Genomic DNA, 86606 nt, shown 5'->3' on the forward strand with positions numbered 1-86606 from the left:
GAAGCCGAAGAAGCCGAAGAAGAAGCCGGTCGTGCCAACCGACGAGATGGAGGCGGCCGTCGCCGGCGTCGGCCTCGCGATGGAACGCGAGGGCTGGAACCGCCGGCCGCTGCTCGTCTGGTCGCCGTCGATCGACGAGGAAAGCCGCGCCGACGACGTCGACCGGCTCGACGCGCCGGTGCCGGGCCTCGACGAGGCGCGCGTCGTCATGACCAGCCCGATGCACTGGTACCTGCGCGCCGTCGAATCGTGCGCGCCGTCCGCCCGCCGCGACGGCGACTACGTCGAGATGTCCCGCAACGACATGCCCGACTTCGTCCTCGACAGCGGCGCGATGTGCGGCGTGGACGCCGTCGTCGGCGCCGTCGTCGCCAGCTCGCGCTGGAACGACGGCGTGCCGGTACTGCTCGCCGCCGTCGCCGAAAGCGCGAAGTTCCTCAGCACCGTCGCCGACCGCGACGGCGAGGGCTACGGCCACTTCATGCAGCTGCTGCACCGCGTGCGCACCTACCTCGACGCCGTCGCCCGCGAGGCCGACCCGGCGACGGCGATGGAGACCGCCCGCCAGCTCGGCGACCTCGCCGAGCTGCCCGACCTGCTCGCCAACCCGTTCGCGCTCGTCGACCTGATGTCGGCGTCGCTCGCGTTCGCGCTCTACGACGACACCCGCATGCTCTGCTACGACATCCTCGACCGCATGAACGCGGCGATGGAACGCTACGCCCGCGACGCCGGCGTCTTCGACGGGAACGATTCGCCCGTCAACCTGTTGCCCGACGACCTGTGGGCCGGACCGACCGCCGAGACGACGGCCGCGATCGACGCGATGATGGCCGGCCTCGACGCCGCCATCGCGGCTGACGAGCGCGACCGGCGACGCCGCCGCATGATTGCGTCGATTGCGTGGAAGCAGTACCAGTCGCACGTGCAGTTCTTCCGCTACGACCTGCTCGTCCTGAGCGGCGAGAACGACGCCGCCGACCGGATGGTCGCCGGCCAGCCGTACTTCCCGCCGTTCGCCGACGCGGCCGCGATGACGCTCGTCGACCGCGGCGACTGGGAACAGCTGCTCGCGCTCGCCGACGACGTCCTTGCGCACGATCCGCGGCAGCCGTTCGCGTTCCTGTCGACCGATACGCTGCCGTACGGCTGGGGCTCGCTGCGCGAGATCGCGCTGCAGGGACTGGGAGAGCGGCGCGAGCTGCTCAAGCTGTACCGCCAGCGCGTCCTCGAGGCGCGCGAGCTGAGCACGGCCGGCCTCGACGCGCTGCGCAACCTGTACGCGATGTGCTCGTCGAACTGGTCGCAGCAGGTCCAGACGCTGATCCGCGGCTGGCAGCGCGACGGCGACCGCAAGGTGCGCAACCGCGTCTACGAATACTTCCTGCTCACCGAGAGCGATTTCGGCGTCTCGGCACGCTACATCGGCGAGCTGGCCGGCGGCGGCGCCGTCACGAACCTCGACGACATCACCCACGAACTGCTGCTCGAGCCGGAAGAATACCTCGACGAGTTCTACTTCTCCCTCGGCTCCCCGATCCGCGACCTCGGCTGGAAGGACATCGCCCACGCCGGCCAGCCGGAGTAGGGCGGCCCGCGATGTCGCACAATGCCACAAACCCGGGCTGCAAGCCCGGGTTTGTGGCATCAGAAAGGCGCTGACTAGAATAAGACACGTTGTGGCGACGGGAGAACAGATGACCTGGAAACCGAAGGGTGGCACGTTCGGGGGCTCCACCGGGGATTTCGACGAGTTCGGCGACGATCCGGGCGACGATTTCGGCGGACATGCCTTCGGCGGCGACGACTTCGACGAGTGGGACCAGACGCGGCCGGCGAGAAGTTCGCTGCGGCGGCCGGCTCCCGCGGACGGCCTCGCCGACGCCCGCGAGGAATACCCGCGTCGGCAGGATCTCGTCGGGAGGGACGTGCCGGAAGGGTTGCCGCCCGCGGGCGGCGCCGGTCGCCGTTCCTCCGGCTCGTCCGGCGTCGTGCAGCGGTCGAGCCGTCGGCTGCTGGGATTCATGGCCAAGCGGGATCTCGACAACACCGACGACGTCGCCGATCGGCGCAACGACTTCCTGCAGGCAATCGATCCGCGCAACGGGGCCACCGCGGCCGAATCGTTCAATGCCGCCGCCGGCAAGCCGGCTGCCCGCGGCCGCCGCAAGAAGGCCGATGCGCCGGTGACGCCCGGCTCCATCCACCTGACCGCCGAGCTGACGTGGCAGCGCTACCGGCAGCCGGCCTGGTCGGTCAGTTTCCGGCTCAACTCGCCGCGGCACCACCGCTACGTCAACGACCTGACGAAATTCGCCGACGGCGTGCGCCGCGGCGGCGTCGTCAGCCTCGCGAAGGGCTTCGAGTTCGACCACAGCCGCCGCATGTTCGACGACGAGTCGCTCGGGCTGCTCGATTTCATCGTCGATCTCGAGGCCGACCAGTTCGCCGCGAACGGCGGCTACTCGTACAACAGCTACGGCTACCGCAACGCGAGCCGCACCGTCGACCTGTCCGACCGGCAGTTGCTGCAGCTGCTGCGCGTCGCGCCGGGCGGCCGCGTGACGCTGTCGACGTCGGCGTTCGACATGCTGTCGGCGCCGGTCGTCGACGGCAACCCCGACTTCGGGTTCGAGTTCGCGCGCGTCGACGACGACGGCTGGCCGGCGGCGATCGGCGGTGACGATTCGCGCGGGCCGGCCGGTGTCCCGTCGAATTTCCACGGCTACAGGCTGACGACCGGGCTGCGTCCCGAGGCGCTGATCCGCTCGACGCACGACGCCGCCGTGCTCGTCCGCGACGGACGCCACGGCGACGACTACCGCTTCCATTTCGTCACGCCCGACGTCGCCGACGCGATGCCGACGCTCGTCTCGCTGTTCGGCGACGCCGACTTCGACGACCACTACTACGGCTCGGCGTACGCTTCGCCGTCCTACGGCTCGTCGGCATACGGTTCGCCGGCGTACGGCTCGCCGGTTCGCGGGAAGCCGGCGGCCGGCTCCGCGGACCGCGGACGCCCGTCCGTCGACCACAGCCCGACCGTGCAGTTCGTCGCCGACGTCGACCTGCCGATGTTCTCCCGCACCGTGCTGCCACAGCTGGCCGCGCCGGGCCTGCACGCCGACATCCCCGCCGGCATGACGGGCCTGACGCCGGACCGCTGCGAAGCCGAGTTCTACCTCGACGTCGACGGCGACCGCAACCTCGTCTGCCGCGGCGTCGCCAACTACTCGGGCCGCCGCTTCGACGTCTTCGCGCAGGCGATCGGCCTCGACGGCGTGGACGATTCGTCCGCCGAACCGCTGCCCGACGACGAGTTCGACCGGTTCTCCGGACACGGCAACCGCGACCGCCATGGCCTCCATGGCCGCGGGCGCAGCGGTGCCGGTGCCGCCGCGGGAATCGTCGATGCCGAAACCACTGGCGAAACCATTGCCGAAACCGTCGCCGCCCCGCGACGGCCGGCCGTCCGCGACGCCCGCGCCGAGGAGCTCGTGCGCGAGGCCGTCGCCCACTACTTCGACGTGCCGTTCCCGGTCGCCAGGCCGGGGGAGCGGGCGCTTGACGTGCCGGCGCACGTGCCCGGCGGCGCGTGGACGCCGTCGGTCGCCGGCTCCGACGACGTGCGCGCGCTCGACATCGTCGTCGGCGGCGTCAAGGCGCTCGGATCGGTCGGCTCGGTGTACATGTCGGCGAAGTTCCGCCGGCTGACCGGCGTCGCGCACGTCTCCGTCCACCCGACCGCGTCGATCAACCACGGCCTGCTGACGTTCTCGGCGATCAGCGACGAGATCCCGGCCTCGCAGATCGCCGACGTCCTCGACAGCTACCGCCGCCGCAAGCGCTTCCACCGGCTCAACGACGGATCGTTCGTCGACCTCGCGAACAGCAACCTCGACGAATTCAACGAGATCGCCGCCCGCTACCAGGTGGCGCTGTCCGACCTCGCGAACGGCGGCGCGACGATGCCGGCGTTCCGCGCATTGCAACTCGAAGAGGAGGACGGCCTCGTCGCCGACCGGTCGTTCACCGACTACCTCGGCGAACTGCGCGTCGTCGACCCGACGACGTTCGCCGTGCCCGACGGCCTCGACGCCGGGCTGCGCCCGTACCAGCTCACCGGCTACCGCTGGCTGCGCACGTTGCTCGAGAAGGACTTCGGCGGCATCCTCGCCGACGAGATGGGCCTGGGCAAGACCGTCCAGACGATCGCGCTGCTCGCCTCGCAGTACGAGTCGGCGGGAGCGGCCAGCCGCCTGCCGTCGCTCATCGTCTGTCCGGCGTCGCTCGTCTACAACTGGCAGCGCGAGATCCGCAGGTTCGCGCCGGAGCTGGCCGTCGACGTCTGCGTCGGCTCGAAGCAGCAACGGCGCGCCGTCTGGCAGCGGCTCGGCAACGGCACGGTGGCCGGCGACGGTCACGAGGAGGGCTCCGGTGCCGTCTCGCCGGCCGCCGCGGCCGATCCGGACCGTCCGCTCGTCGTCGTCACGTCGTACGACATGCTGCGCCGCGACATCGACGACTACCGCGCCGGCGACTGGAACGTCATGGTCCTCGACGAGGCGCAGGCCATCAAGAACGCGCGCACGCAGGTCGCGAAGGCCGTCAAGTCGGTCCGCGCGCGGCACCGCTTCGCGCTGACCGGCACGCCGATCGAGAACCGGCCGGACGAGCTGTGGAGCATCTTCGACTTCCTGATGCCCGGCTTCCTGTTCTCGCAGAAGGACTTCCACGCCGACTACGAACTGCCGATCCTCAACGGCGACGGCGATGCCTCGGCGAAGCTGCAGCGCATCATTGCGCCGTTCGTGCTGCGCCGCGTCAAGAAGGACGTGCTCACCGACCTGCCGGACAAGATCGAGGACGTCATCGCCGTGCCGCTCGCCGGCGAGCAGCGCAAGCTATACGCGGCGAGGGAGAAGGCGCTCAAGCTCGAGCTGATGAAGGACCAGGACGTGAGCCGGCACCGCATCGAGATCCTCGCGGAGCTCACGGAGCTGCGCGAGCTGTGCTGCGACCCGCGCCTCGTCTACTCGAACGCCAAGGATGCGTCCGCCAAGCTCGACGCGATCGTCGAGACGGTCGAATCGTGCATGGAAAGCGGACAGAAAGTGCTGATTTTCAGCCAGTTTGTCCGGTTCCTGTCGCTGATCGGCGAGCGGCTGGCGGCCAGGGACGTCGAGTATCTCGAGATCACCGGCGCGACCGACTCGCGGCGGCGGCTCGAGCTCGTCGACCAGTTCAACGGCGACGGCACCCCTGTCTTCCTGATCTCGCTGAAGGCCGGCGGCACCGGCCTCAACCTGACCGGCGCGAGCGTTGTCATCCACGCCGACCCGTGGTGGAACGAGGCCGCGCAGGACCAGGCGACCGACCGCGCGCACCGCATCGGCCAGACGAACACCGTCACCGTCTACAAGATCGTCGCGCAGGACACGATCGAGGAACGCATCCTCGCGATGCAGCAGCAGAAGAGCGCCGTCGCCAACGCCATCCTCGGCGCCGCCGACAGCGAGGAGACAGGGAACGATTCGTCCGCCGGCACCGCGGCCCCCGGCTCCGGCGCCTCGAAGCTGGCCTCGCTCGGCACGCTGACGAAGGACGACCTGCTCGACCTGCTGGGGTAGCGACACTCGAGCGGTGTGCGACGGGGGTATTGGCCGTAAACTGGAAGTGCCTGTCAACCCTCCGGAAACGTGGAGCCGGCTTCGGCCGACCCCGCTGATACTGGGGGATTGCCGAAACAGCGGGGCGGCCGCCGGAAGCAATTCCGACGGCCGCCCTGCCTATGTGGCCCTGCCCACTCCCTCTTTAGAGGGAGTCGAAAATCCGGAGGATTTTCGGTGGGAGTCACTGCTCGAACGGATACTTCAGGCCCCACTCCTTGCGCAGCGAATCCATCAGCGCCATCATGCGCAGCGTGTCCGCGTGCGTCATCTCGGGGCATTCGTGGCGCCCCTCGAGCACGGCGTTGGCCGCCGCGGCGACTTCGTATTCGTAGCCGGTCAGCTGCGCCGGCACGTCGACGTGGCGGATGAAATCGTGGTCGTTGCCGTAGATGTCGAGTCCCCCGGGGTTGTTGATGTTCTCGACCTCGACGTAGCCCTTCGTGCCGAAGATGCGGCCGGTGCGGTCCGACTGCGACATCATCGAGCTCGTCGCGACGACCATCGTGTCGTCATCGTAGATCAGCGTCGACGAGTTCGACGCGTCGACGCCGGTCGAATACGGCACCATGCACGTCGAGATGCGGCTGATCTCGCGGGCTCCCATGATCATGTCGGCGAAGTTCAGGCAGTAGACACCGACGTCGAGCAGGGCGCCGCCGGCGAGGCTCGGGTCGGTCAGGCGCTCCTTGTAGTTCGTCACGTAGCTCAGGTCGCTCGAGATTGAGACAAGGTCGCCGATCTCGCCGGAGCTGACGACCTGGTCGATGAGCAGGCGCGACGGCATGTAGCGCGTCCAGATCGCCTCGGTGCACAGCATGCCGGTGTTGTCGGCGGCGTCGAGCAGCCGTTCGGCCTGCTCGAGGTTCGCCGTGAACGCCTTCTCGACGAGGATGTTCTTGCCGGCCTCCATGCACTGGATGCCCTGCTCGGCGTGCAGGGAATGCGGCGTCGCGATGTAGACGAGATCGACGGACGGATCGTCCAGCATCGCTTCGTACGATCCGTACGCCTTCTCGAATCCGTACTTCTTCGCGAACTCGTCGGCTCGCTGCTGGCTGCGCGACGCGACGGCGTACGGCTTCACGAGTCCGGCGTACTGGCCGAACTGCGGGTCGTCGGCCGCGACGCCCGCCATCTTCACGAGCGTCTGCGCCATCGAGACGGCAATCCTTCCCGGTCCGAGGATCGCGACGTTGATCGGCTTGGTTGGCTTCGTCATTCCTACTCCTTTGTTCATGACGGGACACGGTGCTTCCTTCATGATAGGCGCGCGGCGGCCGCGCGGCGAGGGCGGAAATTGTGCTGCCGGCGGCGTGTTGCCGCGGCACTGCACCGCGGTGTTGTCCATTGCGGCGCATCGGGCCGTGGCGTATCTTGAAATTACCGAAAGATAAAACGTTTTATCCGGGTAGCTGGCCAGTATCCGGATCGTCGAGACATCAACACGGGGTAGTCCGGCAGGCTGCGCAGCGAGGCGCGGAACCGCGGATGCCACCGCAACCCTTCCATGTCCGGACATCGGCGTCCGGGCATGCCGGCTGGCCGGTGCTCCATCCGCGAACGATTCCCGCCCCGTGGCGCGGCCGCCGTTCGCGGAAGAAGGAGAAGGCAGCGATGACCCACCTGTCACTTGTGGGAGTGTCGAAGATATTCGGCAACTCCAAGGTCGTCGACAACGTGTCGGTGACCGTGGAACCGGGCAAGGTGCATGTCCTGCTCGGGGAAAACGGCGCCGGCAAGTCCACCGTCATCAAGATGATGAGCGGCATCTACCAGCCCGACGGCGGGCATATCGAGATCGACGGCGAAACCGTCACGATCCCGAACGTCGACGCCGCGCGCAAGTACGGCATCGCCGTCATCCACCAGGAGCTCGCCATGGTCCCCGAGCTATCGATCATGGAGAACCTGTTCCTCGGCGACTTGCCCCGCCGGGCCGGCTTCGTCGACCGCCGGGCGATGCGCCGCAAGGCCGAGGACGCATTGAAGATAATCGGCCTCGACGAGGACGTCACCCGCCCGATGGGCGAGCTCGGCGTCGCCCGCCAGCAGATGGTCGAGATCGCCAAGGCGCTGATGCAGGACGCTTCCATCCTCATCCTCGACGAGCCGACGGCCGCGCTGACGCGTCGCGAATGCGAGCAGCTCTTCCGGATCATCGATGATCTCAGGGCGAAGAACGTCGGCATGGTCTACATCTCGCATCACCTCGACGAGATCGCCCGTGTCGGCGACATCGTCACGGTCCTGCGCGACGGCAAGTACGTCGACACCGTGCCGGCCACGGCGCCCGAGGACCAGCTCGTGCGGCTCATGGTCGGCCGCAACATCGAGAACCAGTATCCGCGCGAGGCCCAGAAGCCGGGCAGGACGCTGCTCGGCGTCGCCCACCTCACGCGCGCCGGCGTCATCGACGACGTCTCGTTCGAGGTGCATGCCGGCGAGGTCGTCGGCCTGGCCGGCCTCGTCGGCGCCGGCCGCACCGAGACATTGCGCGCGATCTTCGGCGTCGACCCGTACGACTCGGGCACCGTCGAGGTCGACGGCCACCGGCTGCCGCGGCACGCGATCGCGAGGACGATCGCCGCCGGCGTCGGCCTCGTGCCGGAAGACCGGCGCACGCAGGGCCTCATCCTCGGCGCCTCGATCGCCGACAATCTCGGCCTGGCGACGATGCTGCCGACGTCGCGCGCCGGCTTCGTTGACCGCGCGGGCCAGCGGCGCGCCGAGAAGGCGACGGCCGACCAGCTGCACATCCGCATGACCGGCATTGACCAGGAAACCGGCTCGCTGTCCGGCGGCAACCAGCAGAAGGTCGTCTTCGGCAAGTGGTCGATGTCGAAGGTCAAGGTGCTGTTGCTCGACGAGCCGACCCGCGGCGTCGACGTCGGCGCCCGCGTCGAGATCTACGAACTCATCAACGCCATCACGGCCAATGGCGGCGCCGTGCTCATGGCCTCGTCCGATTTGCCCGAGGTGCTCGGCATGTCCGACCGCGTGCTCGTCATGAGCAACGGCCGCATCTCCGGCGAGATGCCGGCGGCCGAGGCCACGCAGGAGAAGGTCATGGCACTCGCCGTCTCGCACATGGACGAGGAGGTCGACGGCTGATGCGCGGCATCGCAATCGCCGCGCCGGACAAGGCGAACAGGCCGGACAAGCTGGACAGGCCGGACAGCCCGGCCGCGCGGAACGGTTCCGGGACCGGTTCCGCAACACGGGGACAACGAGAAGGAGAACCACGATGAGCATCGCAACGGAGCACAAGGCGCGAGTCGCCACCGCCGGAAACGGAGGGAACGGCGGCTCGCACGGCAACGGCATCGGCACCGGCGGCGGCCGCCACGGCGGCGCCGGCGGCAGCGGAGGCGCCGCCGGCAACCACCGCTTCCTCGCCGCCGTCGCGAGGTTCGTCTCGCGCAACGGCGCGCTCGTCGGCCTCGTCATCCTGTGCATCGTGCTGGCGTTCGCCACGCCGGCGTTCCTCACGGCCAACAACATCCTCAACGTCGGCATCCAGTGCGCCACCGTCGCCATCCTGGCGTTCGGCCAGACGTTCGTCATCGTCGCGGCCGGCATCGACCTGTCGGTCGGTGCGGTGGCCGCGTTCTCGAGCATGATCATGGCGATCACCGGCGCCTCGATGGGCTGGAATCCGTGGCTGACCATCCTCGCCGGCCTGCTGACGGGCGCTGCGATGGGTACGCTGTCCGGCATCGCCAACGCGTTCCTCAGGCTGCCGAGCTTCATCGCCACGCTGGCGATGATGTCGGTCGCCCGCGGCCTGACGCTTGTCGTGTCCAACGGCCGACCGGTCTCGACGTCGAGCCTCGTCAATTTCTTCGGTAGCACCGTCGGCCATATCCCGATGCCGATCGTCACGATGGTCGTCATGGGCGTTGTCGCCTCGATCATCCTCAACCTGACCAGCATTGGCCGCTCGATGTATGCCGTCGGCGGCAACATGGAGGCCGCCCGGCTCTCGGGCATCTCGGTGCACAAGACGCAGATCGTCGTGTTCATGCTCTCGGGTCTCTTTGCCGCCGTCGCCGGCCTCGTCATCGCGGGGCGCCTGCATTCGGCCCAGCCGCAGGCCGCGGACGGCTACGAGATGGACGCTATCGCGTCGGTCGTCATCGGCGGCGCGTCGCTTGCCGGCGGCAAGGGCAAGATTTCGGGCACGTTCGTCGGCGCCATCCTGCTCGCCGTCATTCGCAACGGCCTGAACATCCTCAACGTTTCGTCGTTCTGGCAGGAAGTCGTCATCGGTCTCGTCATCGCGTTCGCCGTCTCGGTGGACACCGTCCGCCGCAAGGTCGACGCCCACTGATTCCGGAGGTGACAGCAGGCACGAATCGTTCATTGTTCACAGGTTGCACGATCCATCCACCAATTCATCCAACTTCTCAACGACGAGAGGAAGAATCAACATGAACACCACAAGAATGAAGAAAATCGCGGCGACGCTGCTCGCCGCCGCGTGCGCGACCGGGCTGGTCGTCGGCGTCGGCGCCTGCGGGACGTCGAACAGCTCGAGTAGCCAGTACAAGGTCTCGCTGCTCGTCTCGACGATGAACAACCCGTTCTTCGTCGACCTGCGCGACGGCGCCCAGGCCGAGGCCGACAAGGTCGGCGTCGACTTGCTCGTCTCCGACGCGCAGAACGATTCGGCGACCCAGCAGAACCAGGCGCAGAACGCCGTCTCGCAGGGCGCGCAGGCCGTCATCATCAATCCGGTCGACTCCGACGCGGCCACGGCCGCCGTCGCGCCGCTGATTTCCTCCAACATCCCGGTCATCGCCGTCGACCGTGCCGTCACCGACACGACGGTGACGTCGTACATCGCGTCCGACAATGTGCAGGGTGGCCAGCTCGACGCCGACGCGCTCGCCAAGGCCATCGGCGAGAGCGGCAAGATCGTCATCCTCGAGGGCACGCCGGGCGCCGCGTCCACGCGCGACCGCGGCCAGGGATTCAAGGACGAGATCGCCAAGTATCCGAACATCCAGATCGCGGCCGAGCAGACCGCGAACTTCGACCGTTCCGAGGCGCTTGACGTCACGACGAACATGATGCAGTCGAACTCCGATATCAAGGCGATCTACGCCGAGAACGACGAGATGGCGCTCGGCGCCATCCAGGCGCTCGGGTCGAAGGCCGGCACCGACGTCCTGATCTTCGGATTCGACGGCACCGACGACGGCCTCAAGGCTGTCCAGGCCGGCACGATCTACGCGACCGTCGCGCAGCAGCCGAAGGTCCTCGGCCAGAAGGCCGTCGACGCGGCGCTTGCCGCGATCAAGGGCGAGTCGGTCGAGGCCGACCAGTCGATCGACGTGAAACTCGTCACGAAGGACAACGTCGCGCAGTACCTGTCGTCGGATTCGAGCACGTCGTCGGATTCGAGCTCGTCGAGCACGTCCACCTCGACCGAGTGACAGCCGGGCCGGTCCTCCTCCACTTCCCTTCGCTTTCTTTCCCGCGGAGAGGGAGGGCCGGCCCCCTCCGATCCCTTTCCGGTCCCTTGCCGATTCCTTTCCAATCCCCGATATCCCTTGCATTTCATCGCATCAAGGAGGTTCCCATGCTGACCCATGGCATTCTCAACGCGCAACTGGCCGCGGCCGTGGCGCGACTCAGGCACACCGACCGCTTCGTCGTGTCCGACGCCGGCCTGCCGGTGCCCGACGGCGTCGAGGTCATCGACCTCGCGCTGATGTTCGGCATCCCGCGATTCGCCGAAGTCCTGACCGCCCTGCAGCCCGTCGTCATCATCGAGGATGCGATGATGGCCACCGAAGCCCGCGGTCACGACCCGGAGGCGTGGGTGCGCAACCACTTCGACTGCCCGGTGACATTCGTTCCGCACGACGGCCGCAACGGCTTCAAGGCGCACGAACAGGGCGTCAAGTTCGTCATCCGCACCGGCGAGCCGACGAGCTACAGCAACGTCATCTTCCGCTGCGGCGTCCCGTTCTGATTCGACTACGGCGTCCCGGTCCGATTCCGCTGCGGCGTCCCGGTCCGATTCTGCCGCGGCGTCCCGGTCCGACGTCGCCGCGGCATTCCGTTCCGGCGTCGTGGCCCGGGGGCGCCCGTCTTCCATTTCCCGCCCGCATTTTCCATCCATTTTTCATCCATGCCCCGGGCCTGTTTACACCTTTCTCCTTCGCAGGTTCCGGGGCCCTTTTGTGTCTGGCGTTCCAGTTCATGGCCGCAACTGGAAGAAAGGTGCGGTCCGGGGAGCTGGTGAGAATACCTTTCTTCCAGCAAGGGATTGGACTGGAAGAAAGGTGCCGTTCGGGCAGCCTGCGGGGATACCTTTCTTCCAGCCGGGGGATTGAACTGGAAGAAAGGTGCGGTCCGGAAGGTCAGTGGGGATACTTTTCTTCCAGCCGGGGGATTGAACTGGAAGAAAGGTGCCGTTCGGAAGGTCAATGGGGATACTTTTCTTCCAGCAGGGGGATTGGACTGGAAGAAAGGTGCGGTCCGGAAGGTCAGTGGGGATACCTTTCTTCCAGTAGGGGACTTGCGGTGGAAGAAAGGTGCCGGCCCCGCGGCCTACTGCAGGGCGGCCAGTTCCTTCTTCGCTTTCTGCAGCTTGGCGAACAGTTCGTTGCGCTTGTCCTGGGACTTCGCGCGGCGGTGGTCGGCGGCGAGCTTCTCGACGGTCGCCTCGAGGGCGGTGCGCTGGCGAGCCGCCACGATTCGCTTGTCGACGTCGGCGTAGTGGTTGTCGACGAGGTCGTCGTCGAGGACGGCATCGTCGCCGAGCGCGACCTGCGCGCAGATGGCGTTCCACAGCTCGTCGATCGTCGGCGCGTCGTCGTGCAGGTAGAGCGCGACGTTGCCGACCGGCCTGAACGGCGTCGCGAAGATCTCGAAGACCGGCGGATGGCCCGGCCTCGACGGCATCGCGCGGCGCACGACGAGGGCGGCTTCCTCGGCGACATTGTCGGCGCCGGCTCCCGATTTCGCGGCGGGTGCGTCGGGGGAATCGTCCTCGATGGCGTCGCGGACGACGGCGAAGACGATGCCGGACTTGCGCTGGCCGGCGATGAGCTCGACGACCGACGCCGGGACGTCGGCGACGCCGGCGGCCAGGCGCAGGCCGAGCACCATGATTTCCGGAACCCGCGGGCCGGCGGCGACCGGCGCGGCGACAGCACCGACGAGCGATTTCTGCGTGAGCAGCCCGAGGAAGACGATATCGGTGACGTCGTTGGCGAGCGACTTGCGGACGTTGACGCCGGCAGCCGCGCCGGCCTGTGCGGCACTCTTGCCGACGAACATCGCCTTCGGCAGTCTCGACTTCGCCTCCGGCACGATCGCCGCCGCCGGCAACCCGAGCCCCGCCGCCGTCAGCGTTCCGCAGTGTCCACCAGTTGTCATCGCAGCCTCCTTGCCCGTCGATTACTGCGCCCACTGTACCGGGCGCGCGCCGCCCGCGGCAACCGATGTCCACGGCGGACGAAAACGCAAGTGCCGCCGTTCGCCCGGGTTGACGGGCGGACGGCGGCACTTGGACGATTCGTGCCCCGGATCGGATTCGAACCGACGACACCCGCTTTAGGAGAGCGGTGCTCTATCCACTGAGCTACCAGGGCAACAATGCGCCATTATACACGGCATGCGACGGATGACATGCGGGGGAGAACTTCCTCCCGGGAGACCGGATGCCGGCGAGAAAGCGATCGCGGCGAGAATCATTCGGGAGGCTGATCGACTGGCGAAGACGTTGCGCTATTCTTATGCGTCGAGCAGAAGAGAGACGGGAGAGGACGGCGATGGCGAAGAGAGGCGGCGAGACTGCGAGAACGGCGAGGGTGACAGGAACGCCGAGGATGACGGGAACGGCGGCCGGCGCGAAGGGCGCGGCCGGGGCGACCGGCGCGAACTCCGCGAGCAACGCCGCGAAGAAGCCGGCGAAAAACTCGGAAAACTCGAAGACCTCGAAGCCCGCGAAGAAGTCGCCGCGCAACGGCGGCAAGCGTCGCAAGGGCAGGCTGCGCACCGTCTGCACCGTCATCGCGCGCATCCTCGTCGCGATCGCCGTCGTCGGCTGCCTGTGCCGCATGCTGCCGGCGAGCTTCCAGGCGCTGCCGATGGTGCCGGTCATCGTCGCGTTCTCGCCGTGGTTCCTTGTCGTCGCCGGGATCGCGCTCGTGCTGGCGCTCGCGAGCCGCCGCTGGATGACGGTGTTCCTCGCCGTGCTGTGCATCTGCGCGCAGGTCTACTGGCAGTCGCCGTACTACCGCTGGTCGGACAGCCTGTCGAACGCCGCACGCACGGCCGTCTCGCAGGTCAAGCACGACACCGACGACGCCTACGCCCGCGTGATGACGGCGAACGTCTTCAAGGGCAACGCCGACGCCGACGACATCGTCGAGCTCGTCAGGGACAACCATGTCGAGGTGCTCGCCTTGCAGGAAATCACGCAGTCGTTCGTCGACCGGCTCGACGAGGCGGGCATCGAGTCGTACCTGCCGTACGCCATCACCGCCTCGATCGGCGACGGCGGCATCGGCAACGGCCTGTGGTCGGCGACGCCGATGAGTCACATGGCCGACGCCGAGATCAGCTCGGTCGCCTCGCGCATGCCGGCGGCGACGCTGACGTTCGCCGCCGACGCCGACGGCGACCTCTCGCTCGGTGACGGCGAACGGGAGATCCGATTCGTCTGCGTGCACACGACGTCGCCGAAGGCCGGCCAGTGGAGTCGCTGGAAGACGTCGATCGAGCAGCTGCGCCAGCTCACCGAGCGCACCGGCATCGACTACGTGCTGATGGGCGACTTCAACTCGACGACCGACCACGCGCCGTTCCGCGAGGTGCTCGGCGACCGCTACAAGGACGCGGCCGAGTCGTCCGGCAGCGGCCTCGAGTTCACGTGGCCGAACGACTGGGGCATCGTGCCGCCGTTCGCCGGCATCGACCACATCGTCGTCGAGGACGGCGTCGCGGTCGGCCAGGTCGAGGCGAAGTCGATCGGCGGCAGCGATCACAAGGCCCTGCTCGCCACGCTCGACTTCTCGACGATGGGGGAGTAAAGGTAGAGGCTCCCTTCCAGGGTGCTGACAGTGTTCAGGCCAGGTTCTGCTGGGTGCCGGCGGTGGCGGAGGTGGCGGCCTGGGCCTGCTGGGCGGCGTCGAGCTTCGCGCGGACTTCGCCCAGCAGGGACTGCGCGCGGGTGGCGAGCGCCTCGCCGAGCTCCCACTGTTTCATCGACTGGTCGAGGCTGAGTCCTCCGGTCTCGAGCGTGCGGACGGCCTGGATCAGCTCGTCGCGCGCCTGTTCGTACGTCAGGTTCGCGATCCGCTCGCGCTCCTCGGCGCTCAGGCTGCTCGCCGGCGCCGCCTGCTCGGTCGTCGTCTCTTCGCTTGTCTTCTTCGTTGCCATGGTGTTCCTTACGCTTGGTTTTTCAATACTCTGAACGATTCATCCGATGATTCGCCCGTCCCGATGACGGACGAATCGTGCCAATTGCCGCCGCGAACCCGCCGCTAGCCGAGCACGTCCTGTGCCGTCGCGACGACGCGGCCGCGGCGCAGCGTGACGGTGAGCTCGTCACCGGGCCGGACGGCGGCGGCACTGTCGACGACGTGGCCGTCGGCGGCCTGCACGACGGCGTAGCCGCGGTCGAGCGTCGACTGCGGGCTCAGCGCCGTCAGCGTCGCCTGCAGCTTCTCGACGGTGTTCTGCGCGTCGTCGACGATCCGCGTCAGCGCGATCGACATCCTGCGCGTCAGGTCGTCGAGCTGGCGCTGCGGGACCTCGAGGATCGTCTGCGGATGCGTCAGCGACGGACGGTTGACGTACCCCTCGACGAGCCGTTCCTCGCCGGCGACGCGGCTTTCCAGCCGCATTCTCATCGTGGCGATCGCGTTGGCGACGAGCTGCGACTGCTCACGCACGTCGGGCACCACGCGCTTGGCGGCGTCGGTCGGCGTCGAGGCGCGCACGTCGGCGGCGAGGTCGATCAGCGTCCAGTCGTCCTCGTGGCCGATCGCCGAGACGATCGGCGTCACGCAGGCGGCCGTCGCCCGGACGACGCGCTCGTCGGAGAAGCCGATGAGGTCCTCGAAGCTGCCGCCGCCGCGCGCGACGATGATGACGTCGACGTCCGGGTCGGCGTCGAGCCGCTCGATCGCCTCGACGACTTCCGGCGGGCACTGCGGACCCTGGACGTGCGTGTGGACGATCTTGAACGTCACGGTCGGCCAGCGCAGGTTGACGTTCATGATCACGTCGCCCTCGGCGCGCGCCTGCGGGGCGCAGACCAGGCCGATCGTCTTCGGGAACTCCGGCAGCGGCACCTTGTTCTCGCTGTCGAACAGTCCCTCGCCCTTGAGCCGCATCCGCAGCTCGTCGATCTGGGCCTTCAGGTCGCCGGCGCCGACCTTGAGGATCTTGTCGCCGCGGAAGCTCAGCCTCGTCTGCTTCACCCACAGATCGGCCCGGCCGCGCACGACGACGCGGTCGCCCTGCTGGAAGCCGCGGCACATCTGCGCGAATGGCCCGAACCCGTTGACCGAGATCGAGACGTCCTGGAAGCTGTCGCGCAGCGTGATGTAGACGGAGTTCGAGCGGCGGTTGTTGATCTCGACGATCTGTCCCTCGATCCATCCCGACGGCCAGCGCTCGACGGCGTCGTGGTAGTGCTGGCTCAGCAGCGCGACCGGCCACGGGTTCAGCGCCGTCGTCTCCCGCGCCAGCCGCGGGAGTTCGGACAGCGGCCGCGGGGTGTCCGGCAGCGCGATCTTCGTGCCGACCGGCGGGTCCGCGGGATTGAACGGAGGCTGCGAATCGTTCATCGCGGCGAACTGTCCGGCGACGGGACCGCCGGCCGCCGGCGTCCCCGTCGCCGCTGACCGGTGCGCCCGGTCGTCGTCTATCCAACTCATACCTGCCAGCTTCGTCGCCGGCTCGACTTTCGTCAAACGCGCCGGTCAGGAGTGTCGGCCGGAACGTCGCCGACCGGCACGATTCGCGCGCCGGATCGACCCCGAAACCGGCCCGCTCCCGTCGGCGCCTGCGAGTTGGATATTGCAGGTTGCCCGCTTGCCCCGACCCTGTTGGCGGGGGTGCGTTGTGGGCTGAATCACAGTGGGAATTACGTCCGTGTATTTTGTTGGAAAATAGCCAAAAATCACCATATTTAGTCAGCCGCCGGCGTGCCGCGACTAGATATGGGGTTGGGTTAGGCGTACAGTCAGTATCTGCCGCCGGAAATGACAGGCACGTCATTTGGCGGGATTGTGCATTATCGGAAAGGACAGGAAATGGACATTGAAGCCATGGTGGAGACCAAGCCGACGCAAGCCGCGCCGAACTCGACGAAGGTGCTCGTCGAGAAGCGAGACGGCCGCATCGTCGACTTCGATCCCATCAACATCATCATCGCCGTCAAGTCCGCCTTTGCCGATCTCGAGAAGAAAGTCGGTCCGCAGGAAGAGCAGATGATCCGCGACATCGCCAACCAGGTGCAGGGCGAGATCAAGGAACGCTACAACGGCCCGGCCAAGATCGAGGACATCCAGAACCTCGTCGAGCACGCGCTGATCGAGGACCACCTGTACGAGGTGGCGCGCACGTACACGAACTACCGCCTGAACAAGGACATCGAGCGCGCGAAGGCCACCGACATCAACGAGGCCGTGTCCCGCCTCGTCAACAAGGACGAGTCGCTGGTGCGCGAGAACGCCAACAAGGACTCGAACGTCTACGCCACGCAGCGCGACCTGCTCGCCGGCGCCGTCTCGAAGGCCTCCGCGTTCTCGATGCTGCCCGACGCCGTCGCCAACGCCCACATGAAGGGCGACATCCACTTCCACGACGCCGATTATTCGCCGTTCACGTCGATGAACAACTGCTCGCTGCCGGACTTCGGCGACATGCTGCGCCACGGCTTCGCGCTCGGCAACGCGATGATGGACTCGCCGAAGTCGATCGGCACGGCCGCCACGCAGATCACGCAGATCATCAAGGACATCGCTGGCGCCCAGTACGGCGGTCAGACCGTCAACCGCGCCGACGAGATGCTCGAGGAGTACGCGAAGCGTGACTACGAGAAGAACATGGACATGGCGCACGCCGTCATTCCGGACTCCACGCCGATCGCCGTCGCCGAGGACATGGTGCGCGGCCTCAAGGCCCAGGAGCCGAAGTGGCTGCACTTCGAGAACCGCGAGCCGCTGCCCGACGACGTCCCGTTCGACGAGAACCTTCCCGAGCTCGAGCAGCTGCGCGAAATTTACGCGAAGATCATGACGCGCAAGGCGATCTACGACGCGATGCAGACGATGGAATACCAGATCAACTCGAACCGCGTCTCGAACGGCCAGACCCCGTTCGTCACCGTCGGCTTCGGCCTGGGCACCTCGTGGTTCGCCCGCGAGATCCAGCGCGCGATTCTCCTGAACCGCATCCGCGGCCTGGGCAAGGACCGCCACACGGCGATCTTCCCGAAGCTCGTCTTCACGATCAAGCACGGCGTCAACGCCGATCCGGCGGACCCGAACTACGACATGAAGGAACTCGCGCTCGAGTGCTCGACCAAGCGCATGTACCCAGATGTCGTGTTCTACGAGAACATCGTCAAGATCACCGGCTCCTTCAAGGCGCCGATGGGCTGCCGTTCGTTCCTGCAGGGCTGGATCGACCCGGCGACCGGCGAGGACGTCGAGGACGGCCGCATGAACCTCGGTGTCGTCACCGTCAACATCCCGCGCATCGCGCTGGAATCGCACGGCGACGTCGACCGCTTCTGGAAGATCTTCGACGAGCGCATGGAGATTGCCCACCAGGCGCTGCAGTTCCGCATCATGCGCTGCAAGCAGGCGACGCCGGTCAACGCCCCGACGCTGTTCCGCTACGGCGCGTTCGGCCGCCTCGGTGCCAACGACAACGTCGACCAGCTGTTCCGCAACGAGCGCGCGACGATCTCGCTGGGCTACATCGGCCTGTACGAGGCGACGTCGGTGTTCTTCGGCAAGAACTGGATGCGCGACCACGGCTGGGATCCGCAGGGCAAGGAATTCGCGCTGTCGATCGTCCGGAAGATGAACCAGCTGTGCAAGGACTGGAGCAAGGCCGAGGGCTACCACTACTCGGTGTACTCCACGCCGGCCGAATCGCTGACCGACCGCTTCAACCGCATGGACCGCGAGAAGTTCGGCGAGGTCGAGGGCGTCACCGACCACGACTTCTACACCAACTCGTTCCACTACCCGGTGTGGCTGCAGCCGACGCCGATGGAGAAGCTCAACTACGAGAAGGACTTCCCGTACTTCGCGTCCGGCGGCTTCATCAACTACTGCGAGTTCCCGTGCCTGCAGGCCAACCCGAAGGCGCTCGAGGCCGTCTGGGACTACGCCTACAACATCGGCATCGGCTACCTCGGCACGAACACGCCGATCGACCACTGCTTCGAGTGTGGCTTCGAGGGCGACTTCGAGCCGACCGAGGAAGGCTTCAAGTGCCCGGAGTGCGGCAACTCCGATCCGGACAAGTGCAACGTGACCAAGCGCACCTGCGGCTACCTGGGCAACCCGGTCCAGCGCCCGATGGTCCATGGCCGCCACGAGGAGATCGCCCACCGCGTCAAGCACATGAGCGGCGAGACCGGTCACGTGACGCTGTCCGACGGCACGAACCGCGAGTGGTTCGAGGAGACCAAGTAGGCAATCCCCTGACACCCTGAAACGGCCGGCCACGAGCCGGCCGTTTTCGATTGGATCCCCGCCGGAAGGGATTATGAAGTCGGGGACGCCGCGAAGCGGCGGAGTCGCACTGGAACGCAAGATGGAGACGAGAGCAATGGCATTACACGACTTTGCGGCCGGCGAGGCGAATCGCGGACCGTTCATTCCGACGAGGCACGCGAACAACCCGCGCGCCGGACAGTGGACGAGCGCGAAGATGAGCCACAACATGGTGGCCGACTACAAGCGGTTCCTGATGACCGACGGCGAGGGCATCCGCTGCTCGCTGTACGTCTCCGGCTGCCCGTTCCACTGCGACGAATGCTACAACGCGTCGATCTGGGACTTCCGTGCCGGCCACGAATACACCGACAAGCTCGAGCAGCAGATCATCGACGACCTCGCGTTGCCGTACGTCCAGGGCCTCACGCTCCTCGGCGGCGAGCCGCTGCTCAACACCGGCATGCTGCTGCCGCTCGTGCGCCGCATCCGCCGCGAGTTCGGGCACGACAAGGACATCTGGTGCTGGACCGGCTACACGTGGGAGGAGCTGATGAGGCCGGGCGAATCGTCCGACAAGCTCGACCTGCTGCGAGAGATCGACATCCTCGTCGACGGCCGCTACATGAAGGACCTGCACGATTCGCTGCTGCAGTTCCGCGGCTCCTCGAACCAGCGCATCATCGACGTCCCCGCCAGCCTCGCCGCCGGCGAGCCGGTCCTGTGGAGCAAGCTCCACGACCAGGAACGATTCATCCCCGAAATCTACGGCAAGGAACGCTCCGCCGGCGAAGGCGACGCCAGCTGACTTCTCTTCTCGATGTCGCAATCCCGTGATCCGATCACGGGATTGCGACATCTTGGGACAGAGCTCCCTGGAAGGGAGCTGCCGAGCGTGGCGAGGCTGAGGGTCGACCGCGGCGAAGCCGCGCGCTGGAACGTGAGTGGATGCCGGTACCTTTCTTTCTGATGTCACGAACTCTTTCTGATGTCACGAACTCTTTCTGATGTCACGAACCCGAGCTGCGAACTCGGGTTCGTGACACCAAATCATGCGTTGCAGCCTACTTGTTGAACAGGCTCTCCAGCGCGGATTGGTTGGCGGTCAGGACGTCCAGCAGTCGCCGATCCCAGTGCCGGGCATCCTGCGACGAGTTGCCGAAGACGTAGTCTTCCTGGCCGTAATCGATGACGTCGAAGCCGGGGATGGCCTTGCTGGCGCCGGCCGTGCGATAGGCGGCGATGTCGGCGAGCGCGAAGCTCACCGCACCGTCGTCGCCGACCGTCACCCACGACGACAGGTCGGTACCGGTCTGCGATGTCGCGTCGCCGTTCGTCGTGCGCGCCGACGCCGCCGGCTTCGTCACGGCGACGGCTTCAACGGTGGAATCGTCACCGGAATCGTCATTACTGTCCGCATAGCCGTACTGCCCGATCATCGTGTCGACGGTGAGCGGGAGCGATTCGCCGAGGATTTCGGAGGGGACGTGGCCGCCGTCCCACTGCCACTCGACGTCGGTCGCCGTGCCGGCCGCGAGGAACGCGAGCTCGAGGTTGAGCGAGTTGAACATCGAGATGTCGCCTTCGGCGGCGCCGGAGACAAGCCTGACCCACGTCGGGTCGCTCGTGCCGGCGGCGCCGATGTAATTGAGCGGGTTGTATAGCTCGACGATGTTGTTGCCGTACGTGTCGCCGGCCTCGACCGACTCGACGTCGGCCTGGTAGGCGGCGAGCATGTCGGCGAAGCTGTCGTAGTTGGCCGAATCGGTCGCGCCGGTGGCCGATTGCGTCGTGCCCTCGTCCGGCGTGCCGACGAAGTCGCCCATGCCATTGAGTCCGGCACCGGCTATGCCGGTCCCACCGGCGAGGTCGCCCGGCAGCCCGTCCGGCAGGTCGCCGTCGGGCAGCCCCGACGCGTCCGGCAGCGTGCCGCCGGCAAGGTCGCCGGGCGCGCCATCGGTCGTGCCGGCCGCCGCTGTCGAGCTCGTCATCGTGCCGGAGTACCGCCCCTCGACGAACGCTGTCGCCCTGTCCGCCGCCGTCATCGCGGCGACCTCCTCGTCGCTCAGCGCGTCGCCGGAGGACGAGAACCACGTCCAGTCGCTCGCGTAGTCGAGGTTGTCGATCATCCACTGCAGCTGCTGCTCGAACTTCGCGAGATACAGGTCGAGATACGTGCCGTAGTACCCGTTTGTCGCCGAGTGGTCGCCGGTACCGGACGCTTCGCCCGCCGAGGACGCCGTCGACGACGTTCCCGACGAGTTATCCGGGGAAGACGTGTCATCCGACGAAGACACGGTGTCCGACCCCGACGAATCATCGCCATCATGCTCGATCGTCAGCGCGATTTCCTTGTCCGACAGCGTGCCGTCGCCGTCGATGTCGACGCCGATCGCCGACTCGCTGACCGTCAGGTTGCGCGAGTTGACCAGCTCCATGTAGTCGGCGGCGAGCAGCCCCGCGAGTTCTTTCTGGAAGTCGGAACCGAATGAATAATCGGCGTCGAGGTAGTACTCGAACGCCATCGCCTCGTCGGCCTCGGCGAGCGACGTGATCGGCGAGTAGGCGACGGTGCCCCACGCGCCGTCGGCAATGGCCACCGCCGAACCGTCGATCGTGACGGTCGTCGTGTAGCCGCTGCCCTTGCTGGCGTTCTTGTAGACGCCGACGGCGCCGGCCTCGGCCTGATACGCGTAGAAGTCGAAATGGTCGCTGGTCGCCGCGAACATCGTCGCGTGCGCGCCGCCGCCGGATCCGCCGGTCGAGACGAGACGCTCGGCATTGCCGGGCAGGTTGCCGAGCGCGATGTTGTAGCGCACGAACCGCGCGGCGTTCTTCTGGTCGATCAGGCACAGCGGCGCGTCGCCGGTGTAGGTCGTGTTGCCGTCGGCGTCGGTGACGGTGTCCTGCTTGCCGCGGTTGCCCGGCTGCACGTTGACGTATCCCTCCGCCGCGTACTCGGTGCTCGCGTTCGCGTTCGTCTGGCTCGAGTAGCCGGCCGCGCCGGTGTTGAAGATGATCGGGGCCGTCGCCGCCGTGTACGTCTGGCCGTTCGTCGACGTGACGGTCGCGTCGTAGTCGATGACGAGCGTGCCGGCGACGCCGGCCGTCGCCTCGTCGTCGGCGGCCGTCACGTCGACGCTGAGGTTCGTGGCCACCTGCTGGCCCGCGGATTTGGACGACGAGCCCGAATCTGCGGACGCGCTGGCGGATGACGACGAGGCGTTGTCCGACGACGTCGCGTCGCCGGACGCGCTGGCGGTCGCCGACGACGAATCGGCTGCAGATGCGGAGTTGCTGGCCGTGCTGCCGGACGCGCTGGCGGATGATGACGAGTTGTCCGTTGATGATTCGGCTGCGCTGTACCTGTGAATGCCCTTGACGTAGGCGCCGGGGACGGCGATGCTGACGCCCTGCTCGTCCTCGATTTCGGGGTGGATGACAGTCGTGACCGGCGACATGACCCATGCGTCGGCCGAGGCATTGTACGTCCAGGTCTGCGACGCGATGTTTCTCAGGTTGAGCCGCGTCTCGATCTCGAGTCGTTCCTCGTTGGTGGTGGCGAGCGCGACCTCGGCGTCGTTCTCGTCGCGATCATAGACGTTGGTTTCCTTGGTCTGGGAAGTGGTGTCGCTGGCCGTGTCATTGCCGGAATCGCACCCGGCAGCCCCGATGCCCAGCGTGGCCGTCACGGCCAGGGCGCACCCGGCTCCCAGCAGGCGATTGCCCCAGTGATTGCGCGTCATGATCTCCTCCGCTCGTCGGCATCCTTGTCGATGGTGGGCTCAGTATAACGGAGAACGCCAAGGAGCGGAGCAAATTTCCCGCGGCAACGTGCTTCCCCTGTAACTCTTCCTTCGTCGCTACTCGCCATTTCGTGTTTTTGCGTCACTGTGAACGTCGAGGCGTCGTGTGAACTCCGTGCCGCCCGCTTCTTGCGGCGCTGTGGACGTCGAGGCGTCGCGTGAACTTTGTACTGCCCGCTTCTCGCGGCACTGTGATCCCTCAGGAAAGGCGCTTCCGTGGCGACACGCCCGGATTGCGCGTGTCTGGAGAGAGAGAAGAGGAGAGGACGAGAGTGTATACGGGAAAGGGGCGCACAAGATTTTTGCTCCGAAAAAATCTTGTGCGCCCCTCATTTTGAGTGCATGAGAGAAGGTTGAATTTCCGGCGTTTGCGACCTATGCGAATGTGAGATTTTGTGCAGGAACGCACGAGATTTTTTCGGGTAAAAAATCTCGTGCGTCCTTCCTCGATGCCTCCTCATGTAGTGCGGGAAAGGAAGTTAGAAAATAGACATTTCCCACATCAAATGACAATATGCGCAATCTCGAGGAGCATTCGCTGGCGCTCCATCATTGTCGAGATCTGTTCGAGGATGTGCTGCTTGGCCGCGTCGGTGCATAGATCCCTCTTTGTCACATAGAGAAGGTCCCATCCCTGGATCCTGAGTGCGTTGTACTTGTGAAAATCGGCGCACATCACGGCTGTATCCGCATGGTATGAGCCCTGGTATTCGATGCCGAACTTGAGATCGGGAAAGGCGATATCCAGATAGCAGCAGGAACCGTCCTCCAGATCCACTCGAAAGTTGGGTACGCCGCGCCCTATGCCGTTGCGCAGAAGCAAAAGGAAAAGAACCGATTCGCGTGGAGACGCCGTGTTGTTGACAAGTTCGTCCTTGATCTTGAGGCATCTTGCACGACCCGCAAATCCCGGGGTGTCAACGGCATATTGGATGAGGTCTTCCACCGTGCAGCACCTTAGCTGTTCGTTCCAGCAGGCCAGACTGCAACCGGCGACAATGAGTCCTTCCTCGCCCGTGGTTCCTGCAATTTGTACCCAGGCGACCTGCGGGCCGACGACATCATATGCGTCGTAGTTGCTGCCGATAAGGGCGCCGTTCCATTCATGTGACCGAACGCGCGTATTCCTGCGTCCCGGTCCTTTCGTCCCCGACGCGATGGCAATGTGCGGTGGCATGAGAGATAGCCTGCAATCTGCGGGCGTTTCCACGCCGTGAAATTCCAGCGCGGAGACATGCGAAAATGCCGGCACGCCGGTCAGAAAGTGCGATGTTTCCTCGAACAGCCGGATCTGTCGTTGCCGTCGTTCAATCGCTGCGTCATAGAGTTCGCCGTTGATTCCCATGCCATGACGCTATGGAAAGATCCCCGTCTTGTCGAGCTGCCGGATGAGGTGTGGAGGACCAGTCCGGTTTCCACCGATTCGCCCGAGTCAACGGGAAGGAATTGATCGACAAGATGTCGCAATCCCGAGATCTAGTCCCGGAATTGCGACATCAGGGAAACGGGAAATCAGTGCTGTTGCTTCCAGCTCACGTAGAGCTGCTCCTGATGGTCGAGCAGGCTCTTGAGCTCGGCGGTCGGCTCGTTCGTGTCGTAGAGCTTGAGCTCCGGCAGCTTGACGGTGAACTGGTCGTCGTCGGAGTAGACGCCGGTGCGCTGGTCCTCGCTGACGATGCCGGACGTGAACGCCGTGATCTTGCCATTCTCGAACGTCGGGCTCAGCGTGACCGGCGTGCCGGCCGCATCGATCTCGGTGCTCGTCGGTGTGCCGAACACCGTGTCATCCTGCGCCTCGGACGTCGAGTTCGTGCCGAACAGCACATGATAGAACAGTCCGTTCGGGTACTTGAACATCTCCTCGCCGACTTCGTAGCGGCGGTAGAACTCGCCGCCGTCGGCGTCGATGTCCGCCTGCACGGTCTCGTTCGAGTTCGGCTCGTCGACATGGTCGTTGGCGATGTCGTAGTCGGCCTGCCGCACGAAGAACGCGAGCATCTCGCGGAAGCGGCGGTAGTCGTCGATATTCGGCTTCGTCATCGTTGCTGTAGTCATCGATAATCCCCCTTATCGAGTCTGACTGAATCATTGGCACGATTCCCGCGCCAAGTCCTTATTTCCTATTTATTGCCGTGCAATTCCCATGCGCAAGCGGATCCGGTGCGCGTTCGCCGCCGGACCATCGGTACTGACATGTCGGCGCTGGCATGAGCGAGCGGCTCCGATATGTGCTCGCCGCGGGATGCGCGGCTGCACGGGCGGCTTGTGCCGCCCGCACATGTGCCAGCGCCGGCTGCCCGTGCTACTTGCCGGCGTCCTTCGCGGCGGCCTCGGCTTCGTCCTCGGCGACGCGGGCCCGGTCGCGCGGCTTGACGTCGCGCTGCTCGAGATGCCGGCGCGCGAGCTTGCGCGTGCGATGCAGCTCGACGAGATCGGCCTGCTGGTCGATCAGGCACACGAGCGCCTCGGACGGCGCCGCGTCGTCGGCGTCGTCGAGCCCGAGATCGGCCACGCTGAACGAAATCGATTCCGGCAGCTTCTCGTCGACGGCCTCGGCCAGCGTCGTCTCCTCCTTCGCCGCGTTCGCCTCGCCGCGGCGCACGCTCGCGGCCGTGCCGCCGTGCTCGGTCGCGAGCGCCTCGGTGACGCCGGCCTCGACCTCGCTGTCGTCGAGGTCCTTGCGATAGCCGCCGAATCCCGCGTCCGACCGAAGCATGCCGGTCAGCGCCGTCACCGTGCGGGTCGTTCCCTCGCCGGCAAACTGCGGCTCGATCGCCACCCACGAATTGAAGACGTTGAGGTACGTGGAGTTCGGAGTGTCGAAGTGCTTGCGGAACTCGAAGTGGACGCCGTACTCGAGTCCGTCGGGGTAGGAGAACAGCGTCGGTTCGATGCCGTAGTGCGAGCAGAAGTCGCCGTCGACGTCGGGGTAGACGGCGGGCTGTTCCGCCGCGCCGTTCCTTGCGTTCTTCTCGGCCTGCGCGACGAAGAACCGCAACATCGAACGGAACCTCGCGTAGTCTTCCTGTGCAAAAGCCATAAGCCTCACCTTTCGTTCGCCGCGGGCCGTCCGCCCGGCGCTGGTGCCGACTATAACGCCCGAGTACGGGGGTACCCCGAAATTATTTGGAAGGCTAATTTTGCGTTCGAGGGCGAAGGCGGGCGACGGCACGCCGGCTTCTCTTCCGCAACATCAGGGAGAGGGGATGGTGGGGTCGATGATGGCGCCGTCGTCGCGGAACGTGGCGAGCAGGACGGGCGGCAGTGCCCGCGTGAGCCGCTGGAAAAACGACGATTCGAAAATCGCCGCGGGCTGGACGGGAACTTCGCCGCCGTCCGTCGCGGGGGCGCCGGTTCCGTTCGCCGCCGGGATACCGGCCGCGGACGACGCGCCACGGGCGTGGCGGGCCTGCTCGTCGGCGAGCGCATAGTGGCCCCACAGCCCCATGATGCCGCCGAACAGGAAGTCGATGGCGAGCCTCGATTCCTCGCCGAGCTGCGCGACGTCGATGCCGAGCATCGACGACCAGCCGTCCAGCAGCGTCGACTTGAGGATCGCCTGCAGCGCCGGGGAACTGTGCCGCCCGACCGTCAGCAGCAGCCGGGCGTACCGCTGCGGAAACATGTCGATGTCCCCGGGCCGGATTGGCGGAAACGCGTCGCCGATGCCGGACTCCACGCCGCTGCCATTGGCCGCGCCGGCTGCATCGCTTCCGCCGGTCGCGCCGTCACCTTCGGCCGCCCTTTCGCGCTCGCCGGCGAGCATCCGGTTCAGGATCGTCCCGAACAGCTCGAACGGCACGAGGTGCCCGATCGCGTCGGCGGCAAGCTCGTCGAGGCTGCCGTAGTGGTAGTAGAACGTGTTCTTGTTGACGCCGGCCACCCGGCAGACATCGCGCACCGTGAACGACTCGTAGTTGCGCCCGTCGAGCAGCGTCCAGAACGCCTCGCGCAGCCGCTCGCGCCCCGTCGGCTGCGTCGTCGCGGCACCGTCTCCCGTCGTCATGCCGCCGCTCCTTCCCGCCGCCCCGTCTCGCGGCCATCCTGCACGATTCTACCGTCCGCGCGTGCGGTTGGCGGGAAAGGGGCGGATGGTTCCCGCAATCTGCACGCAGAGCGGCCAGATTACGTGCGATTGGCGGGAAAGGGATACGTGGTCCCCACGATTCGCGCGCGGAAAAGGCGATTTGCGTGCGGTTGGCGGGAGAGGAGCGGAAGGTTCCCATGGTTCGCACGCCGGGAGGCCGGTTTGTGCGCGGTCGGCAAGAATCGTTCTGAATTTTCCACGATTCGCACGATTCCGGACGGACGCGAGGCTGTTGGCCGGTTTTCCGGGAAACGGCCATCGTAATTCCGGTCGCCGTTTTGTAGCGTAAGGCCAGTACGACCACCGAGAGAATGGACGGGGAGACCATGGCCACCATTTCCGAAGCCGACCGCGCCGCAACCGCACGGCATGCCGCGACCGCACGGGACGCCGCGACCGGAGCCGACGGCGCGATGATCAGGTTCGACGGCGTCGTGCAGAAGTTCGGCACGAAGACGCCGTTCGGGGACAACCGCAAGACGGTGCTCGACGGTGTCGATCTCGTCGTGCCGCGCGGACACATGCTGTGCCTGCTCGGACCGTCGGGCGCCGGCAAGACGACGATGGTCAACCTGATCATGGGCAACGAGATCGCGACCGCCGGCACCGTCACCGTCATGGGCGAGGTCGCGCCGTATCCGAAGGCGCGGCGGTGGATCGGGTACATGCCGCAGGACGAGGCGCTGTACGACGACATCTCGGCCGCCGAGAACCTGCGGTTCTTCGGCGCGATGAACGGACTGAAAGGCCGGGAGCTCGAGGAGCGGATCGACGCGATGCTCGAGTTCGGCAGGCTGACCGAGCACCGGAAGAAACTCGTGGCCGACTACTCCGGCGGCATGAAGCGACGCCTGTCGCTCGGCGTCGCGATGATCCACGATCCCGACCTGCTCGTCCTCGACGAGCCGACCGTCGGCCTCGATCCCGACCTGCGCCTGCAGATCTGGGCCGAGTTCAAGAAGCTGACGAAGGCCGGCAAGACGCTGCTCGTGACCACCCATGTCATGGACGAGGCCGAGCGCTGCGACGAGATCGCGATGCTGCATCGCGGCAAGATCATCGCGCTCGCCCCGCCGCGGACAATCCTCGCCGACACCGGCGCCGCCAACCTCGACGAGGCCTTCCTCGTCCTCGACGGCACCGCCGGCACCGACCCGGCAGCCACTTCCTGACCCTGTCACAACGTGTCCCCGTCACGACGCCGAGCTCGCGGCCCGGGTTCGTGACATGAAGGAACCTGACCGGGAGCGCGCCGAAACAGCGCACGAATCGTTCAATAATTTACCAAAGCAAAGGACCGAAGCCATGAAGACCTGGGCCGTCGCACGACGGATTCTCGAGCAGTTTCTCCACGACAAGCGCACGCTCGCGCTGCTGTTCGTCGCGCCGCTCGTCGTGCTGTGGCTGCTGAGCGTGCTGCTCGGCGCCGGCACCTACTCGCCGAAAATCGCGACCGTCGACCTGCCATCGAGTCTCGAGAGCGCGCTCGACAAGCAGGACGCGACGATCACCGCGATGAGCGAGCAGGACGCCGCCAGCCAGCTCGAGAACGACGACATCGACGCCGTGCTGCGACTGACCGGCGACGACGACAAGACGCTCGACATCTGGGTCGAGGGCACCGACTCGACAAAGACGGCCGCCGTCGCGCAGGTCGTCGCCGAGGCGATGCAGGACGTGCAGGAGGACGCGCAATCCGAGATGGAAAGCAGGCTCGACGAGCTGAAGACCAGCGTCGCCGAGCTGCAGAAAGCGGCCGCGGCGATGGGCCTCGACGGCATCACGCTGAGCGGCGGCAGCGGTACTGACAGCAGCACCACCGAGAGTCTCGACCTCGACGACTACCTGCCGGTCACGTCGACCGAGACGACGTATCTGCACGGCGGCAAGGACTGGAAGATGTTCGATTATTACGGCCCGATCTTCATCGGCATCTTCATCTTCGTCTTCACGTTCATCACGAGCGGCATGTCGCTCGTCAACGAACGCTCCGCCGGCACGATGCAGCGCTTCCTCGCGACGCCGGTCAAGTCGGGCCAGATTCTCGGCGGCTACTCCATCGGTTTTGGTTTGCTGGCGTGCGTGCAGTCGGCCGTCATCCTGCTCGTCGCGCTGACGCTGATCGGCTTCCCGGACGCCGGCAACCTCGGCCTCGTCATCCTGATGACCGTCTCGATGGCGATGGTCTCGGTCACGCTCGGCCTGCTCGTCTCGGGGCTTGCGTCGAGCGCGTTTCAGGTCATCCAGCTGATGCTGCTGTTCGTCGTCCCGCAGATCCTGCTGTGCGGCCTGTTCGACCTGTCGACGGCGCCGCGCTGGATGCAGGTGCTCGGCCAGTGCATGCCGGTCACCTATGGCGTGAACGCGCTGACGTCGATCATGCTGCGCGGCTGGGGCTTCGACAAGACGTGGGTCGATTTCCTCGTGGTCTGGTGCTTCATCGTCGCCTTCTTCGTGCTTGCCGCCCTCGGCTTCCGCAAGAAGCGCGTCCGCCATCACCTCGCGATCAACGGGAGGTAGGGAAGAAGAAGGAACGATTCGTCCGTGCCATGGCCTGCCACGATCCTGCGATCGGATCACGGGATTGCGACATCAAGAAGGGCAATCGGGAGGAAAGACATGAACGAGGCAATGGAAACCCTGCAAAAACGGTTGAGCAGACTGGCAAAACGGGGTCTAGCGGGTTTGGCGGTAATTCGACTAGAGTAGGTACGTTGACACTGTGCGGCCACCGGGCGAGGAAACGGTGGCCGAAAACCGGCGGGAGCGCTCCGAGAACGCGAGTCCCCGGCACGCAGGAGCGGGAGTTCTCCCGCATGCGGATGTCCCCCGCGCGAGAAGCAGTTTCGAGAAGACTAACGAGAGGTTTGTAATGGTGAATACGGCGGATAGGGTCGATACGAGCCATGCCACGGAGTCTGCCACCCCGCTGCGCGTGGGCCTGGATATCGGGTCGACGACGGTCAAGGCCGTCGTGCTCGATCAGTCGGACGCCCTCGGTGACGTGCTGTTCTCGGACTACCGACGACACCACGCGAACGTCCGCGCCACGATGGAAGGCCTGCTCAGGGACATCAAGGCCGAACTCGACAAGCTTGGCCGCGGCGACGAACCGATCCAGCTCGCCATCACCGGCTCCGGCGGCCTGGCGCTCGCCGACAGCCTCAAGGTCGCGTTCGTCCAGGAAGTCATCGCCGAGACCCGCGCCATCGACGAGGAATACCCGCAGGCCGACGTCATCATCGAGCTCGGCGGCGAGGACGCCAAGATCACATACCTGAAGCCGACGCCGGAGCAGCGCATGAACGGCTCGTGCGCCGGCGGCACCGGCGCGTTCATCGATCAGATGTCGACGCTGCTGGACACCGACGCCGAAGGCCTCAACAACCTCGCCAAGGACTACTCGACGCTGTACCCGATCGCGTCGCGCTGCGGCGTCTTCGCGAAGACCGACCTGCAGCCCCTCATCAACGACGGCGCCGCCAAGCCGGACCTCGCCGCCTCGATCTTCACTGCCGTCGCCACGCAGACGATCGCTGGCCTCGCCGCCGGTCGTCCTATCCATGGCACCGTCGTCTTCCTCGGCGGCCCGCTGTTCTTCATGTCGGAACTGCGTGAAGCATTCCGCCGCGCCCTCGACGGCAAGGTCGACGAGTTCATCACGCCGACGGACGCCCACCTCTACGTCGCGTACGGCGCCGCGCTGACGGTCGGCGAGCCGGAGAATCTCGAGGACGACCAGCGATTCGCCCCGCGCACCGCCGGCGAGATCATCGCCGCGCTCGAGGACCTCAAGAACATGCCGGCGAACACGCAGACAATGCCGCCGCTGTTCGCCACCAAGGCCGACCGCGAATCGTTCGACAGGCGGCACCATGCCGAGCACGTCCATGTCGGCACGCTCGAAGGCGCGACCGGCCCGCACTTCCTCGGCATCGACGCCGGCTCCACGACAATCAAGGCGACACTCGTCAACGACGACCGCGAAATCGTCTGGTCGTCGTACGCCACCAACGAGGGCAGCCCGCTGACGGCCGCCGTCGAGATCGTCCGCACCATCCAGAACGAGCTGCCGCCGGAGGCGTGGATCGCGCGCTCGTGCGCGACCGGCTACGGCGAGGGCCTAATCACGACCGGCCTGCACCTCGACGAGGGCGTCGTCGAGACGATGGCCCACTACCGCGGCGCCGAAATGGTCAAGCCCGGCGTCACCGCGATCATCGACATCGGCGGCCAGGACATGAAGTACCTCGCCATCGCCGACGGCGTCATCGACTCGATCGCCGTCAACGAGGCCTGCTCGTCCGGCTGCGGATCGTTCCTGCAGACGTTCGCCCAGTCGATGGGCCTGACGATCGAGGAGTTCACGCAGGCCGCGCTCAACTCGACGAACCCCGTCGACCTCGGCTCGCGCTGCACCGTCTTCATGAACTCGTCGGTCAAGCAGGCGCAGAAGGAAGGCGCGTCGATGGAGGACATCGCCGCCGGCCTGTGCTACTCCGTCGTGCGCAACGCGCTGTACAAGGTCATCAAGCTGCGCGATTCCGGCGAGCTCGGCGACACCGTCGTCGTCCAGGGCGGCACGTTCCTCAACGACGCCGTGCTGCGCGCGTTCGAGCTGCTCACCGAGCGCGAGGTCACCCGTCCGAACATCGCCGGCCTGATGGGCGCCTATGGCGCCGCGCTGACCGCCCGCATGCACTACGAAGACGCCGCCGACGACGAGGCGGGCGCCGCCCATACCGTCTCCGACATCCTGTCCGGCGAACAGCTCGACAGCCTGTCGATGACCACCGAGCGCGACATCTGCAAGCTGTGCCAGAACCACTGCAAGCTGACGATCACGACGTTCCAGGACGGCAGCCGCTACGTGACCGGCAACCGCTGCGAGCGCGGCGGCGACGCGAAGAAGCAGCGCAGCGACCGGCCGAACCTGTACGACTACAAGTACAAGCGCGCGTTTGCGTACCGCCGCCTGACCGACAAGAAGGCGTACCGCGGCGAGATCGGCATCCCGCGCGTGCTCAACATGTACGAGAACTACCCGTTCTGGTTCACGCTGCTGACGTCCCTCGGCTTCAAGGTCGTCATCTCCGGCCGCAGCTCCCACGAACTGTTCGAGCAGGGCATCGAGAGCATCGCGTCGGAGAACATCTGCTATCCGGCCAAGCTCGTCCACGGCCACATCAAGTGGCTGCTCAACAAGGGCATCAAGAACATCTTCTACCCGTGCGTGAGCTACGAGGAATACCTCGTCGAGCACACCGACAACCACTACAACTGCCCGATCGTCGCGAACTACCCGGTCGTCATCGGCGCGAACATGCCCGAGCTGCGCGCCGAGGGCGTCAACTACATGCGCCCGTACTTCAACATGGCCAACCACGACCTCATGGTCGACAGGATCGTCGCCGAGTTCGCGTGGGCCGGCGTGTCCCGCGAGGAAGCCGAAACGGCCGTCGCCGCCGCGTACGCCGAGGACAAGGTCTTCAAGAACGACATCCAGATGGAAGGCCTGCGCGCGCTCGCGTACATGAAGGAACACGACTGCCGTGGCATCGTGCTCGCCGGCCGCCCGTACCACGTCGACCCGGAAGTCAACCACGGCATTCCGGAAACGATCTGCTCGCTCGGCATGGTCGTGCTGTCGGAAGACTCGGTCTGCGGACTGAAGCCGGGGGAGGACCTCCACCTGTCGGAATTCCTGTCGGCAGACGAGGACGATCCGCGCAAGAAGAACGCCGACGGCTTCCGCCACGTCGGCGACCGCAAGCTCGAGAAGATGCCGCTGCGCGTCACCAACCAGTGGGCGTACCATTCGCGCCTGTACACCGCCGCGAACTTCGTCGCGTCGTACCCGGGCCTCGAAATGGTGCAGCTCAACTCGTTCGGCTGCGGTCTCGACGCGATCACGACCGACCAGGTCGCCGAGATTCTCGCCGACAAGGCCGACGTCTACACGATGCTCAAGATCGACGAGGTCTCGAACCTCGGCGCCGCGAAGATCCGCCTGCGCTCGCTCAAGGCCGCCGTCGAGGAACGCGAGCGCAACGGCGAACGTTCCGGCGCCATCGTCGAGGAATTGATGAACGATCCGACCGGGACCGAGCTGGACGCCGTCACGATGGCCAACACCTCGGTGACCCCGTCCGCGCCCGCGCCGGCCGACCGGCAGGGCGAATTCCGCAAGACCGGTTCGGCCGCGCCGACGCCCGGTCGCCAGGTCCTGCTCGACACCGTCATCGAGAACTCGCCAAAGCTCGCGAAGGGCGTCGCCGAAGCCAACCGCCGCACCGAGGCGATGCTCGCCGCGTCGCGCAAGGCCCAGGGCAACGGCGCCGGCAAGAAGAAGGCGCGCACCAACGCGACGATGACGAACTACTCGCACAAGGTCCCGTTCACAAAGGACATGCGCGACTACACGATCGTCGCCCCGCAGATGAGCCCGATCCACTTCTCGATCGTCGAGGCCGCCGTGCGCGCGTCCGGCTACAAGTTCGACGTGCTCGAGCACGCCAGCCACTCCGACGTCGAAACCGGCCTCAAGTACGTCAACAACGACGCCTGCTACCCGGCGATCATGACGATCGGCCAGCTCATCGCCGCGATCGAGGAAGGCAAGTACGACCCGGACAAGGTCGCGCTCGCCATCACGCAGACCGGCGGCATGTGCCGCGCGACGAACTACTACGGCCTCATCCGCAAGGCGCTCGTGGATTCCGGCTACCCGCAGATCCCGGTGCTCGCGATCTCGACGCAGGGACTGGAATCCAACCCCGGCTTCAAGCCGACGCCGGCGCTGCTGCACCGCGTCGCCAAGTCGCTGATCCTCGGCGACCTGCTGATGAAGTGCCTGTACCGCGTGCGCCCGTACGAGCAGGTGCCCGGCACGGCCGACAGGCTCTACGAGACGTGGAACACGATTTGCCGCGAGACGATGCAGCACCACGGCCGTTCGAAGACGTACGCGAAGGCGTTCCGTGACGGCGCCTACCTGCCGTACGCCAAGCTGTGCCGCAAGATGGTCGAGTCGTTCGTCAACATCCCGATGAAGGACATCCCGCGCAAGGTGCGCGTCGGCGTCGTCGGCGAGATCCTCGTCAAGTACCAGCCGGACGCGAACAACCACGTCGTCGACGTCATCGAGGCACAGGGCTGCGAGGCCGTCGTGCCCGGCATCGTCGAGTTCATGACGACGCGTCCGTACATCACCGACTGGAACGAGGAGAACCTCGGCACCGGCGGCAACAAGTTCGCCTACGCCGCCATGCGCAAGGCGATCGACATCTACCTCGCGCCGGTCAAGAAGGCGATCACGCAGTGCTCGAACGGCATGCTCGAGAACGACATGCCGATGCCGGAGCTCGTCAGGAAGGCCGGTGCCGTCACGTCGATCGGCGTGCAGGCCGGCGAGGGCTGGCTGCTGACGGCCGAGATCATCGAGCTTATCGAGTCCGGCTGCCCGAACGTCGTGTGCGCGCAGCCGTTCGCCTGCCTGCCGAACCACGTCACCGGCCGCGGCATGTTCGGCAAGCTGCGCAGGCTGTACCCGGGCGCCAACATCGTGTCCATTGATTACGATCCGGGCGCCTCCGAGGCCAACCAGCTCAACCGCATCAAGCTGATGATCGCCGCCGCCAAGAAGGCCGCCCGCGACCGCGACCTCGCCAGCGACGAGGAAAAGGCCGCGTGACACAAACTCCCTCCTTGGAGGGAGTCAAAAATCCGAAGGATTTTTGGTGGGAGTATGCAAGCGGGCTGGAACGTGACGCTGATCAAATCATGTCATGTTCCAGCCCGCTTACGAACTCCCACCGGCTCAGCTTCGCTTCGCCGACTCCCTCCAAGGAGGGAGTTTGTTGTTGTTTTGTGAAGGTTTCGAGACATTCATCGCGCGAATCGTTCAGCTTTCAATAAACCTGTGGGAAGGAACGAAGCCGACTCCACGGCGACGACGATAGGATGCGAACCATGAGCACACTTCCACCGCGAATTTCCTACGCCCACATGCTGGCGACGCCCAATCCGAAGCACATCGAGAGCCTCGTCGGGTTCTTCGAGGCCGGCTGCAATCCCGGCTGTCGCGCCGGTGACGTGACCGACGGCGGCGCGGGCGGCTTCGGCGTCGAGATCGAGCACCTGCCGGTCCACAACGCCGACGACACCGCGGTGACCTACTACGAGCCGAACGGCATCGAGACGCTGCTCAAGCGCATGCGGCCGTTCTACGACGAAGCCGAGGAGTACTGGGAGAACGGCCACCTGGTCGGCCTCGGCCGCGACGGCATCGCGATCTCGCTCGAGCCGGGCGGCCAGGTCGAGACGTCGATCGGCATCCTCGACGATCCGGACGCCCTCGTGCCGGCATACAGGCAGTTCCGCCGCGAAACCGACCCGATCCTCGACGAGCTCGGCTTCCGGCTCATCAGCTACGGTTACCAGCCGGCGACGTCCGTCTACGACATTCCCGTCAACCCGAAGGCCCGCTACGACGCGATGACCGACTTCCTCGGCCGCATGGGCGAGTTCGGCCCGTGCATGATGCGCTGCTCGGCCGCCACGCAGGTCTCGATCGACTACGCCGACGAAGCCGACGCGATCGAGAAGATGCGAATCGGCACGGCCGTCGGCCCGATCCTCGCGTACTTCTTCCGCAACTCGCCGTACTTCGAGGGCCGCGAGAACCCGTGGCCGCTGATGCGCCAGCGGATGTGGGACTATATGGACTTCGGCCGCACGAACGTCACGCCGGGCCTGTTCGATCCGCGCTTCGGCTGGGAGGACTACGCCGTCGACGTGCTGTCGACGCCGCTGATGTTCGCCGACCTCTCGCACACGCCGGAAGCCGCCGGCCTGCCGAAGGCGAAGCAGTACCGTCCGTCGTTCCGCGAGAACGCCGGCGAAGTCTACCCGGACCGGCCGCTCAACCAGTACGAAATCAACCATGTGCTCTCCACGCACTTCAACGACGTGCGGCTCAAGAACTTCATCGAGCTGCGGCACTGGGATTCGCTGCCGATCGAGCGGGCCGAAAAGCTCACGAGAATCGTCGGCGACATTTTCTACGATCCGGCACGCCTCGAGGCGGTGCGCACGAAGATCGCCGGCGTCCGCGAAGCCGACGTCCTCGAGGCGAAGTCCACGCTCCAGGCCCGCGGCGGTTCCGCCCGCCCCTACGATGTGGATCTCGACGAATGGCGCGAAATCCTCGGCGCCAAGGACACGCTCGACACCGTCCCCGGCGACCCGAAACACCCGGACGTCTTCCAGAAGTAGGGTCGCCGGGAGCTCCCTGGAAGGGAGCTGGCCGCGAAGCGGCCTGAGGGTCGACCGCCGATGCCGCCGAAGGCGGCGAGAGCGCGCTGGAAGGTGAGAATTCTCCGTAAAACCTCACCTGACAACAGCCTGAACGGCGAACGCGACGGCCCTGACCGGTTTTGTTCACCGTTGGCTATTTGGGTAGTGAACACCCGGCTGTCGAACGAAGATGGAATGCAGCAATAGCTCATTACGGCTTCGCGAAGCCCGCCACGGCATCCCGCCCCGCCCCGGAACTCCGGGACGGAACCCGACGACCAGCACGGACAGTCGGGGCCCCACCAAGGAGGATTGACATGGCTCGTCCAAACATCGCATTCGTTGAAAGCTCGCTCGCCGACGGTTCGTTCGAGGGCAAGATCGCCCGCGAGGCCATCGCCGCGCTCGGCGACCGCGTCGACGTCACCGTCGTCGACTACCGCGACCTGCCGCTGCTCAGCGACGACAACGCGTTCCCGGCTCCGGACGCCGCGCTGGCCATCCGCGACAAGTTCCAGAACGCCGACGCCGTCTGGGTCTTCACGACCGAGTACCACCACAGCCTGCCGGTCGCCGTCAAGAACCTGTTCGACTGGCTGACCTCGCCGAAGGCCGCCGAGGACAAGTCCGACCGCACCGTGCTGGAGAACAAGCCGGTCGCCATCACCGGCGTCGGCGGCTTCAAGGGCATGTTCGGCCGCATCGAGCTGGGCGACCTGCTCGAGGCCAACGGCATGCGCGTCTTCCCGGTCGAGGTCGGCCTGTCCGTGCCGGAGACCGCGTTCGAGACCGGCGAGTGGGTGATGACCGAGGGCGACATCCAGGCCATCGAGATGCAGGCCAACGACTTCCTGACCTTCGTCAACGCCAACGACGATCACGAGGAGAAGTGAGTTCCGCCGTCCACTGACGGCAATCTCCTGCTAGCGTTTGTTTTCAACGGGAACGATTCCACCGCGGAATCGTTCCCGTTTTTTCTTGTGCCGGGAACTCCCACCGGCTCGCGCTTCGCGCTCGCCGACTCCCTCTCAAGAGGGAGTGACATGCAAACTCCATCTTGAGAGGGAGTCGCTGAGCGGCGTAGCCGCGAAGCGGTGGGAGTTCCCGAGGAGGGGGTGTGTGTCGGGCTGGGAAACGCCGAAAGGGGGCCGAAAGTTGCGGGGCGGGATTGTTGCATCTACAACTGTTGTATATGCAAGGATTTAGTCTTGCTTCTGCTGTTTTCAACCACCGGGAAGACAGGAGGTGAGCAGGCATGACAGATCCGGACGACCCGTACGCCGAGTTTCGTCCCAGCGTGCAGATCCGTTCGCTGCACAACCTGATCGGCCGCTATCTGAACGTGACCGCCACGCCCGACATCCAGTCGCTCAGCGGCGGCAACATGCAGATCATCGTGTTTCTCGATCACCACGCCGACGAGGACATCTTCCAGTACGACATCGAACGCCGGTTCTCGATCACCCGGTCGACGGCTTCGCGCGTGCTCGGATTGATGGAGAAAAAGGGTCTCGTCGAGCGCCGGTCGGTCGAGCGGGACGCCCGCCTGCGCAAGATCACGCTGACGGACAAGGCCCGCGCCATCGCGCAGGAACTCCATGACAATGCCAACCGCATGGAGGAGGTCCTGCTGGCCGGTCTCGACGCCGACGCGCGCCGCCGGCTGTGCGAGACGCTCGACCGCATGAAGCACAACCTGCTGGACACCGGCCTGATCGGATCGGAATGCAGCGCCACCCACGACCGCGAAACCGCGGAGGTGACGGCTGCGTCGAACGAGTCCACGGAGGAATCGTCGCGGGAATCGTGACACAAGCAAAAAGAAAAAAGGAACGATTCTTCCGCCGGACAGCCAGACAGAAGAAGTAAGCAAGCAAGAACAACCATCCAACGCCATTCGAGAGAGAAAGGAAGTGGTATGCGTCAACCAACCGTTGCGGTGGCCGGCGACGAGCCCGAGCAGGTGGAACTGCCCGAGGGCACGCCGGTCATCGGTACGCTGATCAAGTCGGTACGCAACTACAAGGGCGCCAGTATCGCCAGCCCGATCTTCGTCATCGGGGAATCCATCATCGAGATCGTCATCCCGACCGTCATGGCCACGCTGATCGACCAGGGCATCACCGGCCGCAGCATGCCGGCGATCTGGAAGTACGGCCTCATCCTGCTGCTGTGCGCCTGCTGCTCGCTGACGTTCGGCTTCCTCGCCGGCCGCTACGCCGCCATCGGCTCCGCGGGCCTCGCGAGGAACCTGCGCCACGACATGTTCAAGAAGGTGCAGGGCTTCAGCTTCACGAACATCGACCGGTTCTCTACCGGCTCGATCATCACGCGATGCACGACCGACGTCACGAACATCCAGAACGCGTACATGATGCTGATCCGCACCGGCATGCGCGCCCCGGTCATGCTGATCGTCTCGTGGATCTTCACGTTCCGCATCAGCCATGCCGTCTCGTTCGTGTTCCTCGCCTGCGTCCCGGTGCTCGGCATCGGCCTGTGCGGCATGGCGTGGTACGTCCACCCGATCTTCGAGAAGGTCTTCCACACCTACGACAGGCTCAACAACGTCGTCGACGAGAACCTGCAGGGCGTGCGCGTCGTCAAGTCCTACAACCGCGAGGCCTACGAGGACAAGAAGTTCTCGCGCATCTCGCAGCTGATCTTCAAGAACTTCACGAAGGCCGAGAAGTGCCTGTCGCTGAACTCGCCGCTGTTCTCGCTGTGCATGTACGTCTCGATGATCATGATCGCGTGGATCGGCGCCAACCAGATCGTCGCCTCCGGCAACAACGCCGCCTACGGCATGACGGCCGGCGACCTGACCGCGCTGGTCACCTACGCGATGCAGATCATGCAGTCGATGATGATGCTGTCGATGATCTTCGTCATGGTCATCATCTCGCGCGCCTCCGCCGAGCGCATCACCGAGATCATGATCGAGGAGCCGACCGTCAAGGACAACGCCAACCCGGTCACCGACATCAAGGACGGCTCGATCGACTTCGACCACGTCACGTTCCGCTACTCCGACAAGGCCGAGCGCCCCGTGCTCGACGACATCGACCTGCACATCAAGTCGGGCATGACCGTCGGCATCGTCGGCGGCACCGGTTCGGCGAAGTCGTCGCTCGTCCAGTTGATCCCGCGCCTGTACGACGTCACGTCGGGCTCCCTCAAGGTCGGCGGCCGCGACGTGCGCGACTACAACATGGAAGACCTGCGCGACGAGGTCGCGATGGTGCTGCAGAAGAACATCCTGTTCACCGGCACGATCGCCGAGAACCTGCGCTGGGGCAACCCGTACGCCACCGACGAGGAAATCAGGCACGCCGCGCAGCTCGCGCAGGCCGACAGCTTCGTCGAGGAGTTCCCGAAGAAGTACGACACGTACATCGAGGAGGGCGGCACCAACGTCTCCGGCGGCCAGCGCCAGCGCCTGTGCATCGCCCGCGCGCTGCTGAAGAAGCCGAAGATCCTGATCCTGGACGATTCGACCTCGGCGGTCGACACCAAGACCGACAAGCGCATCCGCCAGGCGTTCCGTGACGAGATCCCGGACACGACGAAGATCATCATCGCCCAGCGCGTCGCCTCCGTCGAGGAGTCCGACATGATCGTCGTGCTGCACGAGGGCCGCATCCTCGACAAGGGCACGCACGAGGAACTGCTCCAGCGCTGCGACGAATACCGCAGCATCTACGAGTCGCAGACCCAGCAGCACTCCGCCCGGGACCTCGACAAGGAGTCGCAGGACTACCACGAGGAAGAGGCCGAGGCGGAAGCCCTCCGCGACCTGCAGCTCGCCCGCGAGCACGACACCGAGTGCGAGGTCGACGAGAACGGCAAGCCGCTGGTCCGCGAGACCGTCGAGGCCGCCGCAGGCAAGCCGATCCCGGTCTCCGACGCCATCGACAACGGCATCCCGTTCGACGGGCACATTGCCGAAGATTCCGATAACGCCACGACGGGCGAATCGTCCGATTCCTCCGCCGACAACGATTCCAAGCAGGGAGGTGACCGCTGATGACGAACGCAACCGTCGCAGACGTGACCGACGACGCCGTCCTGAACGACGCCGACCGCGCCCCGGAGGGGCTGCCGCCGATCGAAGGCGGCCCGCGCAAGCAGAAATTCAAGAAGGGCACGATCAAGCGCGTCCTCGGCTACATCTTCCAGTACAAGGTGCATGTCGCCGTCGTCATCGTCTGCATCATCCTCGCGGCGATCGCGCAGGCCGGCTCCGCGCTGTTCCTGCAGACGCTGATCGACAACTACATCATGCCGCTCGTCGGCGCCGCGTCGCCGAACTGGGCGCCGCTCATCGAGGCCCTCGTCTTCATGGGCATCCTGTACGTCATCGGCATCTTCTGCACGTGGCTGTACAGCTTCCTGCTCGTCACCGTCGAGCAGGGCACGCTGAAGAAGATCCGCGACCAGATGTTCGCCCACCAGCAGACGCTGCCGATCCGCTACTTCGACACCCACGAACACGGCGACATCATGTCCCGCTACACGAACGACACCGACACGCTGCGCCAGGCGATCAGCCAGTCGTTCCCGCAGATGTTCAGCTCGGCCATCACCGCGCTGACGGCGTTCATCGCGATCTGCTGGCTGTCCGTGCCGTACGCGATCTTCGTCCTTGTCTTCTGCGTGGTACTGCTGTGCGTCATCAAGGCGCTGGTGTCCCGCTCCGGCAAGTACTTCGTCAAGCAGCAGGTGCATCTCGGCGACGTCAACGCGTTCGTAGAGGAAGCCGTCAACGGCCAGAAGGTCATCAAGGTCTTCAACCACGAGGACGCCACGCAGGCCGAATTTGACGACAAGAACGACCAGCTCTACGTCGCCAGCTCGAAGGCCAACATCTTCGGCAACGTGACGATGCCGGTCGTCAACAACATGGGCTACCTGCTCTACGTCATCTCCGCCGTGCTGTGCGGCGCGGCCGCGCTCGGCGGCTGGGCCAACTTCGGCATCTCCGGCGCCGCGTCGTTCACGCTCGGCACCACCATCTCGCTGCTGACGCTGTCCCGCTCGTTCGTCAACCCGATCGGCCAGGTCTCCCAGCAGTTCAACATGGTCATGATGGCGCTCGCCGGCGCCTCGCGAATCTTCGACCTGATGGACACGCCGTCCGAGACCGACAACGGCTCGGTGCAGCTCGTCAACGTCGAGTACGACGAGAACACGCACGAGATGCGCGAGACCGACCATGTCACCGGCTACTGGGCGTGGAAGCGCGAGCCCGGCGACAATGGCCAGCGCTCGATGGACTACGCCAAGACGCTGTCCGAGAAGGCCTACGAGATCGCGAAGAAGTCGCGCGAGTCGGCGATCACGTCGCCCGACGGACGCCTGACGCTGCTGCGCGGCGACGTGCGCTTCACCGACGTCACGTTCGGCTACGATCCGGCCAAGCCGGTCCTGCACGACATCACCTGGTTCGCCAAGCCGGGCCAGAAGATGGCCCTGGTCGGCGCGACCGGCGCCGGCAAGACGACGATCACCAACCTGATCAACCGGTTCTACGATATCCAGGAAGGCATGATCCTCTACGACGGCATCAACGTGAACAACATCCGCAAGCCGGACCTGCGCCGTTCGCTCGGCATCGTGCTCCAGGACGTCAACCTGTTCACCGGCACCGTCATGGACAACATCCGCTACGGCAAGCTCGACGCCACCGACGAGGAATGCATCGCCGCGGCGAAGCTGACGAACGCCGACAGCTTCATCCGCATGCTGCCCGAGGGCTACAACACGGTCCTCGCCGGCGACGGCTCCGGCCTGTCGCAGGGCCAGCGCCAGCTGATCTCGATCGCCCGCGCCGCCGTCGCGAACACCCCGGCGATGATCCTCGACGAGGCCACCTCGTCGATCGATACCCGCACCGAGGAAGTCGTCCAGGCCGGCATGGACAACCTGATGAAGGGCCGCACGGTCTTCGTCATCGCCCACCGCCTGTCGACGGTCCGCAACTCCGACGTCATCATGGTCCTCGACCACGGACGCATCATCGAGCGCGGCAACCACGACGAGCTGATCGCCCAGCACGGCGAGTACTACCAGCTCTACACCGGCGCCGTCGAACTCGAGTAGTCCGGCAGCGAAGGTCGACCGACCATCCGCAGGAAAAGCTCCCTTCCGGGGAGCTTTTTTCCTGTTGGATTGCGCCATCCAGACGGGTTTCGGGCCACCCTGGGCGCGTGAATCGTGCCGACTTCCGCTGTCGACGCAAACCGAACCACCGTGTTGTAATGGGATGCAGTTATCAACCGATGGAAAAGAGGCTGGCCATGGCTACGCACGAAGAGTTCGAGGAGATCCGCGAGAAGCTCGCGGAAGAGCGCGACGATTTCGAGAAGAAGGGCAACGACGTCATCGACAAGATGAAGGACGCCAAGGAAGGCTGGGAAGATTCCCACGCCGAGGACAACTTCAAGCAGGAGATCGCCACCAAGGAAGAAACCCACCAGACTCACTGAGTCCCGACTCGCCGAGTCTTGTCGGCCACGTGACGGAACGCGATCATGTTCCAGGCCGGGCGCCTGATGCCCGGTGCCGCGGCGCCCGCTCGCTGTACGCGGGTCGCCGATCACTTGCGACGACGGACAGGGGATTGACCGTCGCCGCCGCGGGCTGGACCCGAATGCCCGGACAGGGGACTTGCCGGGCGGGCCAGCACCCAGGAAGGGGCGGTGCGGCAGGAAAAATTCCTGCCGCACCGCCCATTTTTGGGTGCTGGCCCAAATTGTGAACTTTTCCGCCGGAACGGCGCCGTCAGTACGTCCACATGTTGCGCTCGTCGGCCTCGAGCGCCGTCTCGGCGTCCTCGACGACCTCGCGGCGCTGCCTCGCGGCCGTCTCCTTGCGCTCGCGGGCCTCCTCGTCGGCCTTGCGCTCGGCCGGCGACTTCTCGGTTTCCTTGACGATCTGCCTGAGCTCCTCGACATCGACGTCGTCGAGCGAGCCCTCCTTCTTCGCGCCGCCCTGCGGCATCTTGTCGTCAGACATGGTGAGTCCTTTCCCAAAAGAAAATTTCTGCACCCGCCACTCATTCTAAAATCGGCGCGATTCCTGCGCCGAGAAAGAAACCCGGGAACAGACACTCGTCGGGTCGCGCCAGCGGGGATCGGGAATGCGGCATAATAGTGAACTATTATCCGCGAGCCACGGGAGGCGACGATGGACGAAGCGAATCGGCGGAACGAGGGGGCTGCGGCCGCACAGCCCTGGACGACGGCGCAGTTGCCGGCGGCGAAGGAGCGGCGGCAACTGACGGTGTCGAGGTCGCTCGACCTGCAGTCGGTCGAGAACTGCCGCGACCTCGGCGGCATCCTGACGAAGGACGGCCGCGTCGTGCGCGCCGGCAACCTGATCCGCTCGGCCGCGCTCCACCGCGCGAGCGGCAAGGACCTCGAGACGCTGAACAACCTCGGCCTCAAGACCGTCATCGACCTGCGCATGAAGGGGGAGCGCGAGGCCGCGCGCGACCGGCTGCTCGTCGGCTGGAACATCGTCAAGCAGCCAGTGTTCACCGAGAACGGCCGCACGAAGCTCGCGCAGCTCAAGGGCATCCTCGTCAATCCCGGCACCTACATCCTGCGCCTCTATCCGACGATGCTGACCACGCCGCGCGCCGTCGACTGCTGGAAGCACATGTTCCGCTCGTTGATCGACCAGCCGGGCGGCTACCTGTGGCACTGCACGCAGGGTAAGGATCGCACCGGCGTCGCGGCGGCGCTTGTCCTCGCGAGCCTCGGCGTCGACGACGAGACGATCAAGGCCGACTATCTCGAGACGAACGAGTACATGCCGCAGGAAGTGCCGAAGTCGGTCGTCAGGATGGAACGATTCCTCGGCTGGCGCGCCGACATGGACATCGACCAGTTCCTCGAGGCGCGCCCGGCCAACTTCGAGGCGCTCCAGCGCACCGTCGCGCAGTACGGCGGCTTCCAGGGCTACCTGTCGGAAGTCGTGGGCCTGGACGATTCGGACTTCTCGGTCCTGCGCGACTTCTACACCGTCGACCGCCACTCGGCCCGCTTCACCGCCACCGAACGCGACGGCATCCTGACCAACCGCACGCCCGACGGCCTGCTGCGGGGCTAAACCGCGAATATGCCCTCGGCTCACGACAGCCGGCGACGGGGGTGGATCGGTAGGATGAAGCGTAGCGAAACTACCGTGAGAAAGGGGCGGATGATGGCCGACGACGAACTGAAGGACCTGGACAAGCAGCAGGTCGACAACCTCGAGCACATCGTCAAGGAGACCGAGGAAAAGCCCGGCACCGCCGACACGAAGGACGTCGAGGGCGTCGACGTGCGCGAGGCCGCCGAGCGCGCCCGCGACAACGTCGTGATGGGCACCGACATCGAGCAGGCAATGTCCGAGGGCCGCATCTACGGCGAGTGACGACGAAGCTCCCTGGAAGGGAGCTGGCCGCGTAGCGGCCTGAGGGTCGACCGCGCGATGCTCCGAAGGAGCGAGTGCGCGCTGGAACTGAATGGGGCTCCGTGGAACTTGAGTTTCACGGAGCCTCTCGCATTCCAGCGCGCACTGGTCGCTTCGCGACGGCGTGCGGTCGACCCTCAGTCGCCTTCGGCGACAGCTCCCTTCCAGGGAGCTTGGCGGCGTGGACTCGCGTGGCCGGGGTGGGGAGGCTGGCTGGTATAGTCGGGGTCAATGTGAGCGACGAGCCGTTATCAGCGGGGAGCTCCCGGAAGAACGGCCGGATGGCGCGCAAGAACGCGCAGGATGGCCCAGTAGACCCGGCGGGATCGGCCCGTCATAGCCGAACACAAGCGGTCGGAAGAATCGTTCCGCAGTCATGTCGAACGATTCGCACGGCAAGCGAGGTGGTACCGCGGTGACGCCCGCGACTGGCGCGCCAGACATGGCGCGCGAATCGTGCGAACTACAAAAACAGTCATCGTCCTCGTGTGGTTTGACAGGAATGCTGCTACTAGACGAGGAGTCAACGGTGAGCGAACCACAGCATGTGTATCCGAAGGCGGCGGCGGGCGACCAGCAGGCGAACGTCGCGCCGAATCCCAGTTTCCCGCAGCTCGAGGAGGACACGCTCGAGTTCTGGAATGAGAACGACACGTTCAACAAGTCGCTGGAACGCAACCCCAGCGGCGACCATAGCGACAACGAATTCGTGTTCTTCGACGGCCCGCCGTTCGCGAACGGCCTGCCGCATTACGGCCACCTGCTGACCGGCTACACGAAGGACGTCGTGCCGCGCTACCAGACGATGAAGGGCCACAAGGTCAACCGCGTCTTCGGCTGGGACACCCACGGCCTGCCGGCCGAGCTGGAAGCCCAGAAGGAACTCGGCATCGACTCGGTCGAGCAGATCGAGGAGATGGGCATCGACAAGTTCAACGACGCCTGCCGCGCCTCCGTCCTCAAGTACGTCAACGAGTGGCACGACTACGTCAACCGCCAGGCGCGCTGGGTCGACTTCGAGCACGGCTACAAGACGCTGAACATCCCGTACATGGAATCGGTCATGTGGGCGTTCAAGCAGCTCTATGACAAGGGGCTCGCCTATCAGGGCTACCGCGTGCTGCCGTACTGCCCGAAGGACCAGACGCCGCTGTCCGCGCACGAGCTGCGCATGGACGCCGACGTCTATCAGGACCGCCAGGACACGTCGGTCTCCGTCGCCGTCCGCATCAGGAAGAACGATTCTTCCGAGGACATGGCTTCCGAGAACGGCGCCTACCTCGTCTTCTGGACGACGACGCCGTGGACGACGCCGACGAACTTCGCGATCGTCGTCGGCGCCGACATCGACTATGTCGAGGTCGAGCCGACGGAAGGCAAGTTCGCCGGCAAGCGCTTCTACTTCGCGAAGGCGCTCGTCGACAACTTCGCCAAGGAACTCGGCGAGGACTACAAGGTCATCCGCGAACTCAAGGGCTCCGAGATGGCCGGCTGGACGTACTATCCGGTGTTCCCGTACTTCGCGTCCGACTCCGCGACGGCCGAGGGCGGCACGCCGGGCCCGAATGCCTACACCGTCTTCACGGCCGACTACGTCGACACCGTCGAGGGCACCGGTCTCGTCCACCAGGCCCCCTACGGCGAGGACGACATGAACACGCTCAACGCGCACGACATCAAGTCGGTCGACGTGCTGGACGCCGGATGCAAGTTCACGTCGCTGTGCCCCGACTACGAGGGCCTCTATGTGTTCGACGCGAACCTGCCGATCCTTCGCAATCTCCGTGCAGGCGACGGCCCGCTGGCCTCCATCCCGGAGGAGCGGCGCGCGCTGCTGTTCCAGGAGAAGTCGTACGTCCACTCCTACCCGCACTGCTGGCGCTGTGGCACGCCGCTGATCTACAAGCCGGTCTCGAGCTGGTTCGTCGCCGTCACGAAGATCAAGCCGCGCCTGCTCGAGCTCAACCAGGAAATCAACTGGATCCCGGAGAATGTCAAGGACGGCCAGTTCGGCAAGTGGCTCGAGAACGCCCGCGACTGGTCGATCTCCCGCAACCGCTTCTGGGGCTCGCCGATCCCGGTGTGGGTCTCCGACGATCCGAAGTACCCACGCGTGGACGTCTACGGCTCGCTCGACGAGCTCAAGGCCGACTTCGGCGACTATCCGCGCGACAAGGACGGCAACATCAACATGCACCGTCCGTACATCGACGAGCTGACGCGTCCAAACCCGGACGATCCGACCGGCAAGTCGACGATGCACCGCATCACCGACGTCCTCGACTGCTGGTTCGAGTCCGGCTCGATGCCGTTCGCGCAGTTCCACTATCCGTTCGAGAACAAGGAGACGTTCGAGGAGCACTTCCCGTCCGACTTCGTCGTCGAGTACATCGGCCAGACGCGCGGCTGGTTCTACGTGCTGCACGTCATGGCGACGGCGCTGTTCGACAAGCCGGCGTTCAAGAACGTCATCTGCCACGGCATCGTGCTCGGCAACGACGGCCAGAAGATGAGCAAGCACCTGCGCAACTATCCGGACGTCAACGGCGTCTTCGACAAGTACGGCTCGGACGCCATGCGCTGGTTCCTGATGAGCTCGCCGATCCTGCGCGGCGGCAACCTCATCGTCACCGAGGAAGGCATCCGCGACACGGTCCGCCAGATCATGCTGCCGGTGTGGAGCTCGTACTACTTCTTCACGCTGTACGCCAACGCCGCGAACGGCGGCAACGGCTACGACGCCCGCAAGCTGACGTCCGACGAGGTCCCCGGCCTGCCGGAAATGGACCGCTACCTGCTCGCGCGCACCCGCCAGCTCATCGCCGGCGTGACGGCCGACCTCGACGCGTTCAACATCTCGGACGCCTGCGCCACCGTCGCCGACTTCATCGACATGCTGACGAACTGGTACATCCGCAACTCGCGCGACCGGTTCTGGAACGAGGACGAGAACGCGTTCAACACGCTGTACACGGTGCTCGAGGCGTTCATGCGCGTCTTCGCGCCGCTCGCCCCGATGGAAGCCGAAGCCGTCTGGCGCGGACTCACCGGCGGCGAATCGGTCCACCTCGGCGACTGGCCGTACCTGACCGACCCCGCGACGGGCGCCGATACCGAGCTCGGCCGCGTCCTCGTCGACGACATCGACCTCGTCAACGCGATGGAGAAGGTCCGCGAGGTCGTCTCCTCGACGCTGTCGCTGCGCAAGTCGGCGAAGCAGCGCGTGCGCCAGCCGCTCGCGCAGCTCACCGTCGTCGTCGCCGAGCCGAGCCAGATCAACGGCTACGTCGACCTGCTCAAGAGCGAGCTCAACGTCAAGGACGTCGAGACGATCACGCTCGAGCAGGCTTCCGAGCACGGACTGAAGATCATCGACGAACTCAAGGTCAACGCCCGCGTCGCCGGCCCGCGCCTCGGCAAGGACGTCCAGTTCGCGATCAAGGCGTCGAAGACCGGCGCCTGGCACGTCGACACCGCCACTGGCCACCCGGTCGTCGAGACGCCATCCGGCGAGATCGAGCTGCAGGGCGAGGAATTCGAGCTGTCGAAGCGCGTCGAGGAGAAGGATCCGGACGCCGCGAAGACGAACGTCTCGGCCATCCTGCCGACCGGCGGCTTCGTCATCCTCGACACCGCGCTGACCGACGATCTCGTCGCCGAAGGCTACGCCCGCGACGTCATCCGCGCCGTCCAGGATGCCCGCAAGGCCGCCGGCCTCGACGTCACCGACCGCATCGCGCTGTCGCTGACCGTCCCCGCCGCCGACGTCGCCAAGGTCGAGCAGTTCCGCGACCTCATCGCCAGCGAGACGCTCGCGACGTCGATGACCGTCGCCGGAGGCGCCGAACTGGGCGCCGCCGTCGAGAAGGCCTGATTATTTCCATGTCACGATCCCGGGCACTACGCTCGGGATCGTGACAGCTTGAGAAAACAGCTTCCTGAAATCCTGTTGATGTCACGAACCCGGGCCACTGGCCCGGGTTCGTGACATCAACAGGACAAAGGCGGCCTCCGTCGTCGGCGCAAAGTGAAGGTTCACGCCTGCGCCCGTGCAGCTCCCTATAATGGGGAAGTGCTTGGGTCCGGGAGAGGGCCGCGGCGGAAGAATCGTTCCTGGAAAAGGAGTTGCCGATGAGTGATGCAGTGTGCACCGGCGACACGGCCGGCGACGGCGACTGGGTGGTTTTGTATGTCGTCACGCGGGACGGCGGCATTGTCGGCCAGCTGGAACGGCACGTCTTCGCGACCGAGGAGGAGGCGATCGCCGACTACTGGACGAACCGCGCGGGCCACGCGGTGAAGACGGCGATGTGGTGGACCGACTCGCAGTACGCGCCGAAGGAGCCGGCGACGCCGCTGCTCGACAGGAACGGCAAGCCCGTCGTCCCCGGCGAGGAAGGGCATCTGTCGGTCGCGCAGAAAGTCCGCCGCTGGAAGCCGGATGACGGCCGGCACTGGGGCGGCATGGTCTGCTACGGCCAGGTTCGGCTGATGGATGTCGGCGGCGAACGCCGCGAACTGCTCGACGTCGCCGCCGAACGCACGCAATTCGACATGGAAGACGCGCTCAAGTTCGCGTTCATGACCGATCAGGTCGGCTATCTCAACGAACGGTATGCGGCGGCGGAGTCCGCCGTCAGGCAGGCGAGGAACGATTCGTCCGTCGATGACGCCGCCACGGCCCGACTCGTGCGCGAGGAAGCCGAGATCGAGCACTCCTGCCAGCGCCTCGACCGCCAGATCCAGGAGCTTGCCGCCACGATGTTCGGCGCTCCGAAGGCCACCTCGAAGGCCGGAGCGCAGGCCGGCGCCCCGAAGGCCGGTGTGAAGTCCGGTGCACGGTCCAATGCGTTGAAGTCCGGTGCCACGGTGCCCGGCGACGCGGCGTCCGGCGACGAGACGTCCGCCGGCTCGCGCCGGGGGAGCAGCGCCACCGGCCGCAAGCCCGCCGGCGCCTTCGCCCGCTCGTCCAAGCCCCGCCGTCGCGGCTGCGCCGTCGCGAAGTAAGATTCCTGCTCTTATAGATCTCTTATTGATGTCACAGACCCGAGCCGTTGGCTCGGGTCTGTGACATCCAGGGGAGGAAAGAGTTCCTGTCTCCGCTGTCACCCCACGCCGGTAGCGGAACCACCGCCGCGAATCGTTCCATCTGACCGATCATCGAGGATAGACGATTGTTTCCAGTAAGAACGGTGCAGGGCGGGGAAGTGACGGCATGACGAACAGTACCGATGACGACGGCACGGCAGGGCCGGGCAAGTCGACGGGCCTCAATCCCGTCGAGCAGGCGACGGCGAGCGCGCCGGCCGACGAGCTCGTGCCGGCGAACGAGATCCCGACGCCGCCGCAGGTGACCACCGACAGGAACGGCACCCAGCACATCTGCTGCCGAAACGGCGCGACGCACAGCTGGCAGCAAGTCAAGATGCTGATCATGACGCTGATGTTCACGGCGGCCGCGAACGGCTTCGCGAGCGTGCAGATGTCGGTCGCGCTGCCGCGAATTTCCGACACCTACCACATCACCGTCGCCGACGCGAACTGGGTGAACATCGCCTACGCGATCGTCGCGGCGACGGCGATCATGACGTCGGCCCGCATCATGCAGCGCATCGGGCTGAAACGACTGTATTTCTGGAGCTGCCTGCTGTTCGTCATCAGTTCGGTCGTCGGCCTGCTCGCCGTGAACTTCCCGCTGATGCTGGCGGCCCGCATCATCCAGGCGATGGCCGCCGGCGTCATGTTCCCGACGATCAACACCGTCATCGTGCAGGTCGTGCCGCCGGCGAAGTCCGGCTCGATCATGTCGATCAACAGCGCCGTCATCGGTCTCGGCGCCGCCTTCTCGCCGCTGCTGTGCGGCCTGCTGATCACGTACGTCAACCTGACGTCGATGTTCGCCATCCCGCTGGTCATTGGCGTGGTGACCTTGATTCTGGGACACAAGTATGTCTTCGACGTCGAGCCGCGCATGCACAAGCAGATCAATGTCGTCTCGATCATCCTTGCGTTCGTCGGCCTCGGCTGCCTGATGTACGGCTTCAACGAGCTGACCGACAAGCCGAAGATCGCCATCCCGCTGCTCGTCGTCGGCATCGGCGTGCTGGTGGCGTTCGTCATCCGGCAGTTCCGGCTCGCCACGCCGCTGCTCAACCTGCGTCCGCTGCGTCACCTGTCGGTCTCGATCGGCGTCCTCATCTACATGACCGGCGCGATGGGCGAGCAGGCGATGCTGCTGCTGACGCCGCTCTACCTCGAGCGCGCCTGCGACAAGACGGCGTTCGTGTCCGGCCTGTGCCTGCTCATCGTCGCGATCTGCTACTCCGGCTTCATCGTGCTGACGGGACGAATCGTTGACCGCCGCGGTATGTGGCCGGAGGTATCGTTCGGCTTCCTCATCATGAGCGCGGGCCTGTTTGCGCTGATTCTGATGGCCCAGCACAAGTCCGTCATCCCGGCCGTCATCTGCGGTGCCGTCGCCGTCATCGGCGACGCCTTCATCAACGTGCCGACGAAGGACGTCGTGCTCGAGTCGCTGCCGACCCGCATGGTGCCGCATCTCAACTCGGTCTTCTCGACATCCACGCAGATCGCCAGCTCGATGGCGTCGGCGCTGTTCATCGGCCTGCTGTCGGCGACCGTAACACGTGAAACAGCCAGCGGCGTCGCTCGCTCCACCGCCTACGTCCACGGCTTCTCGGACGCCGTCTGGGTGGCGCTCGCGATCGAGATCGTCATGCTGATCGTGTCGATCTGGTATTCGCGGCAGATGGTCAAGCATGGCGAGAACAGGGTCGGGGAAAAGAAAATCTGCTGAATCGTTCAAATTTCAATCTTTTCTGTACGATTCGTCCGCGCGAAGGAGGAGGGAAGACGATGGACAATCCGACGAAGCCGACCACCGATGCGACGTTTGTCTCGAAACTGAGCCCGGCCGGCATGGCCGACCCGATCACCGGCAGCGACGGCGTGGCGCGCAGCAAGCATCTCGTGACGCTGCTGCTCGTCACCGTCATCCTGGCCAACTTTGGCGACGGCTACTGCACGATGATGATGTCGGTCGCGCTGCCGGACATCGCCGACCGCTACGGCATCACGCTGGCCGACGCCAACTGGGTGACGATCGGCTTCGCCATCACGGCCGCGACGATCGTCATGATGACGGCGACGATCATGCAGAGGATTGGCCTGACCAAGCTGTTTTTCTGGTCGAGAGTATTTCTCATCGTCGGCTGTTTGCTGGGACTGTTCGCGCTGAATTATCCGATGATGCTGGTCGGCCGGTTGCTGCAGGGCATGGCGGCCGGAGCCCTGTTCCCGATTGCCAACTCGGTCGTCATACGCGTGGTGCCGCCGGCGCATTCCGGCGCGATCCTGTCGCTCAACAGCGCGGCGTTCGGCTTGTCCGTCGCCGTCGCGCCGCTGGTCAGCGGCCTGTTTTTGTCTTATGTTTCCTTGCGGTCTATCTTCCTGTTTCCCCTGGTCCTGGCGGTCGCCACGATGATCATGGGCTTTGCGTGGGTCCACAACGTCGAGCCGCGCAGCTATCGCAAGATCGATCCGCTGTCCGTAGTGCTGGCCGCGATCGGCCTGGCGACACTGATGTACGGATTCAACGAGCTCACCGACAAGCCGGCCATCGCCATCCCGCTGCTCGTCGTCGGCATCGCGCTGCTCGTCTGGTTTGCCAGGCGACAGCTGCACCTGCCAGTGCCAGTGCTTGACCTGACGCCGCTGCGCAACCACCTGTACGTGACGGTGGACATCCTGCTCTACATGACTGGTGCAATGGGCCAGCAGGCCGTGCTGCTGTTGCTGCCGCTGTATTTCGAGCGGGCCCGCGACTTTACCGAGTTCGTCTCGGGCGTGCTGATGCTGATCGTCACGCTGTTTTATGCCGTTTTCGATGTGTACTCGGGCCGGATTGTCGACAAGCACGGCATGTGGCCGGCGGTATTTAGCGGCTTTGCATTGATGACGGCGGGTCTGGTCGGCACCATCCTGCTATCCGGCACCCACCTGATCTGGCTCATCGTCATCGTCGCCGGTCTTGGCGTCATGGGCTTCGCGCTGATCAACGTCCCCGGCAAGGACGTCGTGCTCGAGCGCGTACCGAGCGACCTGCTGTCGCATGTCAACGCCGCCTACTCGACGTCGACGCAGATCGCCAGCTCGATCGGTTCGGCCCTGTTCGTCGGCATCCTGTCCGCCGACGTCGTGCGCCTGACCGCCCGCGGCATCTCCCGTTCCAACGCCTACGTCCAGGGTTTCCAACACTCGATGTGGATCGCCGTCGCGATCGAGGCCGTCATGACCGTGGTCTCGCTGTGGTACAGTCGCCAGATGCTCAAGCACCACATGGCCCGTCTCGGCGATAAGCCGGTGGGCGTGTGACTTCGCACTTTTCAAATGGTCACTTGGGAAGTGCGAACTTTTCCACGGATTTCGGCCGCCAGGAAGCTCAAATGACAGGAGAATCTTCGCACTTCTCAAATGCCCATACGGAAAGTGCGGAGTCAAAACAGAGAAGGCGGCATGATTGCGTGAGAAGATGGAAGACAGTTGGTGATATCCATGATCGGGTTGAAAGGAAGGCGACGAGATGAACGCAACGGATGCCGATCAGCAAGCCGCCATCGAACTGGCCAAGCGGCTGGAGATTGACTTGATGTGGAAGACTGCCAACATCGAGGTCGACGGCATCACGTTTCCGGACACGGCGACCATCGTCGAGGGGCGGGCGCCGGCCAACATGTCCGTCGATGACATCGTCGTCGTCAATAACATCAAGCACGCCTGGCAGTTCCTCTTTGACAACGTCAGGTACCCGCTTGACTGGTCATATGTGTCCGAATACAACCGCACGCTGGGGGAGGGCCTGATCCGCGACGCCGGCGCCCTGCGCACCATCGACGTGCGCATCGGCGGCACCGACTGGATTCCGGTCATCCCGACGCTCGAGACCAGCCATGACCTCATCGAGGACCTCAATCTATCTGTCGAGGACCCCGTTGACCGTGCCATCGGCGCGATGTGCGCGATCATGCGCGGTCAGTGGTTCGTCGACGGCAACAAGCGCACCGCGCTGATGGCCGCCAACCACATCCTCATCCACGAGGGTATCGGCATCTTCTCCGTGCCGCCTGCCGGCAAGCCCGAATTCCTGACGCTCCTGCTGACGTACTACGAAACCGGCGACGCTACTGCCCTGGCCGAATGGTGTCGCGAATACGCCGTCGACTATCTACCCGGCGGATTATCCCTGCATCAGCAGAAAACAAGAAAATAGCACGATTCGTCCGTCATTTCCACTGCTTGTACCTTTGATGATTTTTCCCCTGATGCTACAAACTCGAGTTGTCAAATCGGGTTGGTGACATCAAGGAAAACCGATCCCGAATATCCACCATTGTGCCTAATGGAGAGAATTGATGGAATTGCAGATACGAGAATTGCGTAAGCACGACCACGATGCTGTCATCCAATACGCCATAGAAGGCATGCATTTTAATGCATATCTGGATAACAAGCTGATCTTAAACCTGTATGGCCGGTATTTCTGGTACCTCGAATTGACGAATGCCACGCAGGTCATTGCGGCGTATATGGGTGATGAACTGGCTGGCGTGCTGGTCGTGGACATGGACGGTGAGGCCAAGCCGTACGCGTCCATGTGGAAGCGCCTGTACGTCAAGGTGTTCGACCTGCTGCAACATGCTTTCTATAAGGGTGGAGTGGAACCCTACGACAAGGCAAACGAGGCAATGCTGGCGGTCTACAGGAAAGAACACCATCCTGACGGGCAGATCCGGTTCCTGGCGGCAAATCCGCACCTCAAGGCGAAGGGAATCGGCACGTTTCTGCTGAACGAACTGGCACGAAGAGTGCGGGGAAAGGAACTGTATTTGTTCACGGACAGCCAGTGCTCATATCAGTTTTACGAACACAGGGGCTTTACTCGCGGCGGGGAGCGGGATATCGACATGGACATGAAGACGAAGGATGTGCCTCTCACCTGCATGCTGTTCAGCCGGCAATTCTAAGGTTCCCGACTTGAGCGTAGAAGACATGCGGCAGAAGACGAGCATCGGCGTGGCTCCGCCGGCGACGCCGGCGGGACGGCGCTGATCATGCTGTCGACGCCGGCGGAGTCGATATGACTACGCCAGCGCGGCGTGGTTGGCGAGCAGGGTGACGACGGCGACGACGCCGATGACGATGGCGCCGAGGACCAGGACGCGGTTGAGGGCGGCCTCGACGGAGCCGCCGACCTTGTAGAGGTGGACGCGGTGTCGCTGGTTGACGCGTTTCCGGTGGCCCATGCGGCCGCTCTTGCGGTAACGCGTCAGCGGCCACAGCCAGCAGACGCCGCTCGTGCTCAGCGAATCGAGCAGGATGTGCGTGAACATGCCCGCGGCGAGCCATGCGAGCCATGGCAGCCATGTCGAGAAGAACAGCAGCACGAGGATCGGCCAGATGCTGTGCGTCAGCGTGCGGTGGGGGAACGGCCAGCGGATCAGCCCGGTATGCAGGATCTTGCAGATGCTGCTCGTTGGCACGTCGATGTCCGGCAGCAGCGTGCCGACAATGAACGCGACCACGCCGACAGCCAGACCGCGCAGCCGCGCGCCCCAGCTCATCGCCGCGACGCCGTCGAGGACATGGGAGAACCACTGTGCATAGGCGGCGCCGAGCCCGGACGCCGGCTGCCCGGTCAGCAGCCTGACTCCGGCGATCGTCGCCACGCCCGCGCCGATGACGCCGAGCGCCACGCCCGACTCCACATGGTGCCGTCCCAGCATTGTCCTCGTTCCTTTCAGCTTCGGTCGGTTCAGCCCGCAGATAAACGGGTGACTAAAAACGCTATGCAATGATAACTGAACATCTGTTCGAATGCTGTCGTCGCGTGTTGGGTTGCGCCGTCGCGGCAGTCTGCGTCGTCGCCGTTGCCGCGCCGGCTCGCGTCTCCGCCGTGCCGCCCTCGTCGTTAGGATGGGAGCCATGACTCAACGAATCGTCGCGGGAATCGTCGCACATGTCGACGCTGGCAAGACCACGCTCTCCGAAGCGCTGCTGTATCAATCGGGCAAATTGCGCAAGCTTGGCCGCGTCGACCATGGCGACGCCTATCTCGACAGCGACGACATCGAGAAGGCTCGCGGCATCACGATCTTCGCCGAGCCGGCCATCCTCGACCTGCCGGGCCGGGGGAGCGGCTCGCCGGCGGCTGGCGGCGCTGCCGGCAACGTTGCCGGCGCCGACGACGGCCCGGCCGACGACATCGAGCTCACGCTGATCGACACGCCCGGCCACGTCGACTTCGCCGCCGAAACGGAGCGCGCGCTCGCCGTGCTCGACTACGCCGTCCTCGTCGTCTCCGGCACCGACGGCGTGCAGGGCCACACGGAAACACTGTGGCGACTGCTACGGCATTATCATGTCCCGACGTTCGTCTTCGTCAACAAGATGGACGCGCCGACCGCCGACCGCGCCGTCGTGCTCGCGCAGCTGCGCCGGCGGTTCGGCGACGGCGTCGTCGATTTTTCGGAGAATCTGGACGATTCGTCCGAGGACATCGCGATGCAGGACGAAGCCGCCACCGAGGAATTCCTCGACGCCGGCACGCTGTCGACGGCGACAATCGCGAGGCTGGTTGCCGAACGTAAGGTCTTCCCGGTGTATTTCGGGTCGGCATTGAAGCTCGACGGCGTCGACGAGTTCCTCGACGGCTTCGCGACGTACGCGCGCCAGCCGGCGGAGGAGGGCGCCGGCGAGTTCGCGGCCCGCGTCTACAAGATTTCGCACGATGCGCAGGGCAACCGGCTGACCTGGCTCAAGGTGACCGGCGGCACGCTGCGCGCCAAGATGATGCTCGAGACCGACAGGGCGGGCGAATCGTTCAGCGAAAAGGCCGACCAGGTGCGGCTCTACTCCGGCGCGAAGTTCGAGACGGTGGCCGGGCTGCCGGCCGGTTCCGTCGCCGCCGTCGCCGGCCCCGGGCACACGTACCCCGGCGAGGGACTCGGCGCGGCCGCCGACGTCGGCGAGCCGACGTTGCAGCCGGTGCTCACGTACACGCTGCTCCCCGGCGACAACGACATTCACAAGTGCCTCCTCGCGCTGCGCGAGCTCGGCGACGAGGATCCGCTGTTGCACGTCGTCTGGGACGCCGCGCTGCAGGAAGTGCGCGTGCAGCTGATGGGCGCCGTCCAGCTCGAGATCGTCGAGCAGCTGTTGCACGACCGCTTCGGCCTCGACGTCACGTTCTCGCCCGGCTCCATTCTCTATAAGGAAACGATTCTCGCGCCGGTCGAGGGTGCCGGTCATTTCGAGCCGCTGCGCCACTACGCCGAGGCGCACATCCTGATCGAGCCGCTGCCGGAAGGCTCCGGCGTCGAGGTCGCGAGCGCGATGAGCGAGGACGATCTCGACCGCAACTGGCAGCGGCTGATCATGACGCACCTGCGCGAACGCGACTTCGCCGGCGTGCTGGTCGGCGCCCCGCTGACCGACGTGCGGCTGACGCTTGTCGCCGCCCGCGCCCACGACAAGCACACCGAAGGCGGCGACTTCCGCCAGGCGACGTACCGCGCCGTCAGGCAGGGGCTGATGGAGGCGAGGGCCGGCGTCGCCATCAAGCAGGGTCTACCGGGCATCCAGCCGGACTCTGCCAGCCCCTACGAAGTGGCCGAACGCTACGGCGGCGACTCCGTGGATGAAGCCTCGCCTGACGAGACGGAAGATGCCGGTGCACAGCGCGCGTCAGAGACTCCCTCTTCAGAGGGAGTCGGAAAACGCGAAGCGTTTTCCGGTGGGAGTTCGCGAGCCACCGGGAACGCGAGTAACTCTACGGAACCCTCCGGCGGCGACGACAGTGCCGAACCGCTCACCCGCTGCCGCATCGCCGGCACCGGCAACTGCCAGCTCCTGGAACCGTGGTACCGCTTCCGGCTCGAGGTGCCGCAGGACCTGATCGGCCGCGCGATGGCCGACATACAGCGCATGGCGGGCAGCTTCGGCACGCCGGCGACCGATGGCGACTACGCGGTGCTCGAGGGCACGGCACCGGTCGCCGAGATGCGCGACTACGCGATGGCCGTCAACGCCTACGCCCACGGCCGCGGCCACCTGACCTGTTCCTTCGACGGCTACCATCCCTGCCACAATCAGGACGACGTGCTGGCGGACCCCGACCACGCGAACTACGATCCGGAGCGCGACCTCGAGAACACGCCGGATTCGGTCTTCTGCGCCCACGGCGCCGGCTACCCGGTCAAGTGGTACAAGGTCCCCGAATTCATGCACCTTCCCTACGCCACCGCGATGTGACATTCAGATGCCTGATCCCCTGGAAGGGGATCAGGCGCGAGGCGCAGCCGAGCCGAGGGGTCGACTTGCGGAACGTAACCTCGCGTTCCAGCGCGCCGCTCGCCGCTTCGCGGCATCGGGCGGTCGACCCTCAGCCTCGCTTCGCTCGGCAGCTCCCTTCCAGGGAGCTTTTCTCCTTAGAAACAAAAAACCCGGCGAGTCGCCGGGTTTGCAGTGGAGCGGACAACGGGACTCGAACCCGCGGTCTCGACCTTGGCAAGGTCGCGCTTTACCAACTAAGCTATGTCCGCATTCTTGAGTTATTCACCGAGTCTCCTCGATGCTCGTGGGCGATACAAGATTCGAACTTGTGACCCCTTCCGTGTCAGGGAAGTGCGCTACCTCTGCGCCAACCGCCCAAGCAACGAGATGAAATACTACGACGAACGGGTATCTGGCGCAACTCTCGGGCGTGTCGAAACGGGGGAGTCGTGCGGAAAAACGGCGGAACCGTCCGCCAAATGAGCGGTGACGGGGGAGCGACGCGGACGAATCGTTAGAATCCCCGGTGAGCGAAACCCCGGCGCCACGCAACGGTCCCGGGAGCGACGGAAGCAGAAGAAAGTAGAAAGAAAGCAGAACAGGAGTGACGATGAACGGCAATATCGAGGCGATCGCGACGTCGCAGGCGCCGCTGGCGCTCGGCGCGTACAGCCAGGCGGTCAAGGCGAACGGCTTCATCTTCGTGTCCGGCCAGCTCGGCATCGACCCGGCGACCGGCGAGCTCGACGGCGGGTCGGCCGCCGAACAGGCGACGCGGGCGCTGAAGAACATCCGCGCCATCCTCGATGCCGCCGGCGCCGGATTCGAGCACGTCGTGCGCGCGACGATCTACCTGAAGAACGTCGACGATTTCGCCGAAGTCAACGCCCGCTACGCCGACATGTTCACCGGCACCGTCAAGCCGGCCCGTGTGGCGTTCGGCAACAACATGATCCCGAACGGCGCCCTCGTCGAGATCGACGCCATCGCCGTCGACCCGAAAGCCTGACCGCTCAGACTCCCTCATTGGAGGGAATTAATGGGACATTCGGTTAGCCTTTCGGCTAATCTGGTGACCCATGAGTCCAGAAGCGCTGAGTGAACTGATTTTCAATATTGCCAACACCCTGATTTCCGAAGGCAAGGCCGGCCAGCTGACCGCCGAGCAGCTGCCAGCGGCCGACAAATTCGCCGTCATGCGGCCGAAGGACCGCGCGCACGGCGACTGGGCGTCGAACGCCGCCATGCAGCTCGCGAAGAAGGCCGGCATGAAGCCGCGCGATCTCGCCGAGCTGTTCGCCGGCGAGCTCGCGAAGACCGCCGGCATCAAGTCGGTCGAGGTGGCCGGCCCCGGCTTCATCAATATCGTGCTCGATTCGTCCGCGGCGGCCGCGGTCGTGGACCAGGTGCTCGAAACCGGCACGAAGTTCGGCCACAACGACCATCTCAAGGGCGACACGTTGAACCTCGAGTTCGTCTCCGCGAACCCGACCGGCCCGATCCACATCGGCGGCACCCGCTGGGCCGCCGTCGGCGACTCGATGGCCCGCGTGCTCGAGGCCAACGGCGCCGAAGTCGTGCGCGAATACTACTTCAACGACCACGGCGAGCAGATCAACCGCTTCGCGAAGTCGCTCGTCGCGGCCGCCCACGGCGAGCCGACGCCGGCCGACGGCTACAAGGGCGCCTACATCGACGAGATCGCGCGCCGCGTCATCGCCGAGGCCAACGCCGACGGCGTCGACATCCTCGACCTGCCGCGCATCGACGGCGGCCTCAACGACGACGGGGAACCGCTCGGCGAAGGCGACTCCGCCCAGCGCGAGGAATTCCGCAAGCGTGCCGTGCCGATGATGTTCGCCGAAATCCAGCACTCGATGGACGAATTCCGCGTCAAGTTCGACGTGTGGTTCCACGAGAACTCGCTGTACACCGACGGCAAGGTCGAGAAGGCCATCGACTACCTGCGCCAGCAGGGCGACATCTACGAGAAGGACGGCGCCACCTGGTTCGAGTCGACGAAGCACGGCGACGACAAGGACCGCGTCATCATCAAGTCCGACGGCCACTACGCCTACTTCGCCGCCGACATCGCCTACTACTACGACAAGCGCCACCGCGCCATCAACCCGGCCGACATCGCGATCTACATGCTCGGTGCCGACCACCACGGCTACATCGGTCGCATGATGGCGATGTGCGCCGCGTTCGGCGACAAGCCCGGCGAGAACATGCAGATCCTCATCGGCCAGCTCGTCAACGTCATGAAGGACGGCAAGCCCGTGCGCATGTCGAAGCGCGCCGGCAACGTCGTCACGATCGACGATCTCATCGACGCGATCGGCGTGGACGCCTCCCGCTACTCGCTGGCCCGCACCGACTACAACTCGCCGGTCGACATCGACCTCAACCTGCTGGCGTCGCACTCGAACGACAACCCGGTCTACTACGTGCAGTACGCGCACGCCCGCTCCTGCAACGTCGACCGCAACGCGGCCGCCGCCGACGTCTCCTACGTCGGCGCCGACCTGTCGCTGCTGGACACCGAGGCCGACGGCGAAGTCATCGCCGCGCTCGCCCAGTGGCCGTCCGTCCTCGCCCAGGCCGGCGACCTGCGCGCCCCGCACCGCATCGCCCACTACCTCGAGGACCTCGCCGCCGCCTACCACAAGTGGTACAACGTCGAGCGCGTCGTCCCGATGGACACCGCCGAGCAGGAAGCCCGCCTCGACGAGGAAGCCGCGAAGGAACTGCGCATCGCGAAGAACCCGGAGCCGGCCCGCGCCGCGGCCCGCCTTAAGCTCAACGACGCCGTCCAGAAGACGATCGCCAACGGCCTCGACCTGCTCGGCGTCACCGCCCCCGACCATATGTGATACCTTGACTCCCTCCTCGGAGGGAGTCGAAAATCCGTGAGGATTTTCGGTGGGAGTTCGCGAGCTGGCTGGAAGCTGCCGTTTCCCGAAAACGTAACATTCCAGCGGTCTCGCGGACTCCCACCGACTCGACTTCGCTTCGCTCGTCTCGTCGACTCCCTCCAAGGAGGGAGTCGGGAAAGGATCTTCCCATGACTCCCATCTGGCCTGAAGCGACCGCCGTCAACGAACGCGGCCAGCTGACGTTTCACGGTATCCCGGCGGCCGACCTGCTCGACGAGTTCGGCTCGCCGCTCTACGTCATCGACACCGACGAGGTGCGCCGGCGCGCCGCGCATTTCGTGCGCGCCGCCGCCGACGCCTTCCACAACGCGACGACGCACGTCAGCTACGCCGGCAAGGCGTTTCTGAGCCGCGAAATCGTGCGGATCGTCACCGAGGAGGGCATGTTCGTCGACACCTGCACGCTCGGCGAGATGAAGATCGCGCTCGCCGCCGGCGTGCCGGGCCGCCGCCTCGTGCTGCACGGCAACAACAAGTCGGACGAGGAAATCGAGCTCGCCATCCGGGAAGGCTTCGCGAAGATCGTCGTCGATTCTCCCGACGAACCCAAACGCATCGCCGCGATCGCCCGGAAAGTCGGCAAGCGCGCCCGCGTCATGCTGCGCGTCACGTCCGGCATCCACGCCGGCGGCCACGAGTTCGTCTCGACGGCCCACGAGGACCAGAAATTCGGCGTCTCGCTGCTGCCGGCCGGCGCCGATCCGGACGTCATCGACTCGATCTGGGACGATTCGTCCGCCGTCACGCCCGCCTCGACGAACGTATTTGTTGTCGAGAAGCGAGGCGGAGACGCGTCGGAAGAATCGTCCAGTCCGAACGATTCGAACGATTCGTCCCGTCACGACATCCGCTACCCGTACGACCTCGCCGCCGTCGACATCTCCGATGCCGACCGCGCGCTTGCCGCGGCGATCCAGACGGTCGCCGACGGTCCGGCAATCGGCGTGCTCAAGTCGATCGCGCGGCTGTCCGGCGACCTCGAACTCGTCGGCATCCACTCGCACATCGGCTCGAACATCCACGACGCCGACGCGTTCATCCGCGCCGCGCGCCGCATGATGCTGCTGCGCAAGACGTTCTACGCGACGAACGGCGTCACGCTGCCGGAAGTCGATCTCGGCGGCGGCTACTCGGTCGCCTACACCGACGGCGAGGACTCGATGGACATCGACGCCGAGCTGGACCGCCTCGCCGCCGCCGTGCGCGACGCGAACCGCATGCTCGGCATGCCGGTGCCGGTCATCTCGTTCGAGCCGGGCCGCTGGATCGTCGCGCCGGCCGGCGTCACGCTGTACCGCGTCGGCACCGTCAAGCCCGTCCGGCTCGGCGGCGACAAGACGAACCCGTTCACCGGCGAGCCGGTTACCGAACGCGTGTATGTGTCCGTCGACGGCGGCATGAGCGACAACATTCGCCCGGCGCTGTACGGCGCGGCGTACACGGCGCGGCTTGCGAATCGTAACGATGTGAACGATTCGTCCGCCGATGTGCTGTGCCGCGTCGTCGGCATGCACTGCGAGTCCGGCGACATCGTCGTCAACGACGTCATGCTGCCGGCCGACATCCGTCGCGGCGACATCCTCGCCGTCCCGGTGACCGGCGCCTACGGCCGCACGATGGCCAGCAACTACAACCAGGCGCTGATCCCTGCCGTCGTCGCCGTCAGTCACGACGGCGCCCACGTCATGCTCCGCCGCCAGACGATCGGGGACCTGCTGGGCTACGACGTCAGCGAGTAGTCCAATTCCCAAGCGCCCTGGAAGGGAGCTGTCGGCGAAGCCGACTGAGGGTCGACCGCACGTCGTCGCGAAGCGACGCGTGCGCGCTGGAACTGGAAGCGTTCTACGGGACTCTTCCAGTTCCAGCGCGCTCTCGCCGCCTTCGGCGGCATCGGCGGTCGACCCTCAGCCTCGCTTCGCTCGGCAGCTCCCGGAGAAGCCGCAAACGCTCGCTTACTCGCGTTTGCATATTCCAGCGGCGGGCGCCAGGGAGCTCTCGCCGGTCACTTTCGTGACCAATGTCTCTTCTCGCATATCCGACGTGCGGCCCCCGTCCGAGCATTCCATCCCGTACAATCGGCACTACATGATTCCGGTTGGAGACGCCGGCTGGACGCACGAAAGGACTGAAGGACCGTGGCACTGACTGAAGACACTCCGATTCGCGTGGGACTGCTGGGCGCCGGCACCGTCGGCTCGCAGACGGCACGGCTGCTCGTCGAGCAGAAGGACGAACTCGCGCAGCGCATCGGCCGGCCGATCGAGCTGTCCGGCGTCGCCTGCCTCGATCCCGACGAAGTCGACTTCCCGTGGATCGACAAGTCGCTGCTGACGAGCGACACGATGTCGGTCGTCAGGGGTGCCGACATCGTCGTCGAGCTGATCGGCGGCACCGGCGTCGCCCGCACGTTCGTGCTCGCCGCCCTCGAGCAGGGATCGTCCGTCGTCACGGCGAACAAGGCGCTGCTCGCGAAGTACGGCGCAGAACTCTATAAGGCGGCCGCCGACCACGACGCCGACATCTACTTCGAGGCGGCCGTCGGCGGCGCCATCCCGATCGTCCGTCCGCTGCGCGAGTCGCTCGTCGGCGACCAGGTCGAGTCGATGCTCGGCATCGTCAACGGCACGACGAACTACATCCTCGACGAAATGACGACGAAGGGCCTCGATTTCGACGTCGTGCTCAGGGAAGCGCAGGCGAAGGGCTACGCCGAGGCCGATCCGACCGGCGACATCGAGGGCCACGACGCCGCGAACAAGGCCGCGATCATGGCCACGCTCGCATACCACACCAACGTCACGATCGACGACGTCACCGTCGAGGGCATCACGCACATCGAGGCCGCCGACATCGCCGCGGCGACGGCGGAAGGCAAGGTCATCAAGCTGCTCGCCGTCGTCGACAGGAACGATTCCGGCGTCTCCGCCCGCGTCTACCCGGCGCTGATCCGCCAGGAGCATCCGCTCGCCAGCGTGCACGAATCGTTCAACGCCATCTTCCTCAAGGCGAAGTACGCCGACGACCTGATGTTCTACGGCCGCGGCGCCGGCGGCGCGCCGACCGCCTCCGCCGTCGTCGGCGACATCGTCACCGTCGCCCGGCACATCGCCGCGCACACGACCGGCCCGCAGATCTCGACGTACAACGACCTGCCGATCGCGCCGCTGTCCTCCGAAAAGGCGAGCTTCGCCGTGCGCTTCATGATCCACGACAAGCCGGGCGTGCTGTACAAGGTCGCCAAGGTCTTCGCCGACCACGGCGTCTCGATCAACGGCATCAACCAGGACCTCGAGCGCTCGAAGACCGACCCGGGCTACGACGGCGAGCTGCAGCAGCTGCGCCTGACGACGCACGAAACCGACGAGGAGACGCTGCGCGCCACGCTCGCCGACGTCTTCGAACTCGACTGCGTCGCCGGCGGCCCCTCCATCCTCCGCGTCATCGACTAGTTGCAACCCGACTCCCTCTTCAGAGGGAGTCGCTGAGCGGCGAATGCCGCGAAGCGGTGGGAGTTCGCGAGTCCGCTGGAACGCGCGTTTCATTGACGACTGCCTGTTCCAGCGGACTTGCGAACTCCCACCGACTCGGCTTCGCCTCGTCGACTCCCTCCAGGGAGGGAGTCGTTATCTGCTTAGGAAGAGATTTTCCATGACTAACGCACTTCCCGTCTGCTGCACCGTCCATGTCCGCGTGCCGGCGACGTCGGCGAACCTCGGCTCCGGCTTCGACGCCGCCGGCCTCGCGCTCGAGTATTTCGACGAGCTCACGTTCACGTGGAACGGCGACCTGGACGATTCGTCCGCCATCGTCGCCATCCACGGCGAAGGCGAGGACACGCTGCCGCGCGACGGGCGACACCTCGTCGTCAAGACGTTCCGCACGGCCTGCAAGGCGTTCGGCCTGCCGAAGCTCGGCTTCGCGCTGGAAGCCGAGAACCGCATCCCGCAGGCGCGCGGCATGGGCTCATCCGCCGAGGCGATCGTCGCCGGCGTCGCGGCGGCCGCCGCGTTCGCCGGCCTCGGCGACACGGACGTGGCCGGCACCGATTGCGCCGCCGGTTTCGGCACCAGTTTCGACGTCGACCGCGACGCCGTCTTCGCGCTGGCCGCCGGGCTCGAGGGCCATCCCGACAACGTCGCGCCGGCCGTCTACGGCAGCATGACGGTCTCGTGGAACCGCGCCGGCGAGGACACCGTGCTCGTGCAGGACTACAGCGCCGAGACCGGCGAGCCGGACGGCACGGCGACCGAGCCGCTGGACCCCGGCTTCCGCACCGTCAACTACGCTGTCGCGGACACGCTGCGCGCCACCGTCTTCGTGCCGGACTTCGAGCTGTCGACCGAGAAGGCGCGTCATGCGCTGCCGTCCGGCGTGCCGTTCGCCGACGCGACGTTCAACCTCGCCCGCTCGGCGATGCTGCCGGCCGCCGTCAATCCGGCCGTCACGACCGGCGACGATCCGAACCTCGCCAACGCGCTGCTGTTCGACGCGCTCGACGACAAGCTGCACCAGCCCTACCGCCTGCCGCTGATGGAACCGACGGCCCGGCTCGTGGCCCGGCTGCGTGCCGCAGGCTTCGCCGCCAGCGTCTCCGGTGCCGGTCCCTGCGCACTCGTCCTGGCCCACGGCGATCTCGACGCCGCCATCGACGACGCCGCCGCGCCGGCATTGTCGAACGGTCACTGGAAGGTTCTCCACCTCCCGGTCAACCGCACCGGTGTCCAGGTATCCATCCGGTAGGAGCCCGCTGAAGGGGAGCTTCTCACGGGCATGTTGCACCTGCCGCTCAATCGCGCCGGCTGCGGTACAGTAAGACGGTATGAGCATTCCACTGATTCTTGCCTCCCAGTCGCCGGCGCGCCGCAACGTGCTGTTCGCGGCCGGCATCTGCCCGACCATCCACGTCTCGCATGTCGACGAGGACGCCGTGCTCGCGCAGGTCGCCGCCGACGAGGGAAAGACCCTCGCCGATCTCGATGTCGAGACGCGCGTGACGAACCTCGCCGTCGCGAAGGCCGTCGCCGTCTACGAGGCGATGAAGGACATCGTCGCCACGTCGCGGGACGCCACCGGCACCTGCGTGGCCGGCTATCCGCTGCGGGCCACGACTTCCGCCGCCGAATCGTGCCCGGAAGATTTGCACGATTCTTCCGACAAGCCTTCTGCGCCCGCCAAGCCGCTGCCGCACCTGCCGAAGTTCTCCGACGCGACCGACGGCGAGGAGGAGCCGGCCGGCGCCGTCGCGAGGACGCGCGACTTCTCCGGCGTCGACGTGCCGACCGAGTCCGAACCGATCCGGGACAGCGTTGCCGGACAGCGGGGCCTCGCGAATGGCGAGCAGGGCCCGCTGATCCTTGGCTGTGACTCGCTGTTCCTGATGGACGGCGAATGCTACGGCAAGCCGCACAGCCCCGACGTCGCGCGCGAACGCATCCGGAACATGCGCGGCAAGTCCGGCGAACTGTGGACGGGTCACTGCCTCATCGACATGAAGACCGGCGCGATGGCGGCCGGCACGAGCGTCGCCGAGATCACGTTCGGCGATGTTTCCGACGCCGAAATCGACGCATACATCGCGACCGGCGAGCCGCTGGAAGTCGCCGGATCGTTCACGCTCGACGGCTTCGGCGGCGCGTTCATCGACACGATTTCCGGCGATCCGTCCGGCATCATCGGCCTGTCGCTGCCGCTGGCGCGACAGCTGACGGCCGAGCTCGGCTACGAGTGGACCGACCTGTGGAACGTCGCGCGCGCCGACCAGACGCCGGCCGAACACGCCGACAGCAAGGGCGTCGTGACGAATATCCAGCCGCCCGAGGCGAACATCCACCAGCCCGGCGACGGCTGGATCGACTGCAACTGCGGACGGCGACACTGGGGCACGAACGGCGCGTCCGGCGTGCTGCTGGCGCGGCGCGATCCGGTCAGCGGCGACGTCACCGACGTCGTCATGCAGCACCGCGCAATCTGGAGCGCCGAGGGCGGCACCTGGGGCATTCCCGGCGGCGCGACCGCCGACGGCGAGAACGCGATCGAGGGCGCGCTGCGCGAGGCGTACGAAGAGGCGAACATCACGCCGCAGGACATCGAGGTCGTGGGCTCCTACCGCGAAGACCACGGCAACTGGGCGTACACGACGGTGTTCGCGTTCGAGAAGCCGGGCCACGAGGTCCATCCGAAGCCGAACGACGACGAGAGCGAGGACATCGAGTGGGTGCCGATCGACGAGGTGCCCGACCGCAAGCTGCTGACGGCGATGAAGACCGACTGGCCGAAGTTCGCCCGCCGTCTGCGCGAGCTCGCCGCCGAACACAAGGGAGAGTAGTAGGACCCTTCCCGGATGTCATGAACCCGGGCTGCAAGCCCGGGTTCATGACACTGAAGACCCCTAGAAACTGCCGGCCGTTCCGAGCGACCTGCGCTGCACCACGTCCATTGGAATCAGGCCGACTCCGTGCCGCGAGATCGAGAACGCATGCTCCGGCCCCTCGCCGAGCAGGAACAGCGTCTCGGTCATCGCGGCGGCACCGAGCCGCTCGAAGTCGGGATGGACCGTCGTCAGCGGAGGCGTCAGGTCGGCCATCGCCGGCAAGTCGTCGAAGCCGACGACGGAGACGTCCTGCGGCACACGCACGCCGTGCTCGTGCAGCGCCCGCAGCACGCCGACGGCCATGTTGTCGTTCGCGCACACCACGCAGCTTGGCGGACGACCGCCGTTGCGGCCGATGTTCTCGAGCACGTGATTCATCTTGCGGTACGATTCGCCCGAATCCCACGTCTGGCACTGCACCGTCACCGTGTTGACGGACAGCGACGCGCAGGCGCGGTTCCAGCCTTCCAGCCTCGTGCAGGCGTCACGCCAGTCGCGCGGGCCGGCGAAGTAGAGCACGCGCCGGTGGCCGCGGCCGGCGACGAGCCGCGCGACCTCCTGCATGGCACCCCACTGGTCGTTGCCGACGATCGAGACGCGGCGGCGCTGCTCGGCCGTGAGCAGCCGCGTGGCCTCCTCGGCGCTCATCGCGCCGTGCGTCGACGTCAGGATGATGCGCGGCTGGCGCACCGGCACGCGGATCGCCGCCTCGAACATCTCGTCGGTCGGCGCGATGACGATGAACGCGTCGACGTTCTGCTCCTCGAACCTGCGGCACAGTCCCGCGTATTCGTCGACGTCGACGCTCGCCTCCGGCAGCAGCATGACCGACGTGTACAGCCGGTGGGCGCGCGCCGACTCCTCGATCGCCGCCATCGCCGAGACCGGTCCGAAGAAATGGTGGCCACCGGCGATCAGGCCGATCGTATGCGAACGCTGCGAGGCGAGCGACCTCGCCGAATTGCTCGGCAGGTAGCCGAGCTCGTCGATCGCCGCCTGCACCTTCGCCCTCGTCTTCGGGGCGACGTCCGGCGAATCGTTGATCACCCTGCTCACCGTCTGGTGGCTGACGCCGGCCAGCTTCGCCACCTCGAACATCGACGGCCGCTTGCCGTCCCGCCTGCCTGCCATACGAACCTGCCGTTTCTGTATCCCCGTGAACCCTAACGGCCTATTCTAGGACGATTCGTCCGCACCTGCCCATCCTGTTCTGGAATGAAACGATTTGTCCCCGCGTCCCTTCCTGATGGCATAAGAAGAAGCCCCCTGGAAGGGGGCTGCCGAGCGAAGCGAGGCTGAGAGTCGACGCGAACGCATGGCGTTCGCCGGTTGCGAGGTGGAGGGCGGAGCCCTCCGGCGAGCGACCGATGTCGTCCGTTACCGCTTGCCGGTGTAGATCCTGTTGGCGATGTCGCCGGCGAAGACGCGGTTGACGGCGGGACGCACGACCTTCATCGACGGCGTCAGGCACTTGTTCTCGGCCGAGAAGTGATCGGTCAGCACGATGAACTTGCGCACCGACTCGGCGCGGGACACCTCGGCGTTCGCGCGGTCGACGTACTTCTGGATCTCGGCGGCGACCTCGGGCAGCGCGGCGGCCTGCGCGACCGTCAGGTCGGCCGGCAGCTTCTGCGTCGGCAGCCAGTGTTCGAGGCCTTCCTCGTCCAGCGTCACGACGGCGCCGATGAACGGCTTGTTGTCGCCGACGACGACGGCGTGCTCGACAATCGGGCACTTCGAGATTTCCTGCTCCATCGGGATCGGCGAGACGTTCTTGCCGCCGGCCGTGATGATGATGTCCTTGGCGCGGCCGGTCAGCCGCAGGTGGCCGTTGTCGTCGATCGACGCGAGGTCGCCGGTGCGCAGCCAGCCGTCCTCGGTGAACGCTTCCGCCGTCTTCTCCGGCAGGTTGTGGTAGCCCATGAAGACGTTCTGGCCGCGCACGAGCAGCTCGCCGTTGTCGGCGATCTTCACCGAGGATCCCGGCACCGGCTGGCCGACGGTGCCGATGACGTTGTCCTTGACGCGCGTGAACGCGAACGGGGCGGCCGTCTCGGTCAGGCCGTAGCCCTGGATCATCGTGATGCCGATGCCGTTGAAGAAGTGCGCGAGCGACGGATCCAGCGGAGCGCCGCCGCAGGCGAGGAACCTGATGCGCGGGCCGAACGCGGAGCGGATCGTGCGGTAGACGGCGGTCTCGTAGAGCGCATGCTCGGCGACCTGCTTCGCCGTCGGCTTCGTGACGCCGGCGGCTTCCGGTCCGGTCAGTGCCTCGTCGTCGCCGTTGTCGCGGGCGACGAGCGCGGCGTCCCGGATGCGCGACCAGTCGCGTGCCGCGTCGGCGGCATGCAGGAAGATGCGGCCCTTGACGCCGGCGCCGGCCTTGCGGGACGCCGCGTTGTAGACCTTCTCGAAGACGCGCGGGACGGCCATGATGAACGTCGGCTCGAACGAGTTCATGTCGACGAGGAGGGACTTGGTGTCCGGCAGATAGCCGACGACGCCGTCTTCGGAATTGATGGCAAAGTACTGGACGAACCGCGCGAAGCAGTGGGCGAGCGGCAGGAACAGCATGAGCCGCGGATGGTCCTCGAGCATCTCGGGCACGCAGGCCGCGGCGGCGCGCGTGATCGAGACGAAGTTGCGGTGCGACAGCTCGGCGCCCTTCGGCGTGCCGGTGGAACCGGACGTATACACGATGGTGGCCAGGTCGTCGGCGGTCACCGAGTCCATGCGTGCGGCCAGCTCCTCGTCGGAGACCATGACGCCGAGGCCCTTCAGCGCGTCGAGCGCGTTGGCGTCGAGCATCAGGATGCGCTCGAGCGAGCCGCAGCGGTCGAGGACCGAGTCGAGCCGGTCGAAGCGTTCCTGGTTGTCGGCGATGGCGAGCTTGACCGACGAATCGTTCAGGATCCGCTCGGCCTGCGCGGCCGAGTCGGTGTCGTAGATCGGCACGGTGACGGCGCCGATCGCCGCGAGCGCGAAGTCGAGGATGCCCCATTCGAGCCTCGTCGCGGAGAAGATCGAGACGGCGTCGCCCTTCGCGATGCCGAACGCGATGAGGCCCTTCGCGACGGCGAGCACGGCGTCGTTGAACTCGCCGGTCGTCATCGGCTCCCATTCGCCGGGGCCGGTCTTCTGTTCGGCGATGACAGTGTCCGGGCCGCTCCTGGCCAGCCTGTCGGTCAGCAGCGAGTAGATCGTCTCGTCGTCGCGCAGCGTCAGCGCGGCGCCGGGCATCGTGAATTCAGTCAGCATTATCGTCCGTTCCAATCCATTTTGTCGGAAGAATCGTTCCCCACGCCCGTCAGTCACTGGCGTGGCTCGTCAAACGTCGCCTATCGTAACCGAAGCGCGCCGGCCGTCACATTGTGCGAACCGACAACGTTGGAAAGAGCCCCTTGGAGTCTTCCGACAAAACGGCTACGTTACCGTAACCGTCGGCGCCGTTCCTGCCGGTCATCGCGACGGAAAACAGGCAGGAAGCCGGTAACCGTAAGCGGTCGGCTCAAGTGCGCGGCGATTCAGGCAACGTTCAGCGAACCACGCGTAGATTGGACTGACAGTGGGGCAGAGGCGGCCATGCCGACGCCGGCCGCCCGCGACAGGGGAATTGAAGGAGCGTCCACATGTTCGACAAACGACTATTCACGCTGGTACCCGGATTGCGGCGCCGTGTGGCCGCGAAGGTCGCCTGCATGTGGGTGAACCTGCTCGCGAACATCGCGCTGGTCTTTGCGCTCGTCTCGCTGCTCGGCTTCCTGCTGATGGCCGCCGACACGCACACGCCGAAGCTCGCCGTCTGCATCCCGACCGTCTCCGGCGGCAAGCGCGCCTGCCTCGACCTTAACGCGCTCGCCAACGCGTTCTGGCCGATGACCGGCGACGCGAAGACGATCTGGGCGACCTACTGGCCCGGCCAGGTCATCTGGACCTACGTCCTCATCTTCGCGTGCCTGGCGCTTGTTAAGTTCCTCGCCACGCGCGCCTCGGCCCGCTTCGGCACGACGGCCGCCGAAATGGTCAAGCTGCACCTGCGCGAGGCGCTCTACCGCAAGGTCCTGTCGCTCGGCCCGTCATACTCGCAGCGCGTCAGGACGGCCGCCGTCGTCCAGTCGGCCGGCGAGGGCATCGACCAGATCCAGAGCTTCTACGAACTTTTCCTGCCGCAGCTGTTCTACGCCATCCTCGCGCCGCTCACGCTGTTCTGCGTCGTCGCGCCGATCAACATGCCGACCGCCGTCGTGCTGCTCGTCTGCGCGCCGCTCATCGTCGTCATCGTCGGCCTCGTCGCGATGTCGGCGGCACGCGTGTTCAAGCAGTACTGGGGCAAGTACACCGACATGGGCTCGCTGTTCCTCGACGACCTGCAGGGCCTCGAGACGCTGAAGAACTTCGACGCCGACCAGGACGCCGCCGACAAGATGGACCGCGAGGCCGAGGGCTTCCGCGAGATGACGATGAAGGTGCTGCAGATCCAGCTGCGCTCGCTGACGGCGATGGACGTCGTCGCGTACGGCGGCGCGGCGGCCGGCATCTGCACGGCCGTCTGGCAGTACCTCCACGGCGGCGCCACGCACCTGCACCTCGCATTCGGCACGTTCGCGTACATGAACGGCCCGCTGCTGACCGTCGCCGGCGTGCTCGTCGTCATCCTGCTGTCGGCCGACTTCTTCATTCCGCTGCGCCAGCTCGGCTCGTATTTCCACGTCGCGATGAACGGCATGACGTCGACGAAGCGCATCTTCACCGTGCTCGACGCGCCGGAACCGGAACGCGGCACCGTCACGCTGCCGGCTTCGGACACGTCGCTCGGCCTGAACATCCTCGGTCTCGGCTATTCGTACGCCGACGTCGCGTCGGAAACCGGCGACACCGGCTCGGCTGCCGACGTCAAGGCCACCGAGCATCCGCAGGCGGCGGCGTCGCCGATCGCCGCGTCGGTCCAGACGGAGGAGTCGGTCCCGCTGGCGCTGAAGGACATCACGTTCAGCGCCCGCCCCGGCACGCTGACGGCGATCGTCGGCAAGTCGGGTTCCGGCAAGACGACGTTCGCCGGCATCCTCGCCGGCTCGCTGACCGGCTACCGCGGCCTTGTCTCGCTCGAGGCCGAACCGGACGGATCGTCCTCCACTACTTCCAATAATCCGAACGATTCGCACGATTCTTCCGACTCCGCCGACCCGTACGCCGCCGGCCGCTCCTACGAACTGGGCAACCTGACCGCCGAATCGCTGTCGCGCGCCGTCTCCGTCGTCGGCGCCACGAGCCGGCTGTTCTCCGGCACGCTGCGCGACAACCTGCAGATGGCGAAGCCCGGCGCGACCGACGCCGAGATGATGGCGGCGCTCGGGGCCGCGCACATCGACGGCTTCGTCGACAGCCACAAGGACGGCCTCGACATGGCGATCGAGGAGGACGCCGCCAACCTGTCCGGCGGCCAGCGCCAGCGCATCGCGATCGCGCGGGCGCTGCTGCACGATTCTCCCGTCATGATCTTCGACGAGGTCACGTCGTCGGTCGACGTCGACAGCGAGGCGATGATCCTCGACACGATCCGCGCGCTCGCCGTCCGCAAGACCGTCCTGCTCATCACGCACCGCCTCGCCAACGCCGAGCACGCCGACCAGGTCGTCGTCTTCGACCACGGCACCGCCGTCGAACAGGGCACGCACGACGAGCTCATGGCACAGGACGGCCTGTACCGCACGATGTACGAGGCGCAGCAGACGGTGGAGAACGTCGGCCGCGCCGACGGCGAAGGCCTCGTCTACGGCACGGCGATCGCGAACAACAGCTTCGACGCCGTCGTCAACGCGGCGAAGGCGAACGCCGCGAACGCGGCGAAGACGCAGCAGAACGGCGCGAATCGTGCCGACATCGACACTGCCAACGCCGCCGACGGCGATCACGCCGCCGCCGGGGACACCGACGCGATGTCGAACCGCGAGGTCGTCACCCGCCTGCTCGGCGAAGTCGGCCCGCTGCGCGGCCGCATGGCGCTCGCCTGCCTGTTCGGCATCATCGGCCACCTCGCCGCGACGATGCTGCCGGTGTTCGGCGTCGTCATGATCTTCGAGGCGACCGGTAACAAGGTCTGGGGCATGGGCATGTCGATGGCGCTGTTCCTGATCATCGCCTGCGCGCTGATCCGCGGCTTCATGCGCTACGCCGAACAGTACATGAACCACAACGTCGCGTTCCGGCTGCTCGCGCTGTTCCGCCACAAGGCGTTCGCCGCGTTGCGCCGCCTCGCCCCCGGCAAGCTCGAGGAGCGCGGCAAGGGCGACATGATCGGCCTCGTGACGACCGACGTCGAACTGCTCGAGATCTTCTTCGCCCACACCATCTCGCCGATCGTCATCGCCGTGACGACCGCCATCCTCTACATTGTCGTCGCGCTCGCGCTGTTCAACTGGGGCATCGCCGTGCTGATGATCGTCGCCTACCTCGTCATCGGCGTGCTGCTGCCCGCGCTGTTCGCCGCGTCGCTCAAGCGCGTCGGCGGCCGCATCCGCGGCGAATCGGCGCTGCTCAACGACCAGATGCTCGAGGACATGCGCGGCCTCGACGAGATCATCCACTTCGGCCAGGGCGAGAGCCGGCTCGCCGGCATCGTCGCCAAGTCGAAGGCGCTGATGGCCGACCGCTTCCGCCTGTCCGACCGCGACGGCGCGTTCGCCGGCCTCGGCAACGTGCTCGTCATCGCCTTCTCGGCGATCGCCGCGTTCGTCACCGTCGCCACCGCGATCGGTGACCCGACGAACATCGCGTTCGACATCGCCGCGTTCGTCCTGTTCGTCTCGTCGTTCGGCCCGGTGCTTGCGCTGAGCGCGCTGCCGGCCAACCTGACGCAGACATTCGCCGCCGCCCGCCGCCTGTTCGCGCTGATGGACGAGGCGCCGGCCGTCGAGGAGAACGGCACGGCCACGCCGAAGTACGACGGCATGACGATGCACCAGGTCACGTTCCGCTACACCTCCGACGAGGACGGCGATGCGCTCGCCGACCGCGAACGCGAGCTGTCCGGCATGGCCGCGATGGCCGCCGACCCGATCGCGACGATGCAGCGGCGCCGCCACGGCATCGGCCTCAACCGCGACCGCGGCGACGTGACCGGCGCCGTCCTCGACAACTTCTCGCTCGACGTGCCGGTGCGCGGCATCCTCGGCCTGCAGGGTCCGTCCGGCCGTGGCAAGTCGACGATGCTCAAGCTCCTGATGCGCTACTGGGATCCGCAGTCCGGCGTCGTGTTCCTGTCCGATAAGAGCCTGCCCGAAGTCGACGCGCACACGCGCCGCCACGTCCAGGCGATGATGGGGCAGGAGACCTACCTGTTCGACGGCACCGTGCGCGAGAACCTGCTGCTCGCCGACGGCGGCGCCGACGACGAGCAGCTCTGGAAGGCGCTGGTGCTCGCCAACGCGAAGGAACTCGTCGAGTCGCTGCCCGGCGGTCTCGACGCCCGCGTCGGCGAACTCGGCGGCCGCCTGTCCGAAGGCGAGCGCCAGCGGCTGGGCCTGGCCCGCGTGTTCCTGCGCAACGCCGACCTGCTGCTGCTCGACGAACCGACGAGCCGTCTCGACGCCCTGAACGAGGCCTTCATCCTCCAGTCCCTCAACGCCGTCGCCTCGAGCCGCCCCGTCGCCATCGTCCTGGTCAGCCACCGCCAGAGCACGATGCGCGTCTGCGACAAGGTCCTTCACGTCTGACGCCACTGATTGCGCCGGGAAAGTCCTCCGACAGATCAGGCGTACGAGAACGTGGCCGGGTCGTGGCCGGCGCGGACGGGGCCGTCGAGGGCGTCGATCGCGGCGTGCTCGTCGGGGGTCAGGGCGAAGCCGAACAGGTCGAGGTTCTCGCGCTGGCGGTCGGGATGGACCGACTTGGGGATGATGATCGTGCCGTTCTCGATGTGCCAGCGCAGGACGGCCTGGGCCGGCGAGACGCCGTGCGCCTCGGCGATGCGCCCGATCAGTCCGTCGCCGGCGGCGAGGTCGGCGCCGCGCGCCATCGGCGAGTCGGCCTCGACGGCGATGCCGTGCTCGCGGCAGAAATCGACGACGTCGCGCTGCTGCCATGTCGGGTGCAGCTCGATCTGGTTGACGGCCGGATAGTCGCCTGTCTCGTCGTGCAGCCGCTCGAGGTCGGACGGCATGAAATTGCACACGCCGAGCGTGCGCACGCGTCCCTCGTCGTGCAGCCGGCGGAACGCGCGCCACGTCTCCGGCGTGCGCCAGTCGAACGGCGTGGGCCAGTGGATCATGTACATGTCGACGTAGTCGAGCTGCAGCAGGCCGAGCTGCCGGTCGAAGGCCTTCAGGCACGAATCGTACCCCTGCTCCGAATCCTTGAGCTTCGTCGTGATCCAGAAACCGGCGCGACGTTCGCCGCGATTCACGCCGAGGTTCGCCAGCGCGCGGCCGACGCCGGCCTCGTTGTCGTAGCCGGCGGCACCGTCGATGTGCCGGTAGCCGAGGCCGATCGCCGATTCGACGACCGGCGTGACGCCATCGTCGTCGATCCTCAGCACGCCGAGGCCGACCTGCGGAATCCGGTTGCCGTCGTTGAGCTCGATGTCCGGAACGTCTGTCTGCATGTTGCCACCTTTCCTCGCCGGCCGCGGCCGGTGCGAACACAATGGTTCCATCATAGGGTCATGTGTCTCGGGATGTCACGAATCCGGGCGCCCGGTTTGGGTTCGCGACATCCCGGGAAATGCTGCACGGAAACGCTATGCTGGTGGGTCATGGGGAGAAGATCGAACAGCTATTTCCGCCGGCGCCGGCGGCGCAACCGCCTGGGGGAACGTATCGTCGCATTGATCGTCGCCGCCGTGCTGCTCGGCGTGACGGCCGGCACATGGCTGCCGAAGGTCTCGACGACGGTCGCGCGGGTGACCGGCCAGTACGCGGCGACCGGCACGGCGGCCGAGACGCTGCAGAAGCTCGTCGTCGACGACGATCCGGACGCCTCCGGCTACAGTCGCGACGTCTTCGGCTACCGGACGACCGACGACGACGGCAACGGCTGCGACGTGCGCGACGACGTGCTCGCCCGCGACCTGACCGACGTCGCCTACAAGTCTGGCAGCACCTGCGTCGTGCAGTCGGGAGTGCTGGACGATCCGTACACCGGAGCCGACATCCGTTTCACGCGCGGCCAGGCGACCAGTTCGGCCGTGCAGATCGACCACGTCGTCGCGCTGCAGAACGCGTGGCAGTCGGGCGCCCGCGACTGGGATTCTGCGAAGCTCGTCGAGTACGGCAACGACATGTACAACCTGCTCGCCGTCGACGGGACGGCCAACCAGGAGAAGGGTTCGGCGTCCGCCGCCTACTGGCTGCCGACGAACGGCGACTTCCGCTGCGAATACGTGGCGCTGCAGATCGGCGTCAAGGACAAGTATTCGCTGACCGTCACGAGCGCCGAGAAGGACGCGATGCTCTCGGTCCTCCACGGCTGCCCCGCGCAGGAGATTCCGGCGGACAATTCCTGATGCCGTGACGGCGACAGGACGCCGGGGAGCAGCCGAACGTCGGCGACAATCCACACAGGATGGCCACCTATTGCCCGGACACAATCCCTATGCTTGAATAAGAGACCCCCGATAGTACCCGAGCAGTACGTTCAGTCACCGACGATTGAATGGAAAGGTGCCCCCGTCATGACGAATGCTTCGCACGCCGGAACGACCGGCCCGGCATCCGCCCTCCGCACGCCGGCCATGCGGAGAAAGTCCGCATGCCTCGCGGCCGTCGTGGCCGTCGCCACGCCGTTCCTGTTCGCCACGCCGGCCACGGCGGCGCACGTCGCCGCCACGCACGGCGACGCCGACATGGCCGCCGTCGCCGGCACCGCGGCCGTCGACGGCAACATCGTCGCCGACGAGTCGTCCCCGGCGTCAGTCTTTGCCCGGGTCTTCCAGCGCAAGCTGCAGGAGAACGTCTTCCAGCTTGTCGACGATCCGGCGTTTGCCGACGCGAACGCCGCCTCCGCCGGCGAGGAGCCGCTGCGTTCCTCCGCCGTCGAGGGCGGCGTCGATCCCGACTACAACCCGTTCTCCGCCGAGGCGATCGAGGACAGCCAGCAGCCCGGGCAGCCGTCCACGATCGTCACGGCCGAGGGTACCGTCCTCGCGAATCCTTCCGTCGAGACGGTCGCCACCGACAACGACGGCGACTGGGGACTGGGGGAGTCGGACGACGTCGAGACCGGCGAACTCGTCGTCGTGCTGCGTCCGCAGGCGGCCGTCGTCGAGACAGCCGGCGGCGTCGCGTGCCGCGTCGAGACGACGGCGATGCTCGAGCAGGTCGTCTTCCACGAACTTGCCGACGCCACCGATGAACTGCGCACGCTCGTCGGCGAATGGGAACGCTTCGACTTCGGCCAGGAGAATCTCAAGGAAGCAAGCGACGAGGAGGCGGCGCTGCTCGCGCTGCCGACCTGCCAGGAGCAGATCGACCTCGCCGAGGCGGTCGCCATCGCCGCCGCCGAAGCCGCCCGGGCCGCCGATGAAGCTGGCGGCGAGTCCGCCGACAGTGAGGATTCGTCCGGCACTACCGGCGAGTCGTCGGCATCGTCATTGAACGATTCGTCCGCCCTGTCTTCCATCCGCGTCTCGATCGCGATGGCCGGCCCGTTCGCGTCGGCCGACGACATCGACTGGTCCGTCGTCTCCAGTCCGGCCAACGATCCTCTGCTGTGGGCCGGCAACACGGCGCCGTACGGCCAGTGCACGTGGTGGGCCTACGAACGGCGTGTCCAGCTCGGCCTGCCGATCGGCTCGACGTTCGGCAACGGCAGGGACTGGGCCAACACGGCCCGTGCCCGCGGCTACAGTGTCTCGAACACGCCGACCGTCGGCGCCGTCATCGTCTTCCAGCCCGGCCAGGCCGGCGCCGACGGCACGTACGGCCACGTCGGCATCGTCGAATCCATCGACGCCGCCGGCAACGTGACGATCTCCGAATCGAACGTCGCCGGCCTCGGCGCCATCTCGTTCCGCACGTTCAGTGCCGCCCAGGCCTCGCTGTTCCAGTATGTCCACTGAGCGAAAAGCGCCCTGGAAAGGAGCTGGCGGCGTAGCTGCCTGAGGGTCGACCGCCGATGTCGCCGAAGGCGACGAGAGCACGCTGGAAGGCGCCCTCGAGGAGGACGTCACTCGTGCACGTGACGGACACGCGACAGCGCGTGCCTTGCGGCGTCGCGGGCAGAGCCGGCACCGGAGCCGTGGACGCCGAAGACGACCATCAGCACCATGCCGAAGCAGATGACGGCGCTGATCCTGAGCGCCCAGCGAATGCCGAGGATGTTGGCCATCAGCGCGCCCGGACCGTCGAAGCCCATCGACTGCTGGTAGTAGACGGTGATCGTCGACATGATGAGGATCAGCACCGGCGCGCCGATCGCGCCGGCGATCTGGCGCACCGTGTTCGTCACGGCCGAGCCCGCGGACACCTGCTTCGCCTCGAGGCAGTTGAGCGACCACGTCGTCACCGGCATCAGCACGAAGCCGACGCCGCCTTGGCGGATGAACTGGCATACCGAAATCCACCAGATCGACGATGTCGTCGACATCATCGTGCTCATCAACACGGTGGCGAAGAACAGCAGCGTCGTGCCGACCATCGCGACCGGTCGCGCGCCGAACCTGTCGAGCGCCCGGCCGCCGAAGTACTGCGCAATCGCCTGGCCAATCGCGCCCGGCAGCATGACGAGGCCCGAAATCGTCGCCGTGTAGCCGCGGCAATCCTGGATGTACAGCGGCAGCAGCACCGTCAGCGAGCTGAACGAGAAGAACGACATCGCCGCGATGATCGTGCCGATCGTGAACGACTTGTTCTTCATCACCGACACGTTGAGCAGTGCCGGCTGCGACGATTCGCCCGACTCGTAGCGGCGCGTCGTCTTCTTCTGGCGCACGATGAACCACACGATGCCGGCGACGCCGACGACCATCGGCGCCCAGACGATCGGCGAGACGAACGAATACGACTGGATGTTCGTGAAGCCGTACATCAGGCCGCCGAAGCCGATGACCGACAGCGCGACCGAGAAGAAGTCGGCGCGGGCCATCTTGTCCGACGCGCCGAAGTTGCGCAGGCCGAAGAACGCCAGCACCAGAGCGATGACGCCCAGCACCGACAGCGACATGAAGATCGAGCGCCAGCCGTTCATGTCGGTCTGCAGGCCGCCGATCGTCGGGCCGATGGCCGGTGCGACCGACATGGCCATGCCGACGGTGCCCATCGCCATGCCGCGCTTGTCGAGCGGGAAGATCGAGAAGACGGTGATCTGCAGCACCGGCCACATGACGCCGGTGCCGATGGCTTCCAGCAGTCGTCCGCACAGCACGAGCGGGAACACCGGCGCCACCCACGCGAACAGCGAGCCGATCGTGAACACCGTCATCGACGTCAGCACGATCTGTCGCGTCGTGAATCGGCGGGTGAAGAACGCCGTCAGCGGCACCATGACGCCCATCGTCAGCTGGAAGATCGACGTCAGCCACTGGCCGGTCGTCACGGTGATGCCGAATTCGGACACGATCGTCGGCAGCGCGGCGGACAGCTGCAGCTGGGTGAAGTTGCCGATGAACGTGATCATCGTCATGACGGCGAGGGAAATGAACGCGACGTGCGTCAGGTGGCCGTCGCGGTAGCTCTGCTCGCGGTCCAGCGAGCGACCAAGATAATGGATGCGGCCGCGCAGGCCCGGCTCGGTCGGCCCGGTCGGCTGCTCGGGCGCCGGCTCGTCGTGGTGAACGTCCCTCGTGTACGGACGATCGGCGGCGACGATGGATGATCGATGTTGTTCGTTCTCTTCTGGTTCTTCTCGTGATTCGGTTGACATGGTCGTTCTTTCTCAACGGTGTGGCGGCGTCCGTCGGACGTCCTCGCCGTGCCGCGCCCGCTCTCCATTCCGGGCCCCCGGCACACAAATGCAAGGGCGCCGGCCTTCCGTCCGGAAGACCGCCGCCCCTTGTCGTCGACCTGAATCAGTCCTTGTTCGCGCCGCTCCGGCGCGTGATCGCATTTACCTGGTCGACGGAAACTCCTCTGTGGTGGCTTTCAGCTCGCCAGTTTCTTCCTGCCCGCGGACAGATTCGGCGTCGTTGTCCGCCGTTTCGGCTTCGGAACTCGCCTCGCCGGTCGTGTCTTCGCCGTCGACTGAATTTTCGAACGATTCGTCCTCCGATTCGTCCGCCGTGTCGTCCCGCGAATCCCGGCCGGAATCACCGGAAGAATCGTCCTCGCCGTTGTCGGACGATCCGGCGTCGTCCGGCGAGTACTCGACGACGTTGAGCACGGCGATGCCTTCAGGCGTCTTGATGAACACGTTCGCCTTGCCGCCGATTTCCTCGAGGCCCTCGAGCAGGTGCGCGATCGGCTCGGTGTCGAGCACCGGCAGCACCTGGGCGACGCCGTCGTCGTCGATGACGCGCAGCGTCTCGTCGAGCTCGCCGGTCGACAGGATCTTGTCGATGTGCTGCTCGAACTCGGCGAGCTCCGCTGCCTGCGGGTCGTTGTCCGCGGTGGTGTCGGCAGTCGCCAGTTCGTCGGCGACGGTGGCCGGGAACGCCGTGGTGACGGCGTCGGCCGATGCGGTGGCCGACGGCGCCGCCGCCTGGTCGGCCGATTCGCCGTTGGATTCGTTCGCGGACTCGATGGACGATTCGGTGGTATTGGATTCCGCCATGTCATGTCTCCTTGTAGACGCGATCTCGGTACACTCGCATGTCTGGGTTGGCCAGCAGCCGAATGCCTCCATCTTAGTCAAGGTCCTGACAATTTGTCGAGCCGTGCAGTTCCCGCAATTCCCGGCTCCCGTGTGCCTTTCCGTCCAGATCGGGGGCAACCCCCTGCCTCGCTCCCGGGTACCGGTCCCCGTCACGGTCGCTTGTCCCGGTCTTCCCGGAGGTCGCGATCCCGTGCCCCGGTCACGGGATCGCGACCTCCGAATTTCCCCATTGCTCAACTGGCCCTCCGCCCCTGTCGCCCGGTGTATACCGGAAATCATGGCAAGGAAGAATCGTGCAGAAAACAGAGACAACCCGGCGAAGGGGAGCGTCGCCGACACCGTCATTCCCGCGAAGGTTCCGGCCGGCTTCGCGATCTCTACGGCCGTCTTCGCCGTGCTGCTGGTCGCGCTGATCGTCAGCTGCTTCGACGATTCGCAGACCTGCAGCGATGTCTTCGTCGAGCTGTCGGTGCTCGTGCTGTTCATCGCCGGCTTCTTCACGTCGACGAGGAAACTGCAGCTCGCCTACCTGCTGTTCGCGAACATCTACAACATCGTCTTCCTCGCGATCTTCGGCAAGGTCTTCTACGACAACTTCAACCAGGGGATCGGCATCCTGTTTCTCATCCAGATCATCTTCCTGTGCGTGAACCTCGTGCCGATCGTCATCCACCATCTCGCGCACCGCGACTTCTTCTTCATGTATCAGCGGCAGCTCATCTACCCGACGCTGTTCTTCACGTTCGTGCTGCTGAGCCGCCTGCCCGGCGGCGAGACGCTGATCGAGCAGGTCAGCCACGAGATCTTCTCGCTGATCATCTTCACGCAGTCGTTCGACCTGCTCGACTCGATTCACAAGATCGGCAAGGCCTACCACCTCGCCGCCTATCAGGACGGCAACGATTCGTCCGTTCCCGCCATTCCCGCTGCCGAAGCGCCTGCCGTTGCCGCTGCCACCGCGACCGACGCGACCGGCGACGATGACGACGATCCCGACAAGCCCGCCGCCCTCGAAGCCTGAGTTCCAACACCCCCGGGAAGCCTGACCTCCGACATCCCCTGGAAGGGGATCTCAAGTCGCATCCTGCTGGGCGATCGCGAGGCTGACCTCCAAATCCCCTGGAAGGGGATCGGCGAGGCGCAGCCGAGCCGAGGGGTCGACCGCGGCGAAGCCGCGCGCTGGAACGAAGCGTTTCGCATTTCCATGGCGACTGCGGTTCCTCCGCCGGAAGACGGATGGCGTGGCGGGAAGAATCGTGCCATAGTCGTCGACATGGCAACAACGGACACCACGCAAGCGACGGGAACCAGCGCCGCGTCGACCGTCCCGCCGACGCGCTTCACGAGGCTCGTCGGCTGGTTCCGCCGGCGCCCGCTCGTCGCCGACACGTTCGGCGCGCTGTCGCTGTTCGCGGTATGCGGGCTGATGTCCGACTCGACGATGGTCGGCCCCGGACTGCTGTTCCATGTCGGCGCCACGGGCATGCTGCTGTGGACCGTCGCGCTGTGCCTGCCGTTCGCCGCGCGCCGCCGGTGGCCGCGACTCGCCGCCATCGCCTTCATCGTCGTCGCCGCGCTGCAGATCGTCCTCGGGCCGGCGCTGCTGCCGGCCGACTTCGTTGCGCTGCCGATGCTGTTCTCGTCGATCGTCTACGGCCATCGCCGCCGCGCCCGCGGCTACGTCGCCGCCGCGTTCGTCCTCGTCGTGCTCGACGCCGCCGCGCTCACGTCGTCGGAAACGCTCGGACCGCTGCTGGCATGGAACGATCCGTCCATCATGCGTCACCTGCTCGCCATGGGCATGACGTCCGAAGAGGCCAACGCCACGCTGTACACCGCCTTCTGTTCGGGACTGCTCGACGGCTCGATGCGCGCCGCCGACTGCACCTACCCGTGGCGCGCCACGTTCCTGCTCTACCTTGCGCTGATGGCGGCGGTCGTCGGCTTCGTCTGCGTGCTCGGCTTCTGGCATCGCGCCCGCCGCCGCACCGTCGAGGCGCTGCGCGAACGCAACGCCGCGCTCGTCGCCCGCGACCGCGAGGCCGCCGAAGTCGCCGCCGAGGCCGAACGCGCGCGCATCGCCCGCGACATGCACGATGTCGTCGCCCACACGCTCTCGATCATCATCGTCCAGTCCGACGGCGGCCGCTACGCCGGCGTCGACGACGTCGCCGTCGCCCGCTCGACGATGGAGACGATCCGCCACGAAGCCGGCCGCGCCCTCGCCGACATGCAGCGCCTGCTCGGCGTCTTCTCCGACGACCGTCCCCGCGGCGACGACGATCGCGGCACCGCCGGCGGAAAACGGCGCGGCTACCGCGACATTCCCGCGCTCGTCGCCGAGAACCGGCTGCCGCGCCGCATGCGCACGATGACGGTCCGCCGTGTCGTCGACGGCACGCCGCGCCCCGACCGGCTATCCGGCGCGGCCGGCGAGGCTGCCTACCGGCTCGTCCAGGAAAGCCTGACGAACGCCCGCAAGTACGCCGGCGCCGGCGCGCACGTCGTCGTGAGCGAGACATGGGCGCCGACGTCGCTGACGATCGACGTGACCGACGACGGCCAGGGCGCCGCCGCCGCGCTCGACGGCCACCGCGCCGGCTACGGCCTGATCGGCATGCGCGAGCGCGTCGGTGCCGTCGGCGGCAGCGTGGCGGCCGGCCCCGGAGCCGCGGGCGGCTTCCGTGTGCGCGGATCGTTCCCGCTCGACAGCGGCGACCGGCAGCCCGGCGCAACGTCCGCCGGCCAGCGGACCGCCGCCGGCGCCGTGGCCGCCATCGCCGACGACTCGGCCGGCGACAACGACGGCCGCAAGTCCCGCACCGGCCGTTTCGTCGCCGCCGTCGAGCGCGTCTCGCTGGCCTGCCAGCGACACTACGTCGCCATCGACGTCGCCACGGCGCTGTTGCTGCTCGCCGTCTTCGGAGCCACGTCGCCGTTCTTCTCGTTCGACGGCGTCGACGTCGCGGTGCCGCTGCGCGTGCTGTTCTCCGCGCCGTTCGTCCTGCCGCTCGCCATTCGCCGCCGCTTCCCGCAGTCCTGCGCGGCGATCGTCGCCATATGGTCGGCGCTGTCGCTGTGCTGCATTCCGTACCTGCCGAGCTGCTGTTTCCTCGTCGTCGTCGCCGTCTACTCGGTCAGCCTCTACGGGCCGCCGTCGGCGAAACGCTGGATCTGGACGGCCGTCGTCGTCGACTCGCTGCTGTTCGGCGCCCGCTGCGCCACCGAACTGCTCGGCGTGCGCACGCTCGCCGGCCTCCTCGCCGGCGGCCTGCCGGCCGACGCGTCGGCGACCATGAACGACGCCGTCATCGGCGCCGTCGAATTCACGGCGACGGCATTCCTGTGGTGCGCGATCGCGATCCTGTTTGGCAGCTGGCGACGCGTCGGCGAGACGAACGCCCGGGTGCTCGCCGCGCGCGAGCAGGCGCTCGTCGAGGAGCAGCGCCAGCGCGCGAAAACGGCCGCCAACGACGAACGCCGCCGCATCGCCAACGAAATCCGCGAGGACGTCACCGGCACGCTCGGCCGCGTCGTCGACGAGGCCGACGCCGCGCTCGCGATGGTCGACGACGACCCCACGCCCGAGCGCATCTCGGCGGCGTTCGCCGACATCGGCCGCGAAGGCCGCGCGGCGCTCGCCCGCATGCGCGAGCTGCTCGCCGTCCTGAGAACGACCGGTCGCAGCGACGTCGACAATTCGGACGATTCGTCCGCCGGCGACCGGCACGAGCAGCCACGGCTGCGCCCCGCCGCCAGTCTGGACGAGCAGCTGCGCAACCGGCCTCGCGGGACTACAGTGGGGGAGAACACGGGGGATGAAGAAGGGAGCCGGGAACACCATGACCACGAGTGACTTCAATGGTGGCAGGACGAGCGGCGAGCCGATCCGCGTCGTCATCGCCGACGACCAGGAACTGGTCCGCGCCGGCTTCGCGATGGTCATCAACTCGCAGCCCGACATGCAGGTCGTCGGCCAGGCGTCCGACGGCGCCGAGGCCGTCGCGCTCGCCGACATGTTCCGGCCCGACGTCGTGCTGATGGACGTGCGCATGCCCGGCATGGACGGCATCGAGGCCACCCGGCAGATCACCGTGTCGAGCGACGACGTGCACGTGCTGATCCTGACGACGTTCGACCTTGACGAATACGTGATGGCCGCGCTGCGCGCCGGCGCCTCCGGCTTCCTGCTCAAGGACACGGAGCCCGAAACGCTGCTCGCGTCGATCCGCATCGTCGACCAGGGCAACGCGATCATCGCCCCGACCGCCACGAAGCGCCTGATCGAAACCCTCGTCGCCCGCGGCGACGGCGACGGTGCGGCAGGAACCGTGCAGGTCGTGCCGTCCAGCGAGACGCAGCCGTCCGTCTATCACGATCCGGAACTCGACCTGCTGACCGACCGCGAACGCGAGGTCCTCATCGAGATCGCCCACGGCCTGTCGAACCAGGAGATCGCCGACAAGCTGTTCGTCGGTCTGCCCACCGTCAAGACCCACGTCGCCCACATCCTCGCCAAGATCCACGCCCGCGACCGCGTCCAGGCCGTCGTCTTCGCCTACGAAAACCATCTGGTCTGAAATCTCGAATCCTTGGAAGGGGATTGGGGGAGCGGCGCGGACGGCAGGATTGCCGGCACCCGTCTTGAATCCCCTGGAAGGGGATCGGCGCGGCGCAGCCGAGCCGAGGGGTCGACCGCGGCGCAGCCGCGCGCTGGAACGTATTTGATGTCGGGAACGCGTCGGGAGCATTTCCGGCAAGTTGCGACACGCCGTGGAGGCGTTCTCCCGCGCGGGTTTCGGCATGCCCGGTTGCGGAAACTGGGCATCGAGTGTAAGTTTATCTCTTGCTGCCGCTGAGCCGCCCGGAACGACAAGGTTCCGATGGCATGGCTGGGCGCGTGGTGGTGGTTTGAGAACTCAAGAGCGTGTACTGTACTACTTCTTTATAGTCAAATGATTGCCAGTTCGGCCGTCGCTTTCCCTTCCGGAGAGTCCATTAGCGTGGTCAAAGACGGTCGAGGTTTTGTGTGCGTCTTCTTCCTGAAGAAGATGCTCGTCTTTTTTCTTTTTTGGAGCCGATTTGTTCGGCCCGAAGCAAGGTTTTTTGTGGAGGGTTCGATTCTGGCTCAGGATGAACGCTGGCGGCGTGCTTAACACATGCAAGTCGAACGGGATCC

At 66.1% G+C, this 86606-nt stretch carries 54 protein-coding genes, 3 tRNA genes, 1 rRNA gene and 1 pseudogene (1 of these 59 running past the window's edge); 40 read left to right on the forward strand and 19 right to left on the reverse strand.

Annotated features, from left to right (window positions below):
• On the forward strand, positions 1–1588 hold the 3' portion of the coding sequence (locus F6S87_RS07375; RefSeq protein WP_163228006.1) for a hypothetical protein. The gene continues 128 nt to the left of window position 1, outside the view; the window shows 1588 of its 1716 coding nt (coding positions 129–1716); its start codon lies beyond the left edge, outside the window; its stop codon occupies positions 1586–1588.
• A 109-nt stretch (positions 1589–1697) separates the two neighbouring features.
• Entirely contained in the window at positions 1698–5630 is a 3933-nt protein-coding gene (locus F6S87_RS07380) for a DEAD/DEAH box helicase (RefSeq protein ID WP_163228007.1), read from the forward strand.
• A 223-nt stretch (positions 5631–5853) separates the two neighbouring features.
• Here F6S87_RS07380 and F6S87_RS07385 read toward each other — a convergent pair whose 3' ends face one another.
• Positions 5854–6891 (reverse strand): Gfo/Idh/MocA family protein, encoded by a 1038-nt coding sequence (locus tag F6S87_RS07385; RefSeq protein WP_231129439.1) that lies wholly within the window; start codon positions 6889–6891, stop codon positions 5854–5856.
• Positions 6892–7286: 395 nt separating this feature from the next.
• On the opposite strand from F6S87_RS07385, the gene F6S87_RS07390 reads away from it, so the two are divergent.
• The 4 genes from F6S87_RS07390 to rbsD all read left to right on the forward strand — a co-directional run bounded on the left by F6S87_RS07390 (position 7287) and on the right by rbsD (position 11652).
• A complete protein-coding gene (locus F6S87_RS07390; RefSeq protein WP_163228009.1) occupies positions 7287–8783 on the forward strand; it encodes a sugar ABC transporter ATP-binding protein in 1497 nt (498 codons plus the stop codon).
• Positions 8784–8916: 133 nt separating this feature from the next.
• Complete coding sequence (locus tag F6S87_RS07395; protein WP_163228010.1) at positions 8917–10002, forward strand: ABC transporter permease; 1086 nt, start codon at positions 8917–8919, stop codon at positions 10000–10002.
• 100 nt (positions 10003–10102) lie between these two features.
• Positions 10103–11110, forward strand: a complete 1008-nt coding sequence (locus F6S87_RS07400) for a D-ribose ABC transporter substrate-binding protein (protein WP_163228011.1) — start codon at positions 10103–10105, stop codon at positions 11108–11110.
• Between the two features lie 146 nt (positions 11111–11256).
• Positions 11257–11652 carry a D-ribose pyranase gene (gene rbsD, locus F6S87_RS07405; protein ID WP_163228012.1) on the forward strand — a complete coding sequence of 132 codons (396 nt, stop codon included), beginning with the start codon at positions 11257–11259 and terminating at the stop codon, positions 11650–11652.
• A gap of 581 nt (positions 11653–12233) precedes the next feature.
• Here the strand turns inward: rbsD and F6S87_RS07410 are convergent.
• Both F6S87_RS07410 and F6S87_RS07415 read right to left on the reverse strand, forming a co-directional pair.
• Positions 12234–13064 carry a DUF4391 domain-containing protein gene (locus F6S87_RS07410; RefSeq protein WP_163228013.1) on the reverse strand — a complete coding sequence of 277 codons (831 nt, stop codon included), beginning with the start codon at positions 13062–13064 and terminating at the stop codon, positions 12234–12236.
• Between the two features lie 142 nt (positions 13065–13206).
• Positions 13207–13279 (reverse strand) — tRNA-Arg (locus tag F6S87_RS07415).
• 237 nt (positions 13280–13516) lie between these two features.
• Here F6S87_RS07415 and F6S87_RS07420 point away from each other — a divergent pair.
• On the forward strand, positions 13517–14722 hold the full coding sequence (locus tag F6S87_RS07420) for an endonuclease/exonuclease/phosphatase family protein (protein ID WP_196779162.1): 1206 nt from the start codon (positions 13517–13519) through the stop codon (positions 14720–14722).
• Positions 14723–14756: 34 nt separating this feature from the next.
• On the opposite strand, the gene F6S87_RS07425 is transcribed toward F6S87_RS07420, so the two are convergent.
• Both F6S87_RS07425 and xseA read right to left on the reverse strand, forming a co-directional pair.
• Positions 14757–15071, reverse strand: a complete 315-nt coding sequence (locus tag F6S87_RS07425) for an exodeoxyribonuclease VII small subunit (RefSeq protein WP_163228014.1) — start codon at positions 15069–15071, stop codon at positions 14757–14759.
• Between the two features lie 104 nt (positions 15072–15175).
• On the reverse strand, positions 15176–16486 hold the full coding sequence (xseA, locus tag F6S87_RS07430; protein WP_163228076.1) for an exodeoxyribonuclease VII large subunit: 1311 nt from the start codon (positions 16484–16486) through the stop codon (positions 15176–15178).
• A 468-nt stretch (positions 16487–16954) separates the two neighbouring features.
• Here xseA and nrdD point away from each other — a divergent pair, with 468 nt between their 5' ends.
• Positions 16955–19354: an anaerobic ribonucleoside-triphosphate reductase gene (gene nrdD / locus F6S87_RS07435; protein ID WP_231129440.1), complete on the forward strand. Its 2400-nt coding sequence runs from the start codon at positions 16955–16957 to the stop codon at positions 19352–19354.
• Positions 19355–19490: 136 nt separating this feature from the next.
• Positions 19491–20183 (forward strand): anaerobic ribonucleoside-triphosphate reductase activating protein, encoded by a 693-nt coding sequence (nrdG, locus tag F6S87_RS07440; protein ID WP_231129441.1) that lies wholly within the window; start codon positions 19491–19493, stop codon positions 20181–20183.
• 256 nt (positions 20184–20439) lie between these two features.
• Here the strand turns inward: nrdG and F6S87_RS07445 are convergent, their stop codons facing one another.
• The 5 genes from F6S87_RS07445 to F6S87_RS07465 form a co-directional block, all read right to left on the reverse strand.
• Positions 20440–23121: a hypothetical protein gene (locus tag F6S87_RS07445; RefSeq protein ID WP_163228016.1), complete on the reverse strand. Its 2682-nt coding sequence runs from the start codon at positions 23119–23121 to the stop codon at positions 20440–20442.
• A gap of 562 nt (positions 23122–23683) precedes the next feature.
• Positions 23684–24526, reverse strand: coding sequence for a hypothetical protein (locus F6S87_RS07450; RefSeq protein ID WP_163228017.1), 843 nt, complete (start codon positions 24524–24526; stop codon positions 23684–23686).
• A 167-nt stretch (positions 24527–24693) separates the two neighbouring features.
• Entirely contained in the window at positions 24694–25236 is a 543-nt protein-coding gene (locus F6S87_RS07455) for a hypothetical protein (RefSeq protein WP_163228018.1), read from the reverse strand.
• 247 nt (positions 25237–25483) lie between these two features.
• Entirely contained in the window at positions 25484–26221 is a 738-nt protein-coding gene (locus tag F6S87_RS07460) for a hypothetical protein (protein ID WP_163228019.1), read from the reverse strand.
• Positions 26222–26374: 153 nt separating this feature from the next.
• Entirely contained in the window at positions 26375–27187 is an 813-nt protein-coding gene (locus tag F6S87_RS07465; protein WP_163228020.1) for a TetR/AcrR family transcriptional regulator, read from the reverse strand.
• Positions 27188–27594: 407 nt separating this feature from the next.
• Here F6S87_RS07465 and F6S87_RS07470 point away from each other — a divergent pair, with 407 nt between their 5' ends.
• The 9 genes from F6S87_RS07470 (at position 27595) to F6S87_RS07510 (ending at position 43053) form a co-directional block, all read left to right on the forward strand.
• Positions 27595–28440, forward strand: coding sequence for an ABC transporter ATP-binding protein (locus F6S87_RS07470; protein WP_196779163.1), 846 nt, complete (start codon positions 27595–27597; stop codon positions 28438–28440).
• 133 nt (positions 28441–28573) lie between these two features.
• A complete protein-coding gene (locus F6S87_RS07475; protein ID WP_163228021.1) occupies positions 28574–29788 on the forward strand; it encodes an ABC transporter permease in 1215 nt (404 codons plus the stop codon).
• A 352-nt stretch (positions 29789–30140) separates the two neighbouring features.
• Positions 30141–34961 (forward strand): acyl-CoA dehydratase activase-related protein, encoded by a 4821-nt coding sequence (locus F6S87_RS07480; protein ID WP_163228022.1) that lies wholly within the window; start codon positions 30141–30143, stop codon positions 34959–34961.
• Positions 34962–35239: 278 nt separating this feature from the next.
• A complete protein-coding gene (locus F6S87_RS07485; RefSeq protein ID WP_163228023.1) occupies positions 35240–36544 on the forward strand; it encodes a glutamate-cysteine ligase family protein in 1305 nt (434 codons plus the stop codon).
• Between the two features lie 338 nt (positions 36545–36882).
• Positions 36883–37458, forward strand: coding sequence for an NADPH-dependent FMN reductase (locus tag F6S87_RS07490; protein ID WP_163228024.1), 576 nt, complete (start codon positions 36883–36885; stop codon positions 37456–37458).
• A 362-nt stretch (positions 37459–37820) separates the two neighbouring features.
• A complete protein-coding gene (locus F6S87_RS07495) occupies positions 37821–38375 on the forward strand; it encodes a MarR family winged helix-turn-helix transcriptional regulator (RefSeq protein WP_163228025.1) in 555 nt (184 codons plus the stop codon).
• Between the two features lie 108 nt (positions 38376–38483).
• Complete coding sequence (locus F6S87_RS07500; RefSeq protein WP_163228026.1) at positions 38484–40592, forward strand: ABC transporter ATP-binding protein; 2109 nt, start codon at positions 38484–38486, stop codon at positions 40590–40592.
• Positions 40592–42667: an ABC transporter ATP-binding protein gene (locus F6S87_RS07505; RefSeq protein ID WP_163228027.1), complete on the forward strand. Its 2076-nt coding sequence runs from the start codon at positions 40592–40594 to the stop codon at positions 42665–42667. Before F6S87_RS07500 ends, F6S87_RS07505 begins: the two co-directional genes overlap by 1 nt.
• Before the next feature lie 197 nt (positions 42668–42864).
• On the forward strand, positions 42865–43053 hold the full coding sequence (locus tag F6S87_RS07510) for a hypothetical protein (protein WP_163228028.1): 189 nt from the start codon (positions 42865–42867) through the stop codon (positions 43051–43053).
• 295 nt (positions 43054–43348) lie between these two features.
• Here F6S87_RS07510 and F6S87_RS07515 read toward each other — a convergent pair whose 3' ends face one another.
• Positions 43349–43582 (reverse strand): hypothetical protein, encoded by a 234-nt coding sequence (locus F6S87_RS07515; RefSeq protein WP_163228029.1) that lies wholly within the window; start codon positions 43580–43582, stop codon positions 43349–43351.
• 171 nt (positions 43583–43753) lie between these two features.
• Between F6S87_RS07515 and F6S87_RS07520 the strand changes: the two genes are divergently transcribed.
• From F6S87_RS07520 to F6S87_RS07555, 8 genes and pseudogenes are all read left to right on the forward strand, one after another.
• Positions 43754–44680, forward strand: coding sequence for a tyrosine-protein phosphatase (locus F6S87_RS07520; RefSeq protein WP_163228030.1), 927 nt, complete (start codon positions 43754–43756; stop codon positions 44678–44680).
• A gap of 93 nt (positions 44681–44773) precedes the next feature.
• Positions 44774–44986, forward strand: a complete 213-nt coding sequence (locus tag F6S87_RS07525; RefSeq protein WP_163228031.1) for a hypothetical protein — start codon at positions 44774–44776, stop codon at positions 44984–44986.
• A gap of 541 nt (positions 44987–45527) precedes the next feature.
• Positions 45528–48899 carry a mupirocin-resistant isoleucine--tRNA ligase gene (gene ileS, locus F6S87_RS07530; protein WP_163228032.1) on the forward strand — a complete coding sequence of 1124 codons (3372 nt, stop codon included), beginning with the start codon at positions 45528–45530 and terminating at the stop codon, positions 48897–48899.
• A 257-nt stretch (positions 48900–49156) separates the two neighbouring features.
• Positions 49157–50032, forward strand: a complete 876-nt coding sequence (locus F6S87_RS07535; protein WP_163228033.1) for a hypothetical protein — start codon at positions 49157–49159, stop codon at positions 50030–50032.
• Between the two features lie 208 nt (positions 50033–50240).
• Complete coding sequence (locus F6S87_RS07540; RefSeq protein WP_231129442.1) at positions 50241–51842, forward strand: MFS transporter; 1602 nt, start codon at positions 50241–50243, stop codon at positions 51840–51842.
• Between the two features lie 59 nt (positions 51843–51901).
• Entirely contained in the window at positions 51902–53419 is a 1518-nt protein-coding gene (locus F6S87_RS07545) for an MFS transporter (protein ID WP_163228034.1), read from the forward strand.
• Positions 53420–53627: 208 nt separating this feature from the next.
• Positions 53628–54296, forward strand: a pseudogene (locus F6S87_RS07550) (Fic family protein); the annotation flags it as partial.
• 160 nt (positions 54297–54456) lie between these two features.
• Positions 54457–55068 carry a GNAT family N-acetyltransferase gene (locus tag F6S87_RS07555; protein ID WP_163228036.1) on the forward strand — a complete coding sequence of 204 codons (612 nt, stop codon included), beginning with the start codon at positions 54457–54459 and terminating at the stop codon, positions 55066–55068.
• A 117-nt stretch (positions 55069–55185) separates the two neighbouring features.
• Here F6S87_RS07555 and F6S87_RS07560 read toward each other — a convergent pair whose 3' ends face one another.
• A complete protein-coding gene (locus tag F6S87_RS07560; RefSeq protein ID WP_163228037.1) occupies positions 55186–55827 on the reverse strand; it encodes a metal-dependent hydrolase in 642 nt (213 codons plus the stop codon).
• A gap of 199 nt (positions 55828–56026) precedes the next feature.
• Between F6S87_RS07560 and F6S87_RS07565 the strand changes: the two genes are divergently transcribed.
• Entirely contained in the window at positions 56027–58354 is a 2328-nt protein-coding gene (locus F6S87_RS07565) for an elongation factor G (RefSeq protein WP_163228038.1), read from the forward strand.
• A 214-nt stretch (positions 58355–58568) separates the two neighbouring features.
• Here the strand turns inward: F6S87_RS07565 and F6S87_RS07570 are convergent.
• Positions 58569–58644 (reverse strand) — tRNA-Gly (locus tag F6S87_RS07570).
• A gap of 36 nt (positions 58645–58680) precedes the next feature.
• Positions 58681–58752 (reverse strand) — tRNA-Val (locus F6S87_RS07575).
• Between the two features lie 233 nt (positions 58753–58985).
• On the opposite strand from F6S87_RS07575, the gene F6S87_RS07580 reads away from it, so the two are divergent.
• From F6S87_RS07580 to F6S87_RS07605, 6 genes are all read left to right on the forward strand, one after another.
• Positions 58986–59384, forward strand: a complete 399-nt coding sequence (locus tag F6S87_RS07580; RefSeq protein ID WP_163228039.1) for a Rid family detoxifying hydrolase — start codon at positions 58986–58988, stop codon at positions 59382–59384.
• 70 nt (positions 59385–59454) lie between these two features.
• Positions 59455–61251, forward strand: coding sequence for an arginine--tRNA ligase (argS, locus tag F6S87_RS07585; protein ID WP_163228040.1), 1797 nt, complete (start codon positions 59455–59457; stop codon positions 61249–61251).
• A gap of 191 nt (positions 61252–61442) precedes the next feature.
• The gene (locus F6S87_RS07590; RefSeq protein WP_163228041.1) at positions 61443–63053 is read left to right on the forward strand and encodes a diaminopimelate decarboxylase family protein; all 1611 of its coding nucleotides are present in this window, start codon (positions 61443–61445) and stop codon (positions 63051–63053) included.
• Between the two features lie 396 nt (positions 63054–63449).
• Positions 63450–64763, forward strand: a complete 1314-nt coding sequence (locus F6S87_RS07595) for a homoserine dehydrogenase (protein WP_163228042.1) — start codon at positions 63450–63452, stop codon at positions 64761–64763.
• Positions 64764–64962: 199 nt separating this feature from the next.
• Positions 64963–66054: a homoserine kinase gene (locus tag F6S87_RS07600; protein WP_163228043.1), complete on the forward strand. Its 1092-nt coding sequence runs from the start codon at positions 64963–64965 to the stop codon at positions 66052–66054.
• A 79-nt stretch (positions 66055–66133) separates the two neighbouring features.
• The gene (locus F6S87_RS07605; protein WP_163228044.1) at positions 66134–67639 is read left to right on the forward strand and encodes a Maf family protein; all 1506 of its coding nucleotides are present in this window, start codon (positions 66134–66136) and stop codon (positions 67637–67639) included.
• 63 nt (positions 67640–67702) lie between these two features.
• On the opposite strand, the gene F6S87_RS07610 is transcribed toward F6S87_RS07605, so the two are convergent.
• Positions 67703–68815, reverse strand: a complete 1113-nt coding sequence (locus tag F6S87_RS07610; protein ID WP_163228045.1) for a LacI family DNA-binding transcriptional regulator — start codon at positions 68813–68815, stop codon at positions 67703–67705.
• Between the two features lie 246 nt (positions 68816–69061).
• Entirely contained in the window at positions 69062–70942 is a 1881-nt protein-coding gene (locus F6S87_RS07615) for an AMP-dependent synthetase/ligase (protein ID WP_163228046.1), read from the reverse strand.
• Positions 70943–71313: 371 nt separating this feature from the next.
• Between F6S87_RS07615 and F6S87_RS07620 the strand changes: the two genes are divergently transcribed.
• Complete coding sequence (locus tag F6S87_RS07620) at positions 71314–75396, forward strand: ABC transporter ATP-binding protein/permease (RefSeq protein ID WP_163228047.1); 4083 nt, start codon at positions 71314–71316, stop codon at positions 75394–75396.
• Positions 75397–75431: 35 nt separating this feature from the next.
• Here F6S87_RS07620 and F6S87_RS07625 read toward each other — a convergent pair whose 3' ends face one another.
• Positions 75432–76283, reverse strand: a complete 852-nt coding sequence (locus F6S87_RS07625) for an aldo/keto reductase (protein WP_163228048.1) — start codon at positions 76281–76283, stop codon at positions 75432–75434.
• 150 nt (positions 76284–76433) lie between these two features.
• Between F6S87_RS07625 and F6S87_RS07630 the strand changes: the two genes are divergently transcribed.
• Both F6S87_RS07630 and F6S87_RS08985 read left to right on the forward strand, forming a co-directional pair.
• Complete coding sequence (locus tag F6S87_RS07630) at positions 76434–77183, forward strand: HNH endonuclease family protein (protein ID WP_163228049.1); 750 nt, start codon at positions 76434–76436, stop codon at positions 77181–77183.
• Positions 77184–77351: 168 nt separating this feature from the next.
• On the forward strand, positions 77352–78737 hold the full coding sequence (locus F6S87_RS08985) for a CHAP domain-containing protein (RefSeq protein ID WP_231129443.1): 1386 nt from the start codon (positions 77352–77354) through the stop codon (positions 78735–78737).
• 107 nt (positions 78738–78844) lie between these two features.
• On the opposite strand, the gene F6S87_RS07640 is transcribed toward F6S87_RS08985, so the two are convergent.
• Positions 78845–80539: an MDR family MFS transporter gene (locus F6S87_RS07640; protein WP_163228050.1), complete on the reverse strand. Its 1695-nt coding sequence runs from the start codon at positions 80537–80539 to the stop codon at positions 78845–78847.
• A gap of 183 nt (positions 80540–80722) precedes the next feature.
• The gene (locus tag F6S87_RS08790; protein WP_231129444.1) at positions 80723–81385 is read right to left on the reverse strand and encodes a hypothetical protein; all 663 of its coding nucleotides are present in this window, start codon (positions 81383–81385) and stop codon (positions 80723–80725) included.
• A gap of 319 nt (positions 81386–81704) precedes the next feature.
• Between F6S87_RS08790 and F6S87_RS07650 the strand changes: the two genes are divergently transcribed.
• The 4 genes from F6S87_RS07650 to F6S87_RS07665 form a co-directional block, all read left to right on the forward strand.
• Entirely contained in the window at positions 81705–82448 is a 744-nt protein-coding gene (locus F6S87_RS07650) for a hypothetical protein (RefSeq protein ID WP_163228051.1), read from the forward strand.
• Positions 82449–82700: 252 nt separating this feature from the next.
• On the forward strand, positions 82701–85283 hold the full coding sequence (locus F6S87_RS07655) for a sensor histidine kinase (protein ID WP_163228052.1): 2583 nt from the start codon (positions 82701–82703) through the stop codon (positions 85281–85283).
• Entirely contained in the window at positions 85270–86007 is a 738-nt protein-coding gene (locus F6S87_RS07660; protein ID WP_163228053.1) for a response regulator, read from the forward strand. Before F6S87_RS07655 ends, F6S87_RS07660 begins: the two co-directional genes overlap by 14 nt.
• A gap of 525 nt (positions 86008–86532) precedes the next feature.
• Positions 86533–86606 (forward strand): 16S ribosomal RNA (locus tag F6S87_RS07665); the annotation flags it as partial.

This window comes from Bifidobacterium choloepi, from assembly GCF_010667615.1.
GTDB classification, from domain to species: Bacteria; Actinomycetota; Actinomycetes; order Actinomycetales; family Bifidobacteriaceae; genus Bifidobacterium; species Bifidobacterium choloepi.

What these genes read in the sequence shown, in the direction of transcription:
- F6S87_RS07580 (WP_163228039.1), top strand. Translation starts at nt 58,986, where the DNA reads ATGAACGGCAATATCGAGGCGATCGCGACGTCGCAGGCGCCGCTGGCG.
- F6S87_RS07495 (WP_163228025.1), top strand. Translation starts at nt 37,821, where the DNA reads ATGACAGATCCGGACGACCCGTACGCCGAGTTTCGTCCCAGCGTGCAG.
- F6S87_RS07650 (WP_163228051.1), top strand. Translation starts at nt 81,705, where the DNA reads ATGGCAAGGAAGAATCGTGCAGAAAACAGAGACAACCCGGCGAAGGGG.
- ileS (WP_163228032.1), top strand. Translation starts at nt 45,528, where the DNA reads ATGCTGCTACTAGACGAGGAGTCAACGGTGAGCGAACCACAGCATGTG.
- F6S87_RS07485 (WP_163228023.1), top strand. Translation starts at nt 35,240, where the DNA reads ATGAGCACACTTCCACCGCGAATTTCCTACGCCCACATGCTGGCGACG.
- F6S87_RS07400 (WP_163228011.1), top strand. Translation starts at nt 10,103, where the DNA reads ATGAACACCACAAGAATGAAGAAAATCGCGGCGACGCTGCTCGCCGCC.
- F6S87_RS07535 (WP_163228033.1), top strand. Translation starts at nt 49,157, where the DNA reads ATGAGTGATGCAGTGTGCACCGGCGACACGGCCGGCGACGGCGACTGG.
- F6S87_RS07505 (WP_163228027.1), top strand. Translation starts at nt 40,592, where the DNA reads ATGACGAACGCAACCGTCGCAGACGTGACCGACGACGCCGTCCTGAAC.
- F6S87_RS07630 (WP_163228049.1), top strand. Translation starts at nt 76,434, where the DNA reads ATGGGGAGAAGATCGAACAGCTATTTCCGCCGGCGCCGGCGGCGCAAC.
- argS (WP_163228040.1), top strand. Translation starts at nt 59,455, where the DNA reads ATGAGTCCAGAAGCGCTGAGTGAACTGATTTTCAATATTGCCAACACC.
- F6S87_RS07480 (WP_163228022.1), top strand. Translation starts at nt 30,141, where the DNA reads ATGGTGAATACGGCGGATAGGGTCGATACGAGCCATGCCACGGAGTCT.
- F6S87_RS07610 (WP_163228045.1), bottom strand. Translation starts at nt 68,815, where the DNA reads ATGGCAGGCAGGCGGGACGGCAAGCGGCCGTCGATGTTCGAGGTGGCG.
- F6S87_RS07475 (WP_163228021.1), top strand. Translation starts at nt 28,574, where the DNA reads ATGAAGACCTGGGCCGTCGCACGACGGATTCTCGAGCAGTTTCTCCAC.
- F6S87_RS07385 (WP_231129439.1), bottom strand. Translation starts at nt 6,891, where the DNA reads ATGACGAAGCCAACCAAGCCGATCAACGTCGCGATCCTCGGACCGGGA.
- F6S87_RS07510 (WP_163228028.1), top strand. Translation starts at nt 42,865, where the DNA reads ATGGCTACGCACGAAGAGTTCGAGGAGATCCGCGAGAAGCTCGCGGAA.
- F6S87_RS08790 (WP_231129444.1), bottom strand. Translation starts at nt 81,385, where the DNA reads ATGGCGGAATCCAATACCACCGAATCGTCCATCGAGTCCGCGAACGAA.
- F6S87_RS07460 (WP_163228019.1), bottom strand. Translation starts at nt 26,221, where the DNA reads ATGGCTTTTGCACAGGAAGACTACGCGAGGTTCCGTTCGATGTTGCGG.
- xseA (WP_163228076.1), bottom strand. Translation starts at nt 16,486, where the DNA reads ATGAACGATTCGCAGCCTCCGTTCAATCCCGCGGACCCGCCGGTCGGC.
- F6S87_RS07455 (WP_163228018.1), bottom strand. Translation starts at nt 25,236, where the DNA reads ATGACTACAGCAACGATGACGAAGCCGAATATCGACGACTACCGCCGC.
- F6S87_RS07525 (WP_163228031.1), top strand. Translation starts at nt 44,774, where the DNA reads ATGGCCGACGACGAACTGAAGGACCTGGACAAGCAGCAGGTCGACAAC.
- F6S87_RS07425 (WP_163228014.1), bottom strand. Translation starts at nt 15,071, where the DNA reads ATGGCAACGAAGAAGACAAGCGAAGAGACGACGACCGAGCAGGCGGCG.
- F6S87_RS07615 (WP_163228046.1), bottom strand. Translation starts at nt 70,942, where the DNA reads ATGCTGACTGAATTCACGATGCCCGGCGCCGCGCTGACGCTGCGCGAC.
- F6S87_RS07625 (WP_163228048.1), bottom strand. Translation starts at nt 76,283, where the DNA reads ATGCAGACAGACGTTCCGGACATCGAGCTCAACGACGGCAACCGGATT.
- F6S87_RS07445 (WP_163228016.1), bottom strand. Translation starts at nt 23,121, where the DNA reads ATGACGCGCAATCACTGGGGCAATCGCCTGCTGGGAGCCGGGTGCGCC.
- F6S87_RS07655 (WP_163228052.1), top strand. Translation starts at nt 82,701, where the DNA reads ATGGCAACAACGGACACCACGCAAGCGACGGGAACCAGCGCCGCGTCG.
- F6S87_RS07410 (WP_163228013.1), bottom strand. Translation starts at nt 13,064, where the DNA reads ATGACAACTGGTGGACACTGCGGAACGCTGACGGCGGCGGGGCTCGGG.
- F6S87_RS07640 (WP_163228050.1), bottom strand. Translation starts at nt 80,539, where the DNA reads ATGTCAACCGAATCACGAGAAGAACCAGAAGAGAACGAACAACATCGA.
- rbsD (WP_163228012.1), top strand. Translation starts at nt 11,257, where the DNA reads ATGCTGACCCATGGCATTCTCAACGCGCAACTGGCCGCGGCCGTGGCG.
- F6S87_RS07605 (WP_163228044.1), top strand. Translation starts at nt 66,134, where the DNA reads ATGAGCATTCCACTGATTCTTGCCTCCCAGTCGCCGGCGCGCCGCAAC.
- F6S87_RS07515 (WP_163228029.1), bottom strand. Translation starts at nt 43,582, where the DNA reads ATGTCTGACGACAAGATGCCGCAGGGCGGCGCGAAGAAGGAGGGCTCG.
- F6S87_RS08985 (WP_231129443.1), top strand. Translation starts at nt 77,352, where the DNA reads ATGACGAATGCTTCGCACGCCGGAACGACCGGCCCGGCATCCGCCCTC.
- F6S87_RS07660 (WP_163228053.1), top strand. Translation starts at nt 85,270, where the DNA reads ATGACCACGAGTGACTTCAATGGTGGCAGGACGAGCGGCGAGCCGATC.
- F6S87_RS07520 (WP_163228030.1), top strand. Translation starts at nt 43,754, where the DNA reads ATGGACGAAGCGAATCGGCGGAACGAGGGGGCTGCGGCCGCACAGCCC.
- F6S87_RS07560 (WP_163228037.1), bottom strand. Translation starts at nt 55,827, where the DNA reads ATGCTGGGACGGCACCATGTGGAGTCGGGCGTGGCGCTCGGCGTCATC.
- F6S87_RS07380 (WP_163228007.1), top strand. Translation starts at nt 1,698, where the DNA reads ATGACCTGGAAACCGAAGGGTGGCACGTTCGGGGGCTCCACCGGGGAT.
- F6S87_RS07465 (WP_163228020.1), bottom strand. Translation starts at nt 27,187, where the DNA reads ATGACGACGGGAGACGGTGCCGCGACGACGCAGCCGACGGGGCGCGAG.
- F6S87_RS07590 (WP_163228041.1), top strand. Translation starts at nt 61,443, where the DNA reads ATGACTCCCATCTGGCCTGAAGCGACCGCCGTCAACGAACGCGGCCAG.
- F6S87_RS07600 (WP_163228043.1), top strand. Translation starts at nt 64,963, where the DNA reads ATGACTAACGCACTTCCCGTCTGCTGCACCGTCCATGTCCGCGTGCCG.
- F6S87_RS07620 (WP_163228047.1), top strand. Translation starts at nt 71,314, where the DNA reads ATGTTCGACAAACGACTATTCACGCTGGTACCCGGATTGCGGCGCCGT.
- F6S87_RS07545 (WP_163228034.1), top strand. Translation starts at nt 51,902, where the DNA reads ATGGACAATCCGACGAAGCCGACCACCGATGCGACGTTTGTCTCGAAA.
- F6S87_RS07395 (WP_163228010.1), top strand. Translation starts at nt 8,917, where the DNA reads ATGAGCATCGCAACGGAGCACAAGGCGCGAGTCGCCACCGCCGGAAAC.
- F6S87_RS07390 (WP_163228009.1), top strand. Translation starts at nt 7,287, where the DNA reads ATGACCCACCTGTCACTTGTGGGAGTGTCGAAGATATTCGGCAACTCC.
- nrdD (WP_231129440.1), top strand. Translation starts at nt 16,955, where the DNA reads ATGGACATTGAAGCCATGGTGGAGACCAAGCCGACGCAAGCCGCGCCG.
- F6S87_RS07470 (WP_196779163.1), top strand. Translation starts at nt 27,595, where the DNA reads ATGGCCACCATTTCCGAAGCCGACCGCGCCGCAACCGCACGGCATGCC.
- F6S87_RS07500 (WP_163228026.1), top strand. Translation starts at nt 38,484, where the DNA reads ATGCGTCAACCAACCGTTGCGGTGGCCGGCGACGAGCCCGAGCAGGTG.
- F6S87_RS07490 (WP_163228024.1), top strand. Translation starts at nt 36,883, where the DNA reads ATGGCTCGTCCAAACATCGCATTCGTTGAAAGCTCGCTCGCCGACGGT.
- F6S87_RS07450 (WP_163228017.1), bottom strand. Translation starts at nt 24,526, where the DNA reads ATGGGAATCAACGGCGAACTCTATGACGCAGCGATTGAACGACGGCAA.
- F6S87_RS07555 (WP_163228036.1), top strand. Translation starts at nt 54,457, where the DNA reads ATGGAATTGCAGATACGAGAATTGCGTAAGCACGACCACGATGCTGTC.
- F6S87_RS07420 (WP_196779162.1), top strand. Translation starts at nt 13,517, where the DNA reads ATGACGGGAACGGCGGCCGGCGCGAAGGGCGCGGCCGGGGCGACCGGC.
- F6S87_RS07565 (WP_163228038.1), top strand. Translation starts at nt 56,027, where the DNA reads ATGACTCAACGAATCGTCGCGGGAATCGTCGCACATGTCGACGCTGGC.
- F6S87_RS07540 (WP_231129442.1), top strand. Translation starts at nt 50,241, where the DNA reads ATGACGAACAGTACCGATGACGACGGCACGGCAGGGCCGGGCAAGTCG.
- nrdG (WP_231129441.1), top strand. Translation starts at nt 19,491, where the DNA reads ATGGCATTACACGACTTTGCGGCCGGCGAGGCGAATCGCGGACCGTTC.